This window comes from Flavobacterium sp. CF108, assembly GCF_900129795.1.
Taxonomy (GTDB): Bacteria; Bacteroidota; Bacteroidia; order Flavobacteriales; family Flavobacteriaceae; genus Flavobacterium.
The window spans coordinates 345760-461102 of sequence record NZ_FQWW01000004.1 but is presented as its reverse complement, the minus strand read 5'-3'; the positions used below and the strand labels follow the sequence as shown (position 1 = coordinate 461102).

The window sequence follows — 115343 nt, the reverse complement described above, 5'->3', positions numbered from 1 at the left end:
GAACTATAGTTTAAGTTTGGTTTTTTAAATAATAAACCCTCTTGTGGTCTTCTAAGTCTGGAAGAATACAAGAGGATTTTTTTTTGGAATACGATCGGCTTTATTTTTAAGCTTTATAAAACATATTTTCAATACTCCGTTAGGAGTTAAATATCGGTAGCAAGAAGTAATGATAAGATTTCAAAAGTGTCCCGTAGGGACTACATCTTTTTAAGATTCTTGATAAACTTCACATATAATCCCTACGGGACAAAAAAAATATTACTACTAATAAATATTCTACCCATATTTAATCTCTACGAGATATATTTTTATGTGTTTATAATTAATCGTAACTAACAACTAATTTTAAATTTATTTTTTACGAAATCGATATAATTCAATCTAAAAATCTTATTTTTATCAAAAATATTACAGTAATAAAGACCATTTGTTATGATAACAAAAAAAGTTAATAATGTTCAGGATGCTATTGCAGGAATTGAAACCGGAATGACAGTTATGTTTGGCGGATTTGGTTTATGCGGAATTCCGGAAAATACAATTGCAGCATTGGTAAACACTCAAATTTCAGATTTAACTTGTATTTCAAATAATGCAGGTGTAGATGATTTTGGTTTAGGATTGCTTTTGCAAAAGAAACAGATTAAAAAAATGATCTCCTCTTATGTGGGTGAAAATGCCGAGTTTGAACGCCAGATGCTTTCGGGAGAATTGGAAGTTGAATTAACGCCGCAAGGAACTTTGGCAGAAAGATGCCGCGCCGCTCAAGCCGGAATTCCTGCCTTTTTTACTCCAGCCGGTTACGGAACTGAAGTTGCAGAAGGAAAAGAAGTTCGTGAATTCAACGGTAAAATGCACATTATGGAAGAAGCTTTCAAAGCTGACTTCGCCATTGTAAAAGCATGGAAAGGTGATGAAGCCGGAAACCTTATTTTTAAAGGAACAGCCAGAAACTTTAATGCTTGTATGGCTGGTGCCGGAAAAATTACCATTGCCGAAGTTGAAGAACTGGTTCCCGTTGGAACTTTAGATCCAAATCAAATTCATATTCCGGGAATTATGGTACAGCGTATCTTTCAGGGAGAAAAATTTGAAAAGAGAATTGAACAGCGAACTGTAAGACAGAGAGCGTAATTAGATAATGAGATAATTTGTTAATTAGATAATTATAACCATTATCTAATTATCAAATTTCTAATTGACACATAAAAAAATATGGCACTTAGTAAAGAAGATATAGCGAAGAGAATTGCAAAAGAAGTTAAAGATCGATATTTTGTAAACCTTGGAATTGGAATTCCAACTTTGGTTGCGAATTATGTTCGGGAAGATATTGCCGTTGAATTTCAAAGTGAAAACGGAGTTTTAGGAATGGGACCTTTTCCTTTTGCCGGAGAAGAAGACGCTGATATTATCAATGCAGGAAAACAAACCATTACAACATTGCCGGGAGCAAGTTTCTTTGATTCCGCTTTTAGTTTCGGAATGATCCGAAGCCAAAAAGTAGATTTAACGATTTTAGGCGCAATGGAAGTTTCTGAAAACGGAGATATCGCAAACTGGAAGATTCCGGGAAAAATGGTAAAAGGAATGGGAGGTGCAATGGATTTAGTGGCTTCCGCCGAAAATATAATCGTTGCGATGATGCACGTGAACAAAGCAGGAGAATCTAAAATCTTAAAAAAATGTACTTTGCCACTAACAGGCGTAGGATGCGTTAAAAAGATTGTAACAGAACTTGCAGTTCTAGAAGTAACAGAAAAGGGTTTTAAGCTCTTAGAACGAGCGCCAGGTATTTCTGTGGAGCATATTATCGCTTCAACCGAAGCAGATTTGATAATTGAAGGTGAAATTCCCGAAATGGAGATCTGATTTTAATCTTCCAATTAATTTATATAAAAGAGAATCTTCATTATTGAAGATTCTCTTTTTTTATCCTTTGAGACTAAATAACAAGTAATCTTTATTTAGTTTTGCTGTGAATTAAAAAAAACACATTTGGAAAAGTTTGAAATAGATATTAAATGGGGAAGCTATTTTTTTATAGCAAATATGACCATTTCGATTATAATAGTGTTGTTAATGTTTTTAATTAATAGCTACAGTTTAGTATATCATCTATCAGACTTTCTTATACCACTTTTTATCGTTCAACTGATTTATTTTACTATTAAAGCTGTAAGGGAAAATAATAAATATGATTTAAATAAAGGTTTTCGAAAGATTTTTGTGTTTGTTAGACTTTTGGTTTTCTATTACTTATTGGTTATGTTTCCAAATGCAACAACAAATAATTCGGATAGTTCGATTTTCTTCTTATTTCTTCCTTATAGAAAAAAGGATATTTCAGAATTAGTCGAAGATTATTCAGATCAAGATGATGATATTACCTTGAAAGAGTTTATTGTTAGATTAAAAAGAAAATTTTCCAGAGTATAACCATTTGTTCATATATAAGAAATAAAAAAAACCGCCCAAAAAGGCGGTTTTTTTATTTCTATTTTGACCTATTTAAAGCCTTTTGTCTGTATTTCAGTACATTAAAAATAATTGATATGTTAATTTTCGGACAATTTAGCTGCTGAATTCTTATACTTTGTTATATAAAAGTTAAATTTATGTAAAAAATGTTGCATTTTATCGATTAACGGCAAATTTCATCGATTATCTAACAAAATTAAAATACTTTTATCTCAAATTTAAGTATTTACTTACTTTAATTGATTTCAAAAATTATTTTTAACCAAACTAAAACCCCCACTTATTATGAAAAAAAAATTACCAAAGATTATTGTGACCGCAATTGTTCTTAGTTTTTCTTTTTCTGCCTTTGCACAAGTCCAAAAAGATGACAAACGTGTAGAGGAGAAAAGCGTTTCAGAAAACGGACAGCCGAACTTAATTAAGTTTAATGAACTTTCAAGTTATAAAAGTTCAGAATCACAAAAGGTTTTTAAAGAACAATTAGGTTTAAAAGATTCTCAATCCTTCACAAAAATTAAAACAGAATCGGATAAACAAGGTTACACGCATGAAAAATTTCAATTGTATGAACAAGGAATTAAAGTAGAATTTGCTAATTATACTTTGCATTCAAAAGATGGAAAATTAGTTTCGATGAACGGTGAATTCTATAACATTGAAAATGTGAAACTTGCTCCGTCACTTTCTGCGCAAGATGCTTTTAATAAAGCATTGGGTTATACCCGCGCAACCGAATACCTTTGGGACAAACCGCAAGACGCACGCGAACTGGGTTATGAAAAACCAAAAGGAGAACTGGTTCTGCTTCCGGATATGGAACAGCAAGGTCAAAAAAGAGGAAGCGATAAAGTTCGTTTAGCTTATAAATTTGACATTTATGCGACAAAACCATTAAGCCGCGGAGATCTTTACATTGATGCTGAAACTGGAAAAGCATTGTTTTATAATGCCACTATAAAACACTTGAACGACAATGTTCACGGAAGTAAGGTTTCAAATTCTGCTAAAAATGAAGCCGCTTCAAAAATGGCATTCGTTGCAGCGAATGCAGCAACACGTTACAGCGGAACGCAGACCATTCAAACTACGTTAAACGGTTCATCTTATATTTTACTGGATGGTACTCGTGGTTTAGGAATCCAAACCTATAATTCTGCGAGAACGGCGACTTATCCAACAACAAATTTTTCTGATGTAGATAATAACTGGATAGAATATAACAACACCAACAAAGACAATGGAGCACTTGATGCACATTGGGGAGCTGAAATGACATATGATTATTGGTCAGCTGTTCATGGAAGAAACAGTTTTGACAATGCTGGTGCAAAAATTAAAAGCTACGTGCATTATAATTTAATTGCTGCTGGATATTCAAGCAATAATAATGCTTTCTGGAACGGAAGTGTTATGACTTACGGAGATGGAAGCGGTACCGGAGGATTCGATATTTTAACTTCACTTGACGTTGCAGGTCACGAAATAGGTCATGCCGTATGTACTTATACAGCAAACTTAGCGTACCAAAAAGAGTCTGGAGCTATGAACGAAGCTTTCTCTGATATTTGGGCAGCTTGTATTGAATATCATTCAGCGCCAACAAAATCAATCTGGCTGGTTGGTGAAGATATTGAAAGAAGAAGCGGGCATGTAGCATTGCGTTCTATGAGCGATCCAAATGCAGAAGGGCAGCCGGATACTTACGGAGGAACGAATTGGGTTAATGTAAACTGTACACCAACAAACAATAACGACCAATGTGGAGTTCATACGAATTCTGGAGTTTTAAACCATTGGTTTTATATCTTATCAGTAGGTAAATCAGGAACGAATGATATTGGAAACGCTTACAATGTAACTGGAATCACTATTGATAAAGCAGAAAAAATTGCTTTCCGTTTAGAAGATTTCTATTTAGGAGCAAACTCAACTTATGCTAATGCAAGAACTTACGGAATACAATCGGCTATAGATTTATACGGAGCTGGTTCTGCAGAAGTTATTGCAACAACAAATGCATTTTACGCAGTAGGAGTTGGAGCTGCATATTCTGGAGGAGGTTCTGATACAATTGCACCATCTGCACCAACTAGTTTAGCAGCTTCTGGAACAACTGGAACTACTACAAACTTAACTTGGACAGCTTCTACAGATAATGTAGCCGTTACCGGATATGATATTTACCAAGGAACAACGCTAAAAGGTTCTTCAACTACAACTTCATACACAGTAACTGGATTAACACCTTCAACAGCTTATACTTTCAGCGTAAAAGCTAAAGATGCTGCCGGAAATATTTCTGCAGCAAGTAATACAGTAAACGTAACCACAACAACAACTTCTGTAACATATTGTTCATCTCAAGGAAACGACGCAACTGATGAAAGAATTGGTAAAGTTGTTTTCGGAACAATCAATAATACTTCTACAGCAACAACAGGTTACGAAAACTATAGTGCTATTTCTACAAATGCAGCAAGAGGAACTGCCTATACTATTACAATTACACCAACTTGGACATCAACTGTTTATAATGAAGGATACGGAGTATTCATCGATTATAACCAAGATGGAGATTTTTCAGATTCTGGAGAAACGGTGTGGACAAAAACAGCATCAAAAACAACTCCGGTAACAGGGACAATTACAATTCCGGCTACAGCAGCTTTAGGAACAACTAAATTAAGAGTTTCTTTGAAATATAATGGAGTTCCAACTGCTTGTGAAAGTTTCTCTTACGGACAAGTTGAAGATTACTCTATAAACATTACAGCTTCTGGAACAGTTGCAGCAGAAGAAATCACAGCAGGATTAGTTGAAACTACTGCACCGGCTGGTTTTGCAGTGTATCCAAATCCGGTTGAAAGCGAATTAAACGTTTCAATTTCAGAAGAAAATGGGTATTCATATAAAATCTTAAATTCATTAGGACAGCAGCTTGGTTCAGGACAAGTTGCAGGTGCAATTGATGTAAGTAAATTAAGTACAGGAATTTATCTTATCGAATTAAATAACGGCGATAAGAAAATCGTGAAAAAATTTGCTAAAAAATAAAAACCCGAATTAGTAGATAAGAGGCCTCGCAATTTGCGGGGCTTTTTTCTTTTTTTACCGCAAATGGCGCAGAGATTTTTAACGCAGAGAGCGCTAAGGTTTTTCGCAAAGTTTGCAGAGGTTTTTTTTAAGCTTTATGAAAGAATCTCGCAAAGTCGCAAAGTCGCAAAGTAAAAAGGCTTTAGCCAAACAGTAATTTGTTTGGCTAAAGCCCTTTTGTGTAATCTCTTATCCTTCCTCCAGCTAAAGCAGGAGGCAATTAATAAAAACTTTGCGACTTTGCGAGATTCTTTCATTCAGAAATAAAAATCCCTACGAACTTTGCGAAAAACCTTAGCGCTCTCTGCGTTAAAATTCTACAAACTAAAACTCATTCTTCCGAAATAGTAAGCTCCAGTAGTTCCCATTTGAACTGGTGCATATTTAAACACTCCGAAATAACTATTCTCATAAATTTGTTTATCCGGGAAAACATCAAATAAGTTATTTGCGCCCAAAGCAAACTGAAGTTTTGGCGTTATTTTATAAGCAATTGTCAAATCAGTAACCACTTTTCCGTTGTGTCTTTGGATTCCTCCAAAAGGGAAACCATCACGAACAACCTCACCAAAATAAGTATTTCTCAATAAAAAGTTCCATTTGTCGATATTGTAGTTTACAGCAAATGTTCCTTTATGTTTAGGCGTATTCGATTCGATCAAACTTCTTTCCTGCGGACCGTAATACACATCTTCCTGACCAATAAATATCGACGGAATATTGTTCAATTGATTATCAACCTGGTTGTTGTTGTAATTATACAATAACGAAAGATTCAGTTTACCACGTCCGGCATTTAAATCATAATCGATAACAACGTCAAGACCATTTGTAGTAGTATTAATTGCATTTGTAAAGAAACGACCTGTTTGCGCGCCATATTGAGCAAACAAATTACGAAGTTCAGGAACAGGTTCTCCATATGCATCATTTCCTAAATTTCCAGTTAAGATAATTCTGTTATCAATTCTGATATGGTAATAATCAGCCGTAATATGCAATTGTTTAGTTGGAGAAAAAACAACACCAGCACTATAATTTCTCGAAGTTTCTTCTTTCAATTTCGGAATTCCAAGTTGTTTCGCCACATCACTATCATTTCTAAAAATACCCGAATTCAAAAGTTCCCCGTCAACAACATCTGTTGCGATATTATTGAAATATTGCTGATGCAGAGAAGGCGCTCTAAAGCCGGAACTGATCGCTCCACGAACAAAAAGATTGTCCAGAATTTTATATCTCAGAGATAATTTTCCATTAATAGTATTTCCAAAATCAGTATAATCTTCATAACGTCCGGCAATTCCAACCAAGAATTTATCCGTAATATCAGCTTCAACATCAGCATAAACGCCCACGCTGTTTCTGTCTTCGTTCACTTCATTCAAAGGAGAAAACCCAGGAAAAGATTGTGCGCCGCCGTTGATATAAGAAGCTTCTTCACCGGGAACAATTTTGTATTTTTCATATCTGTATTCAGCACCAAAAGCAACATTCAATCCGCTGAAAATATCTTTATACAATCTCGAAATATCTGCATTTACAGTATTTTGAAGAAAAGAATGATTTCCCGCTCTAAATTCTGTTGGGCTTGCATCTCCTAAAGAAAAGTTGTTTGTGTTTGAAACATCATAAACAAATTTGTTTTCACCAATAGTATTGCTCAAATCCAGTTTCCATTCGCCAAATTTAAATTTGAAACCAAAAGATGACGAAAGATCTGTTACAACAGAGTTCAATTCAGGCTGAAATCCAAATGGAAAAATAGAAGCCACAACACTTTCAGTTTCACTTGGTAAACGTCTAAAACCGTACCCCGTTCCTTTTCTGTGGCTCACACCTCCCGAAGCATAAAATTCGATTTGATCGTTTAACGGAATTGAAGCATTAAAAAAACCTTGTAAATTCTGGATTTTAGCATCACCAATCTGGAAATTGAAATCATCACGCTTTAAACCATTTTGAGCTAACAAATTATCATCAATTTGACGTGACTGAGCCGGATCATCTGCATATTCATAAGCAAAGAAATTTCCTTGTGCCGATTGATCAAAAATAATAAGATTATGATTTTGAGAACGATTCGTTTTTTGGCGATCATTAAATTCACCAGTAAAATTGATAAAACCGCCTTTGTTTCCAATTTTTGTTCCATAATTCAGGTTTAAATTGGTCGTTTGTCCATCATCTCTCGATGTCGAACCATAAGTAGCATTTGCTTCTAAACCGGCATTATCTTTCAAAATCAAATTTATAACTCCCGCAATAGCATCAGATCCATATTGTGCCGCAGCTCCATCACGCAAAACTTCAATTCGTTTAATTGCCGAAGCTGGAATCGCACTCAAATCTGTACCAACAGAACCGTTTCCAACCGTATTTTGATAATTTACCAAAGAAGTTGTATGTCTTCTTTTTCCATTAATTAAAACCAAAACCTGATCTGGTCCTAAACCTCTTAAAGAGGCCGGATCGATATGTTCTGTACCATCTGCAGAAGATTGTCTGTTTGAATTAAAAGACGGAATCAAATAAGTTAAAATATCATTTGTTGTAGTCTGAGGTGTTGTATTTCTGATTTTTGCCAGATTTACAACATCAACAGGAACTGCTGTTTCTAATTTGCTTTTCTTTGGGTTTCTGCTTCCAACAACCACAATTTCATCTAAACTATTATTTTCTAAAACCAGCTGAATATCTACAAAATGATCTTTTGTCACAATTTCTCTGGTTTGATAGCCAAATAGCGATACAATAAGTGTTGGATTATTTACAGGAGATTGAATTTTAAATCTCCCTAACGCATCGCTTGCAGTACTTATTTGAGAACCTTTTACAAGAATTGTCGCAAATTCTAACGGAATTCCTGTTTCGGTTGTAATGGTTCCGTTGATTTCATGATTTTGGGCAAAAAACAAACTGCTCGACAAAGTGAGAACGAGAGTTATAATAAATTTTAGTTGGTTTCTCATAATAAAATGGTTTGAAATAAAAGAAAGGCAAAAATAAATTACCTACTATTTATATAGGATAAAGAATAAAATGCAAATGTAATTGTAAAAAACTAAAATCAATTTATATAATCTTGTTTTTTCTAAGATATGCATATCAATTTTTGGTTTTAATGAAATATCTTTGCGTAAATTTAAAAAGAGAAAAAATGAAATTAAGAGTATTACTTTTTTTGCTTGCTATTACATTTAATGGTTTTTCGCAAAATAATGTATTGGTTTTTCAATCAGATTTTGGTTTGAAAGATGGAGCAGTTTCTGCCATGAAAGGTGTTGCAATGGGTGTTTCAACCGATTTGAAAATATTTGACTTAACACACGAAATTCCGGCTTTTAATATTTGGGAAGCAGCATATCGTTTGTCTCAGACTGCTCAATATTACCCAACGGGAACTGTTTTTGTTTCGGTTTGTGATCCGGGAGTTGGTACTGCAAGACATTCAGTAGTTTTATTGACAAAATCAGGGCATTATTTTGTAACTCCGGATAACGGAACTTTGACTTTAATTGCAGAACAATTAGGAATTCAGGAAGTTCGTGAAATCGATGAGGTAAAAAACCGTCGTCAAAATTCAAATGAATCGTATACGTTTCACGGACGTGATGTATATGCTTTTACCGGAGCACGTTTAGCATCAAAAACAATTACTTTTGAAGAAGTTGGACCAAAATTACCAAGTGAAGTAGTTAAAATTGATTACCAAAAACCAGTATTTGAAAACGGCGTTATAAAAGGCGGAATTCCAATTCTGGATATTCAATACGGAAACGTTTGGACAAATATTGATAAAAAGACTTTTGCTAATCTTGATTTAAAAGCAGGGGATTTTGTTAAAATCCAGATTTTTAACGGAACTAAAAGAGCTTACGAAGGAAAGCTAAAACTGGTAAATACTTTTGGAGAAGTTCCGGTAGGAACTGATGTTACATATTTCAATAGTCTTTTGAACTTTTCATTGGCCGTAAATCAAGGCAGTTTCTCAGCAAAACATAAAATTTACAGCGGAGCAGACTGGAGTATTTTGTTAAGCAAATAAGCTCAAGTTATTTTTATATAAAAAAAGAAAAACCGCTCAATCGAGCGGTTTTTTTATAAAACTTTGCGACTCCGCGTCTTTGCGAGATTAAAACGGCAAACTTAGCGTAAATCTTTGCGTTTAAAACCTAGTTCAAATTGAAAGAAGCTCCTAAACTAAAAGTAACTTGATTGTTTAAATGATCGAACATATCTTTCTCATTACTATATTTTGCAATTGGAAAACCAAGTTCTGTAAACACACCAAATCCGTCAGTAAAAAAGTAACGTCCGCCAATGTGTCCTCCAAAGTTACGTAAACCTAAACTTAAACCCGGGTAAACATCTAATTGTTCAACACCAATAACGCTGCTTAAATTAGCATTAATTCTAGCTTTTGCATCAAAACGATCTTGAAATTCTGGTTTGTGATCAGTGTAGTAAGTTGGGCCTCCGTGGTAGAAACCATTAAAATTATCTACTCCAAGTAAATAACTAGAAACAAATCCGAAAGAGAAATTTTCTCCTAAACCAAAATCAATAGACCCCTGAATTCCTGAACCTCCATCTTGTAAATTAGCACCTACGTTTACTCTCATATCGCCTTTACCTGTAAAAGCTTTCTGCGCATGAATAAATCCGAATGATACTAAAAACAATAATGTAATAACTTTTTTCATAATTTAAATATTAATTATTTTGCTGTGCAAATTTAGTTTTTTACATATTAATTCCTACCTTTTTCGTTAGAATACAATTCATTTAACGGTTCGCTTTGCCAGAATTCCTTGGTATTCACATTCATAATCGTTAACGGACCTTTAAAAGCAGCGCCAGTATCTACATTCCAAACGCAGGCTTTGTTTATGGGCACCGTTTCTCCAATTCTGGTAACCGGAGTGTGACCAATATAAATTTCTTTATAAACTGTAAATCGCTTCGGATAATATAAATCATCAGGTTTTAAATTCGGGTCTAAAGCCAATGCAGATTCCCAAAGTGTTCTGTCCCAATAAAATAATTTTGGAAAGTATTCCCAGACAACGCCATTTAAATTCGTAAATCCAGCATGAACAAAAAGGCGGTTTTCATCATCCAGATAATAATCTTTCAGCGATTCAAAAAAAGCGATATGTTCTTTTTTTCGTTCCGGTGAAATTTTAGAATATCCTTCAACAGTAGCTTTTCCGCCATGTTTATACCACATTTCTTCATCCAGATCTTCATGTCTGTTCTCCAGCCAGTCCAATGCCAGCTGATCATGATTTCCTCTAATGCAAATACAGTTTTGTTTGGTTTTAAGGTCGATTAAAAAATCAATAACTTCTGCCGACTGGCTCCAGCCGTCAACATAATCGCCTAAAAATATAAGAGTATCTTGTGTAGTAACTTCGGCTCTTTTCAACACTTGCTCAAGTGCGAGTAATCCTCCGTGTATGTCGCCTATAACAAATGTTCGCATTGTTTAATATTTCGAGTAAACTACAAAAATAATTAAAATGATTTGTTTGAACTCATTTAGTTGTTAATCTTTAAAAATTGATACTATTTATAACTATTGGCAGCGTTCTTTTTATTGCTTTACTGTTTAAATTTGCATAATGTCAGAGATGCCAACATATCGAAAAATTATCCATATTGATATGGATGCTTTTTATGCTTCGGTAGAGCAGATGGATAATCCTGCTTTGCGCGGAAAACCTGTTGCTGTTGGCGGCTCAGAAAATAGAGGAGTAGTTTCGGCCGCAAGTTACGAAGCCAGGAAATTTGGCGTTCGCAGTGCTATAAGCGGAGTTTTGGCAAAAAAATATTGTCCCGAAATTATTTTTGTCCGACCGAGATTTGACCGCTACAAAGAGATTTCTTCTAAAATCCATAAAATCTTTCACGAATACACAGATTTAGTAGAGCCGCTTTCGCTGGATGAAGCTTATCTTGATGTAACCCAAAATAAAAAAGGAAATCCAAGCGCCAGTTTATTAGCAAAGGAAATAAGGCTTCGAATTTTAAATGAAGTTGGGCTTACAGCCTCAGCAGGAATTTCTGTAAATAAGTTTGTAGCCAAAATTGCCAGCGATGTCAATAAACCAAACGGACAAAAAACGGTAAATCCAGATGAAATTATACCTTTTTTGGAAGAATTACCCATTCGAAAATTCTATGGAGTTGGAAAAGTTACAACTGAAAAAATGTACCAGCTTGGAATTTTTACCGGACTGGACCTCAAGGGGAGATCGCTGGAATTTCTGGAGAAACATTTCGGAAAATCAGGTACTTTTTATTATAAAGTAGTTCGGGGAATTCACAATAGTGAAGTAAAACCATATCGAGTTACAAAATCTGTAGCTGCAGAACATACTTTTGATGTCAATTTATCTTCGGAAATATTTATGCTCGAACAGCTTGATAGAATTGCGGTTTCATTAGAAAAAAGATTAAAAAAACACAACATTTCCGGTAAAACAGTTACGCTTAAAATCAAATACAGCGACTTTACCCAGCAGACAAGAAGTAAAACGCTGCCTTATTTTATTTCAGATAAAAGTTTGATTATGGAGATTGTGGAAGAACTGCTTTATCAGGAAAAAATGAAAGATTCTGTTCGTTTGCTCGGAATTTCGCTCAACAATTTGAATAACGAAGAAAAAAAGGCTGTTGTAGTACAACTAAAGTTTGCATTTTAAATTTAGAAAAGTTTTAGTAAAATTTTACTAAATGAGGTTTTCCCGTAATTCATTTTGTAACTTTAATTGTAACTTTGAGAGAAAAGATTTCAAAAAATTCATTTAATATGAAAAAGAATAACTCTGAAGAAACAGCAAACCGGAGTTGGTTGCCTATTTTGGCCTTAGATCTTCATTATGAGTATTTAAATGAATTGAAGGCGGTTTTTGCCGACATGAAAAAGCTAAATAAAATCTCAAATCAATTTACCTGGAACGATAAAAACCTTAAAATCGAAGAAAGAATCAAAGATGAAGTAGTGCTTATTACTGATTTAGATTTAAAAATCGTCTTTGCCTCCAACAGAATCAAAAGAATGACGGGATATTATGAAGAAGAAATTTTAGGTAAAACGCCTAAAATGTTTCAAGGCCCTGAGACTTGTAAAACTGTTTTAAAAGAAATTCAGGAAGCAATAAAACTGCAAGAACCGTTTAAGAAAACCATCCAAAACTATAAAAAAGACGGCAGAAGTTATAAATGCAGCATGGATGCAGCTCCAATTTATAATTTGAAAGGAGAGCTCTCGCATTTTATAGCTTTTGAAAAAGAAGATAAAAGCGCTTAGTTTTTAAATGCCACAAAGACACTAAGACGTGAAGAAATTTTAAGCAAAACATAAAATAAAAACCGCCCAATGAGGCGGTTTTTATTTTAAAAAATCTTTGTGTCTTAGTGCCTTTGTGGCAAAAACTTATAAATTTTCAAAGAAATCATTTCCTTTATCATCGGTGATAATAAAAGCAGGAAAATCTTTTACGGTGATTTTACGAACGGCTTCCATCCCTAATTCTTCAAAATCAACAACTTCAACTTTTAGGATATTGTCTTGTGCCAAAATAGCAGCCGGACCTCCAATAGAACCTAAATAGAATCCGCCGTATTTATTGCAGGCATCTGTAACTTGTTTAGTACGGTTTCCTTTGGCAAGCATAATCATGCTTCCACCATGTTTTTGGAATTCATCCACATAAACGTCCATACGTCCGGCAGTTGTTGGTCCAAAACTTCCCGAAGCCATTCCTTCCGGAGTTTTTGCCGGTCCTGCATAATATACCGGATGGTTTTTAAAATATTCCGGCATTGGTTTTCCGGCATCCAGTAATTCTTTAATTTTTGCGTGTGCAATATCACGGGCAACAATTACAGTTCCGTTTAGTTTTAAACGGGTTTTGATAGGATATTGAGATAATTTAGCCAAAATGTCTGCCATTGGCTGATCTAAATCAACTTCAACCGGAGCTTCTAAATGCGGAGCTGTTTCTGGTAAAAACTGTTTTGGATTTACTTCTAACTGCTCAACGAAGATTCCGTCTTTTGTAATTTTTCCTTTGATATTTCTATCGGCAGAACAAGAAACCCCTAATCCAACCGGACAAGAAGCAGCGTGACGGGGTAAACGAATTACGCGAACGTCATGCGTGAAATATTTTCCTCCAAATTGAGCTCCAATTTCACTTTCCTGACAGATTTTTTGAACTCGTGCTTCCCATTCTAAATCACGAAATGCCTGACCCGCCATATTTCCAGAAGTTGGTAAGTGATCATAATATCCTGCAGATGCTTTTTTAACGGCACTTAAGTTTGCTTCAGCAGAAGTTCCGCCAATAACCAAAGCCAAGTGGTAAGGAGGGCAAGCCGAAGTTCCTAAATCTTTGATTTTTGCTCTTACAAAAGCATCCATTGATTTATCGTTTAATAGCGATTTGGTCTGTTGATATAAGTAAGTTTTATTTGCAGAACCACCGCCTTTTGCCATAAATAGAAATTCGTATGAAGTTCCTTTTTTAGCATAAATATCAATTTGTGCAGGAAGATTTGAACCTGAGTTTTTCTCTTCAAACATCGAAATTGGAACGATTTGAGAATAACGTAAATTACGTTTTTGGTACGTATTGAAAATACCACGGCTTAACCATTCAGCATCATCAACACCTGTAAAGATGCTTTCGCCTTTTTTAGCCATTACGATCGCAGTTCCGGTATCCTGACAGCTTGGTAACTGACCTTCGGCCGCAACAGAAGCATTTTGAAGTAAATTGTATGCCACAAAACGATCATTGTCTGTCGCCTCAGGATCGTCAAGAATGTTTCTTAGTTTTTGCAAATGTGTCGTTCTAAGCATGAACGAAACATCGGTTAAGGCTTCTTCAGCCAGTAATTCTAAACCTTTTGGATCAACGGTTAAAACTTCGCGTTCTCCAAATTGTTCCACTTTTACAAAATCAGAAGTAATTTTGCGGTACTGCGTATCATCCTTTAAAATTGGGTAAGGATCTTGGTATATAAAATCAATCATTTCTTTGTTTTTTTACAAAGTTAGAAATTATTTACCTAAGAAAGAATTTGAATAAGGGGCTTGTATGTGCTTATTATATTTAAACTGGACTTCAGTCCAGTTTAGATTGATATGATGTAATTATATTAAATTTTCAAAAAGGCATCTCTCATCAAATTTAGCATCGTGTTTATTTAAAAAAGAAGAATATTCATCTTTGAAAGTTTGTTTTTTATGATGCTCTTCTTGATTTTCAATATATTTATAGACAGCATCAATGTGGGATTTACTATATGAAAAAACGCCATAACCTTCCTGCCATTCAAATTTGTATTTTGTCAATTGATGATCATTGATGTATTTTGAAGATTTCCCTTTTACAACTTTCATCAAATCTGAAACGGAAACGGTTGGTTTAAGAGCTAGAAGACAATGAACATGATCTTCGGTTCCGTTTACTATTATGGTTTTGCAGCCAGTTTCATTTATTAAATTTCCTATTACGCTTAATATTTTAGATTTACATTCGTTTGTAATAAGTGCTTCTCTATATTTAACTGCAAAAACGGCTTGTATATAAATTTGATGAAAAGTGTTTGACATTTTATATTATTAACGATTAAAAATTCGCTATAAATATATAAATTTTCTTACAAATAAATAAATTCTTTCATCATGTTATATTTAAATTGGACTGAAGTCCAGCCCTACAAAATGAATCGTTCCTTTGGAACTTTACATCTATATCTTGGTTAATGCTATAGAAATGAATGAAGTCCAGCTCTACAAATAGTTTTTTCCAAAACTGGAAAAAAGAGCCAACGGCTCAAACCATATTGTAGGGCTGGACTTTAGTCCAGTTTATGTATAAAGAAGAATCGTATTTAATACGTTTTTAAAAAAACCAGGTCGCCACAAAAATTGCCGTAATCACACAAATAAGATCCACTAAAAGCATAGTACCTAAAGCATAACGGGTATTTTTGATATTAACTGAACCAAAATAAACTGCGATTACATAAAAAGTACTTTCGGCACTGCATTGAAAAATACTGCTCAGTCTCGCCGTTAAAGAATCGGCACCAAAAGTATTCATCGAATCGATTAAGAATCCACGGGAACCAGCAGAACTAAAAGGACGAAGCATAGCAACAGGCAACGCATTCGTGATTTCTTTACTTACTCCCATATTTGAAAAGACAAAAGCAATTCCGTCACTGATAATTTCAAATAAACCGCTGTTTCTGAATAAAGAAATAGCTACCAGCATGCCCAAAACATAAGGGAAAATCGTTACTCCGGTTTTAACACCATTATTTGCACCAACAACAAAAGTGTCAAAAACAGTTGTATTAGCCTCGCTGAATTTCTTTTCGTTTTTGAAAGAGAATATCAAAGTAAAAGCAATAATGGCAATTAAAATTAATCCCGAAAGGTTAGAAGTAAAATAGTTTTTTCCAATTAAGTCCAAATGATTAACATACATCAGCAAACCAACAATGGCGGCAATTAATCCCATTAAGACGATAAGAAGAGAAGCGCTTTTGAAATTGATTTTTTGTTTAATTCCCACAATTAAAAATGCAGCAATAGTTCCGATGAAAGAAGTAATAATACAAGGCAGCATAACATCGGCAGGATTGCTTGCATTTGCAGCAGCGCGATATCCAATAATTGAAGTTGCGATTAAAGTTAAGCCCGAAGCATGAAGACACATAAACATGATTTGCGCATCGCTCGCTTTGTCTTTATCGGGATTTATTTCCTGTAAACTTTCCATGGCTTTCAATCCAAATGGTGTTGCTGCCGAATCTAATCCCAAGAAATTGGCAGCAAAATTCAAAGTCATGTAGGATATTGAAGGGTGATTTTTAGGAATACTTGGAAACACTTTTACAAAAACCGGACTCAATAGTTTAGCCAGATTTCCAGAAGCTCCGGAAACGATTAAAAGTTCCATTAATCCGCAAAAGAAAGCCAAATAAGCAATAAGCGGCAGAATTAAATCAACTAAAGTGCTTTTACAAGTTGGCAGTAAACCATCAGATTTTTGAAGACCGCTGTAAATTTTTACAGTTTTGCTTTTGTAAACATAAGTCGTGTCGGCATTAAGCGTATCACGATTGATAATCATGGTTTGATCCGGCGCTTTTTTTATACTGTCTTTAATGAAAGCCGGAAGTTCATGAATATATTTTTCAGAAACTAAAACAGGATCATCTTTCTTTCCATTTAAAACAGAATCAATCGTATAAGTATTGGCAGTAAATAAACTGACTACAATAAAAACAATCGAAGAAATAAAAATAACTAACCAAAATCTACTTAATACCATAATGCTATTTTTTTGTAAATGTAATTATTTAGGCAGAATATGCACAAAGATTTTATTCCACAAAGGAGAAGTATTTCTAAGAAAGTGCAGACTTTTAGTGAAATTTTAAATTATTCGATAAAAATTTTAGTTTCTAAGTAGTTTTCAAAAGCTTTAATTCCTTCAAACAGAATTTCTTTTTTAGAATCTTCGGGTTCATTAAAAAACTCCGTTTCGATTTTGGCGTGATCTTTTTTGAAGGTCCGTTTCCATATTCCGATAACCTTTCCATTTTCAAGAATTATCGGTTTAAAGATGCCATTATTGGTAAAAACTCTATTTTGATGTTCTGATAAAAAAGAAGCTTCTCTGGTTTTATAAGAAATCAAAATTTCATCAAAAGCGGGAAGAAAGTGAATGTTTTCCTTGAAGTTAACCTTTTTAATATTTTGATTTACAAAGTAATAATTTTGATTTTCAATTTCAACAAATTCTAATTGCAACTTAATTGCATCAATAGTTTTTTGACATATAGTAGGCGGAAAACCTGACCACCACGAAAAATCAAGCAAAGTTGCCGGACCGTGACTTTCAAAATAACGTTTGGCTAGTTTTGCCAAACCTTCTTCTTTTGTTAATTGCGTTTTAGGTTTTTTAACTCGTTCTTCAAGTAATGCATATGTGATTTTTTTACCCTTCATTCTGCCGTTACAAACCAAACCATCTTGTTCAGCATGCATCATAATGGCAGCACTTAGAAAATCTTCTTTTGAAGTTTTTTTAATACCGAGTTCCTGCATAATTTCATCCCGGGTCAAATGATTGTTTCCAGATAATAGCTTTTCGATAGCATTATTAGCCTGATCCAGTTTCTTTTCATCAAAATCAAATTTTTTAGCTCCGGATATAGTCATTCTTTTTATTTGTGGTCCGGCAAGATCTAACATCCAGTAAATATCTTCGGCTGCAACAAAGTGCCAGGTTGGGCGTAAAATATGAGTTCTTATTATTTGGGCCGAGTTTACAGCTTCTTCAATTTCTTTTTCAGATGCATCACAACGGGAACCAATCGCCCATTTTGCCATTGCATAATCCTGAGCCTGCATAGCGCCAAAATGGTGCACAATTTCCTGAGGAGAACATTTGTCTGTTTTATACAGCTTCTGCGAAACAAGACGATGATGTGAAATTTCCGAATGTGTCATCTTTAATATTTTATTAAACCATATAAGTTATATAAGTTTATTTAATTTTGCTCTGTGCCTTTAAACCTTAGGAATATAAGTTTATTTAAATAAAACTTTGTCCCTCTGAACCTTTGCACCTTTGTCTTTCAAAAATCATACATGAATAATTTCATCATCAATCAATAAATCTTCACGGCGCAAACGAAGGAAAATTTGCGCTACGGCGATTGTATCTTTTTCACAATACGTTATAATTCGGTCTATGTCTTTTTCGACATAATAAACGTGTGCGACCTGACTTCCATCAATATCGCCTTTTGGCGATGGGACTCCGAGAATCTTGGTCAAAAGCTTTAAAGAAGTAAAATGCTTATAATCGCCAAACTTCCATAATTCTAAAGTATCAAGATGTGCAATTTCCCAAGGTTTTTTGCCGAATAAATTCAGCTTGTCCGGAATTGCGATTTGGTTGATAATCATACGACGTGCGATAAACGGAATATCAAATTCTTTTGCATTATGTCCGCATAAAAGATGCTGCGGCTGATTGAAATGATTGTTCAGCAGATTATTAAAGTCTTTCAGGATCTTTTTTTCTTCTCCAAAAAAGGAAGTTACCCTAAAATTGCGAACATCTCCTTTGATCGTAAAATACCCAACCGAAATACAAATAATTTTTCCGAATTCTGCCCAAATTCCGGCGCGTTCGTAAAATTCTTCTGGAGTAAAATCGTCTTTTCGCTGATATTGCGTTTTTAAATCCCAAAGAGACTTCATTTCTTCGTCAAGAGAATTGAAGTTTTCTTCCTCCGGAACGGTTTCTATATCAAGAAAGAGAATGTTATTAAGGTTTATTTTTTCAATCATATTTTTTTGCCACGAATTTCACTAATTTTCACTAATTCTTTGTGGAGATAAATGTACAATAATTTGAATTTTTTTCGGGCACGGATTTATTAATTGAATGAATTTTCTTTAAATAAAGAGATTTTTTGAGTCATAATTATGAAAGAAAAAAATTCGTGAAAATTAGTGAAATTCGTGGCTAACACTTTTTAGAATAAACTCTGTTGTGCAGAAGGGCTTTCGTGTTCGAGAAGCCATTTTTTGCGGGACAATCCGCCGGCGTAACCGGTTAAAGAACCATTTGTACCGATAACTCTGTGGCAGGGAACAACAATCCAAAGCGGGTTTTTACCATTTGCAGATGCGACAGCACGAATTGCTTTTATATCGCCCAGCTTTTTAGTTTGATCCATATAACTCACCGTTTTTCCGTACGGAATTTCCAGTAATGCTTTCCAGACTTTTTGTTGGAATTCGGTGCCCTTTGGATTTAGTTTTAAATCAAAATCTTTTCTTTTTCCTTCGAAATATTCTTCAAGCTGCGAAACGGCATCTTTTAAAACTTTTGGTATTTTCTTTGAAACTTCGTTTGTGCCAACATCAGAAACGGAGATTATTGCAATACCATCTTCATCTCCAACTATCTTGGTGATTCCTAAAGGCGAATTAACATATACTGTTTCCATATTTTTTTACCGCAAAGGCGCAAAGGTTTATCGCAAAGTTCGCAAAGTTTTTTTAAACCATATAAGTTATGTAAGTAATTTAAGTTTTTGTTGTTTTGCAAAAGTCATAAAGTTTACATTATTGTCACCCTGAGCGAAGTCGAAGGCTTATGGAAACAAAAAGGCTTCGACTTCGCTCAGCCTGACATTCGGAGTGTTTAATAATTCTCCAGCTTAAATCGATAATTTAAAATGGTTTCGATTTTCTCGCTTGAAATAATCTTTTTGATGTTTGACTTTTCAGAACTGAATTTTGGTAAAACTAAGTTTTGTTCTTTTGCTTTTTGAGTATAATAATCTTCTCTTGATGGATGAAAAGGCGCAGCGGCGTTGAAAACTTCATTCCATTTTGATTGGCTTATGATTTCTTCAATGATTGCGATGCAGTCTTTTTGGTGAATTAAATTTATTGGAGCATCTGGATTTTCAAGGTTTTCTTTTCCAGCTAAAAACTTAACCGGATGACGGTCTTCTCCAATTAATCCGCCGAAACGCAGGATTGTGGTTTCGAAGTTTTGATTTTTTTGAAGAATTGCTTCTGCTAAAACCAATTGTTTTCCACTTTCAGTTTCCGGATTTGGTGTTGTTTCTTCAGTAATAAATTCGTTTTCATCTCCATAAACAGAAGTTGAACTCACAAAAAGGACTTTTGAAATACTTGATTTCTCAATAAACGGAATTAGGTTTTCGATTTTCTGAACAAAAACCTTTTTAGATTCTGATGAAACAGCTCGCAATTTTGGCGGAATGTCAATAATCAGGATTTCGCTCTCGGCTAAAAAATCAGTAATGTTTTTAGATACATTTTCGCTTTCAAGTATTCCTTCGACTTCGCTCAGGATGACAAGAAACGGATTTATTCCAGCATTTTCTAAAATAGAAAGTTTATTTTCAGAAGTTGTAGATCCTTTTACCGAATTTCCTTTTTCGATTAGCCTTTTTGCTAAAGGCAGTCCTAACCAGCCGCAGCCTAATATACTTATTTGTTTCATTTCTTTTTTTGGAGGTTCAAAGGGGCAAAGATACAAAGGTTCAAAGGTTTTTTGTTTCACGCAGATTCTGCAGATTCTGCAGATTTGAGCAGATTTTAAAATCATTTTAATCCTTTTAATCTGTGGCGATAAATAAAAAACTTTGCGTCTTTGCGTCTTTGCGACTTTGCGAGATTAAATCAAATTTAGCGTAAATCTAACTTTGTCTTTTCCTTTTGCGCCAATTCTATTGTAAAATTTAATTGCTCTAGTATTAAATTCAGGAGTCTGCCATTGAATGTTGACGCAGTTATTTTTAGCAGCGATTTCTTTTAGCTTTTCAATTAAAACTTCACCAATTCCGAAACTGCGGGCTTCTTCTTCCAGAAACAAACAATCCATGTACATAAAAGTGGCGGCGTCCCAAGTTGAATAATCAAAAGTATAAGAAACATAACCTACAATTGTTTCTTTTGCGGCAACGACTAAACAGAATACTTTTGGGTTTTTACTGAAAATGGCTTCTTTTAATTTTTCTTCTTTTCCTTCCGGAGAAAAATCGGCTTTCTCGAATTCAGCATGTTTTTGGCATAAAACAACCAGTTTAGGTAAATCGCCTATTTCACAATTCCTTATTGAATATTCCATTGCAGATTAATTTCGTTTTGTAGAAAATTAATAAAATGCTGAAAATAATCCGGATAAGTTTCGTTTGCTCTCGTCGCTATGAAATGTTTTCGTTTTAAGCCGTTTTTGCCCACTTTTACCGCTTTAATTGGATTATTCTTTAAATGTGGCTGTAATGCCCATTTTGCCATCGACATAACGCCCATATCGGCTTTTACCATTTCAAGAGAAGCTTCTGTTAACGGAAGCGGGGTTACCTTTTTCGGTGTTACTTTGGCTGGAGCCAAAACAAACTGATGAATTGTAACCGTTTCCATCGGAAGGGAATGAATTATCAGATGTTCGTTGATAAAATCTTCGGCAACCACATATTTTTTATCTGCCCACGGATGATTTTCTGAAACGGCCATTACAACTTCATCCTGAAAAAGTTCGGTATATTTTATATGATTGTCTTTAATAGTGTCGCTTACAATGGCAATGTCAATTGTGTTTTCTAAAAGTTTTTGCAGCGGAATATGTGTCGCTTCGGTTATAATTTTCAGTTCAACATTTGGGTATAAAAGGTGAAACTGTTTTAAAACCGGCGGAAGCCAGTGGTAACTTGAGAAACATTCGGTACTGATTCTGATTTCGCCGTATTCACCATAAACCATCTGTTTGATTTGTGTTTGCGCCTGCGAAAGCTTATCCAGAATTTCATTTGCCAAATCATAGATTTTTTCGCCAGCCTTTGTGAGCACCAGTTTTTTGTTGGTTCTTAAAAAAATGGCCGTACCCAATTGATATTCTGCTTCTTTGAGCTGATGACTCAAAGCCGATTGTGTCAAATGAAGTTTGTCAATTGCTTTTGTAATGCTTCCTTCTTCAACAATTGCTTTTATCAATTTTAGGTGGCGTATTTCCATTTTTTGAGATTTATATACAAAGGAACAAAATTTTAGACTGGCTTTTGCATGAAAAAAACTAATGCAGTTCATGAATTCTTTTCGTTTTTATGGTACTATATGAGCTGCTACTTTTGAAAAAACAAAATCATTAAAACTACATCGATATGGAAGATCAAATTAAATTTTATGAGCATAAACTAGCATTCGAAATGGATCCGTCTGATTTATTCGATGCTTTAAATAATGGCGAAAAAGTAATAGCACTTGATGCGAGAAAAGCTTTTGGGTTTGAAGCAGAACATATTCCGGGTGCGATTAATATTCCGCATCGCGAAATGTCCGAAGAAAGCACAAAACATTTAGATAAAGATATTCTATATGTTACGTATTGCGACGGAATTGGCTGTAACGCTTCGACTAAAGGCGCTTTGAATATGACAAAACTAGGCTTTAAGGTAAAAGAATTAATTGGAGGAATTGAATGGTGGAAGTTTGATGGTTATGCCACCAAAGGAATAAAAGGAATTGAATCTGGGTTACAGATTGAATGTGCTTGTTAAATAGAAAGGCAGACTTGGTTGGTCTGCCTTTTAATATTTGAAAATAAATTTAAGATTCAATTATAGCTTTTAAACTCTGAAGAATTGGATTTTCTTCGCCTTGAGGTTTTTCCTGAACCGCTCCCGGACGATTGTCTTCCTGAATTATTTCGAGTTTTACTTTTTGATTTTCTTCGGATAAAACATAACTCATTATGAAATAATTTTCGGGTTTGTCTTCTAATTCCGGTCTCGGAAAAAACAACGAATATTTTATTTTTTGATTTGGAGAAACTTCTAAAACCGTTCCCCATTGCTCAAAAACCTGACCTTCCCATTCATTCCTAAATCGGATTTCATTTCCTACTTTCCAGTCTGTGATTAAATCACTTCCATATTGCCATTGTTTGACTAATTCTGGTTTTGTCAATGCATTCCAGATTTTTTCTATTGGCGCACTTAAAAATATTGTAGAAACATTTGTTGCCATAGTATATTATTTATTGTTTGTTAGTTGTCTAACTATTTCAACAATCACTATTATAGCACCAATCAGCATATAGAAAACATGGTGGATTGATTGGTATTGACTAAAATAATCTTTTGTAAAAATTTTTCCGTTTTTAGAACTTAAAGATCTATACATCAAAATACATAATACAAAAAGCAGAAGAAATAATGTTGTTAAATCAGGGCCTTCCAAATTATATATTTATTATTCTGGTGTTGTAACTGGTTTTATTAAACTGTCTTTTGCAATTACGGCACTATCCTGAACTGTCGCAGGTTGTACTGTCGGGTTTACCGGAGCTGTATATCTTTTAATTTTTTGCTGAATCATAACCGCATCATTTAAAACAAATGGCGTTGGCATCATCCAGTCACTTCTCGGATTCACTTTCAACAACGGATTTGTCATCAAGTCGAATGAACTTTCAATTAAATCCATATCAAAAATAGACGATTTATTGATGTAGAAATCCATAACAAGCGGTTCGTTTCCTACAACATAATAACACAGAACACGCATTCCGTCGCGTTCTAAACGATTTGTTTTTTCGCCAGAAGCTGAAACGCCGTTTGCTTTAAAGTTGTAAAACGTCATTTTTGGGTTGGCGTAGATATCGTAACGGTTTACTTTTCTATTTGGAGTTATCTTGATTTTGATATATCTGTTATTACCCACAACGCTGTCTTTTAAGAAAGAAATAGTAGGTTTTGGAATATCAACAACAGGAGCAATGGCGCTGTATGTAAAAGCAGAATTGTATTTACTTGCAATAGGAAGACTGTTTAAGCCTACCGCTTTTTGGTTTTTCTGACCCAAATACGATTTAGTCCAGTCGTCAAGATTTACATCATAAGTTGCCCAAAGTGCTGAGTTTGTATTGGCATTATAAACGTAAAGTAAACTGTTTGATTTTGCTTTTCCGTGTTCGTATCCTGAATTATATCCGGCGTAGATAAAAAAGCCAATCGATGCTGCAAAGAAAACCATGATCCATGCGCCTTTTTTAGCAAAAGTATTGAATATTGGCAGTAATAATCCGAAGAGAAGAACGGTTAAAACAGCACTTCCAAAAAGTATTTTTAATCCTAAACCAATTGGAAACATGACAATAAATGGCGCAATAATCGCTAAAGCCGGAATACTGAAAATTAAATTTACGCCTAAACTGTAATGCTGCGTAAAAACAAAAATTCCGAATAAAAGAATTCCGAAATAAACCGGAATAATTAAGAATCCTGCCCCAGTTAAGCTGTTTGCTAAAAATCCGTTTATAAAAATCCAAAGTAACAAAGGCGCTACAAAATGGTTCATTGTAATTTTTGCATCAGAAAAATGGTGGTAAAAAGCGAAACAAATCGCAATGCTTAAGGTTACAAATGCGCCAATGTAAGCATGGCCATTATATGTAAATCCGTTTAAGAGATCAGAATACTGCGGATAGATTTCTAAAATAATTTTCCATCCTAAAAAGGTAACTAAACCAGCTATAATTAAAGATCCTAAAAGAGGGACGAAACCTTTGAATATTTCTCTTAAAGTAATCATTCTTTTGGCTTTTCCGATGAACATGAAAAGTACTAATAAACCAAAAGCGATTAAAGTCATTGGCATTACCCAGGAAAACGGATAACTGATGAAAGAAAATGGAGCGCTGAAATAAACATAATCTTCTGTTGAAGCCGTTTGGTTTAAATCAGCATTTGCGAAGTATCTTAATAATGGCATCAAATAAGATCCTTGATGCGCGAGAGTCATTTTATTTAAATGCTGAACATCGTCCTGTTGTGTGTGGTAATTATAATGTCCGTCGATAAAAGCGAAATTAAACCCCTGAATATTTCCCTGTTCTCTAAAAACGGTTAAGTCGGTATCGTTTGGAAGCATTTTATAAATGCTGTACATCAATGAGTTTGATACCGGATAAGATGCTTTTGCTTTTGTAAATTCCTGTACAAGTGCCTGATTTCCTTTGTTGGTTTCCATCAGCATATAACTTGGTCCGGAAGTTCCTCTTGCCTCGAAGTTTAAAACCAAACCTACATCTTTTGCCCAAGGATGTTTATTTACAAAAAGAGCAGCGCCGTTTAAACCTAATTCTTCAGCATCTGAAAAAAGAATAATAATATCATTTTTTTGAGGTTCTTTGGCATATAAAAAAGCTCTGATTCCTTCTAGTATTGTGGCAACTCCAGATGCATCGTCGCTTGCGCCTTTTGAAAAAGAATGCGGCGCACTGTCATAATGAGAAAGTAATAAAAGTGCTTTTGAACTATTTGTTCCTTTGATTCTTGCAAGAATATTTTTAGATTTTACTAAAAGTCCTTTATCATTAAGAGTAAAACCTTCCTGAACACTCGTTTCTAATCCAATTCTGTTTAGCTCCAGTTTAAGATAATTGGCTACCAGTTCATGATTTGTCGAACCCACATAATGCGGTTTTTGCGCAATAATTTCAACCTGATTTAAAGCTCGTTCCGTCGAAAAATCAGCAAGAGCTTCATCATTTTTTGAAATGTATTGCGGCATCATTGTGGCATAAATGATACCTAAAATGGCTAGAATTAAGACAACTGCCAGAATTGAGGTGGGGTTTTTTCTCATGATGAATAACTAAATTTCTTTTTTAACAAGCATATAATAATCATTGTCCAAAGATCTATATCCTTGGTCGTACAAGAAATAGTAGGTATTCCCTGTTTTGGTTTGCAAGATATTAGTAAAGAAATCAAAATCAAAACCTTTATTAATCATTTTCTCCCTAGTTGCTTTTGATTTTCCGTCAACATTTAGCTCTGACAAAATACGGTAATTTTTTCGTAATTTGTTGTTTACATTTCGCATGAAATTGTTGCTGTCTTTATTTATTTTATTGTTGTAGGCATTTCGACAATTGTCTGAGCAGAACTTTTTATCTTCACGGCCCACAAGTTTTTCCGCACATTCAAGACATGTTCTCATCTATTACGTTTTTTTAACTTGATATAAATCGGTTCTTCTATCCTTTAAAATTCGCACACTTCCGTGTTCATGTAGATCTTTCAGTAAGTCTAAATCGACATCAACAATCAGCGTCATTTCGGTATTTGGAGTTGCTTCTGCTTTGATTCCATTACTTGGAAAAGCAAAATCAGAAGGCGTAAAAACCGAAGCTTGTGCATATTGAATATCCATATTATTTACCTTCGGAAGATTTCCAACACAGCCGGCAATGGCAACATAACACTCATTTTCAATCGCACGTGCCTGCGAACAATGTTTTACTCGTGTATACGCATTTTGCGTATCGGTTAAAAACGGAACAAACAGAATATTCATTCCTTCATCTGCCAATAATCTTGAAAGTTCCGGAAATTCGACATCATAGCAAATCAAAATTCCAATTTTACCGCAATCCGTATCGTAAGTTTTAAATTCAGATCCGCCTTTCATCCCCCAATGATGCACTTCATTTGGTGTGATGTGGATTTTATAATACATCTCAGAAGTTCCGTCTCTTTTGCATAAAAAACCAACATTATACAAAACACCATTTTCCAGGTGCGGCATACTTCCGGTTATAATATTGATGTTGTACGAAATGGCAAATTCCTGAAAACGCCTTCTAATTGGATCTGAATGTCTGGCTAATTCCCGAATTGCTTCGGCTTCAGATAAATGATTGAAATCGGCCATTAAAGGCGCTGTGAAAAGTTCAGGGAATAATGCAAAATCACTTCCGTAACCAGAAACAACATCAATGAAAAATTCGGCCTGTTCAAAAAGCGCTTCAACATTATTGAGCTGACGCATCTGCCATTGAATTAATCCCAATCGAATAATACTTTTTCCAGAATTAATCAATTTTGGGCTTTCATCATAATAAACATTATTCCATTCCAGAAGAACTGCAAATTCTTTTGATTCTTCGTCACCTTCCAAATAATTTTTGATGATGCGCAGAACGTGAAAATCATTGCTTAACTGAAAAGAAAGCACGGGATCATGAAGTTCTTTATCTTTTACTTTTTCAATGTAATTTCTTGGCGTTAACTTGCCAGAATGTTGATTGTAATTTGGAATTCTACCTGCAAAAACAATCGCTTTTAAGTTTAATTGTTCGCAAAGTTCTTTTCTGGCATCATAAAGACGTCGGCCCAAACGCAAGCCGCGATAGTTAGGATGAATGAAAACATCAATTCCGTATAAAATTTCACCGTCAGGATTATGAGTCGAGAAAGTATAGTCGCCAACAATTTGTCTGTAATTGTGTCTTTTATCAACAAGTGTTTCATCGACAATAAGCGATAATGCCGAGCCTACAACGACACCGTCGACTAAAATTACTAATTGTCCTTCGGGAAATATTTTGAGTAATTTTTTTATATCGTTTGATCTCCAATAATTATTGGCCATTTCAGGATACGATTCTACCATTGAATTTTTCAATTGTTTGTAATCTTCAAATGCAAGGTTTCGTAACTCTACTTTTTTAATTTCTGTCTGCATATATGTACGATTTATCTCAAATATAGCAAAAATAATTTCCATTTACAAACGCTTACAAATAATTACAACCGAAAGTAAATAGTTTGCAACCGAATAATTTAGGAGAACGACCGCACCTTTGCCTCGTTGAAATTAATCAGCGAATTTTTATAGGAACATTTAAATAGTATATGCCATGAATGCAATGAAAAACAGAGTACAACTTATTGGTAACGTAGGACAGGATCCTGAAATTAGAACATTAGAAAACGGAAGAAAACTGGCTCATTTGAGTATCGCAACAAACGAAACTTATAAAAATGATAAAGGCGAAAAAGTAGAACAAACCGAATGGCACCGAGTTACTGCCTGGGGGAAAACAGCCGAAATCATTGAGAGATTTGTAGTGAAAGGAAAAGAAGTCGCAGTCGACGGGAAATTAACACACAGAAGTTACGATGACAAAAATGGAGAAAAGAGATATGTTACCGAAGTTGTTGTAAACGAGATTTTGCTGCTGAAATAAATAATCTCTCATTAAACGCCTCGAAACCCGATAGGTTTATTCCTAACTTGTCTGTACAACAAACCCGACAGGTTTTTAAAACCTGTCGGGTTTAACTTTTGCGATAAAATATAATTACAGTCTATAAAACAGAAGCACCATTTATATCAGTCGAAAGCACTTCGCTCATATAATCAAAAAAAGGCCTCATGTTTTTGAAAGTTTCTAAAGCTTGTTCTAAAAACTGCGGACTCAAAACTTCCTCATCTGTAAATCGTTTGATGATTAAATATTGTTTGAAACGAAGTAAATCTATGGCTTCATGATCTTTGTCAAAACCTTTTGGAGCTGTTTTAAGCTGTTCGCCTTGTAGAACTCCAAAAGTGCTTTTAAAAGATTTTGAATCCAATATTTTTTTAAACGATTCAGGATCGTGAGCAAACTCGCTTCTTATGCGTTTTAAATCAGCTGCGTTTGGTCCCCAGAAACCACCGGCAAAAAACGTGTTTCCTTTTTCTATATGAAAATAGTAACCGCCGCGTCTTGCGCTTGTTGCACGGGTATAACTGCCGCCCCAAAAGGTTTTAAACGGAGTTTTATCTTTAGAAAACCGAATGTCACGATAAATTCTATAAACGCTTCTTTTTCCGGAATGTGTTTCTAAAACATCTGTTTTAGAAAGTTCCTGAAGAAGTGCTTCTGCAAAGGTTTCAATGTGATTTAATTCGATTAAATATTTTGGTTTATTCTCTTCAAACCAAGGTTTGTTATTGTTTTGTTTGAGCTGATATAAAAAATCAAGACTTGATTTTGGTATAAGGATTTGGTTTTTCATAATGGAATAGAAGACTCTTTTAAAATCAGAAGACGAATATAATTAAAATTAAAAACCCACCAGATTTCTTGGTGGGTTTTCTATATTTCGTTAAGCAGTTTTTTTGAATAAATCAAACATGGGACAGCGTGAGCAGCGTTTGTTTTCACTTTTCTTATATTTCTCACAACAAGAAGATTTACAGTTTTCAATCTTCTTAATTCTATCAAGGATAACAGCGTTCTTTTTTTTCTTTTTATCCTTTTTCTTGTCCTTGTCTTTTTCTTTCTTGCCCACTTTTCCTCTGTATTATTAAAAACAGAGGCAAATATAAACGAAAAAAGTTATTTTTAAATATTCTAAATAAACTTTAACTTTTTTATTTTGGATTAATAGCAATCGAACTTGTAACTGTTAACTGCTGAATATCACGGTCGAACAAGTAAAGTCCACCTTTGTCGTCTCCAATTAAGTTGATTTTATCTAAGATAGATTTAGCTGTTGCTTCTTCTTCGATTTGTTCAGAAACGTACCATTGTAAGAAATTATGTGTTGCATAATCTTTTTCTTCAAAAGTAATATGCACTAATTCGTTGATAGATTGCGAAACAAAAAGTTCATGATTATAAAGTTCCTCAAACATTTCCTTAAATGTAGAATAAGATGTTTTTGGTGCTTTTAGGTCTGTAATATGAGCGTGTCCTCCGCGTTCGTTCACATATTTTATTAATTTAAGCATATGTGCGCGCTCTTCATCTGATTGTGTGTACATAAATTGAGCGATTCCCTCTAATCCGTGTACTTCAGCCCAACAAGCCATAGAAAGATAAGTTTGCGAAGATTCTGCTTCTATGCGGATCTGCTTATTTAAAGCTGTTTCAATATTTTTTGATAGCATAATGATGTCTTTTTTGTAAAATTAACAAAAATATTCCAAACCGTTTTTTGAAACCCATAAAACATTGAAACATTTGGATCAATTCTCAATAAATTTAATGGGTTTTAATTTGCCCAAAAGATGCCGGTTTCGAAAATACAGACTTATTCATAATAGGGTTTCCATTGTCTTCTCTAATAAAACCATCTGTGAATTTACGAATTATAAATTGCTTTTGAGTGTCATCATAATAGCTCAAAATAGAGTAGTCTTTTAGTTTTATAATGTTTTGAAGTAATACATTTTTATTTGTGCCTAAATAATAGAAAATGTTGTCAATTGCCAAAGGTTCTGATTTTACGGTAGTCGAAAAATCATTGTTTTCGTTCATTACTGCATCAAAGAAAACCATTTTGTTTTGTGAATAATAGGAGTTTCCGGCATCATAAAAATCATTTTGTCCGTATTCGAAATTAGAAACAATGTATTCTACATAACCTCCAAATGTCAGATAGCTGTTTTTTCTATTTTCTAAAACAGAAACTCCAACACTTAAGTCAGATAATTGTTTCAGAAATTTAGCTGTAGTTTTTAATTCCTGAGGTTTGTTATTATTTGTTTGAAGAAATAAAGGGGAATTTTTAAAACGTATAGTATCATTTTTTGATACCGAAATGTTTTTAAGCACTTTTCCTGACTCGAAATCTTTTATATCAAATAAAAACTCTTCGCTGTTAGCCTTAATTTGATAGAGTTTGTTTTGATTATAAAATGAATTGGAAGTTTTAGAGGTTTTAAGAGAAACAGGCTGATTAAAATTTTTCTCAGTAATTTCCAGTGTTTTTATGTTAAGATCAAAAACCTGTGTTTTTTGAAAACTATAGTCAAATGTCAAAATAATATGATCGTCGAGGACATACATTTTGTTTATGTTTGAAGCTTTATCAAGAGGATTAAAATCATTTAACTCCATTTTTTGAATGGGATAATATCGAATAAGGGAGTTAAAAGTTAAATTTTGTCCTTTTTCGGTTTGAAATTTAAAACCTGAAAAATCGAACATTTTTATTTCACAGTTTCCATTTTTAAATTCATAAAGCAGAAGATGCTGCTGGCTTTTTTCTTTGGCGAGAACGTAAAAATTATTGTTTTTTTGAAAACTTGTTATAATATATTCATTGCTTTCCGGAAAATCAAAATTTAAAGATCGCGAAGTTTTTGTCTCCAAAAAATATTTAACGATCCTGATATTTTTTGAATCCAAAGAATTCCAATACAGCAGCGGATTACCATCTTCATTAATGCTACAGCCAATTAACGATCTGTTTTCTACATTTTTTATAGAATCAGTAAATTGATTGGTGAGAAAAAGTGATTTGTTATATTTTAAAATACTGACCTTTTTATTATCTGCAGCAAAGACATAAATGTTATGGTTTTTTACATCTTCAACATTTAAAATTTGACCATCTTCTAAAGGATTTTTTAAGTTTAACGGAAATGAATTCAATACTGTCTGGCTTAACAATACTGATTTAGAAAGTAAAAGCAAAAAAAGTACAAGTTTTTTCATGGGTTTTTACGGGCAAATATTATTCCAAATTTAATGAAATAATTGTGATTATAATTTGGGCATAGAAAGAGGAGGCTTTTTTTCAAACAATAAAACACAAAAAAGCCCGAAAGAAATCTTTCGGGCTTTTGAATTAATTACTTTTTAAAAGAATTATTTTACTTTAAAAGTAACTCTTCTAGCTAATCTTCTAGCTTCATCTGAATCTTTTTGGATTGAAGTGTCAGATCCTGCAGCAACAACATTTAATCTTGAAGATGCAATTCCAGCTTGAGTTAAAATCTTTTTCACATTTTCTGCTCTTGCATTTGATAACTTCTCATTATAATCTGCTTTTCCTACCTGGTCAGCATATCCAATAATATCAAGAGATGCAGAAGGATTTTTTCTTAAATAAGATAATACAACATCAATTGCAGCAGTTGAATTTTCGATAGGAGTTGCTTTGTTGAAATCAAAGTATACACTGTAATACTTGTCATTAATCAAGTCTTTAACAACATCTCTGTCATTTGCCACATTGTTTGTTACCGGTTTCTCTACGATAACTTGTTTTTCTGGCATGTTTTTGATTCTGTTTTCAAGATCAGCAATTTTGTTGTCATACGCTGAAAGATCAACATTTTCAGAAACTACAGTCCAGTCAGCATGTTTAGTATTTTTACCTAAATAAACATTTAATCCAACTGTACCATTGAAAATTAATCCAGAGAAACCTCTGTTTCCAGGAAGTGCAGCTCCGTCAAAAGATCTGTCTTGAGATGCATTAAAAATTGAAGAGAAATCTCCAGTTAAAGCAAGTCTGTTTGATAATTTTATTTGACCAGTTACACCAGCAATAAAGTTACCCATTTCGTCTGCCCCTCTAAAATTGTCGCTTCTTAATTGAGAGTAACCAAAACCAGCATGTCCTAATAATCCAATAGTATTAGTCCATGTTTCAAAATTCATGATACGCCCTAAGTTCGCAACAGCTTGTAAATCTACTCTGTAGTATTTTGAATCAAAATCTAAAGAATTGTTTTTACCAGTAAAACTGTTATAACCAAAATCAGCTTTCAAACCGAATTTATTGTTAAACATGTAACGTACCCCAAGATCACCAACCCATGGACTTGGTGTACTTGTAAAATAGCCGTCAGAAAATGGTTTTTGAGGCTTGTTGAAACCTGCTCCAAATTCAATAGACCATTGATTAAAGTTTTTTGCACTATTGGTTTCTGTTTGTGCATTAACGCCTGTTAAGCCTAAAGCAAATGCCAGAATAATTACAGATTTTTTCATTGTAATTTGAGTTTTAAAATTTTCCCCAAACCAACGAATTTAATACTGCTTGACTATTCCAGTAAAAGGTTTTATAGTATTAAAATAAGACAAAAAGTAAGATTAGGATTATTTTTTATTCATCTGATCTTGAAGCAAATCTACAAATTGACCCACATGTAAGCCGTCCATTAAGCCGTGATGTACATGAACAGACATTGCAATAGTGCGTTTTCCTGTCTCAGAGGTTATCATTTTTCCAAAAGAAACTTTAGGGCAGCTGTCTGGAAAACTAAAACTTCGGGCGTGCGAAAGCGATGTGAAATTTAACCAAGGAATTGCCGAAAAATGAATGACATTATCGTCATCAAAAGATCTGGTGAAAAGTCCGGTTGTGTTTTGAATGCGATCAATTTCTGCAAGGGCATTTTTTTCGAAAATTTTAAAATCAGGGTTGTATTCAATTAATGAAAATCCGAAAGTGCCGTCTTCACGGCCAATTGTTGCCGAAACATCGATACGGTCATTAATATATATTTTGTCATTGGCAATTCTGTACCTGAAATTTTCGATTGTGTTTACTGCAACAAGCGTTTTATGTAAGTAGAAAATGAAAAAGGAAACCTTAAGTTCTTTGGCAGTTTCATAAGCTTTTGTACAGTCAATTTCGACAGTTGCACCAAAAAATGGTTCTTCCATTTGTTTAAAATGTGCGAAATGCTCTTTTCTGTTCCAGTTTTCTAAGTCTAAAAGTGTTTTCATTTTATTAAATTATGGACTACTTCTGTAATCTTTTCGAATGAACTAAAATGTTCGTGTTCAACTTTATGGTTTATTTTTTCGTGTTCCCAGGTGGTATGAAACGGAATGTGAACGGCATAACCGCCAATTTTTAAAACAGGCAGGACATCAGATTTTAATGAATTTCCAATCATCAAAAATTCATGTGCCTGAATATCTAAACGGCCAAGCAGTTTCTCGTAATCAATTTCCTGTTTGTCTGACATTACTTCGATATGGTGAAAATAATGACCCAAACCAGAACGATGCAGTTTGCTATGCTGATCTTTTAAATCGCCTTTTGTAGCAACGACTAATTTATATTTTCCGTGTAAAGCTTGCAGCGTTTCTTCGATTCCGTCCAGCAATTCGATTGGTTTTTCTAGCAGTTCTTTGCCGTATTGAATTATTTTTTCGATTACTTCGACCGGAATTGTATTGTTTGAAATGTTCATCGCCGCTTCAATCATCGAAAGAATATAACCTTTAATTCCGTAACCGTACAAAGGTAAATTTGCAATTTCAATTTTAAATAATTCTTGCGAAATGCCCTGATGCGAAAGATAATCTTCCATCAAAGCACAAAACTTGTGTTCTGTTTCCTGAAAATAAGGTTCGTTTACAAATAAAGTATCATCGGCATCAAATGCGATTACTTTTAAGTTTGGTATTTTGCTTTTATGTAACATATGTTTTTTTGTTTCAGGTTTTTTTTGTTTCAGGTTTCAGGTTTTTTGCCACTAATTACACGAATTGCACTAATTTTTCTGCCACAGATTAATAAGATTAAAATGATTTTTATCTGTTTGATCTGCTAAATCTGTGAGAGAACTTTTCAAAAGTTAATTAAAAAATAAATCCGTGTAAACCCGTTTAATCCGTAAAATCTGCGGGCCAATTATTTAGAAAACAACCTCTTCAAAGAAATCGTCTTATCATAAAAGGTGATTCGGATTCCGAAAAGTAAAACGATTCCGCCGAAAACCATTTGTAAAGTTATTTTTTCTTCTAAAAATAACCAAGCTAAAATAGAGGTAATTACAGCCTGACTCAATAAACTCAATGAAACTCTGGTTGCACGCATGTGCTGCGTGGCATAACTAATCGAAAGCCAGGCACACAATTGGCAAATCACGGCTTGAAGAACCAGTACAAACCAGCCTGTATTTGAAAATCCTGTAAAAGGTTCGTTTAATGAATAACAAAGAATTCCCAAATAAACGCTTGAAGCCAATAAACTAATGGTCATAAACGATAAAACATCGACTTGAGAAAGTACATTTTTGCTAACCAAAAGATAGATCGAATATAAGATTCCGGATAAAACAGCAAACAGAAAAGCCTGATTGAAATTCAAATCAATAAAAAACTCAAATCCAACCAAAGTCACCATTCCGAATAAAGAGACAATTGTCCCAATCCAAAAGTTTGTCGCGGGTTTTGATTTTAAAAATAGAAACGAACCAATTCCTACCCAAACCGGAGATAAATTTGTTAGCAAAGATGCCTGAGTTGCGCTGGAATCCTGAATGGCAATATTCCAAACGGCAACATCCGAAGAAAATAAAACACCGCAAAGCATTGCCAAAAGTGCAAATTTCAAACTCGGAAGCTTAAAGTTTTTACTTAAAACAACATAAGGTAAAAGTAAAACGACTGCAAAAAACATTCGGTAAAAAGCCGAAATTAATCCTGGTGTTAAACGTAATTTAACCAATATAGGAAAAATCGAAATGCAGAGTATACCGCAGATTAAAGCTAATCTTGGTTTGGTGATTTTCATTATTATATTTTTTGCTAAGTTCTTGTTTTTAATAATGTGAATCAAGGATGAAAATGTGCCGTTAGGCACAAAAAAGGTATTTTAATAATCAAGATTAAAAATGTGCCGTTAGGCACAAAATATCGGTAGAAAAAATAAATTGGAATAAATCCAGCGTGCCGTAGGTACGCAATGTTTATTGTTGTTGCGTACCTACGGCACGCCAATGAATATCGAACCCAATTGTCTACCGATATTTTGTGCCTAACGGCACATTTTTACCTTTGATTCTATTATAATAAAGAGGATTAAATTTGTTTTTGTGTGGTATTATGCATTCATGATTTTCCGGCAGGCATTGTTAATTTCCTTATCAGAAAATTGCCCGAGCGTTTCTGCCAGCATTTTACTGCTTCTAATGGAGTTTATCATTCTGATTCTCAGATCTTGATCATCGCCCATTTCAGTTAACAGAATTGTCTCGAAAATTTCAGACAAATATTCGGGATGATCTCTAAAATCATCTACAAACCAAAGGTCTGAAAGGAATTTTGCCATTGCTGTCATTACAGCCGTTTCTTTTGTTTTTTCATTTTCTCTAGTCATTTCGAAAATATTAAACGCACGAAACCCTTGCTTTAGGTGTGACTAAATATCCGAAGATAGATTTAGGACAGTTTCCTGTTCCTTCACCATAACAAGGGTTCGCTTATTGTTAACTTTTAATAAGATTTATTGAAAGTCTTCAGTATTTAGTCGAAACAAATGTACAACTAAAAAATTAATATGTAAGAAAATACATTTATTTTTTATTCCTGCAAGGTTTTCAAAACCTTGTAGGTATGGCAATTTATTCAAACCTACAAGGTTTTGAAAACCTTGCAGGACGCCCAAAATAAACTTAAAGAAGATAAAAAAAAGATGTGCAATAACACATCTTTTAAAATCTTTAGTTTACAGTCGCTCCATTTGGCGCATCAGCATCAGGATTTACAAAAACCAATTTTCCTTCGGCATTTGTTGTCATTAAAATCATTCCCTGACTTTCAACACCGCGTAAGGCTCTTGGCGCTAAATTGGCTAAAACAGAAACACGTTTTCCGATGATTTCTTCTGGAGAAAAACTCTCGGCAATTCCCGAAACAATTGTACGAACGTCAATTCCTGTATCAACTTTAAGAACTAAAAGTTTGTTTGCCTTTGGCATTTTTTCGGCCTCAAGAATAGTTCCAATACGAATATCCATTTTGGCAAAATCGTCAAACTGAATTAAATCTTTTTGTGGTTCAGCTTGTTTATTTTCGGCAAGGTTAGCAGTTTTTGTAGCTTCCAATTTATCTATTTGTTTTTGTATTTCTTCGTCTTCTATTTTTGCGAAAAGAACATCTGCCTTTTCAGTTTGAATGATGTGATTTGGAGAAATTAACTCAGATGCATCTGCAATATCATTCCATTTTAAATTACCGTCTAATTTTAAAATTGAACTTAATTTTTTAGCTGTAAAAGGTAAAAAAGGTTCAGATAAAATGCTTAAAGCAGTTGTAATTTGCAAGGCAACAAACATTTGAGTTTTAACTCTTTCAGGGTCAGTTTTAATTAATTTCCATGGTTCTCCATCTGCAAGATACTTATTTCCAAGACGTGCTAAATTCATTAATTCATTTAATGCTTCTCTAAATCTGTAACGCTCAACAGAACTTGCAATTACTGCCGGATAAGCTTTTAATTCAGCCAAAGTTGTTTCATCAACTTCATTAAAATCATTTGGACTCGGAACAACTCCATCATAATATTTTTGGGTAAGAACAACAACACGATTAACAAAGTTTCCTAAGTTATCTGCTAATTCATTGTTATTTCTAGCTTGGAAATCTTTCCAGGTAAAATCGTTATCTTTTGTTTCCGGAGCGTTTGATGTTAAAGCATAACGCAAAACATCTTGTTTCTCTGGAAAATCTTCTAAATATTCGTGTAACCAAACTGCCCAGTTTTTAGAAGTCGAAAGTTTATTTCCTTCTAAATTCAGGAACTCATTTGCCGGAACGTTGTCTGGTAAAATATAACTTCCTTCGGCTTTAAGCATTGCAGGGAAAATGATACAGTGAAAAACAATATTGTCTTTCCCGATAAAGTGAACCAGTTTCGTTTCTTCATCTTTCCAATATGGTTCCCAGTCTTTTCCTTCGCGCGCTGCCCATTCTTTCGTAGACGAAATATAACCGATAGGCGCATCAAACCAAACATATAATTTTTTTCCTTCGGCACCTTCAACCGGAACATCAATTCCCCAGTCAAGGTCGCGTGTTACAGCACGAGGCTCAAGTCCGCCATCGATCCAAGATTTAACTTGCCCGTAAACATTAGGTTTCCAGTCGTTTTTATGGCCTTCTAAAATCCATTTGGTTAAGAAATCAGAATAACGGTCTAAAGGTAAAAACCAGTGTTTTGTTGCTTTTAAAATTGGAGTTTCTCCTGTAATTGTCGATTTTGGATTAATTAAATCCGTAGCATTCAAAGTCGATCCGCAATTTTCACATTGATCTCCATAAGCTCCATCATTACCACATCTTGGACAAGTTCCAACCACAAAACGATCTGCCAAAAACTGATTTGCTTTTGCATCGTACAATTGCTCCGTTACTTCTTCAATAAAATCACCTTTATCATACAAAGTTCTAAAGAATTCTGAAGCTGTATCATGATGAACTTTAGCCGAAGTTCTTGAATAATTATCAAAAGAAATTCCGAAATCAGAAAATGATTTACGAATAATTCCGTCATATTTATCGATAACTTCTTGTGGCGTAACTCCTTCTTTTTTTGCTTTCATAGAAATTGCAACACCGTGTTCATCGCTTCCGCAGATAAAAGCAACATCTTTATTTTGCAAACGCAAATATCTCGAATATATATCCGCAGGTACGTAAACCCCCGCCAAATGCCCAATGTGGATTGGTCCATTAGTATAAGGTAATGCCGCAGTAATAGTATATCTCTTTGGATTTTGTATCATAACTCAATTTTATTGAGTGCAAAAATAAGCAATAGAATTGAGATTTTGTTATTACGCAAAGATTCGCAGAGAGTTTTCGCAGAGATTCGCGGAGTTTTTTATTTTTTGAATCTCGCAAAGTCGCAGAGCCGCAAAGTTTTTTAATCTAAGTTGCTCAATTGCCTCCAGCTTTAGCTGGAGGTTACATGAAGATAATTTGTGTGGCTTTAGCCAAAACGCATATTTTGGCTAAAGCCGATTTTGAAGGCAATCATAATTTCATCCAGCTAAAGCTGGACGCAATTAAATAAAATACTTTGCGTCTCTGTGACTTTGCGAGATTATTTCGCAACAACAACAAAAACCTTTGTGAATCTCTGCGGTAAAACCTCATAAAATAGAACCAGTTTAAACTAGCATTACAAGTAAAATCTTCAGGATTTATTTCGCAATCTTTGCTTTCCGAAAAAAAACAAAAAAACAAGTTTATGAGCAAGACAAAATTAATCATCAATAAAAACGGATCGATCAAAATAGAAGGTGATTTTGAAATCATGGATCCAGAAGGAACTCTTTACGGTTTACAAGGAAGATCTGCACTTGGGCTTTGCCGTTGCGGATTATCTAATAATAAACCATTTTGCGATGGAGGTCATAGAAACAATTTTGAACATGATTCTGTTGCGTTTGATTTACCGCCAATGAAAACGAACTAAATATTTACTTAGTTTTGAATATAAAAAAAGCTGCATTTTTTGGATGCAGCTTTTTTTATATTTATGAAGAGCTATTTTCAGGATAATTTTAACTCAGTTTCAATTCCGATTTCTGATAGTTCTTTTTTTAATAAAGTAAGTCTTAATTCGGAACCTTTGTCAAAAGGTGATGTAATATTTTTTTTAAACTGCATTAATTTTTCATTGCTTAAACCCAATTTAGTTTTTAATAAAAGCAGTTTTGTATTGTCGAAAAAATTATTTCCGATTAAAATCAAATTCCAAATTTTTTGCTCTTCTTCATATAGTTCAATTATTTTTTCAAGACTATATGAAGATCCATATTGAGTTTGCTTTCCTGTTTGTTTATCGACTATAATTGGTGAGTTTCCTGCAATTGCGTATTGAGTTTCTTTTGTTTCATGATAAAGTCTTGAAGTATAACAAAAAATCCATGCATATGGTTTTTCAATTGTAAACTGATCAAGAATAATAAGTGAATCATCGCCTGAAAAATTAGAATTTGCTAATCGGTCAGATACAATTTTTTTGGCTTGTTCGAAAGTGAGCATAATAACGAATGTATTATATATACAATTCCCCTTTCATCGTAATTATCGAAGAACCGCCTACTAAAATATCTTCTTCACGGTTCATGACTTCAATCATTGAGGCTTGTTTTAATTTTACACCTTGAAGAATTTTATATTCCTTTTCGGATTTAGTGAATTTTTTTTGGGTTAAAAAGCCAATTAAAGGGCCTGCAGCCGTTCCTGTCGCCGGATCTTCATATATCCCGATTATTGGGTTAAAAAATCTTGTTTCGACTATATGTTCCTGGCCTTCATCGGCAATGGTGAAACAATAAAAGCCTTCAAAATTATATTCTTTTGAGATTTCGATTAAGAGTTGGTTATCTGGAACACAGCTATTGAGTAATTGACTGTTTTTTATGGGAACCATCGTGTGTGCAACTTCTGTTTTAACTATTGTTGGGACAAAAGCATTTACATCTAAATCTTCAATTTTTAAACCGAGAGCTATTGCAATTCTATAAGTTGGAATTTCTTGTTTGATAACTGCCGATTTTTGATGCATTTGTACAACCGGATAAAAAGTAACGGGATCAAAACTTACCGTTAACGGAATTGGAGAACGTTTCATAATTACAAAAAGTTCGCTTTCGTTTTGTTCGTCAAAAATGGGCATTCCTTTTAGCAGAGCACCGCAGACTGCACCTAATAAATTATGTCCTGCGCCGTCGATTTCAATTCCGGTTGGAGTAAACGAACGAACATTCAGTGCTTTTTTTTCTTTAGAATAATAAACGAATGAAGTTTCAGAATAGCCAAATTCTTTAGAAATATCCTGATAAGTTTCCAGTTTTAGATTTCCATCGGTAAAAACCACCGAAAGCGGATTTCCTTTGTAGCTCTCGTTTGAGAATACATCTAAAACATAATATTCTAATGCTGTTCTTCCTTCCATTCCTTCTAGTTTTTTAATTCTTTTATAGAATATGTAATTTAGTTTTTACTTACAAAAATAAGATATTATTGTTATTCATTAGTTTCGATTTTTTGATAGTCGAAAAAATTTGAAATTAGCTGAAAAATAAAAAACACAAACCAAATTGCTATATGTTTTGGCACAACTTTGTAGTAATAGTTTAAATAGAAAATAATGCTTGTGAAAATGATACAAAACATAGAATTTGAAATATGTACTTGCTCAAAAGAATACCTTTCAATGTGGTCGTTTTTTAATTCTTTGAGTTCTTTATAATATACTTTGTTGAAGAAAGCTCCTTTTCTGGGTAAAAAAGAAATCAGCATGACAAAATTTTGGACAATATAAAAACTGGAAACACCTAATAGAAAAAATGGAAGATTACTATAAAGACCGCTTGCAAGATCATAAGTATTTGTTACATTGTAGCTAATAGTTTTGAATATATTTTCTGCTGCGAGTAAAAAAATAACAATTGTGCTCCAAATGCTAAGTATTAATCTGTTAGTTCTTGTTAATTCTGTTTTTGTGAAAGCATGAAAAATTGAAAAACCAGAAAAAATTAATCCAATAAACATTAAAAAAAGCAGAAATACATTCTTAGTTTTAAGAAACCCAAAATCTATTACCCAATATATAATGGCAATGGATTGTAATAAAGTAATTCCCTCGGTTAGTTTTGGAATTATTTTGTCTTTGTTAAATCCAATTACAGCAATAATAAGTATAACTAAAAAGAAATAAGGCCATATTTGTATATGCATTTCGAAATTATAGTTGCCCTCTCTTTTGCCTGGAATAAAAGCTATAAAACTTAAAGCAAATGAACCAAGAGCAGTCATTATGAGCTTTTGCCAATCTTTTACAATATATTTTGCTTCATAAATTGCTCCTGCAATTAAAGCAAAAGCGCTTAGTGGAATTAATCGTCTTTCGGTTATATACATTCTATATAAAATGTACAATAGAAAAAGAAAAGCTAAAACGCCAATTCCGTATAAATAAGGCATTAAGTCAATTCCCTTACTTTTATATTTTGTTTTTCTGGGTTTGTTTTGTGTGGTCAATTCTGTAATTTTTAAAGCATTCGTTTTCCTTCAGCACTAAATTTTATTGCTTTCTCCAATCTTGCAAGTCTGGTTTTTTCTTGTTTTGCGCTCATAATTACGTGAATTATTACTTTTTTATACGATGGCGCCTGATTGTTGAAATATTCCCAAGCTGTTTCATTGGCTTTAAATTGCTTTTCGAACTCAGGATCGAGAATATACGCTTCATTTTCATGCGAGTAAATTTTAGATCTTTCTTCAGATCTGAATTCGAAAGCTTTTATTCCGGCTTCTTTCATCAATCCGGCTTTTATGAGAACTTCGACTTTTTTAATATTTATAGCACTCCAAATACTCGATTTTTTTCTTGGCGTAAATCGAATTGTATAACTTTCATTGTCAATCGTTTTTCGAATGCCGTCAATCCAGCCAAAACAAAGCGCCTGATCTACAGATTCTGACCAGGTCATACATGGTTTTTTGGTACTCACTTTATAGAAACCAACTACAAGTTCGGTTTCTTTTTGATAATGCTTTTCTAACCATTCTCTAAATTTTTCCTGGGTTGAGAAGAAGGTTGGGTTCATTTGGATTAGTTAAGATAGTTGACAGATTAGCGATAATTCTAATAATCTATAAAATTATATTAAAAATATTTATTTGAAATCTTTTGTATTCTTAAAAAACAAAAAACCGCAAAGAGCAGATTTCTTTGCGGTTGTGCATTTTCTTAAAGAGGATAATTACATAAGTATTATTCAAATCTAAATATTGTAATTTTAGTGAGTTCGGCTTTATAACCATTTGTAGTACCGCCGATATCTACACTAATTTTATCCCCTTTCGCAAAGTCATCAATTGCAAATACTACTGCAGAAGCGCCTGCCGCTGATGACGAAGCATCCATAGCTGCAATAGGAACATCATTTTTTAATATTCTTAAATACCAATTGCTGCTAGGTGTATAAACCGTTAGATTAACAAAAAATTGATGTAATCCAACATTTTGAACGGTATATATACTGCCGTTGGTAATATCACCTGAAAAAGCATTTTCAGGGTTTATAACAGTTGTATCAAAATGGACCTTTTTTCCTGTTGTTCTGCTAACACCAACTTTTGCTAACGCAACTAATTTAGGTATTTTAGCATCTAATGTCAGTGGTGTTTTCCAAACTATATTCCCCAATGAATCTGCAGATGTTGCAACCGATCCGGGGCTTGGAGCTGAACCGTCAGTTCCTTTATTAATTTGTACTGTTTGCGTAATAGTTTTTTCAGTCGCTGTAATATTGGCAGCATTATTAATATTATAAGCACTCATTTCTAGGTTTGACGCTGCAGTATGATTTCCTAAATTATCACCAGCAGAAAGTGTTGCCCCCGAAACGGTTTTTAATATTCCATTTTTGTCGGTAACCAAAACATTATCTGTCAGTACTCCTGTTTGAAGTCCTTTAATAGCTAAAGTAAAATCTGAAGTTGTGGTTAAAACAGAAGCTTTTGTCAAAGAACCGCCAAACTGAACATTTCCGTTTGAAGCCGTTAGTCCATTATTTGCCGAAATAAGCAGGTCAGGATTAATTTGAGATGTATTATCACACAAACTTATCCAGCGGGTTTTAGTCCAGTATTCTACGCAGCCCGTAGATTTATTATAGATTGTAAGTCCGTCTCCATTTTCATTGTTTTGCACTTCAAATGCATTGCGCTCATCAGTTGTCATTTGAGGGAGTCGAAGCCCTCCTTTGTTTAATAGTTCAAGTACCGAGAAAGGTTCAGGAATTTTTTTGCCTCCAATAGTCATTTGAGATTGTATACTTACCGAAAATAATAGCGTTAATAACACCGCGCATATAGAAAATAGATTTTTTTTCATTGTTTAATTTATTTAACTGTTTAAAATGATACATCTTATTTTTGCTGTTTTGCAGCAGAAATAAGAATATGCGTGTTTTGAATAACCTTTCAGCTATTCGGTTATAAATGTGGTATTTATGGTATTTGTATTATAAAGAAATGACTCTATTGAATTACTTTTCAATAGAAGAATTGAAGATTGAGCCTGTATTTATTAACCTTGGGGATTTAGAAAAATAAGACCATTTTTAAAATAAAAGTCAGACAGATAAAAAATAGAGAATAATTTTATCCATTCTCTATTTTGTTTCTACGACGAAATTAAGAAAATACAGTACTGAAGTAAAAATAATTGTTTTCATAGGTTGAGGTTTTTAGTTAGTTAGAATTATTTATTATAAGTATTTGGTCGTAATAGAAACAAACTAATGTAGCAAATATATTATAATTTTTTTATTATATGTATAATTTTGTAGGTATTTTACTAAAAATATTTTAATTATTTGTGAGTATTAGGATTTGCTGGCAATTCAAAAAACAAATTCAAAAAAAATTATTTTTTAGTATTATTTCACCCAACTTTGCAAAACAAATCTTTAATACAAACTCAAATGGAGGAATTTGGCAGAATAATAGTTTCTGAAACAGCAATGAAAAGTGAAAATCCGCAGGATGTTATTCACTCTAATATTTCGGTAATCAACTTAATGCGTGAAGAAGGTGTAGACGACGAATTTATTCACGAAGATGCACTGACGAGTTATTATCTCGATTATTACTATTCACAATATACCGAAGGAAATTTTTCGCAGTTTGTCTACAATTCAGGATGGAACAAAGAACTAAACGAACTTATTGAAGAAGGCCTGGCGCTAATTGGTGCCGAAAAACATTTAGAATTGTTTCTGGAGCAAAGCAAAAAAGTGAAACTAATAAGTAATATCAAGCTCGGCAAATTCCTGAAAGCGAAATTAGAAGGGGTAAACCCGGTTCGCGATTCATTAAATAATGACACTTTTTTTGAATTAGAAGAAAATCTGGCCGAACTAAACGCCAATTTCTTAAAAAACCACCCTGATTTTGAAGTCCTTTCTGTAGACGAAATGTTTGCAGATTTGGAGGAATATGTTGGGCACGAGATTAAACGTGCATAGTTTTTCTACCGCAAAGATTCACAAAGGTTTTTCGCAGAGATTCGTTAAGGTTTAGTTTTAATCTCGTAAAGCCGCGAAGTCGCAGAGAAAATAAAACTTTGCAACTTTGCGAGATTAATTCACACTACTTTAATATTCTTTGCGAATCTCTGCGAAAAATCTCCGTGCAGCTTTGTGGAATAAACTTTCCCCCACGTAAACACTTCTTTCTGAATTAATTGATTTAAATTTAGTTCCGTATAAATAATAGTTTTATTTATGGAAGAACTTACTCACGTCAAATCAGTTATTGGGATCATTTTGGGTTTGAGTTTAACGCATCTCATAAAAGGATCCGTAATTTTTATTCAGCATCCGGGGCGTAAGAAAATCTATTTTGTGCATTCGCTTTGGGTGTTTTATGTTTTTTTACTGCTCATCCATTTTTGGTGGTGGGAATTTAATCTCAAATTAATCCACGAATGGTACTTTGCCGACTATTTTTTCATTATCTGTTATATTTTGATTTACTATTTACTGTCGGCTATTCTATATCCAGACGATTTGGTCGATTACACAGGATATGAAGATTATTTTTATTCCCGAAAAAAATGGTTCTTTTCAATCTTGGCTATCAGTTTTATAGCTGATATTATTGACACGGCCATAAAAGGGGGCGATTATTTTTTATACAACCAAACCGAATATTACGTTCGCATAATAAGTCATACTATTCTATGTTTTGCAGCAATAAAAGTCAATAACAAAAGGTTTCACACTATTTTAGTATCGCTTTTTATTCTCTACGAACTTTCCTATATACTAAGATTGTTTAATGTTGAATAACGATATTAATTAAAAGAATTTAGCATGAAAATTAAAAGATTGCAGCTGGCATTGTTGTTTCTTGTTTTTTTAGACAGAGGATTTTCTCAAAATAAAATCAATCTTTTTTCAGAGATCAATTACAGTTCGATTCCCGCCGTTTCTTTATCGGATTATAAATCGGTTCAGGAAAGAGATCAAAAATTTCAAAATCCGCATATTGCACTCGGTATCGGGATTTCTGGCGGAGGATCGCGCGCACAGTTTTTCAGTATGGGCGTTCTTCTCGGACTTGAAGAAATTAGCGAAAACTATCTGGATCGCAATTTTTTAAATGAAATCGATTATTATTCAACAGTTTCTGGCGGTTGTTTTTCGGCGGGATATTATTTAACCGTTTTAAAAAACAAACTGCATCATGATAATTGTTCTTTCAACGAATTTTACTTTTCAAAAGCCGATGCCTTCAAAGATTATGTAGATAAATCGGCCAATATTTTATCGCTTTTAAACAACAGCCGAAACGAAAAAGGAGATAAAATATCGATGTCACAACGCATTGATGCTGATATTTTGCAATACGATGTTACAAACCCTGATAATAAAGATAAATTCGGCACTCAAATGCTTTTATCTGACTTTTTTGTTCCAAAGGAAAGCAAATCAGAACCTTCGCTTCCCATGTTTGTAGCCAACGGAACCGCTTTTAATAACGGTGAACGTATTCCGTTTATGCCGCATATCATCAAAGGATTAGCTATAGATGAATCACTTGCGCCCAATAAAGCTGATCTTGTTTTGAATCAAAACAAAATAAACGATGGCTACAATTTTCCGGTAACTTATGGTATTACGGCAAGTTCTGCTTTTCCGGGTGTTCTCCCAAAGGTGAAATTCGGAATTAAAAATCAGAATAAAATTTTATGTATTATTGACGGCGGCGCTTCAGACAATACAGGTTATAAAACTTTGGTTGAGCTTCTCCATGCTGATACTACGGTTGATGATAAAAACAAAAAAGCACTTTTTATTGATTGTCTCGAACAAGGAAAAAAAACACCGTATATCAACGATACAAAAATTGGGCTGCTTTCACTTTTTGAAACTGCTTCACTTTACACCGTTCAAACCCGATATATAACTTTTGACAGAGATGTAGAAAACACTTTTGAACGTTATAAAATTCCGGTAAAAAATTATCAGGTTATTGGTTTTACTACCATTCGAAATCAACTGCAAAAAATGAAAAAAGATGAAAAGTATGAAGAACTGGTAACAGAATTAAAAACCACAAATGACGATTCTGCAGGCTGGTTTAAATTATTTACTGAATTTAAAACAGACATTGTGAGCAAATTCGGCGAAAGCGCATTCAGAAAAAATAAAGACGGCGAGATCATTGCGGCAACACTTCAAAAAGATAAATTTTCAGAATTTACAGCCGGAGAAATTCTGTTAATGTATGAATACACATCGCACATTGAAACAAAACTGCGAATAAGGCCCGAAGAAAGAGATATGCTGCTTTTGGCAGGACGATTTGCAGTGTTTTTAAAAAACAATGAATTAAGAGAATTATTAGTAGAATATAAATAATTTACCAATTTTATTAAATTTTTGATTTTATTTAAAAAGCTAACTAAGAATATTTTATATTTGATAGCCCCTAATTTTAAAATCAACACCAATGAAAATTAAAACCTACTTAATTCTCAGTGGCATTTTTCTATTTCTATATTCTTGTGGAAAAAATGAAAAACAGATCATTGACGAAAACGCCCCATCGTTAGCCGTTCAGTCTGAAAACCCAAAACCAGCAGAACAGCTTCTTTTTAGAAAAAGTGAAGACATTGTTCCTTCCGAAGAACTCAATTTGAGCCTGCTCAAAAAAACCGCCGAAAACCTAAACATCAAATATTCAAATATTAAAATTGAAGATGTAAGCTCGATTCGTTACAACAACGAAACAACTTTTTTTGTGATTTGTGTTATTAAGAAAAACAAAACAAAGTCGGGCGAAGAAGATTTAGGTAATTACTACGAAAGAAAATTCGTTTTTGTAAATAACGAAGACGGAAAAATTCTGGCAGAAGAAACAGATAAAAACCTCGGTTATTACGAAAATGAAGGTTTAAGAGTTGCCAAAACCTATATTTTGAATCATGTATTGCAGCTAAATGATAAAACTCCAGCCATTGCTTTTAGCACAGAAGTATATTCAAACAGCAGAGTTGTAATGTATTCTGAAGAAAAATTTACTATTGTCACTTTTGATGGAAAAAGAATCAGGAAAGTTTTATACGAATATCCAATTCGATCTGCAAACGGAGATTCAAACGGAGGCGGAACGTATCAAATAGAAACTTTAGAAACTGGAATTAGCCTTTCAGATTCGCAGACAAAAGGTTTTTATGATGTATTAGTTTCAAAAATCTATACTTATGAAGACGCAGCCGAAGAAGATTTAGAAAACGATGTGCAGCAAAAAAGCGATTTAAAAGTCAAAAAAGAATTCCAAAAACTGAAATTTGACGGAAAAACTTATTCGTTTAAAAAAGACGATAGGAATCGGTTTTTGTAAATTCACATTCAATAGAAACTAAAAATGTCTAAAAAAATCTTTTTTGTTGTACTCATTTGGCCTTTTTTCCTGCTGGCTCAGGAAAAGCAAAAAGAGGCCGAGGATAATGTTACGCGCTATTATTATGATGATAAAGTAGTTTCGGTCGAAATTTGGTTTGGTGCAGATAAAAAACAAGACAGTTCTAAAACCTACTATCCAAGCGGAAAAGTAAACGAAGTTTTCTATTTTGATAAAGACGGATTAAAAGACGGCGACTGCTTTCAGTATAATTACCAAGGCGAAAAACTTGTAACCTGGAATTTTGCGCACGGAAAAATGACGGGCAGAACAGATCATAAACTTCCGTTTAATAAAGACCGCGAAGAATCAGTCAAAAAAGCCTTAAAAATGCTGACGGATATTAATGCAAGAACAAATTTTAATCCAACAACTATTAATGATTTGTATAATCGAGGTGTTTTAGGAGTAAGTCTTGGCAATAATACTTTGGCAATTGAAGATTTAAAAAAGGTTGAATTTGCCATCGACAAAGACCCAAAAAACAAAAAAGTAGTAGAATCAGATTCGGCTCAAAAGAAAACGGCAATCTTTAGAAGCAAACTTTATGACCGAATGGGAAGTGTGTATGCTACTCTCGAAATGGAAGGTTTTGCATATAACTATTATTTTAAAGCAATCAAGAATGCACCTACAGATTATCGCATTTTATACAATTTTGCAACATTGTTGCAAAAACGAAAATCATATGATTTAGCACGCTATTATTTAGAGAAAATTATAAAAGAAAAACCAGACCATTCCCAGTCATACTCGGCACTTTCCAGATTATTGAGTGATGAAGGAGAGTATGAAAAAGCATTTGAAAATATTGAAAAAGCCTTTCAATATGACAAAGGAAATATAAAGGGTGGAAGGGATTTAAAAACAACCCGAGGTTTACTTTTTCATAAACTGGGAGAATCTAAAAAAGGAATTGCTGATTTAGAAGCTGCATTAGAAATGGATAAAAACAATTCGTATGCAATGAAAAATCTTGGAATAATTTATCTCGACAAGAAAAAATATGATGATGCCTGCCAGTTATTCCAAAAAGCAAAAGAACTTCATTACACTTTGGTATACGATGAAAATGATTTAGATTCGCTTTTAGAAAGGGCCTGTAATAAACAACCTTTAGAAAAATCTGTTAAAAAGAAACCTTCTGTTTCTCCAAATCCGGCGCAGACAACCATTTCTATAGAAAACTTTGATGCCAAAAACTTTGATTTTGAGTTCTTTAATTTCGAATCAAAATCAGTTTTAAAGGGAAAAACCAGCGACGGAACTATAAATATCATTGGTCTGGATTCCGGATTTTATATTTTAAAAGTAACACTTGGCGATTCTGTCCAAACTTTTAAACTGATAAAAGAATAAAACTCTCTGTGCATCTTCGCGAAAACTTCGTGTATCTCTGCGGAATCCTCTAAATAACTTTAGACGAAACTTTGTACATAATCTTAGCAAACATTTCCTTAAATTTGCTTCCGTTATTAAAAAATACAATAGTTATAAAAATCAAGCTATGTTACAAATCGCATTTATTAGAGAAAATCAGGAAAAAGTAATCAAGGCTTTAGCAAAACGAAATATCGATGCTAAAAGCGTTGTTGAAGAGGTGGTGCAATTAGACGAAAACCGTCGTGCAACTCAGGTGGAATTAGATAATACTTTAGCTGAATCTAATAAATTGTCCAAAGATATAGGCGAATTAATGAAAGCGGGAGAGAAAGCTAAAGCAGCAATCTTAAAAGAAAAAACCGTTTCATTAAAAGAAAAAAGCAAAGAACTTGGTGAAAAAGCAGAAGCTTTAGCAATTGAGTTAACCAATAAATTATACACGTTGCCAAATCTTCCGGCTGATATTGTTCCTGAAGGAAAAACTCCAGACGATAACCTGAATGTTTTTCAGGAAGGCGATATTCCGGTTTTACACGAAGGCGCACAGCCACACTGGGAATTGGTAAAAAAATACGATATCATCGATTTTGAATTGGGTGTAAAAATTACCGGAGCAGGATTTCCTGTTTACAAAGGAAAAGGAGCCCGTTTGCAGCGTGCGTTAATCAACTATTTTTTAGATAAAAACACAGCAGCAGGATATAACGAAGTTCAGGTTCCGCATTTGGTAAACGAAGCTTCAGGATACGGAACAGGACAATTGCCAGATAAAGAAGGGCAAATGTACCATTCAACAATTGACGATTTATATTTAATCCCAACAGCTGAAGTTCCAGTTACGAATTTATTCCGTGATGTTATTTTAAACGAAAGCGAATTACCAGTTTTAAATACGGCTTATACGCCATGTTTCCGTCGTGAAGCAGGTTCTTACGGAGCACACGTTCGCGGGTTAAACCGTTTACATCAATTTGACAAAGTTGAAATCGTACGTATCGAACACCCGGATAATTCATACGCTGCACTTGATGGAATGGTAGAACATGTAAAAAACATTCTGCAGGAATTAAAATTACCATACAGAGTTTTACGTCTTTGCGGAGGTGATATGGGTTTCACATCGGCTTTGACTTACGATTTTGAAGTATTTTCTACAGCACAGGATCGCTGGTTAGAAATTAGTTCAGTTTCTAACTTCGAAACTTTTCAGGCAAACCGCTTGAAATTACGTTTCAAAGACAAAGACGGAAAAAACCAATTGGCTCATACTTTAAACGGAAGTTCATTAGCATTGCCTAGAGTTTTGGCCGGAATTTTAGAAAATTACCAAACGCCGGAAGGAATCGTAATTCCAGAAGTTTTACGTCCTTACTGCGGATTTGATATTATAAACTAAATTTTTTGTAATTTAGAGTTAAACCTGACGGGTTTTTAAAACCCGTCAGGTTTCTTAATTGTTTAAAATACCACATTAAAAACTAAAATATGACAAGAAAATATTTGTTTGCTTTTCTGTTATTAATGCCAAATATTTTCTTTGCTCAAATAGCGGCATCGGCAAATGATAAGATTATTTATTTGGATTCGTTGTGGAATCCGGTAACAAATGGTGATTTTAAATATTATAGAATTGTCAAAGATTATCATTTAGATAAAGAAGAATACCGTTTCGAAGATCATTATGCTAACGGCAAAATTCAAATGGAAGGGAATTCTATTACCAAAGATAATTTATCACCAATAGGCGATTTTGTTTATTATTTTGAAAATGGAAATAAAAAGTTCACTTATTTTTATAGAAAAGGCCAGCCAATGGGTAAAGCTGTTGAATGGTATGAAAATGGAAATAAAAAAGCAGAACGAGAATATACACAGGATGATGAAGAACATACTTCTGAGTATAAAACACTTCAATTTTGGAACATAAAAAATGTTCAAACAGTTGTAGATGGTAATGGTGAATTAGAAGATTTTGATGAACACTCTTCGGAATCTGGAAAAATTAAAGACGGGGAAAAAGACGGAGTTTGGAATGGAAAAAGCAGTCGTTTTAAGTCTAGCTATACAGAATTTTATGAAAGCGGAAAATTAAAAAGTGGAACGAGTATAGATTCACTTTCAAAAGAACATAAGTACAATAAAGTTTTTATACAGCCAAGACCCAAAAATGGATTAAATGATTTTTATGGATATATAGCCAGAAAATTCAGAATTCCTGCATCGGCAAGAGGTATAAGCGGGAGAATATATCTCCAATTTATTATCAAAGAAGATGGAAGCATCGAGAAAGTAAAAGTACTCAGAAGTGCGGGTTATGGTTTAGACGAAGAAGCTATAAGATTAATAAGTGAATATCCAGATTGGAGTTCAGGAGAAATTAGAGGAATTAAAGCCAAAGTGTTATACTCAATTCCAATTACTATAAAAGCGTGATGATTTATAAAGTTTGAAAACAGATTAAAAATGAAACAGCTATTTTTATATATAACCTTATCATTCTCGCTGTTTGCATTTTCGCAAAACGAACAGTTAGCGAACAATTACTACGACAAAGGTGATTTTGAAAAAGCAAAAATCATTTACGAAGATCTTTTAAGAAGTTCACCATCCAATACCCAGTATTTTTTACGAACAATAGATTGTTATCAGCAATTACAGCAGTTTGACCTTGCCGAAAAAACAATTTTAAGTCGTTACAATGCTTACAAACAAGGTGTTTTTTTAGTTGAATTAGGATATAACTATCAATTACAAAAAAACGAATCGAAAGCCAAAAATTACTACGAACAGGCAATCGATAAAATCAAAACCAATCCCAATGATGTTTACGGAGTTGGAAATGCTTTTGAAAAAAAGGTTTTATTAGAATATGCCTTAAAAGCGTACCAAACCGCAATGCAGGTTCAGCCGAATTATAATTTCAATTTTCAAATTGGAATGTTGTACGGTCAGTTAGGAAAAACCGATTTGATGATCGATCTTTTGCTGACAGAATCTTACAATAATCAGCAAAACGCCAATTTAATCCAGACACAGTTATCTCGTTTTATGAACGGCGAAACAGATAATACCACTTTTAAAGATGCAATGCGAAAAGCGTTGATTTTAAGAACACAGAAAGATCAGGATGTTTTTTGGAATCATTATTTAAGCTGGTTTTATGTACAGCAAAAAGAATTTGGAAAAGCCTTTATTCAGGAAAAAGCCATTTACAAACGCGAACCGGAATCTTTAATCAGCATTGTAAACTTAAGTCAGTTTGCCTTGAATGAAGATGATACAGAAACGGCATCTGAAATTCTGAATTTTATTCTTCTAAACACAAAAGATACAGATTTACTGATTCAGAGCAACGCCAGTTTAATGCAGATTAAAATTGATAAAGCACAGGAAAAAGATTATCCGGCCATTACAGCAGAATTGCAGCAATTACTGGTTACTTATGAAATAAATCCTTTTACCTTATCTTTGCAATTAATTCAGGCGCATTTCCTGGCTTTTAATTTAAAAAAGACAGAAGAAGCTAAAACAGTTGTAAAAAGAGCTTTAGAGTTAAATTTAAATGCTTATCAGCAGGCTGACGCCAAGATGGAGCTGGCAGATATTTTGCTTTTAGAAGAAAAGTTCAATCAGGCATTGATTTATTATTCGCAGATTCAGCTCGATTTAAAAAATGATGTCATGTCGCATGAAGCCAGTTTGAAAGCGGCAAAAACAAGTTATTTTAAAACTGATTTTGAATGGGCTTTAAAACAATTTAAAGAATTAAAATCGGCAAACACACAATTAATTGCCAACGACGCTCTTGAATATTTTTTACTGATAAATGACAACACGGTTGCCGATTCGACACAAACAGCTTTAAAGCAATTTGCAAAAGGCGATTTTTTACTTTATCAGAATAAAAAACAAGAAGCAATTACACATTTTCAAAACATTCTAAAAACTTTTAAAGGACAGGAAATTGAAGCTGTAACATTGTTGCGTTTAGGTAAAATATATGAAAGTCAGAAAGATTATACTTCGGCTTTAAGCCAATACCAGCAAATCATCGACAATCACAGCGACGGAATTTATGTAGATGAAGCATTGTTTTTCTCAGCAGAAATTTACAACGACGAATTGAAAGATGTAGAAAAGGCTAAGCCTTTGTATGAAAAGGTAATTTTTAACCATCAGGACAGTATTTACTTTGTTGATGCCAGAAAAAAATACCGCGAGTTAAGAGGGGATAAGAATTTGTAAATTTCAAAAAGCAAATTCCAAATTCCAAAAGAAAGAATTTATAAAGTGATTTTTGGATTTAGTTCAATTAGATTCTAAGCTTTTACAGAGAATCTAAAATCTAAAATCTGATATCTAAAATTAAGAAACATGATTATTTTCAACGTTACTACTAATATACACGAAAGCGCACACGATCAATGGTTAAAATGGATGCAGGAAAAGCACATACCGGAAATCTTGGCGACACAAAAATTTTCTTCAGCACGAATTGTAAAAGTTTTGGTTGAAGAAGAAATGGGCGGAATTACCTATTCTGTACAATACACGACAGACAGTAAAGATACTTTAGAGAAGTATTATTTAGAAGACCAGCCAAGATTTGACAGAGAAGCTTTAGAATTATTTGCAGATAAAATGCTTTCTTTCAGAACAGAACTGGAGGTTATTTCAGAACATTAATTTTAGTTTTCAGTAAGCAGAAATAGCCTGCAGATTTGGCTGATTAAACAGATTGGTACAGATTATTAGATTTAAAATTTGTGATAATTTGTGTAATTCGTGGCAAAAAAATATAAAGCTTTGAGTCTTTGTGCCTTTGTGGCAAAAAAAGTGAAATAAGCTTTGACCCTTCGCTGCAAAAAGAATACTTTTGCGCCCTTGTGGCAAAACAAGAAAGAAAATGGAAAAAGTAAAAGCCAAAAAACATTTAGGACAACATTTCCTTAAAGACGAAAGTATTGCAAAAGCAATTGCCGATACGTTGAGCTTAAAAGGATACGAGGAGGTTTTAGAAATAGGACCAGGGATGGGTGTGTTGACTAAGTATTTGCTTGAAAAGCCCATAAATACACACGTTATTGAAATCGACACAGAATCTGTGGCGTATTTAGGCAAAAATTATCCAAAATTAAAAGATCAGATTATCTCTCAGGATTTTCTGAAATATAATATTAACGAAGTTTACAAGGATAAGCAATTTGCTATAATTGGAAATTTTCCCTATAATATTTCGACTCAAATTGTTTTTAGAACATTAGAGTTTAGAGATCAGATTCCGGAGTTTTCTGGAATGTTTCAAAAAGAAGTTGCAGAACGCATCTGCGAAAAAAAAGGATCAAAAGCTTACGGAATCTTATCCGTTTTAGCCCAGGCCTTCTATGATACTGAGTATCTGTTTACTGTAAGCGAAAATGTTTTTATTCCTCCGCCCAAGGTCAAGTCGGGTGTGATGAAAATGACCCGAAAGGAAGATTACAGTCTTCCTTGTGGTGAAAAGTTATTTTTTACGGTTGTAAAAACGGCTTTTCAGCAAAGACGAAAAACATTACGTAACAGTTTAAAAACATTAAATTTATCAGATAAACTGCGAGAAGACATTATCTTTGATAAACGTCCCGAACAGCTAAGTGTTGACGAATTTATTGTTTTGACTCAAAAAATAGAAGCCGATGGAGTTCAAAGTTAGCAAAGAATTTATTCATCAATTAGAAGATTTAATCGTTAAGAAAAATGACAATGAACTTGAAGTTTTACTTAACGACCTTCACCATGCTGATATCGCCGAAATTCTTGAAGAATTAGATTTCGACGAAGCAACTTACATTTTCAAAGTTTTAGATAGTGATAAAACCGCTGAGATTCTTCTTGAATTAGAAGAAGACCTGCGTGAAAATATCTTAAGCCGACTTTCACCGAAAGAGATTGCAGAAGAGCTTGATGAGCTGGAAACAAATGATGCTGCCGATATCATCGCTGAACTTTCGCAGGAAATTAAGGCAGAAGTTATCTCTGAGTTACTTGACGTAGAACACGCAAAAGACATTGTCGAATTATTACGCTACGATGAAAACTCGGCGGGTGGTTTGATGGGTAAAGAGCTGGTAAAAGTCAATGAAAACTGGAATGTTTTGACCTGCGTAAAAGAAATGCGAATTCAGGCAGAAAACGTTTCAAGAGTACATTCTATTTATGTTGTTGATGATGAAAATCGCTTAAAAGGCCGTTTATCACTTAAAGACTTATTGACAACTTCAACCAAAACGCAAATTGGAGATATTTATATTCGAAAATTAAATTTTGTAAACGTAGATACCGAAGATGTTGAAGTAGCCCGTATCATGCAAAAGTACGATTTAGAGGCGATTCCGGTTGTAGATGAACTGGGACGTTTGGTTGGAAGAATTACAATTGATGATATCGTAGACGTAATTAAAGAAGAAGCTGATAAAGATTACCAGTTAGCTGCGGGTATTACGCAGGACATTGAAACAAATGACAGCGTTCTTGAATTAACAAAAGCGCGCTTGCCTTGGCTTTTAATTGGGATGGTAATTGAGATCGTGGCTTCTTTTGTTTTAAAAGATAATGAAAGTGCTTTTCAGAAATATTCAACCTTAATTATTTTTGTACCTCTGCTTTCGGCTACAGCCGGAAATATTGGAGTTCAGGCATCGGCAATCGTGGTGCAGGGTTTGGCAAACGGAACCTTGAAAGAATTCAGTAAAAGTTATTTTAGTAAGGAAGTTACCGTTTCGATGATTTCCGGAAGTATAATTTCCCTGCTTCTGCTGGGATATCATTCTTTGATGTACGGACAATATTTAGTGGGAATCGCCATTTCGATCTCAATGATAGTGGTGATTATGTTTGCTGCGATTCTGGGAACTTTGGTACCGCTTTTTCTTCATAAAAACAAAATTGACCCCGCAATTGCGACCGGGCCATTTATTACTACAACTAATGATGTTTTTGGAATTATGCTCTATTTTGGAGTAGCGAAATTGATTCTTGGATTTTAAATTTTTGCCACAAATTAATAGATTGCAGTGATTTAAAATCCTTAAAATCTGCGTAATTTACAGCCGAAAAATATGCTGTTAGCCAGTCCAAAATAAATTAAAACCAAGCAGGATGAAAGTACACATTATAGGAGGAGGAAACCTTGGGGTTTCTATTGCCTTGGGAATTGCAAAATTTTCTAAAAATAATCAAGTTACCGTAACAAGAAGAAACATAGCAAGTATTCAATATTTAGCCGAATACGGAATTACGGTTTCTAACGATAATAAACATAATATTCAGGAAGCCGATGTGGTGATTTTAACCATAAAACCGTATCAGGTTGATACTGTTTTGGCCGAAATTCTGCCGGTAATTCAAAATAAAACAATCGCTTCTGCCGTAAGCGGATTGTCTTTGGATGCTCTTCAAACAAAAACAAATAACGAATATCCGGTTGTGCGCATTATGCCAAATATTGCAGCGCAGTTTGGAGAATCTGCAACCTGTATTTCTTTCCCTGAAAAAGACAGAGAAAAAGCATTGCCAATTGTTGACTTATTTCAGGATTTAGGAACAGCTCCTGTAATCGACGAAAAATTAATGGATGCAGCGACAGTTTTAGGCGCATGCGGAACTGCATATGCTTTAAGATATATTCGTGCTTCTATGCAGGCAGGAATCGAAATTGGATTTGATTCAAACACTGCTCTTGCAATTGCCGCACAAACTGTAAAAGGAGCTGCAAAAATGCTTTTAGAAGAGAAAGTCCACCCAGAACAGTTAATTGACCGTGTAACAACGCCACAAGGCTGTACAATTGTTGGTTTAAATGAAATGGAACACAATGGCTTCAGTTCGTCTTTAATAAAAGGAATTAAGACTTCTTTGAAACAGATTAAGGGATAAATAATAAATCCCAATATTTTAAAATTCCAAATTCCAAACTTGATGAGTTGGAGTTTGGAATTTTTTTTCGTCTTGTTTTGTCATTTCAAGGAAAAATTAAAGTAATAATTCGACAATACTTTGCGGTCTTAAAATAGTTTTTTAAAATCTTTGTGAACTTTGCGTAAACCTTTGCGAACTTTGCGGTTAAAATAGACAATGCATTGTTCACGCAAAAACCTCAAAATGCTCGACTTTCTCTTCAAATTCTAATAAAAAGTCGTCATCTTCAGGATAATATTTAGCTTTTTCGAAATCGTCTCCGGCAAAATTTTTAATTACTTCGAGGTTTTTCCAATACGTAATTAGCGTAAAATGCGCTTCGTTGTTTTTGATATTTCTTAAAAAAGATAATTTTACAAAACCAGCTGTTTTTGAGTAATCAGGAATTGCCGTTTTATTAATGAATTCGGTATAAGCTTCATAATCTTCAACTTTTGTTTTTCCGTGCCATATTCTTGCTATCATAATGGTAAGTTTTTAAGTTCCTCGGAATGATAATATTGTGGAGAAAATTGGAATTTGGAATTTTTACTTTTGAGATTTAATCAATCGAATATATTTCCTCCCACATTCTGAAAGCTTTGTATAAGAATTCATCGAGTTGCCATAGTTTTGAATTGTCAATGTGTCTTTAACATAACCTGCGCCAATCCCAACAGGGATTTCCGGTTCTGGTTTTTCAACATTTGCAATAGAATCACTTTCTTCGTCTTCATGACTTATATCGCCTTCATATTCATCCCATTTTATATCTTCCAAAACCAAATATTTTTCACCAGATTCTTCTGAGCTGAAATTTACAATTCCCTTTAATTGTCTGGTTTTTGTTTTTAAGAAATAAGAATAACCATCTTTTGTTTTTGTGATTTCTAATGAAATTTTGCAATCGTCAGAATCATTTCCTTCAGATTGAGTTTCATAAGTCCCTTCGATTAAATTTTCATTATTGTTTGTTTGAAGAGCAATTGTGTCTTTAGGAATGTTGGCTTCTGTTACAGTCACAGGCTTTTTATCGTTACAAGATGATAATAAAATAAGGGCAGGAAACAAACAATAATATTTTTTCATTTTTCGGATAGAGGTTATTTTTAAAAATCAAATCTGTTTATATCTGTGAAAATCCGTGTGCCAAAAAACTAAACGCTTTTATCTTTGGAAAGAACAAACTTTAAATAAGCAAATCCAAGAACGCCAGAAAGCACAGAAGCTATAATAATTGATATTTTAGAATAGAGAATTGTTTCGGGATCTTTAAAAGCCAGAAGTGTTATAAAAATGGACATAGTAAAACCAATTCCGCCCAGCATTCCGGCACCTAAAATATGCTCCCATTTTAAGTTTTTTGGCAAAGCACATAAACCGGCACTTACTCCAATGGAAGAAAAAAGAGCAATTCCCAAAGGTTTACCAATTACGAGACCAAGAATAATCCCAAATGTATTGGGATGGTTTAAGCCAGCATACCAGTTAGATTCTATGGCGATGCAAGTATTGGCAATTGCAAACAAAGGCAGAATAAAAAATGCGGCTGGTTTATGTAAAAAATGCTGTAATTTATGAGAAGATGATTTTTCGCTGCCATCTCCAAACGGAATCACAAATGCTAAAATAACGCCCGTTATGGTAGCATGAACTCCGGAGTTTAGCATAAAATACCACATTATTACACCGCCAATTAAATACGGAATTAGGTTGTAAACTTTCATTCGGTTTAAGAGAAACAATAAAATCCAGATTCCTAAAGCAATGCCTAAATTTAAAAATGCAATTGATTTTGTGTAAAAAACAGCGATGACAATTATAGCGCCCAAATCGTCTATAACGGCAAGTGCAGTTAAAAAGACTTTTAAAGATGCAGGAACTTTATTGCCTAAAAGAGATAAAATTCCAATTGCAAAAGCAATATCTGTCGCCATCGGAATTCCGGCACCGTTTTGCGTTGCCGTTTTAAAATTTAAAGCCAGAAATATTGCCGCTGGAACCAGCATTCCGCCAAAAGCAGCCATAATAGGCAGCGAAGCATTTTTTATATTGGATAGTTCGCCATGATAAATTTCGCGTTCTAGTTCTAAACCAATCAGTAAAAAGAAAATCGTCATCAATCCGTCGTTAATCCAATGTGTGATGGAATGTCCGCCCAGATCTTTTTCCCAAAAAGCTATATATTCCGCCGCGTAAGACGAATTTGCTGCATACAAAGAAATAATCGTAACAAATAATAGAAGCAATCCTCCTGATTTTTCGTTTTCAAAAAAGGCTTTAAAAGTCTTGGTCAATTTCATTTTAGAAAGATTGTGTGATTTAGTAAAGAGAGAATTTCTTTGAGGCTTGTTTTTCAAAGTTAAAAAAAATATGACCAATAAAAAAGTTTAGGAAGAAAGGGACAAAGACGGAGAGGTTCAAAGGGACAAAGGTTTGATCTGGTTTAATCGTAGAGACGCACAGCAGTGCGTCTAACCCAATGTGAGAAAAAAAACGTATTCTCATCCTTCGAAATGACAAAACAAGATTAATTGCCTCCAGTTTTAACTGGAGGTTTTTTATGTTCAGAGTGATAAGGCTTTAGCCAAATTATTTCTCTTTCAAAGATAAATTTAGCATTTCTATAAGTTCAATATCGTAGAGACGCACAGCAGTGCGTCTAACCCAAATGTGAGAAAAAAAACTATCCTCATTGTTATGTCAGAAATGACAAAACGAAACAAATAACCTCAGTTAAAAAATAATAAAACTTTTAATATTTTGGACACATTTATGAGTCTTATTTAAAGAAAATTATTACGACTTTTGTGATAGTGACATTCCTAGATCTCAAATAGGCAGAATAAAAGAGCTGAAGTAAATACCACGACTAAGAACTCTTGTAAAAATCTCAAATGCTTTAAATGTTGAATTTAAAGAAATGCTAGATTTTACTTTTAAATAGAAATTCGGCTAAAGCCTTTCCCTTTTAACATAAAAAACTTCCAGTTAAAACTGGAGGCAATTAATTTATATAAAAATAAAATAATGACTACAGGAAACCTTTCAAAAGAAACTGAAACCAGATTAAAAGATTTTTTGATTAATACTATTGATCCAAAAGATTTAGCAAAAAGTATTCGGCAAGTAAATCATGCTCTTTCATTATGTTCCATGCGAGGATGCGAAACTTTGGAATCTGAATTACCTAATATCGATGATAATTTTTATTGGCTGAATAAATTGGCAGAAGTTCTTGATCCTTATCTGGATGTTGATTAAGTAATAGAAATTGTGTTTTCAATTTTTTGTTTAAATTTTTTTACTTGAGATTTTAAAAATGGAACAATTAATATTTAACTGTATTTTTGTTTTAATAAAACAGAATAAATAATGAGCATAAAAATTCTTCATATCGATAGCAACCACCCTATTCTTTGGAAACAACTGGAAGAAGCCGGTTTTGAAAATCACGCCGATTTTGAATCTTCTAAAGAAGAAATTGAAGCTAAAATTCAGGATTATAACGGAATTGTAATTCGAAGCCGATTTAAAATTGATAAAACATTTTTAGACAAAGCAACTAATTTGCAATTTATAGCACGAGTTGGAGCAGGTTTAGAAAGTATTGACTGCGATTATGCCTTATCTAAAGATATTGAACTAATTGCTGCTCCCGAAGGGAATTGTAATGCGGTTGCAGAGCATACTTTAGGAATGATCCTTTCTCTTTTTAATAAATTGAATATTGCCGATTATGAAATTCGTTCTGGTCAATGGAACAGAGAAAGTAACCGCGGTCATGAATTGGATGGAAAAACGGTAGGGATTATTGGCTATGGAAATATGGGTAAAGCATTTGCAAAAAAATTGAGAGGATTTGATGTGAAGGTTTTATGTTATGACATTCAGGATAATATGGGAGACGAAAATGCCAGACAAGTTTCATTAAAGGAACTTCATGAAAAGACAGATGTCTTGAGTCTGCATATTCCGTGGACTCCTGAAACCGATAAAATGGTGGATGCAGCATTTATTAACGAATTCAAAAAGCCAATTTGGATAATTAATACTTCAAGAGGTAAAAATATTGTTACAGCAGATTTGGTTGAAACAATGAAAACAGGAAAAGTGCTTGGAGCAGGTTTAGATGTTCTGGAATACGAAAAGTTATCTTTTGAAACTCTTTTTCAGGATAAAAATACTCCCGAAGCTTTTCAATATTTATTAGATGGACGAAAAGTAATTTTAACGCCTCATATTGCCGGTTGGACTTTTGAAAGTCACGAGCGTTTGGCTCAGGTTATTGTAGATAAAATAAAAAAAGTGTATTCTAAATAAATTATTGAAATCAGAATTTAATCGCTTCTTGATTTTAATAAAATCAGTTTAGTTTTTAATAACAAGGCATTTCTGTAAAAGTAATATACATAATTAGTTTTTAAAATTATTTTTGTTTAATATTGTTCCAATTTTTTTAACAAAATTTTAGAAAAGGAGAAACTGAAAATCCTAAAAAGAGTAGGTATTAACTAACTAATTTATTAATTATGATTGAATGGTACAAAAAAGTGGTTTTTGAAAACTATGCAAATTTTAATGGAAGAGCAAGAAGAAAAGAATATTGGATGTTTTTCTTGGCAAATTTTATTGTAAGTTTTGGTTTAGGTTTTATTATGGGATTACTTGCGCCTAGTTTAGCATTGATTGCAAATGTTTATAGTTTGGCAGTTCTAGTTCCTTCGATTGCAGTTGGCGTTAGAAGATTGCATGATACAGGTAAAAGCGGATGGTTTATACTTATTCCAATTTACAACATTATTTTGCTTGCTACAGAAGGCGATAAAGGAGTAAATGAATATGGGCCAGATCCTAAAAATGAATTTGACGAAGTCAATGAAATTGGAAAAGCTGAACTTTAATTAAAATAAAACTATATTAATATGGAGACTACAAAACCAGAATCTTGGAATACACCAACTGAACCAAAAGCAGAAAATAAAAAAGTTGTTGCCGGAATTCTTGGTATTTTATTAGGAGGATTTGGAATTCACAAATTCATCTTAGGATATACACAAGAAGGAATTATTCAATTAGTAATTACTCTTGTTACTTGTGGAGTTGGCAGCATAATTGGTTTTGTTGAAGGAATCATTTACCTGACAAAATCAGACGAAGAATTTTACCAAACTTACCAAGTAGGTAAGAAAGGCTGGTTCTAAAACATATTGAATCCCATTTGTGTCATAGCAAATGGGATTTTTTTTGCCCGATTATTTTTTAATTTAAATACTAATTTTAAGAATAAAACTATGGAAAACACACAATCAGAATTTGGAGGACCAAAACCAGAAAACAAAAAAGTTGTTGCTGGAATTTTAGCCATTTTATTAGGCGTATTAGGAATTCATAAATTCTATTTAGGATATAGCAAAGAAGGAATTATTCAGCTTATTTTAGGTCTTTTATGCGGAGTTGGAGGTTTAATTGGTTTAATTGAAGGAATTATTTACCTGACAAAATCAGACGAAGATTTTTATCAAACTTATCAAGTTGGTAGAAAAGGCTGGTTTTAATCTTGAAAAGGAAAACGAACTAGTTTTTAAATAAAAATTGTAAATAAAAAATCCCATTTGTATTAGCAAATGGGATTTTTTATTTGGAGTAAATCTGATTAATCTTCTTTCTCAGATAATTTACGCTCTAATTCTATTTGAAACTCTTCAATAACGGGTTTCATAGTGCTTTCTGGAATATCTGCGATTCTAATGTACATTAAACCATCGACAGCGTTATTAAATAAAGGATCGACGTTAAAAGCAACTACACGTGCATTTTGTTTGATGTACTTTTTAATTAAAACTGGCAAACGTAAATTACCTGGTTCTAATTCGTCAATAATTTTATCAAATTTATTTAAGTCAGATTCAGCTTCGTCGAAAATAAAATCTTTGTCAGCGTCTTTCAGTTTTACTTTATACGCCTTTTTCGGGTGAATGTATTGTGCAATATACGGATCGTAATAATTCGATTTCATGAACTCAATCATCAATGATTTAGAGAAATCTGAAAACTGATTACTAATACTTACGCCGCCTAATAAATATTTATGTTCAGGATAACGCAAAGTCGTATGAATAATTCCTTTCCATAACAAGAATAAAGGCATTGGTTTTTGCTGATATTCACGAATGATAAAAGCACGCCCCATTTCGATTGATTTATGCATCATATCGTGCAATTCCGGTTCAAAACGGAACAAGTCAGTCAGATAAAAACCTTCGATGCCGTATTTCGGGTAAATCTCAGCTCCTAATCCCATACGGTAAGCACCTGCGATTTTTTTAGTTTCATCATCCCATAAAAACATATGGTGATAATATTGATCGTATTCGTCGATGTCGATAGATTCGTTTGTTCCTTCACCAACTTCTCTAAAGGTAATTTCACGAAGACGTCCAATTTCATGTAAAATATTCGGAATTGATTTTGCGCGTGCAAAAAACACTTCATAATTTTTACTTTGTAATAACCTGCAGTCGCTGTTTCTTAACGCTTGAACTTCATCAATCATTTTTGATTCATTCGCCGGCGTAACGATTTTTTTAGGTGCTTTTGGGATTTTTAAACTTGCTGTGTCAATCAATTTGGTGTCTTTTTCAAAAGGATTGGCAAGCATATAAGTTTTCTTTCTTAAGAATTCTGAGTATTCTTCAAAAGATTCTATTTCATTTTGTTCGCTTACAGAAATTGGTTTTCCAATACGAACTTTAATAACACGGTCTTTTTGTGTAAGCAGTTCTGACGGAAGTTTTGCTGTACGCAGCGTATCATCAATTTTAGAAAGCCAGTAAAATAATTTACTGTTTTTAGCGTGAAAGTATATCGGTACAACCGGAACTTTGGCTTTTCTGATTAATTTTAGAGCACCTTCTTCCCAAGGTTTATCTACAACTAATTTTCCGTCTTTATAAGTCGAAACTTCTCCGGCAGGGAAAATCCCTAAAGGCTTTCCGTCACTTAAATGACGTAAGGTTTCTTTAATTCCAACAACGCTTGATTTAGCATCCTTATGATTTTCAAAAGGATTAACCGGCATGATGTATTTTTTTAGCGGAACAATTCGATGTAATAAGAAATTAGCGATAATCTTGAAATTTGGTTCTCTTTCAAGCATTAATTTCAAAAGTAAAATGCCATCAATTCCCCCAAGCGGGTGATTTGAAATGGTTATATAAGCGCCATCTTTAGGTAAACGTTTTAAATCTTCTTCAGGGATTTCGAATTTGATTTCCATCTCATCCAAAATTCCGTTTAAAAACGCAACATCCTCTAAATGCTTATTGTGGTCGTAAATTTTATTAAGGGTAGAGATCTTAAGAACCTTCATAAGAATCCAGCCTGAAAAAGTACCAAGAACTCCGTACTTCTCAACATTTATTGCCTTTGCAACTTCTTTCGCGGTAACTAAACCCATGTACTATTTTTAATTTATTAGAGCAGCGAACAAAGATAACAAAAAACTCTACTTTTCCTTTATTCAATTACAAACTTTACGCTTTTTTATTACATTTGGAATCCTTAAAAAAATATCCAGATGAAAATTATTTCTTATAACGTAAACGGAATTCGTGCTGCAATTACTAAAGGTTTTATAGAATGGCTCCAAGCAGCAAGCCCAGATGTTATCTGCCTTCAGGAGATAAAAGCTACTCAGGATCAGATTCCTGTAGAGGCAATAACGGCTGCCGGCTATCCGTATCAATATTACTATCCGGCAACAAAAAAAGGGTATAGCGGCGTTGCAATATTATCTAAAATTGAACCTAAAAAAGTAGTTTACGGAACCGGAATTCATCATATGGATTTTGAAGGCAGAAACTTACGTGCTGATTTTGATGATGTTTCGGTAATGAGTTTATATCTACCGTCTGGAACTAACATCGAAAGATTAGATCATAAATTTATGTTTATGGATGATTTTCAAACATACATTAACGAATTGAAATTGACGCTTCCAAATCTTATTATTTGCGGCGATTACAACATTTGTCACGAAGCAATTGATATTCACGATCCGGTTCGTAATAAAACGGTTTCGGGATTTTTACCTGCAGAACGTGCCTGGCTGGATAGTTTTATGAAATCTGGTTTTATTGATAGTTTCCGTCATTTTAATAAAGACCCGCATCATTATTCTTGGTGGAGTTACCGCGCGGGAGCAAGAGGAAATAACAAAGGCTGGCGTATCGATTATAATTTAGTGAGTGAAGTAATGAGTCATCGTTTAAAACGTGCCGTTATTCTTCCAGATGCCGTTCACTCAGATCATTGCCCGGTTTTAGTTGAAATTGAATAGAGTTTGGTATTGTTCTTGTTGGAAGAACTGCGGTTCAAAGATTTAAATACACATTCCATTAAAACTATGAACATTTTGGAATTTGGAATTTAGGTTTTGGATATTTTTAGAATAATTAATACGCCCCAAATAAAAACAAAAGTAAAATGATTAAAAAAGCCTCCATTGGATTAGTAGTTTTGGCATTGTCTGCAACTTCTTGTGTATCCAAAAAGATTTACAATGATCTTGAAACTAAATATTCAGATCTAAAAAAAGAAAACCGTTCTATTGCTGATGAAAATGCAGATTTAAAAACAGCAAAAAATCAGTTAGAATTAGACCGTGATAAACTAACAAAAGATTTATCGGCAACAAAAGATGAACTTGCAAAACAAAAAGCTGATTTAGCTGCAGAGCAAAGAAAATACAAAGTGTTGCAGGATTCTTATAACGCATTAGAGAAAAACAGCAACGATGCATTAGAAAGTAATATGGCTAAAAACCGTGATTTGCTTGCTCAATTAGAAGCAAAATCTAAAAAACTGGCAGATGAACAAGCAAGTTTGGATAAAACAGCAAATCGTTTAAAAGAGCTTGAAGCTATGATCGCTGCTAAAGAAGAAGCAATGCGCAAGCTGAAAGAAACTTTATCTAAAGCCCTTAACGGTTTTGAAGGTAAAGGTTTAACAGTTGAACAGAAAAACGGAAAAGTATATGTTTCAATGGAAAATAAATTACTTTTTAATTCAGGAAGCTGGGCTGTTGGAACAGAAGGTAGAAGAGCGGTTGTAGAACTTGGAAAAGTTTTGGGAGATAATCCAGATCTTTCAGTTCTTATTGAAGGACATACAGATGATGATCCGTATGCTGGTTCAGGACCAATTGCAAACAACTGGGATTTATCGACTAAAAGAGCAACTGCAATTGTAGCTATTTTGAGCGAAAACAATAAAATCAACAAACAAAAACTTACGGCAGCAGGACGAAGCGAATTTTCTCCTTTGGCAAGCAACGCGACTCCAGAAGGAAAAGCTAAAAACCGTAGAATCGAAATTATCTTAACACCAAGATTAGATGAAATCGCTGAAATGCTTAATAGTATAAATTAAGGTTCAAAGGGACATAGGTTCAAAGGCTCAGAGTTTTTACTTTGAGCCTTTTTTTGTTCCTGCAAGGTTTTCAAAACCTTGTAGGTTTAAGTTTGTTGAGAATAGATAACAATACCTACAAGGTTTTCAAAACCTTGTAGGTTTAAGTTTGTTGAGAATAGATAACAATACCTACAAGGTTTTGAAAACCTTGCAGGAAACGCTGGCATAAAAATCTTGTACTTTTTTTAACCTTTGTCAAATTTAGATTTGTAAAATCCCTTTGTACCTTTGCGCCTCTGCAACTTTGAACCTAATAAAAAGTATCAAAATAAAAACCTTAGAATCTTAGCAACTCAGAATCTTAGAACCTTAGAAAAAAAATGAAATACACTACAATCCCAAACACCGATATAAAAGTTAGTAAAATAAATCTTGGAACGATGACTTTTGGCCAGCAAAATACAGAAGCTGAAGGCCACGCCCAAATGGATTATGCACTTGAAAAAGGAGTAAACTTTTTTGATACAGCCGAAATGTATTCTGTTCCGGCACGTGAAGAAACTTACGGAAGCACAGAAAAAATCATCGGAACCTGGTTTAAAAAATCCGGAAATCGTGACAAAGTTGTTTTAGCCTCTAAAATTGCGGGTCCAAACCCGAATTTTACTTATATGCGTGAAAAAGCAGATTTCTCTCCGGCAAGTATTAAATATGCTTTAGAAAACAGCTTAAAACGTCTTCAGACAGATTATATTGATTTGTACCAAATGCACTGGCCGGAACGTAAAACAAATTATTTCGGACAGCGTGGTTTTAATGGTCTCGATGATGCGTGGGAAGATCATTTTAGAGAAATCCTCGAAACGTTTGACGGATTAATCAAAGAAGGAAAAATTAAACATATTGGGGTTTCAAATGAAAACGCGTGGGGAATGATGCGTCTTTTAGAAGAAAGTAAATACCAAAACCTGCCAAGAATCAAAACCATTCAAAATCCGTATAATTTACTGAACCGTCTTTTTGAAGTGGGTTCTGCCGAAGTTTCAAAATATGAAAATGTTGGATTATTAGCGTATTCTCCTTTAGCATTTGGAGTTTTAACGGGTAAATTTTTAACGGGCGAAGCACATCCAAATGCGAGAGTTAATCTTTTTCCGCAATACACACGTTACAAAAGCGAACAATGTACACAGGCAACGAAATTATATCAGGAAATTGCTAAAAAACATGGATTAACATTGACAGAATTAGCAATGGGATTTGTTTTACAGCAGCCATTTTTAACAAGTGCTATTATTGGTGCAACAACAATGGAACAGTTAAAAGAAAACATTGCCACAATTGATGTAGTTTTATCAAAAGAAATTATAGCCGAAATTAATCATGTTCAGGCAATTATTCCAGATCCGGCACCTTAATTATTTGCTATAAAAGGGCTTCGACTACGCTCAGCCTGACAATTTAGAAGACTTTAAATTTCGAATGTCAGCCTGAGCGAAGTCGAAGGCTTTTTATAAACACAAATTCCACAAATTAACACAGATCAATCCGTGAAAATTTGTGGAATTTGTGTTTAAAATGTTATCTGTTTATAAGTTCAAAGTCTGATCTTTTGGATATTTCACTTTATAACTAATTCTGAATTTCTTGGTTTCATTTGGTTTCAACTGCAATTGCCAGGTTAATATTCCGGTTTCGGTATTTACTTTAGCCGAATCACTTTGCAGTAATTCTACTTCAATATCTTTATTTGTAGTTAACGGATATTGATCTTTCAACAGCAGTTCAATCACTTCTTTTTTGTTATTTCTTACCGTAATATCAAAAGTAAAAGTCTGTTCTTTTTTGGCAGATAAAAACTTAGTTCCCGATTTATCAGCAACTTTTTCACGTTTGATAGATACTTTTTTATCACGTCCCATACTCAGGTTCAAAGTATCGCTGGTTTGATTCGGTTCTATAAATGTTTTACCAACATACATTCCTTCAAAAATAATATTCGCTTCGCCTCGTAGTAAATTGTATTTGCTGTAATCTGCAATTTCAGCAAGTAAAAAAGCATCATTTTCCACTTTTGGAACCGCATAATATTTATACGTTGCCGGAAGTTTTATTTCTTTTAAAGAGACGCTGTGAATTTTCCCGTTCGATAAAATATCATACGGAATATCAATATCAAAAGAAATATTAAGCTGGTTTTCTGCAACAGTTGTGTAATTCGAAACAGAAGATTCTGCTATAACCGGTGCAGCCATTTCCGTTTGGACACCTGCTATTTTATCTTTAAAAACACTTCCCTGCAGCTGATTCCTTTTTTTCTGTGTTCCATAACCAATAGTCACAACTTCATCATTATATACCTGATTAGCCAGAAACCAAGAACTCAATATTGGCGCTTGATTATTCTGATTTGGATAACCGCTTGAAAGAGTCAGTTTTACTTTTTTCCAGTCAATTCCTGTATTTTGAACCACTTGTGCCTTGTACATCATATTAATTGGAGCTACAACACTTTCGGTACGTAAATCATAAAAAGGAGACCAAGAAGCATTATTGGTTAAATACGATATTTCTAAAGGAACCGGCCCTGCAGCACTATTCATTACCTGAACAATCAATTTTCCAGATGAAGTTTTTTCTTCTTTACTTGTATCAACTTCAAGTTTGTTGTTTAGTTTTTGAAGCGTTTCATCCAGTTTTTGCTTTTTCTCTGTCAGCGTATTAATGTTGTTGGAAATTTCAATTTGTTTGCTTTTATAATACTCCACCATTTTCATTAATTCGGCAACATTTAATCCAGAATTTACGCCGGAAATCTGCTGGTTTTTATCTAATAACTGAATGGTTTTTGATTCAGAATTAATAGTATTATTTACTTTCAAAATTTCCTTTTGAACCAAAATAATACTGTCACGAACTCTTTTCAATAAAGGCGATTTAGGATCGGTTTCATATTCTGAAATGTAATTATTAGTAAACTGAACCGACAAAACCGTTACACTTGCCGGCGTACCAATTTGGATAGAACTTTCATTTAAATTTACTGCCACATTTTTAACTACAATTTCGCTTGTACCTAATGGTAAAGTTGTACTTGCAGTTTGAGAAATTTCGGCAGCATTAAAATATACCGTTGCCGCTTTTACTTTTGCAGTGGTGAAAATTGGTTTTTGCGCAAAGGCAAAAATGCCTAACAATAATAAAAGCGCCGTTGCTTGTTTCTTAATCATTGGAGTATAATTTAAAGTGTTATAAAAGTATAGATGACAAAAAGGAGTGAAAGGTTGGTTTAATAATACATTACTAAAAGAATTTTCTTTTTAGAACCATCAATCATTTTTTCTATTACGCCAAAAAACTTTTCGTTAACCATTGGACATCCCAGACTATTACAAATAGGATTTATTTGTTCTTCATAAGGAATGTCTACATATTTGTGGAGGACAATATTTCGATCAAAAGCATTACTATTCGTTTTGTCTAAACCGTATAATTTGTATGCTTTTCCGAAGCTTCCAAAATAGGAATTGCCAATTGCATACTTGCCAAGCGAACTGCAATTAGAATCTTTTGTATTGCTAAATTTAAGTTTTCCTGCAATTCCGGTTTCAGACCCGGAACCGTGGCCGACTAAACCTTTGTGGAGTATTTTGTTGTGTTTTAAATCATAAACAAAAAACCGGTTTTTTCCAGATTCAATCTTCATATCTAATAAGAAGACAACATTTGAATTGTATTTAGGAGTTTTCCCCAAAAAATTCCTAATCTCAGTTATCTCACTTTTTAGTTTCTCTTCGTAGGAGTAAACCGGTTTTGAATTTTTTATGATTTTTGGCTTTTCTTCTTTATTGTTACAGGCAAAACTCAAGCCAAAAATGCTTAGCCAAAGCAAAAAGAATATTTTCTTTTTCATCTTTCAGGATTTGCAGTACGATTTATTTCTCTACCGTATAACCTTTCACTTTTGCAAAAGCAACAATCGAAGTATTTATCGTGTTGCCAAGATCGTCTTGCTTTTTAGTTTTCTTAGCTTCGGTATCAATATAGGCCTGGCGTTTTTTTGCCAATACGCTAATCTCTTTTTGAATCGTTTCTCTTTCCTTCGTTTTCTCGGCTACAATTTTTTGCAATTCTTCAGTCGATTTATTCTGAAGTTCAGCAGGAAGTTCTTCTTTTCTAATTTTCGAAAGTGCCGCTGCATCATCTTTAGTTTTATCGACTAAATCCCAGCTTTCATTTTTATAAACTGCTTTTGATTTGCTCACCGCGCGATCTGTATAATTAGCTTTCGAAACCTTTTTGGCATTTTGATCCTGAATAACCTGATTCATTTTTTTGTCAGCTCCTTTAGCTCCATAATTAATGTAGGTTTTGTTTATTTTTTCATCGCATTTACTGATTTCATCGTCATATGGCGTTGCAATATATTCTACAGATTGATTGGCATCAATATTAAAATATTTCCCTTTTCCGATGTCAGCACCATCTTTCCAAAATATGTTAATACCTTCAGTTTTATTACCACAGAAAATCGTGTTTACATAAATATCATTTTTTAAAGCACTGCTGATCGCTTCTTTATAGCTTATCTTTCCCTGATTAAATCCTTCGTTTCCGGCAATGTAAATCAGTTTCATGCTGTTGTTCTCGTCTGCCCATTTTAATTCCTTTGTCGCATCCTGAATTACAGCGCCGCAATATTCATTTCCGCCGTTGGTTCTAAGTGCAAATAATTGTTCCGAAATCAAATCTAAATCTGTTGAAAGCGGCGTAATTTGTCTGATGTAATTTGATTTTTCTGATAAGCCGCTATTTCCATATTCATACAAGGCGATTTCGATATCCGGAGTTTTTCCTTCGTATTTTAAAGTTGTTAAAGTATTTACAATGTTCCATAATCTCGATTTGGCCTGATCGATTAATCCTTCCATACTACTTGATGTGTCCAGTAAAAGTGCCACTTGTATTTTAGTCGCTGCGGCAGAAGCCGGTTTTTCGATTTTAGTTTTATTTTTCGGATTTGCATTAGCTGAATTACAGCCGGCAAAAGAAAATACAGTAGCAAAAAGCGCGGAAATAAAAAGATTTGATTTCATAATTTTAGTTTTAATAGGATGATTATAGATCAAACTTAAAAACTTAAAATGCACATTTTTTGCACAAATGGTGAAACGGTATTTTGACTTGGTGAAATGCTTCTGCCAGATTAATGAATTGGTTTGGCTGTACTTGTATTCAATGTTTTTAAATCACCGTTTGCAGTCACCAGAATAAATTCTTTCTCTGTTTTGTCTGCTTTTAAAGGTTGTTTCTTTTCTCGGTTAATCGCTATTTTAACCTCATATTGTACTTGAATAACAGGTTCTAAAACAGTAGGATTAATTACAAAATCAAATTCTTTATTAAATATGGGCTGGTAATAAAGTGTAACAGATTTGCTAAGCTGATTAACGTTTGCCGTTTTTTTTAAGTTTAAAGAAGAACCATTGTAAGCCTCATACGATTTGTACATTTCTACAGGAACATTTACGATATAATCATCGGCGATTCTTTTTTCGGCATTTGTAAATGTCTCTCCAAGCAGTTCCTGATAGTTTTTAATTTTTTCCTGAACCAAAAGTTTTGCTTTTAGCATCATTTCCCTCTTAACTGTTTCTAATGTATTAGAGAAATAATCCACTCGTACCAAATCGTATATTTCATTATTGGATAAAATGGAAATAAACTCATTAAGCTGGTTAGGATCTGAAAATTTGATATGAATGTTTTTCTTCAATTCAAATCCTGCTGGAACTTCATTATAAGTTTTACGATTAAAAAGCTTTTTCTCGGTTTCATATTCATAAGCAGGAACAAACGAAATCATATCGACAAAAGTCTCAACGCCTTTTTTAAGTTTAATGGCATTGATCGACTGCGTGATTCGTTGATCAATTAATTCATTTACTTCCTTAGTGGTTTTACCAGTTTGAGTTACACTGAAAATTGCCGTGTAAGCATCTGCTTTAATATTGGCAAGTCCTTTTACGCTTACCACAATATCGCCATTTGAAGGAAAATCTGTGTCGATCGTAGTATTGTCGTTATTATAAGATTGCTGACTTTGATAATTGACATTTCCTGAAGCCTGACCAATTATAAATGAAGAAAATAGAAGAGCTAAAAATGTAAAGGATAGTTTTTTCATGATTATAGTTTTTAAGAATTAGTGGTCAAATGTATTGATCGAAAAAACGTATTTTTGACAGAATGGGTCAACAGGTCGTTTGACTTGGTGAAAAATATAGGATAGGAATTTGAAATTAGGTTACTTTACATTTCTAAATTACATATTGTGAAACGTCATTTATTAATTGGTTTTAGTCTGCTTTTTTTAGTGCTACTGTTTCCGCAGCGAACAATAGCGCAGGAAGCTTCTGTGCAGAAAAGCGAAAAAAGCAAACAAGTCAAAATCAGCAAAGCCGCCGACGATTTATCTAAATCATTAGATGAAAATGATGAAGCAAAAATTGCTCAGAATTATGAAAGACTGGCGAATGAATTTTTAAACAACGGTGACAATGCCAAAGCCGAGGAATATTTTAAAAGAGCATTAAATAGTTACACCAAACTAAAACTAACCGAAGATAAAACCAGAGTAACCCGAAGTTTAGCGAAAACACAGGAAAACCAGAAAAACTTTGATTCGGCAATTAAAAATTATGAAGTCGCAGGTTCATTAGCAAAAGATGTTTCTGAAGAAAAGATAAATTTAAACGATGCCAACCGACTTAAAAATCAGTCGGATCCTGTGAGTCAAAAGGGTTATGTAGATTCTAATATTGAATTACTGAAAAAGGAAAAGAAAAGCGAGGAAGTTACAGATGCGTACGTGCAAAAAGCGCAAAATTCATTAGAATTAAAAGATAAAAAGGTTGCAATAGAAAGCTATAAAAAAGCATTAGTGTATGCAAAAGACAAACCCGAAGCTGTAATTAAAATCAAGAATGAAATTGCAAAAGTTTATGCCGAAGACAATCAGTTTGATAAAGCCGTAAGCATAAATGAAAAACTGCTTGCCGAAGCCAAAACCAATAAAGATTATAATACCGAAATAAAACAATTACAATCGCTGGCTTCTCTTTATTTTCAAAAAGCAGAAGCCGAAAAAGCAATTTCGTCTTTGAAAGAAGCGTATGATTTATCGTTTCAAAAAGGAAATTCGGCGGAAGCCAAAAAAAGTTTGTCATCCTTAATTAAATACTACAAAACAAAAGGCAAAGACAAAGAAAGTATGGCGTTGTACGAACAGTTTTTTGAAAATTTCGAAAAGCTGATTCATTCTGATACAACTTTAATCGATGCCAAAACGTTTCAGATTACCGAAGACAAAATTCGTCAGTTAGAAAAAGAAAAAACCTTGAAAGACGAATTGATTTCAAAGAAAAACACCTTCAATTATTTTCTAATTGGTTCGGTTGTTTTACTGCTTCTTTTGTTTACATTTATTTCGAAAGCATTGTATTCTATCAGAATAAAAAATAAAGAAATCGCTTTGCAGTCGCTGCGTCGTGAAATGAACCCGCATTTTATTTTCAATAGTTTGAATAGCGTGAATCAGTTTATATCTGAAAATAAAGAACTGGAAGCCAATAAATACCTGACTTCGTATTCGAATTTGATGCGAAATATGATGGAAAACTCCAATAAGGATTTTATTTCTTTAGATAAAGAAGTCGAACAGCTTAAGAAATATCTGGATTTAGAACATTTACGTTTTGAAGATAAATTCGATTTTGAAATTATTGTAGATGATTCGCTGGATGCTGAAAGAGTTTTTGTTCCGAATATGATTATCCAGCCGCATTTGGAAAATTCAATTTGGCACGGATTACGCTATTTAGATCAAAAGGGGTTTTTATCGCTTCGTTTTGATTATAAAAACGGAAAAATAATCGTTACCATTGATGATAACGGAATTGGTTTAACCAAAAGCCGCGAACTGAAAACAACGAACCAGAAAATATACGAATCCCGCGGTTTGAACAATACAAAAGAACGAATTGATCTTTTGAACGAATTGTATAAAAAAGGTATTTCATTTAAGATTTCAGAAAAAGAAGGAGTAGAGAAGGGAACTATTGTTGTAATTGTTTTTCCATTAATTGACAAAATATGATGACACTCCAAAAAATAAAAAGTGTAATTGTCGAGGATGAACTTGCCGCGCGCGAAGTGCTTAAAAATTATTTAAGCAAATATTGTCCGCAGGTTGAGGTTGTGGGTGAAGCTCAAAATATAAAAGAAGCTGTTCCACTGCTTCATGAGGTGAAACCGCAATTGGTTTTTCTAGATGTCGAAATGCCTTTTGGAAATGCTTTTGATGTTCTGGAAGCTTGTAAAGATTTACATTTTGAAACCATATTTGTAACCGCTTTTTCTGAATATTCGCTAAAAGCTTTAAATCAGAGTGCGGCATATTATCTGCTAAAACCCATAAGCATTGAAGAACTGATTGTTGCGGTAAATAAAGTGCAGCATCAAATAATGAACAACGAAATCTTCAACCGAAATAAAATCATCGTAGAAAATTTTCACGAACAAAAACCGGAAAAGCAGCAAGTTATTCTGCCAACGCTCGAAGGTTTTGAAGTGGTAAAAATGGAAGAAATAGTGCGTCTTCGCGGTAACGGCAACTTCACCGATTTATATCTCAATAACGGAAGTAAAAAAATGGTCTGCCGATTTTTGAAACACTTTTCAGAAATTTTGCCACTGCCTTTTATTCGGGTTCATAAATCGCATATTATTAATATGAATTGTGTAAAATCGTATAATAAAGGCGGTATTGTGACACTTAATGACGAAACTGAAATTGAGGTTTCATCGACTTATAAAGAAGAGTTTTTAAAGAATTTTAGGTAGTTGGGTTTTGCCACGAAGGCGCTAAGGCACGAAGTTTTTTCTAAGTTTGATGTTATAATCTCGCAAAGTCGCGAAGTTTTTCATAGCCCCTAGCTTTAGCTAGGGGAATAAGATTGAAATAGAAAAGGGCTTTAGCCAAACTTTTTTTAGTTTGGCTAAAGCCCTCTGATTTGGTGTTTATGTCATCATCCAGCTAAAGCTGGACGCTATTGAATTTAAAAGTTTAAACTTTGCGAGATTATAACACTACACTTAAAAAAAAAACTTCGTGCCTTAGCGCCTTCGTGGCAAATACCTACAAATCAAATTCCTCATCTGTAGACAAAGAATCATTTTTAACCGCAGTCGAATCCGGAGCTTTGATTTTTATTAACGAACGCGCATTTCCTGAAATATAAACAGGAAGCTGACCAATTGTATCTTCAGGAATTAATAAACCACGACGGAACATCAAATTCTTTAGGAATTTTTGATTTTTCAATGCATAATCTTTCAGATTTCCTTCATCATTAAACTGATACATGAATTTTCTCGGCTTCGGAATAATCGTTGCCAGATACAAACATTCATCAACATTTAAAGCCGACGGACTTTTTTGGAAATAGAAGTGACTTGCTTCGCCAATTCCATAAACATTTGGTCCCCATTCGATAATATTGAAGTAAACCTCGAGCATTCTTTCCTTGCTTACAATTCGGTTATTTTCTAAAATGTAAACTAACAAGATTTCTTCCAGCTTTCGCGAAAGCGTCTTTTCTCTGGTAAGAAAAACATTTTTAATCAACTGCATGCTGATTGTGCTTGCGCCGCGTGAGAATTTTTTAGTTCTGATGTTTTTAAGAATCGATTGTTTGAAAGCTTCATTTATAAAACCGCGATGCGAGAAAAACGAAGGATCTTCGGTCGTTAAAACGCATTTTCGTAAATAAGGAGAAATCTGGTCTAAAGGCGTATAATTCGGATTTGCATTTCCAACCAAAACAGGTCTTTGCAATACATTTTGAATTATGGCACGATAAACAAATTCACCGTTTAGTTTGTTTAAATCGGCTTCGCCATATTTGGTAATTCGTAAATCTTCTTTGTTGAGTTTACTGTCAAAAACAAGTGTATTTGGTTTGTTTTTATTGAATTTGAAATCCAATTTATAATCGAAATTTCCGGTTGCCTGCATTCCTTGGAAATGTGTAAACAAACCATCTGGAAGCGAAACGATAAAATCCTGCGCTTTCATTTTCGGAATATCGACTTTTAAAGTATAAACCGTATCTTTTTCCGTATCGTAAGAAACGTATGGTCGCAGTTTTATTTTATTCAGCGTCATTGACGAAGTGCTGTCAATCGAAATAAAATCATCACCCAATAAAAATCTATAATCAAAACGTGCATTTTTTATAACAACATCTTTGCTGGCAATTTTTGGATGATTGATTTTTAGGTTTACGATAGAAGTAAAGCCGTCAAGATGGAATTCGCTTCCGCTTTTATCAATATTTTCGACATTCAATCTGATCGAATCAAAACTTGCTTTTAAGCCGTATCTTTCATCAAGATACGGAACGCGAATTGCTCCGGTATCAAGATTAAAAAATCGAATATCTGCTTTTTGGTTTCTTGGGTCTGCAAAACCTTTTAAGTTCCAGCGCTGATCAAAATCTTTGCTCTGGACATGAATGCTGGTTTCGAGTTGTTTGTTGTTTAAAACCAGTTTATTGATTGCTACAGCCGTTTTTTTGCCGTTATCGTCAATTTTGAATTGGAAGTTTTCCAAATTCATATCGGTCGGAACCAAATTGAGCAGTTTTGAAATAATGCGATAGGCAAAAGCACCATATTTTCGTTTTTCGCTTTTTTCAGAATCGTCGCGGTCTCTTTTTAAGAAAGCATCGAAGTTGCGGATTTTCCCTTTTTTGACTAATTGTATGTAACCGTTATCGACTTTTAAAGTTCCAACCTGAACATCGCCAATTAATAAATTACTTAAACTGACGCTGGTTTCAATGTTTTTAATTTTTAAAAGTGTATCGGCATTTTTGGGAACCAAAACAACATCGGTAAGTTTTATGCTTGATAAACCATTAAAAGAAGCATCTTTTATTGAAAAATCACTGTTATAATCAACAGCCATTTTGTGGGTTACTTTTGCAACTGCCTGCTTTAAAAGTGAATTGCGGAAAAAGTATAATCCAATGCAAAGCAAAACTACTATTACAGCCAGTATTTTTAAAGCTTTGAATATTTTTTGTTTAGGAAAATTCATAAAGTCGATTTCATAAGAAAATTAAAACTTGTCTGCAAAGTGAATATTTTTTTTCGCCACGAATTTCACAAATTAGCACAAATTTTATTTAAACTATAAGTTAAATTAATTCTAGGAATTAGTGAAATTGGGAGTAAAAACTTAACCAAAAAGAATACTCGCAACATCTTCAATTTTTGCCACAAGCTCAATTTTGATTCCGGTATTTTTTAAAGTGATTTTGTTGTATTTAGAAACAAAAATCGTGTCAAAGCCTAATTTTTCAGCTTCCTGAATTCTTTGATCAACGCGGTTTACAGGACGAATTTCTCCAGAAAGTCCAACTTCGCCGGCAAAACAAAAACCTTTTCCAACCGGAATATCTTCGTTTGATGATAAAATGGCAGCAACAACGGCAAGGTCAATTGCAGGATCATCAACAGAAATTCCTCCGGTTACGTTTAGGAAAACGTCTTTTGCGCCCAAACGGAATCCTGCTCTTTTTTCTAAAACAGCTAAAATCATGTTTAGCCTTTTGGCGTTATAACCCGTTGTACTTCGTTGTGGAGTTCCGTAAACTGCGGTGCTTACTAAAGATTGGATTTCTATCATTAACGGACGCATTCCTTCAAGAGTTGTAGCAATTGCGGTTCCTGATAATTCTTCGTCTTTGTGCGAGATCAATATTTCTGAAGGATTGCTGACTTCGCGCAAACCGCTTCCAAGCATTTCGTAAATTCCGAGTTCAGAAGTTGAACCAAAACGATTTTTTAGCGAGCGTAAAATTCGGTAAATGTGGTTTCTGTCGCCTTCAAATTGCAAAACGGTATCAACCATGTGTTCCAGAATTTTTGGTCCGGCGATATTTCCATCTTTCGTAATATGTCCGATTAAAATAACCGGAATATTAGTTTCTTTGGCAAATTTGATCAATTCGGCAGTAGTTTCCCTAATTTGAGAAATACTTCCGGCAGTCGATTCAATATAATCAGTATGTAAAGTCTGAATCGAATCGATAATTACAATTTCTGGCTGAATGGCTTCAATTTGTTTGAAGATATTTTGCGTTTTTGTTTCCGTTAGAATGTAGCAGTTTTCACTGCTTGGCGTTATTCTTTCGGCACGCATTTTTATTTGTTTCTGACTTTCTTCTCCAGAAACATATAAAGTTTTATAAGGTAATTTTAATGAGATTTGAAGTAAAAGTGTGCTTTTTCCTATTCCTGGTTCTCCGCCTAAAAGCGTTAAAGATCCCGGAACAATTCCGCCGCCCAAAACACGATTCAATTCGCCGTCAGTAGTATCCATTCGGATTTCCTGAGCCGAATCGATTTCATTTATTTTTAAAGGTTTTGGTGCTTTGCTTGTTGAGGCTGGTTCGCTTTTCCACGCTGCTTTTTCCTGTTTCTGAATTATTTCTTCAGCAATAGTATTCCATTCTTTGCAGGCATTGCATTGTCCCTGCCATTTGGAATATTGGGTACCGCAGTTTTGGCAAAAAAAGGAAGTTTTAACTTTTGACATTATTTGGTTTTTTTAGCAAGCGTATTCATTTCGTCAATTTTCTCATACATCAAATCTTTATTCAAGTCGCCAATTGGCTCCATTTGTGAAGCATTTTGGTATTTTTTTGAAGCATGTTTAGGATCGCCCATTTTTTCATACATCAAGCCTAATTCATATTCGCCTAACATAGCTTTTGGATAATTTACGTTTCCAATTTCAGCCATTCTTCCCAATTCGTCGTAGGCATTTCTTTTTAAAATAATATTTTCAATTATTTTAAAATCACCCATTCTAACAGGAATCTGAACGCCTAGAACTTCAGACATATCATTGTATTTTTTTTGTAAATAATCCGCATAACCCGTTTGAAGAACCGCAATTTTATCGTTGTATTCGGCAGAATTTATGGGTCTGTATATATCAAAAATCTGATATAACGCACTCGGAATCGAATGTAAAACCTCAGTATAATGAGTCGCGCCTTTAAATACTTCGTATTTATAATTCACTAACGGATTATTTGCAATTTTAATATTGCTGGCCAATTTTTCAATCGGCTCTTTTATTTTCTTGATATCGCCTTCGCCGGCAGAAAGATAATAGAATATTGGTTTTTGTATTTTGGCAAATTTTTCAGCAATTCTTACTTCCATTTTTGGAGCAAGTTCCGGGCTCAAACAAATGTACGCATTAAAAAGAGGTTCTTCTTTATAAAGATAAAAGTTGGCAAAACTTGCGGTTACATCATGACCTGCAATAATTCTGAAAGGAGATGTACGGTATTTTTTCTCTACATACGGAATTAGCTCTGAACCAATAAATTCGAAAAATTTTGCTCCTTTTTCAAAAGGCAGCCCTTCGTTTTGATCAATTGTGGTGTCATCGTAACGTTCTTCATCTTTATTTTGATGAATACCAATGATAATCATCTCTGGAATATCATCCCAATAATTACCATAACTTACGGCTCCAGAAAACGGATCAAACAAATAATCGCCATCTAATAAATATAAAACAGGATATTTTTTATCTGATTTTGCATCGTAAGAAGGAGGAAGTCCAATTGTTATTCTTCTTTCTTCTCCTAGTTTTTCGGATTGAATATTGTCAAATTTTTTCTGGGAGAATACAGAAATGGAAATTAATGTAATGAGTAGGTAAACTTTTTTCATGATTTGTGGCATTTCAGTGAATTAAAAAGTATTCGAAATAGTGTAGCAATATACTATTTTATTTGCTTTTTGCGATTTGGGGATAATAAAAAAAGCAATGATTTCTTACGGTAAATATATTTTCGATTTAGGCAAAAGAAAATCTGTTTGTACAAAAATATTTTTGACAAATTACACGCGTAAACAAGAAAGGAATGTGGTTTATGTTAACGAATTATCGTTTTCATTTGGGAAAATGATCCACGGTTTGAAGGTTTTAGCTTCTTCAAAATCCAGTGTCGCATACGAAATGATAATAATAATGTCGTCTTTTTGAACTTTTCGGGCAGCAGGTCCATTCAGCGTGATTTCGCCTGAATTTTTTTCTCCCTTAATGGCATAAGTTTCAAAACGTTCTCCATTATTAATGTTAACAATAGCTACTTTTTCGCCTTCAATAATGTTTGAAGCTTCTAGTAGAGTTTCATCAATAGTAATACTGCCAATATAATTTAAATCAGCTCCAGTAACTTTTACTCGATGAATTTTTGATTTTATAACTTGAATTTGCATGGAGCAAAGGTAATTTAATTTAATGAAATGGTGTCTATCAGTCTTATAGAATTAACAAATACCGCTATAAACGCACGGTATTTTTTATCGTTTGTTTTGTGATCGATAGGTAATAATGTAGATTCATCAGCAATGACGAAATATTCGAGTTCAAATCTTTCGTTATCTTTAAAGGAATCTTCGACAAATTTTATGGTTTCTTCAGGTGTACTGTTTTGGAAGATTTCTTTGGCTTCGGTTAAAACTTTATAGATTATAGAAGCTTCTTTTCTTTCTTCAGCAGTTAATCTTTCGTTTCTTGAACTCATTGCCAGGAGATTGTCTTCTCTAAAAATTGGACAACCCACAACATTTACCGGAAGATTATTTTTTTCGACCAGTTTTTTAACAATTTGAAGCTGCTGAAAATCTTTTTCGCCAAAATAAGCATTGGTTGGCGTAACGATTTCGAACAAACGTTTTACGATTGTTCCAACACCATTAAAATGGCCCGGACGGAATTTTCCTTCCATCTGATTTTCTAAACCATCAAAGTCAAAAGACTGTGAAATTGTCTGTCCTTCGTAAATATCATCGACAGAAGGAGCATATAAAATTATTTTGTCACTTAAACCTCTCATTTTCTTAACGTCTTCTTCAAGAGTTCGAGGGTATTTTTCAAGATCTTCGGGATTGTTAAATTGCGTTGGATTTACAAAAATACTTACAACAGTGTCGTCATTTTCTTTAAGTGAACGCTGCATTAAAGCCAGATGCCCTTGGTGTAAAGCTCCCATGGTTGGGACAAATCCTATAGTCGAATTTGCGGTTTTGATAGTTTTTAAATAAGCTATCAGAGCTACTTTACCGTAGAAAATATGCATGGCGGTATTATTAAAATTTAGTGCAAACATAATATATTAGTTATAAACTGCATAAATTTTTGTAATTTTGCGACGTTTTTATTACCAAAAATTAAGTAAAATACTATTATGAAAGATAAGAGGATATTATACGTATCATCTGAAGTCGTGCCTTATTTGGCTGAAAATGAGGTTTCTTTAATGTCTTATGACGTTCCCAAAATGATTAACGATCAGGGAGGTCAGATAAGAATTTTCATGCCAAGATATGGAAATATCAACGAAAGAAGACATCAATTACACGAAGTGATCAGGCTTTCAGGGATGAATTTGGTAGTGAATGATTTAGATATGCCATTGATTATCAAAGTAGCTTCAATTCCAAAAGAAAGAATTCAAGTTTACTTTATTGATAATGATGAATATTTTAAGCGTAAAGCCACTTTTGCAGACGAAGAAGGGGTTTTATATCCAGACAACGACGAGCGTGCGATATTTTTTGCAAAGGGAGTTGTTGAAACTGTAAAAAAATTAAATTGGGTTCCGGATATTATCCATGTTCATGGATGGTTGGCGGCGATGCTTCCAATTTATATGAAACACTATTATAAAAATGAGGCTTTATTTAACGATACAAAAATCGTTACCTCAGTTTATGGTCAGTCTTTTGATGAAAATTTAGATTTAGAAATGATAAACAAGGTTAAATTTGATGGTGTTCCGCACGAATCAATTTCTGATCTTGAAACTCCAAATTACGAAAATGTCTTAAAGGCCAGCATATTGCATTCTGATGCTGTCATTATTGCGTCAGAAAATGTTTCTCCAAGTTTAACAAAATTTATAGAATCTTCAGGAAAACCTTTTTTACCTTTCGCCGCGAAAGATGCATTCGCTGAAGCGTATACAAATTTCTATAAAACTATGGGTCTTTAAATTTTAACTATTAATACGAATATGTACAATACTTCTTTTATTAAGAAAATTCTATTAGCTGCAACAGTTGTTTTTTTATATTCTTGCGACAAAGATTTTAATGCGATTGGTGATGATTTAATTGGTGATGATCATTTTGGATTGGAATCTGAAAAATATGATGTTATAGCTTATAATCAAGAAGTAACTCCAATACAATCAAATTCCTTAGCAACAAATGCTTTAGGAATTTATGATAATCCGGTTTTTGGTACCACTACTGCAAATTATAATACACAAGTATCACTTGCTGCGTACGCACCATCAATTGGAGACGCACCGGTAATTGATAGTGTGACGGTTAATATACCTTATTATAGCCATGTTACAGGTATAAGTGCTAGTACTGGAAGGAATGAGTATGCGCTCGATTCTATTTATGGAAGCGAAGGAGGGTTTTTAAAATTGGGTGTTTATGAGTCTAAATATTTAATGAGAAGTTCTTATTATGAGAATGGTAATCAATTAGCACAGCTTTACTATAATGATCAAAATGATATTGATTTTGATCCTAATAAAGGAACGTTATTGAATGATGATGCTAAAGAATTTCAAAATAATAAATTCTTTTTTAGTTCTAAAGAAACTACTGAGATAACAAAAGATAAAGATGGTAAAGACGTTAAAACTTATACGTCGCCAGCGATGCGCTTAAATTTAAATAAGGCATTTTTTCAAACTAAAATTTTAAACGCTGCAAAAGAAAAACTTTCTGCTGCTGATGTGTTTCAGGAATATTTTAGAGGATTATATTTTAAAGTTGAAAGAGTTAGCGGCAGCCCAAGTAATATGGCATTAATGGATTTTTCGAAAGGAAAAATTACAGTTTATTATAAAGCAAAAACAGATATTACAACTGATGCTGATGATGTAAAGGAAGACAGGACTTTAGTAATAAATTTAACAGGAAGTAATGTCAGCCTTCTTCAGGATGTTAAAGATGCGACTTATCAAAATGCAGTAAGCAGTCGTAATATGACTACCGGTGATGACAGGCTTTATTTAAAAGGAGGTCAGGGATCTCTTGCTATTATAGAGCTTAAAGATTTTGGTTCTAAATTAGAAGAAATTAGAAAAAACGGATGGCTGGTAAATGAAGCTAACTTAGTTTTTACGATAGATGCTGCAAAAATGGCGGTTAAAAAGACTGATAATCTGCAAGCGCAGGAACCTAAAAGAGTTTATTTGTATGACTTTACAAATAATGTACCCATTTTAGATTATGCTGCAGATGGAAGTTCAAGTATAACATCTGACCCAAGAATGTCAAAAGTGGTTTATGGAGGTATAATCAATGTTGATGCAACGACAGGGAGGGGAACTACTTATAAAATTAGATTGACAAATCATATTCGTAATCTTATAAAGACTGCAACAGCGACGAATGTAAAGTTAGGTTTGGTTGTTATCGATGATATTAGTGCTGTAACATCAAACAAATTGAAAAATAGAATTTTATTAAATGCAAGTACAAATGAATATTTTTCAGAAGTACCGAGAGCATCAGTTATGAATCCGTTAGGTACGATATTATATGGTAATAATATTCCTGCCGGTAATGCGGATTACGATAAAAGATTGAGGCTTGAGGTTTACTACACGAAACCAAATAAATAAGTAATATATGTGTGGAATTGTTGGATATATCGGTCACAGAGAGGCCTATCCTATTGTTATCAAGGGCTTAAAGCGGCTTGAGTACAGAGGATATGATAGTGCCGGCGTTATGTTGTATGATGACGAATCAGGTATAAAAGTTTGTAAAACAAAAGGTAAAGTTTCAGATCTTGAAGCTAAAGCTAATGAAGGTTTTACAATAAATGGAAATATTGGAATTGGACACACTCGCTGGGCTACCCACGGTGTACCAAATGACGTGAACTCGCATCCTCATGTTTCTAATTCTGGAGATTTAGTAATCATCCACAATGGAATTATTGAGAATTATGCGCCGCTTAAAGAAGAGTTAATTAAGCGTGGATACACTTTTAAATCTGATACTGATACTGAGGTTTTAGTAAACCTGATTGAAGAAGTTCAGAAAAATGAAAAAATTAAACTTGGTAAAGCAGTTCAGATTGCGTTAAACCAAGTTGTAGGAGCTTATGCAATTGCTGTTTTTGATAAAAAGAATCCAAACGAAATTGTTGCGGCAAGATTAGGTAGTCCATTAGCAATTGGAGTAGGTGAAGGAGAATTCTTTATTGCTTCTGATGCTTCTCCGTTTATTGAATATACTGCAAATGCGGTATATTTAGAAGATGGTGAAATGGCTAATATCAGACTGCACAAACCTCTTAAAGTAAGAAAAATTAAAGATGACTCTTTAGTAGATCCGTACATTCAGGAACTTCAATTGAATTTGGAGCAAATTGAAAAAGGAGGTTATGATCATTTCATGCTAAAAGAAATCTACGAACAGCCAAGTGTAATTAAAGATACTTACAGAGGAAGACTTCATGCAAATGAAGGAATTGTTCAAATGGCTGGTGTTGAAGATAATCTGGAGAAATTCTTAAATGCCAAGCGAATTTTAATTGTTGCTTGTGGAACTTCATGGCATGCTGGTTTAGTTGCTGAGTATATTTTTGAAGAATTTACACGTATTCCGGTTGAAGTAGAATACGCTTCTGAATTTAGATACAGAAACCCAATCATAAATAAAGATGACGTTGTAATTGCGATTTCTCAATCTGGAGAAACGGCAGATACTATGGCCGCTATTAAATTGGCTAAAGAAAACGGAGCTTTTGTATTTGGAGTTTGTAACGTTGTAGGTTCATCTATTTCAAGAGAAAGTCATGCAGGTGCTTACACGCACGCAGGACCAGAAATTGGAGTAGCTTCTACAAAAGCTTTTACAACTCAAATCACAGTTCTTACCATGATTGCTTTACGATTAGGAAAAGCAAAAGGAACTTTGTCAAATCCTGATTTCCATGCATACTTACAAGAATTAGAATTAATTCCTGAAAAAGTGGCTGAAGCATTAGAAACAAACGACAGAGCAAAAGAAATTGCTGCTAAATTTAAAGATGCTCCAAACTGCCTTTATTTAGGTAGAGGATATAATTTCCCGGTAGCATTGGAAGGAGCTTTAAAACTTAAAGAGATCTCTTATATTCACGCTGAAGGTTATCCGGCTGCTGAAATGAAACACGGACCAATTGCTTTAATTGATGAGCAAATGCCGGTTATTGTAATTGCACCTAAACAAGGTCACTACGATAAAATTGTAAGTAACATTCAGGAGATTAAATCTAGAAGTGGTAAAATCATTGCTGTTGTTACAAAAGGAGATACACAAGTTCGTGAATTAGCTGATTATGTAATCGAAATTCCTGAAACTTCAGATGCATTGTCACCGCTTATTACTACAATTCCGTTACAATTGCTTTCATACTATATTGCAGTTATGAGAGGATGTAATGTTGATCAACCGCGTAACTTAGCAAAATCTGTTACGGTAGAATAGCTATTTTTTTAAAATACAAATAATGTTAAAAAAGCGAGATTTAGGTCTCGCTTTTTTTGTGCTCTAATTTTTTTTGTTAACATTAAATTTGTAGGATTTAAAATATAATTATACGTTTGTAGGAAAATATTTTAAATTTTATTATTTATGAGAACGCTTCTTCTTTTTGTTCTGCTTCATTTTTGTTTTTCTGCAAGCGCACAAACTAAACTAACTTTTAGTTACGATGGTGCAGGAAATCAAACAAACAGATCGTTATGCATCAATTGTGTATCAAAACCTGTACAGCAGGTTAAAGAAATTGAAGCTGTCGAAGAAGACGATTTAGAAAAATTCTTTCCAGAAGATGTGATCTCCTATTATCCAAATCCTGTAAAAGAACAATTGTACCTGCAATGGCAGCTGGCTCAGGATAATTATGTGACTTCTGTTCATGTTTATTCTATAACGGGACAGGTTTTAAGAACTTATGAAGCAAATAGCAGCTTAAACAATTTAAACATCCCTTTTCAGCAATATCCTACGGGTATTTATCTAGTGTTGCTTTCTTATAAAGATGGAGGAGAAAAATCTATTAAAATCATTAAACAATAATTTGCTATGAGGAAGTTTTATATTACATTCCTGTTTTTCAGTTTATCGTTTTTTGTTTCAGGTCAGGACTCAGGTGGAACACCTGTCGAAGGAGTAACTCTTATAAAAAGAGGAAATAAAGCACTAGAAACTACAGATAATAGTACTGAAAAAAACAGTAATAAATTATTAGCCGTAAGTGTAATGCCTGGGCCAACAGGGACTTCAACTGAAGTAGGTATTACCGAAGGGCAGTTGTCAGTTTCGCTGAATGGAGTAGCAGGTTATTCTATTCCAATTTCAGTACCTGCAGGAATTAATGGTGTAGTTCCTCAAATAAGTCTAGTTTATAGTAGTCAGACAGGAAATGGAATTGCTGGTTACGGCTGGAACATCGCAGGTGTCTCAGCTATAACTAGAATTTCTAGAACAAAATTTCATGATGGAAGTGTCGGAGGAATAAATCTTGATGCCAAGGATCGTTTTGCTCTGGATGGACAACGGTTGATTTTAAAAACAGGGTTGGTTTATGGCTTGGCTGGTTCGACTTATGAAACTGAGAACTTCTCAAATGTAAAAATTACTGCAGTTGGAGTATCGCCACAAGGAAGTAATTATGGGCCTGCCTCTTTCTTAGTAGAGTATCCTGATGGTTCTGTTGCAGAGTATGGTAATACTTTAGACTCACAATCCATTACAGCGTGGACGATAAATTATTGGCAAAACTCACAAGGAGTAAGAATTTCATATAATTATACTAAACTAGAAAACAATATTGTTGTTACCAGCATAAAATATGGTACTTTAGGAACTACAGCACCTATTAACGAAATTCAGTTTATTTATGGTACACGTACAAGGCCAGAACAGTCCTACATAGGAGGAAAAAGTATACTGAACAACAAGATATTAGAAAAAATTCAAGTAAAAAGCAATGGAATAGGTTTTAGAAATTATAACCTTTCATACATCTCCAGTTCTATAGGATACCAACGTTTAGAGAAAGTATTTGAAGTAAGTGGAGATGGAACTAAAAGTTACAATCCAACGATATTCACTTATGAAAACTCCCTCGAATCAATATCATATGCGGATATTACCACAGAATTAAGCGTGGGGAATATATCTTCTCAAAATGCGGCTACTGTTTCCGGAGATTTTGGTGGTGATGAAAAAATGGATTTCTTGATCTATCCTACAACAGGTCCTGACACTAAGTCAAAGTATTGGCTGTATTCGGATATAAATTCTGGAGGGGATAATATGGGTTTTGAACATAAAGTGGGAGCTTTTGAGGCTGTTTTTCCTGTTAGTTGGCTAACTTGGAACAATAAGTTTTACTCAAAACAAGGCTGGGCTGTGGCAAAAAAGTCAGCTGCTAATTATACTTTTACGGTTTATAGTGCTGGAATATCGTCCCCTATTTATTACCAATATGAAAAGGTGGTAAATTTTCCAACTATTTTTTTGAAAAAAATACTTTCAGGAGATTTTAATGGTGATGGTATAACTGATGTAATTGCTATTGATCTAGATCTTCAGTCACCTAGTTCCAAGAAAGTATATTTTATAGATTTAAAAAGAGACAATACTACTAACTTTCTAACCTATTCTGGTGAACTGGCTTCTGTTATCACTTCCAATTCTAAAGTAGAAGTAGCTGATGTAAATGGTGATGGAAAATCTGACATCATGATTTTTGAAAAAGGAAAAGTAACTGCTTATACCCTCAATGATAACAATCAATTAACTTTATTATTTGATTATGCGGACACTCAAATTTTTTCAAGTCCAAACTTTCCTCTTCTGGGGGATTATAATGGAGATGGGAAAACAGATTTTATAATTCCTGGCGAGGAAAACAATAAGACTATGTCATGGTTCATTTATATATCAACGGGAGCTGCTATTGTGAAAAGCCCTTTTTTTGGAATTACTTATGAACCCAATTACGGAAATTATATAGCTACCGATTATGATAAAGATGGAAAGTCTGATATAATTATAACCTCAAGTGTTAAAAATACCAGTACTTTAAAGGGGCGAATAGATATTAGTTGTTATAATAACAAATCGGACGTTCTTTCTAATGAGGTTCGTTATTATGTTGTCGGAGGTCCTTCTTCTTCAAGTATAAATAGCGTGGATATTAATCTGAATACACTACCTATTTACTTACCTACCGGAAGAGGGATATCGAGTAATGGTAAACCATACAATCCAACTTTGGAAATTGCCTTTTTAAGTAATGATAAAATATTTTATTTTAATTCTAAGAAAGACAATGCACAAGATCAATTACTGCGAACTATAACTACAGGTAATGGAGTTAGAGAATCAATTACCTATCAGCCATTATCTGCGACTTCTTATAATGAGAGATATATGCCAATATATGCTAGTGGATATATGGAAAATTATCCCAAAATTGATATAGAATCTGCAGCAACTGTACAGGTAGTTACCAAATTAGAGAAACAAAGTGCTACTGTTTATAAAAAGCAATTGTTTGCGTATGCTGGAGCAACTTTCGATTTAGAAGGATTAGGCTTTATGGGGTTTCGTGCGTCGATGCGAACTAATTGGTTTGAGGATGATAGCAAGGCAATTAGTACGGTGTCTAAGTTTGATCCAAATTTGCGTGGAGCTATTACTGAGAGTTATACTTATCTGGGGATAGTTAGTCCTTCAATTGCATTAAATAATGTGGCTCCAAATGTTCCTAGAGCAAGCCAAATTACAGTAAACAACACGAGAACAGCAACGGAGACTCTTTTAGCAACAAACAATATTACTTTTAGCCCAGGTGCAATTATCAAACCTGAAGCAGGGAATACTTTTATTGCTAAAATTACTTCTGATTACGACGCTAATGGCTATACTGAAACAAATACCAGCCCACCTTATGATCTGATAAGTAAATCCTTGTCATTTTATGAAACCAGCCTGTCTCCATCCAAAGTTTTTAAACTCCAAAATGTAAGATCCAACAATTACGATATTATAAATGATAGCAGTAATGAAACTAATACTGTATATGATAACTTCAACAATCCTGTAGAGTCTATAACGAAAATTAGATCAGGAGGAGTTAACCAAAAAGTCACTACTAGTGTAATAGCTTATGAACCGGCTATAAACTCCCCTTATATGGTAGGCAGGCTTAAAAGCAAAACACAAAATGTAACGGCTTTTGGCGATAGTATGAATTCTAAGGAAACTTATCAATATGGCTCAGGATCAGAAAGTAATTTACTAAAAGTAATCCAAAAATGGGGCAACAATACAAATGCTATTAAAGAAACCAATGGGTATGACACTTTTGGAAATATCATAGTAAAAACAATATCTGCACCTGGCGTGACAGATAGAAAAACTAGTTTTGTCTACTATCCAACTGGTATTTTATTAAAAGAAAGTACTGGTATTGAAGGATTCAAAACGGCATTTGAGTATTATCCTAACGGTACACTCAAATCAGAAAATAGGCAAACCGAACTTGGTGTTTGGAACAATGCTTTGTTAACAGGTTATGAATATGATTCCTGGTTCAGGAAAACGGTAGTTACCGATTATTTGGGTAAAACCCATACATATGCCTATATACGCGAAAGCGAGAAAGCTAAAATCACTCTCATTGGAAACAGTGATGATACTTATAATGAAGAGCTATTTGATGAATTGGGTAGAAAAATTCGTACTGGTATAAAAGACATACAAGGCACTATGTCCTACAAAGATTTTAAATATGATATTTATGATCGTAACTTTAGTGTTAGCGAACCCAATACAGGCAGTCCATTATGGAATACCACTTTGTATGATGTTTACGGCCGTCCCGAAACTATTACAGATTACAAAGGTAAAGTACTGACTATAAAATATGATAAACGAACCACTACAATAACAGATGGCAGTACAGGTCAAATCAAAGTATCTACCAAAAATGCCATGGGTAATGTGCTTACCCTGCTCGAAAGCCCAATAGGAGGCACCATAAATTATAGTTATTTTGCCAACGGAAATCTTAAGGAAACCAATTATAATGGCAATAAAACAAGTATAATACAAGATGGCTGGGGACGCAAGATCAGCCTAACGGACCCTTCTGCTGGTACATACACCTATGGTTATAATGAACTTGGCGAAAGTACAAAAGAAACAACTCCAAACGGCAGTACCACCTATAAACTGAACGATTGGGGTAAACTTGAAACCAAAACTATAGCAGGCACTAATACGAACAGTACTACCCAGTACACCTATACGCCAGACAGCAAATTACTTCTAAAATCAGTATATACTGATGCTGGAGATACAGGGAAAACAATTATTACCGATTATACCTACGACTCTAAAAAACGATTGGAAACCACGACAGAAACCACAGGTTATGGTGCTGTTTTTACAAAAAAAATAGAATATGATGCCTGGGGCAGAGTTGAAAAAGAAACCAAAACTGCATCTTTAAACGGAAAAACCAGTACCTCTGCTACGCAAAATGAGTACAAAAATGGTTTTGCATATAAAGTATATGAAATAAACAACGGACAAAAGACCAAAACTCTTTGGGAAACAACCGAGGTAAATGCGCAAGGGCAGCTGACCAAAGCGGCACTTGGTAATGGAATTGCTATTAATAATATATATGACAGTTATGGTTATGTAACCAATGCAAAGCACACTTTGGGTATGACCACCATTATGGAATTAGGTGCCAATTTTGACACGCAGCGAGGCAATCTTAAGTGGCGTAAAAACAGCCTTTTTGGAAATGTTACGGAAAATTTCGATTACGATAGTCAGGACCGACTTGTACAATACCTTAATACACAAGGTGTTCAGGAAAATCAGGTCTATGAAGACGATGGGCGTATTAAATCTAATACGTTAGGAACTTACAATTATGCTAATGCTGGTAAAAAATATCAAAATACCTCTATAACATTAACTCCGGAGGCTTTAACTGATTATCAAAATAAATCTTTACAGACAGTTAGCTATAACACATTTAAAAGTCCTGTAGAAATAATAGAAGATGGTAAAGACAAAATAAGCTTTGTGTATAATGCCAATAACGATCGTAGTGTTATGTTTTATGGAGGATTGGGACTTAAGGAAACGCGAACTTACCGTAAACATTACAGTGCCGATGGCGCTATGGAGATCAAAGAAAATACCCAGACAGGAGCGATCGAGTTCGTAACTTATATTGGTGGTGACGGTTACTCGGCTCCGGTCGTTTATAAAAAAGCATATAGTAGTGTAGGAGCTATACAAGAACAAACTTTATATTTGCACAGAGATTATCAAGGCAGTATCTTGGCCATAACCAACGAGACAGGAGCTATAGTAGAAAAAAGACAGTTTGATGCTTGGGGAGCAATTGTAAAAGTACAAGATGGTACGGGCAATATATTAAACGGTCTTACTATTCTTGACAGAGGTTACACAGGACATGAACACTTGCAAAGTGTAGGTCTTATACATATGAATGGACGTTTGTATGACCCTAAACTTCATCGTTTCTTGCAGCCAGACAATTATGTACAAGACCCTAATAATACCCAAAACTACAACCGTTATGGGTATGTGCTAAACAATCCTCTAAAATACACAGATCCTAGTGGAGAATTTAAAATTAATTGGAACAACATAATTGCAGGAGTTGCAATAGCTGTTGGAACAGTTTTGTCTGTAACTGGAGTGGGAACTGTAGTTGGGGCTGCGTTAATTGGGGCTGGAGTGGCACATTTTGGTGCTGCCTATGCTGAGTATACTAAAACTGGAGATTGGAATGCTGCTTCAAATAATGCTGGAATTAGTTTTAGCACAACTATAAAGACAGATTGGGGTTATGGCGAGTCTAAAGATAAACAAAATGGTATTATACAAAGTGAATCTATTGTAAAGCCTAATACGTTGAATGGTAATCAAACTGCAATGGATAATAGTGGTGGCAACTGGGCTATTAATGTAAATTCTACTAAAGGCAGCTTACCATGTACAGGAGATTGTGATGGATGGATGGGCACAGAATACATAGGGCCAACACCCGTCGCTACTTACTACAAAAAACAAACAGCTGTAGATATGGTTGATTTGGCAGCACAAAAACATGATGCCGGATATATTCTTATGGGAGCTGATGGTATATCAGGGGCATTGTTTGATTTAAGTGTACTTAAATATGATCTTAAACTTTATAATGATTCAAAAAAAGTGTACCACGATTATTATAATTATGCTATTGATTCACAAACATGGCAGCCGATATCGTTTCAAACACAACTAAGAGCAGCGGCTGTTATGTCTGCATTTGGTCCCATTGTTCAAGTAAAGCAAGGTCTGCTAAATGTGCGAACAGCATACCAGGATTTTATTTTTTCTAAAAACCAATTTTTTAAAACATTATATTTTTAAAACATAAATTTTAATTAATTCTTAAAATAGATATCATATGAATTATAAGACATGCTTAGTTTTAATATTGGTTCTTTTTGGGCTGATAGCTTTTGTTTATCTTTTATTTCCAGAAAGTAAATTTGAAGGAGTTTTAACTAATGAGGTGTATTTGTCACCAAATGATAAAGAAATAATTTATGTTTATGAAAAAGAAGGTACTTCAAAAATGTATAGATTTGAAATTGGAGATACCGTTTCAAAGTTACTTATAGATAACGTTGGCTATAATCTATCTGAACCCAGTTTTACAATTGATAATAAAAGGATGATTTATAGAGTATGGAAAAAGAACGATCCAGTTATTCATCTCTTTGTTTGTAATTCTGATGGAAAAAACTCGAAGGAGATCTACAGTGATAATTTATTGTTTAGTCCAAAATTCTCCGAATATGACGCTCAGGAAATTTATTTTATAAAAGCTTCGGAGTATTCTAATCACTCTTTAATTGCGAAACAACATCCTAATGGTATGGATTTGTATAGTTGTAATTTAAAAAATAAAAAAATAAAAAAACTTACAGAGGGGAATTATTACGCAATAAATTCCTATGATTTTATTTCTGGTAATAGTTTTTTTGTTAATTGCGATTTAACAGGTATTTATAAATATACTTTTGAGAACTTAAAAAAGGAAAAATTAAATATAAAAGGAATTGATTCTTCTTCGGTAGATCAGATTTATAACAACAGAATAAGTTACTCTAAAGAAGAGAAAAAATATCTATTATCATCCAATTTTGAAGTGTATTTGTGGGATGGAAAAGATTCAAAGCCAACTTCAATTTTTATCTCTCAACCTGGAGTTCAGATTAAATCTACTTCATTTTTTAAAAATGAAAAGAGAATTTTTATATCTGATAATATTGAAAACATTACAATTATAGACTATAAAGGTAAAGTTTTAAGTAAGTTTAAAATTCCATACCCTAGTTTTTAAGTCCGCTACCGCCCCCTCTCCCGCACGAATCCTTTCGTGTGATAGTATGCAGATTAATGTTTATTTTTTTATATAAGGTTAAAGATGAGTAGAAATTATAACTTTTATAATTATTAGTGCTTACTAGGAGATACCACACCACACGAAAGGATTCGTGCGGCAGCGGGGGAGCATCAACAACAGGTGTAGGATCTATAGTGGCGGGAATTTGGTTCGTAGCAGATTTTGGCACAATGGGGGTGAATTACTTATTTTATGATGAAGCCAAGGGACTTGGTGATATTATTGATGAAACCAACTTTGGAGAAGCAATTACAATAAAAATGTATGAAGGATTGTATTAATAAAATTAGTTTTCCTGTTTTAGATATTTCGATTAATAATTGGAATGATGAAAATATAAGTGAAATAATATTTTATGACATTTATTTTCGAAATAAATCTTATGATTTGTTTGAAAGTTTAAGGTTGAATCATAAAGTTATTGATAGTAATGGGAGTGTTTTTAAGATTGTTGAACTTCGAAAAAGTAAGCCTAGCTTTATAAACTTTTTTTGGAAATCGAAATCCGAAATGATATTTCAGTCATTAGATGAGACAATAAGTTTGAATAATTTAAAAAATTTTATGATAAATAAAATAAATAATCTTGAAGTGAATGAATACAAATTTAAATGGGCTGAGAATGTAAAAAATGCTCAAAATTTCTACCAGTTAATAAGAGCTGTGTAAAATTTACCCCCCGCTGCCGCACGAATCCTTTCGTGTGGTTGGTGATTAAAGTTAGATTTTTCTATATTAAAAATAAAATGCTTTAATGTTTTAAAATGAGTAGAAATTATAAATTTCATAATCCTGAAGGTTTGTATTTTATAAGCTTTGCGGTTGTGGGCTGGCTAGATGTATTTACAAGAAATGAGTATAAAGATTTGTTTCTGGAAAGTTTGGAGTTTTGTCAAAAAAAGAAAGGATTAGAAATTCATGCGTGGTGCATTATGACAAATCATGTGCATTTAGTTTTTAGAAGTATTAATGGACAAAATCCGGAGTTACAGATTGGTGACTTGAAAAGATTTACTAGTCAATCTATAGTAAAAAGTATACAAGAAAATCCAAGGGGAAGCAGGAAAGAATTTCTATTAGATTTCTTTAAAAAAGAAGCTGAAAAGAGTTCAAATGTAAAGCACTACCAATTTTGGTGGCATGATAACAAACAAATTGAACTGTGGAGCAATAAAGTTATCCAGCAAAAGATTGATTATGTCCACAATAATCCTGTTGAAGAGGGATTAGTTTATAAAGCGGAAGATTATGTATATAGTAGTGCAATTGATTATTCTGGTCAGAAAGGACTTATTGATGATGTAGTAGTTTTTAAGATGTTTAGTGTTTAAGCAAACGAGCCACACGAAAGGATTCGTGCGGCAGCGGGGGAACCCTGTTTATACTTTTAAAATCTCGAAATAATGAAAAATAAACTTACAAGAATATTAATGATGTTTTTGATTTCTGCTTTAATGTTTGGTCAGGAAGATGATGATTTTGCAAAAAGATTAAAAGGAATAAATAATCAAAACATTTTGTTTTTTAATGTAGATGGGGTCAATTTTTCTACGCAGACATTTAATTATGAATTTAATGAAAAATCATTAAAAAAATTATATCGAAAATATTCTATAAAAGACAGCGATGTAAAAACTAAAGATGAATTGTTGAGTTATAATAACTTCTTTATAACCAGATCAAATAAAATTACAGAAGATATTAAGGAAACAACTTCTTACTATTTTATTGAAGATAAATATAAAACGATAACTATATTTTCATTTGGTTATTATAATAATGCTGATCAAGAATTTGAAAGAAGATATATAAATAGAATTTTAAATAACGAAATTCCTAAGGATGTTTATGAATCAGTAACTATTGACAGTATAGATTTTGCAGGTAGAAAAATAAAGTTAGGGAACAATTGTTATTGGACAAATGTAAATACTGTACAATGTCCTTATTATGGCGAAATGAATTGGTCTATTCATAAAACCTACCAAAACGCAAAAGATGTTATTACAAATCAATTAGAAACAACAAGAATTAAAAAAGGTGGAAAAGTTATTTCTGAACAAGAAGTCCCGGTAATTTTTGAAGGAACTGAAACAAATGCAAAAAAGATAAAATATGGTTTCACAGGTACAAAATCACTGCTTGTATCTATGTCGGGAGGAAAGGAGTTGACTATTTATTACGTTGCATGTAAAGTTCGGGATAATTATGTGAGCTGCTGTATGAGTTTTTGGAATAATGATACTATCACGGAAAGTGGATTGACTCCTTTGTTGGATAAAATAATGCAATTAAAAAAATAAAAAATTAAGTAAACTCCTTTCGTACGAATTCTTTCATTTGGTATGGTGATTAAAGTTCGATTTAGTTTTGTGGAAGTATAGTGGTTAGATATTTGATGTGATTTTAAATAAATTACTTCATGATATTAAATTGGTTAAAATTTTGCCTTAAAATTTATATTAACAAGATTTAACTTAAAAAAATAAATAAAATAAAAATATGAGAAAAGTAATGTTTTTTGCAGTAATGTTTTTTAATGCATTAGTTTACAGTCAGACTTTTGACGGAAATTTAGGTTCTAACAGTTTAAGGTGGGGAACGGAACAAAAAGATTTTAATGCATTACCAAGAGTTGGAGTAACACAAATGTCGTTAAGGATGTGGGACAATTATGGGGGAGTTAATGCTCCCTCAACTTACGGAACTTTACTAGAAATGTATGGAAAGGTTGGACATTTAGTATCTCAACTTTATTTTCAGAGTACGTGGGAAGGAGGTAAAATAATGTATCGCAGTGCCTTTTACAATCAAAATACATGGGCTGAATGGCGAAATTTATTAGACTCTAAAAGTGATGTTGAATCTTCAGGTATTTTAAAAATTACGGGAACCTCTAATAGTTATATTTCTGGAAGTTTAGGAATAGGAACAAGTACAACTGGAACTCATAAACTGGCGGTTGAAGGTTCTATTGGAGCAAGAGAAGTAAAAGTGCAGGCAACAGGCTGGGCAGATTTCGTTTTTAAAAAAGAATATAACCTGCCAACCCTTGAAGAAGTTGAGACACATATAAAAGAAAAAGGTCATTTAGAAAATATTCCAAATGAAGAAGAAGTTTTAAAAGACGGAATTAGTCTGGGTGCAATGAATGCTAAATTGCTTCAAAAAATTGAAGAATTAACGTTGTATGTTATTGAACAAAATAAACAAATTAAAAACCTGCAGAATTCTTTAGAAATAATAAAGAAAGATAATTGTAAATAAAATATATGAAAAGTAAATTAACGATTGTAATGTTATTAGTTTCTATATCGTTTGTAAAAGCACAAATTTACACACCAAGTGGTATAGTTCAAGGATCATCGGGAAATAATAATATAGGAATTGGAACTTCAAATCCAAACTCTATGTTAACATTAGGAGGATCTAGTCCTTTGTTTCTCAATCGCGGAGCCAGTAGCTCCACACCCTTTTTAGCTGTTTTGAATTCAGTAATTCCAACGGATGCCAAATATGGCTGGGCATTTTATGATAATTCTACAAATGGTAATTTGGATATTTTTAGAAGAAACGGAACTTCTCAAGGAATACAATTTATGAGTTTTAATAGAAATACCGGAGACGTTGCTATTGGAGAAAGTACTCCTCTGTTTTTGAATCATGGAGCTAGTAGTTCTACGCCTTTTTTGGCCGTTTTGAATTCAGTAATTCCTACTAGTGCTAACTATGGCTGGGCATTTTATGACAATCCGATAAATGGGAATTTAGATATTTTTAGAAGAAATGGAACCGTTCAAGGGTTGCAATTTATGAGTTTTGACAGAAATACTGGTGATGTTTCTATTGGTACAAGCAATTCAAATGGAAATAAGCTCGCTGTAAAAGGTACTATTGGTTGTGAAGAAGTTGTAGTGAAATCAGGGAGTAGCTGGAATTGGCCAGATTATGTCTTTGCAAAAGATTACAAATTAAAATCCTTGAAGGAAGTTAAAGAGTATATTGAGCAAAATAATCATTTGCCAGAAATTCCCTCAGCCCAGGAAATAGAAAAGAACGGTTTTATGCTGGCAGAAATGAACGCTAAATTACTTCAAAAAATTGAAGAACTTACATTGTATGTTATTGAGCAAAACAAACAAATTACTAATTTGCAAAACCGATTAGATAAAGTAGAATCAAATTCCAATTAGATTAAGGAAATACAAACAATGTTAAAAAAGCGAGATTTAGGTCTCGCTTTTTTTATTTATCAATTTTTTTTTCTGGACCCTGTATTTTTAGTAAATCCGCAATTTTTCTTTCAAATTTTATATGTATGCATAGTATTAAGGTTTTTCTTGGTTTCATAATTGATTTTTATCTAATAAATGCTATTATGAAATAGTTAAAATAGTTTAAAATTTTGTGCTGAATATGAATTTTTTTTAACGTTTTTTTATTAATATTAAAAATATTTGTATTTTGGCTATTAAAACTAATAAGAACTAACCAAAAACTAACCCTAATGAGAGTCTACTTGCTAATTATGTTGTTTTTCAGCGGAATATCCTTCGCGCAGAATACAATTACAGGTTCTGTTACTGACAGTAACAAACAATCTATTCCCGGTGCCAATGTTGTTGTGCTTGGAGGCAGCGGAGGTGTATCCACTGATTTTGATGGAACATTCAAATTAACCACAAGCTCAAAATTCCCTTTTTCGATCAAAGTATCGGCGGTAGGATTTGAAGCCCAAACAATCAGCGTTACATCTGCAAACCAAAAAGTAAATGTGGTTTTAAAAGATGAAGAAACTAAACTAGACGAGATAGTGGTTTCTGCTTCCAGAACTCCGGAGAGAGTTATTGAGTCGCCAGTTACTATCGAAAGAATGGGTATTCAGGAAATTAAGAATACAACAGCTCCTAGTTTTTATGACGGATTAGAAAATTTAAAAGAAGTGCATTTCAATACGAGCAGTATTTCTTTTAAATCTATCAATACCCGTGGTTTTGCTACGGTTGCCAATACCAGATTTATGCAATTGGTAGACGGAATGGATAACTCTTCGCCAGCATTAAACTTTGTGTTAGGAAACTTAATTGGTGTTTCTGATATTGATGTGGCAAGCGTTGAGCTTTTGCCTGGAGCATCTTCTGCTCTTTATGGGGCAAACGCGTTCAACGGAATTATGTTTATGAACAGTAAAAGCCCTTTTACAAATGAAGGAATTAGTGTTTATTATAAATATGGAAAAACTAGCCAGGATATTGCAGGAACAAATGATTATAATGATTTTGGAATTAGAGCAGCAAAAGCATTTACTAAGCATTTTGCTATGAAAGCTAATTTTACTTATATGACTGCGACGGAATGGATTGCCGGAGATAAAAGAAGTATGACACCAGGAGGTGACAGCCATGCAGTGAATCAAAATTATGATGGATTAAATATCTATGGTGACGAGGTTACTACTTTTATTCCAAATGTTGGTCAGGTAAGTAGAACTGGATATCGCGAACAAGATTTGACTGATAATAAAGTTAAAAGTATGAAAGCGGATTTTAGCGCTCATATTAGACCTTGGGCAGACGATACAGAATTTATATTACAATATAAAATAGGTACAGGAAGTACGATTTATCAAGGTGCAAACAGATATGCTTTAAAAGATTTCTTAATGCAGCAAGGTAAATTTGAGGTAAAAGGGAAAAACTTTTTTGGTAGAATATATTTTACAAGTGAAGATGCTGGAGACTCTTATGATATGAGATTTGCGGCATGGAATGTTAACAGAGCTGCAAAATCAGATACGGAATGGTTTACAAATTACGCAACAGCTTACCAACTTGCTGGTGCAGTAATGGGAACAGATGCAAATCAATCTGCTGCAATAGCAAGAACTTTTGCTGATTATAATGTGCTTCCGGCTCCTATATCATTTATTCCAGCTCCAACAGGTTCTCCTAGATTTGAGCCAGGTTCTGCAAAATTCAATAGTGCTTTAGCTACTGTAGTTTCAAACCCTGATTTAACACAAGGGGCAAAATTTATCGATCATTCAAAATTATATCATTCAGATGTGAATTATAATTTTAGAGATATTATCAAATGGGCAGAAGTTCAGGTAGGAGGTTCTTGGAGACAATACATAATGAACTCTGAAGGAACAATCTTTACAGATTACGACGGACCAATTGATTACAGAGAATATGGTGCATATGCGCAATTACAGAAAAAATTCCTGGATGATAGATTGAAATTTACAGGATCATTACGTTATGATAAAAGTCAAAACTTTGACGGAAATGTTTCGCCTAGAGTTTCATTTGTATATTCTGCAGGAGCATCAAAAAGACATAACTTTAGATTGTCTTATCAAACAGGTTTCCGTAACCCAACAACACAGGATCAATATATTGGTTTAGATCTAGGGCCATTTGCATTGATTGGTTCAGCAGCAGAAAATTTAGATCGTTTTCAGGAAACTGTAAATGTAAGTGCGGCAGGACAAACAATCGCGGGGCAGCCTGCAACAATTGGAATGTCTGGCCAAAACGCATATCATAATGCTTATACTGTAGCATCTGTTCAGGCATTTGGAGCGTCAGGAAATGTGGCCGATCTTCAGGTGGCTAATATAGGATTGGTAAAACCGGAACAAGTCCAAGCTTTTGAAGCTGGTTACCGTACAGTAGTTCAAAACGATTTATCAATTGATATTAACGGATATTACAATATTTATAATGATTTCATGAATACGGCAAGAGTTATTTCTCCTTATTATGGAACGGTAGGAACACCGCTAAGTTACCAAGCCTTGGCGTTTGGAGACAGAAGAGTTTATCAGGTTTACACAAATACAACAGCAGAAATTTCTTCTTTAGGATTTGGAGTTGGTTTGTCTAAAAAAGTATACAAAGATTTTGAATTAGGAGTTAATTATAACTATGCTCAATTTAACTTTAAGCAGCAAGATGACCCTGATTTCGTTGCAGGATTTAATACTCCAAAACACAGAATTAAAGCTTCTTTAGGAAATGCTAAAGTGATCAAAAATTTAGGATTCAATGTAAATGTAAGATGGAATACAGAATATTTATGGGAATCTTCTTTTGGAGATGGAATAATTCCAGAAAATACTGTTCTTGATGCTCAGATAAACTATGCAATACCAAAACTAAAATCTGTTATCAAAGTTGGTGCAACAAATCTTTTCGGATCAGATTATCTTCAGGTAATTGGAGCGGGAATGATAGGTCAGCAATGGTTTGCTTCGTGGACAATTAATCCTTAAATGATATAATTATTTGTGTGAAATTGATTCGGCTTCTTTGAAGCGGTTCAATGAAAATGAAGAGGTAATAATTTAAAAAGTACTAACATGAAAAAAAATATAAAATGGCTATTATTGGTTTCTTTAACCTTTATGGCGGCTTGTAATAGCGATGATGATAATAATACTCCGGAAGAAGTTCCGGTAATTCCCGGTTCGGCAGTTTTTACAAAATATGTTGCCTTGGGTGATTCTTTTGCGGCTGGTTACAGCGATAATGCTCTTTTCAAAAAAGGGCAGGAAGGAGCTTATACTAATATCTTAGCACAGCAGTTTACTGCTGCCGGCGGCGGAACTTTTGCAACTCCATTTATGAATGATAATCTTGGTGGTTTATTATTAGGAGGTAATGTCGTGGCTGCAACCCGACTATATTTTAACGGACAAGGCCCGGTAAATGTAACAGGAAAACCAACAACCGAAATAACAGCACACCTTACAGGTCCGTTTAATAATATGGGGGTTCCGGGTGCAAAAAGTTTTCACTTAGTTGCTGCTGGATACGGAAATGTTGCAGGAGTAGCCACAGGAGCAGCGAATCCTTATTTTGCAAGATTTGCAAGTACGCCTTCAACAACAGTTCTGGCTGATGCGGCAACACAGGCACCAACATTTTTCTCTTTATTCATTGGAGGAAATGATGTTTTGAGTTATGCAACTTCGGGCGGAATTGGAAAAGATCAAAAAGGGAATCTAAACCCGGCTACTTATGGAGGAAATGATATTACAGATCCAACTGTTTTTGCTAATGTCTATTCTACCTTGGTAACAACTCTAACTGCAAATGGAGCAAAAGGAGTAGTGGCAAATCTTCCATATATTACAGCTTTGCCATATTTTACAACAGTTCCTTATAATCCGCTTACAGCGAAATCTCTTGGAGGGAATAATGAAGCAGTAGGTAAAGCAACAATTAAAGCATTAAACGCACAATTATACGGTCCTTTAAAACAAGCGTTAACGGTTTTTCAGGCAGGTGATAGAATTAATTTATTATCAGAAACTGCTGCAAATCCGGTATTGATAAAAGATGAGTCTCTTCCTAATCTGGCTGCTCAATTAACTGCAGCATTTACACCTTCATTAGGAGCTCAGACTGCAGCTTTTTATGGAGCTGTTTTTGGACAGGCAAGACAAGCGAAAGCTACAGACTTAGTAGTACTCCCAACAAGAACAGATATTGGAGCTGCTCCTAAAGCTTCAGATTCAGGACTTGGTATGGCACCACCTGCGCCATTAGATAAATTTGGAGTAACGTACCCTCTGCAGGATAAACATGTTTTAATTTCAACTGAAATTGCAGAAATTAAAGCTGCAACAGATGCTTATAATGTAACTATTGACGCGGTTGCTAAAGAAAAAGGTTTGGCTTTTGTAGATACAAGAGCTTTATTGACTCAACTGGCAAGCGGAGGATATAGATTTGGAAATTATACAATGTCGTCTACTTATGTAACCGGTGGAGCTTTCTCTTTAGATGGAGTGCACCCAAGCGGAAGAGGATATGGTTTGATTGCTAATATTTTTATTGATGCAATAAATGCTAAATACGGTTCTACACTTCGTCATGTTGATTTGGCCTTATACCCAATTCAATATCCGGCGTCATTATAACATACCATTTTTTTAATTAAGAAAGCCACTCGTTTTATAAAATGAAGTGGCTTTTTTATTTCGTTAAAAAATGATATAAACGACAGTTTAAAAGTCTGTTTTTATGAATCAAACAAAATCATGCTATTTTTTATGAAAAAAAAATTGATTTTATATTTTAAAAAATTATCTTTGCGCTCTGAAAAAAGAGGTATTTTCGATAAACCTAAATAGCTATTTAATAAATACATAAGTAATGTCAAAAGTAATAGGAAAAGTTGCTCAAATCATTGGACCAGTAGTAGACGTAGTTTTCAACGGTAAAGATGTTGAACTTCCAAAAATTTATGATTCACTAGAAGTCACTAAAAAAGATGGAACTTTATTAGTTCTAGAAGTACAATCTCACATTGGAGAAAACACTGTTCGTACAATCTCTATGGACTCTACAGACGGTTTGTCAAGAGGATATGAGGTAGTTGGAACTGGTAATCCAATCCAAATGCCAATCGGTCCAGACGTATATGGACGTTTATTCAATGTAATTGGAGATGCAATTGATGGTTTAGGAAACTTGCCAAAAACAGGAGAAAACGGTTTGTCTATTCACAGACAAGCTCCTAAATTTGAAGATTTATCAACTTCATCTGAAGTTTTATTCACAGGTATTAAAGTAATCGATTTGATCGAGCCTTACGCAAAAGGAGGTAAAATCGGATTGTTTGGTGGTGCTGGAGTTGGTAAAACAGTATTGATTCAGGAGTTGATCAACAATATCGCAAAAGGTCACGGTGGACTTTCAGTATTCGCAGGAGTAGGAGAAAGAACACGTGAAGGAAATGACTTACTTCGTGAGATGTTAGAGTCAGGAATTATTAAATACGGTGATGATTTCATGCACTCTATGGAAAATGGAGGATGGGATTTATCTAAAGTAGATATGCCGGGAATGAGAGAGTCTAAAGCTACTTTCGTTTTCGGACAAATGAATGAGCCACCTGGAGCTCGTGCTCGTGTAGCACTTTCAGGATTATCTATCGCTGAATATTTTCGTGATGGAGCTGGAACAGATCAAGGTAAAGACGTATTGTTTTTCGTTGATAACATCTTCCGTTTTACACAAGCAGGTTCTGAGGTATCGGCACTTTTAGGACGTATGCCTTCTGCAGTAGGATACCAACCAACTCTAGCGACAGAGATGGGAGCAATGCAAGAGCGTATTACATCTACAAACAAAGGATCTATTACATCTGTACAAGCGGTTTACGTTCCTGCGGATGACTTAACTGACCCAGCGCCGGCTACAACTTTCGCCCACTTAGATGCAACAACAGTATTGTCTCGTAAAATTGCTGAGTTAGGTATTTATCCAGCGGTTGACCCGTTAGATTCTACTTCAAGAATTTTAACTCCTCAAATTTTAGGAAACGAGCACTATGACTGCGCACAAAGAGTTAAAGAAATTCTTCAAAAATACAAACAACTTCAAGATATCATCGCGATCTTAGGTATGGAAGAGTTATCTGAAGAAGATAAACTTTCTGTATCAAGAGCTCGTCGTGTACAACGTTTCTTGTCTCAGCCGTTCCACGTAGCAGAACAATTTACAGGTATTCCTGGAGTTTTAGTTGACATTAAAGATACTATCAAAGGTTTCAACATGATTATTGATGGTGAATTAGATCATCTTCCAGAAGCAGCTTTCAACTTAAAAGGTTCTATTCAGGATGCTATTGAGGCTGGAGAAAAAATGTTAGCAGAAGCATAATCAAGCATAGCTTGATAAACATCAAAAAATAAAAATTCCAAATTCCAAAATTGGGATTTGGAATTTTATAATTTGGAATTTAAAAAAAAGTTATGATTTTAGAAATAGTATCACCAGAAGCAAAATTATTTTCAGGAGAAGTAACTTCGGTTACACTTCCGGGAGTTGATGGAAGCTTTCAGATTTTAAATAATCACGCTCCTATTGTTTCTATTCTAGAAAAAGGAACTATTAAAATTGCAGCAGCAAGCTTTGATTTTTCTAAAGAGGCAGCAAATAAATTTACGAAAGTTAATGACCAAACCTATACATTAGATATTACGTCAGGAACAATTGAAATGAAAGATAACAAGATAATTGTTTTAGTAGACTAACAACAATTTCGAAATAACCTTAAAAGCCATTCACATATGAGTGGCTTTTTTTATGCAATGCTTCAAAAATATTTTTTACTTTTGAAGTATTAAAATCTCTTTATAAAATATTGATTCTATTATAAAAGTTCAGTAAGCTTTTATGTTTTCGTTTTATCGGCCTGATAAAGCGCAAATTATTTATGTCAAATTTTAGAAAGAATACACTATGAAAAATATATCAAAAGTCGCTGTTCTGGGCGGCGGCGGAAGAACTGGAAAATATCTTGTAAATCAGTTATTAAAAGAAGGATTTAATTTAAAACTTTTATTAAGAAATCCTGAAAATTTCGAAATTCAAAATCCTAAAATTGAAATCATTCAGGGTAACGCGCTTGATTTAGAATCCATAAAATTATTGTTTAAAGATTGTCAGGCAGTAGTAAGTACAATTGGTCAAAGAAAAGACGAACCTTTGGTTGCAAGTGCAGTAACCAAGAATGTTTTAAAAGCAATGAATGAATATGGAATTGAACGTTATGTTCTTCTTGCGGGTCTTAATATCGATACGCCATTCGATAAAAAAAGTCCAAAAATTATTATGGCAACAGATTGGATGAAAACCAATTTTCCAGTAATTCAGGAAGATCGTCAAAAAGCCTACAATCTTTTAGTCGAAAGCAACATAAATTGGACGCAGGTTCGTGTTCCTTTTATTGAATTCACAGATAATAGTTCTGATATAGCAGTAAATCTCGAAGATTGTTTGGGAGACAAAATCAGTGCGTTTGATATTGCCAAATTTATGTCTAAAGAAATGATCGAATCAGATTATAGCAGGCAATCACCTTTTATAAGTGCCATTTAGAATACACTAAAGAACAGCGGGAAATATCAAAACCCGCTGTTTGTTTATATCAAGTTTCAATTTCATAACTTTGTTTTTATGAAATTACCTGAAAACCTTAATCAGAAACTTGAAAACCGAAAACAGAATAACTCGCTTCGGAAACTTCCTGTGTTTAATAATCTGGTTGATTTTTCTTCGAACGATTATATTGGATTTTCAAAATCCGAATCAATTTTTAAACATACGCATGCTTATCTGCACGAAAATGAAATTTTTCAAAACGGAGCGACAGGTTCCAGACTAATTTCAGGAAATCATTCTTTATATCAAATTGCAGAGAATTTTATTGCCCAATTTCATGAAGCAGAAGCCGTTTTAATTTTTAATTCAGGTTACGATGCCAATTTGGGTTTTTTTAGCGCTGTACCGCAAAGAAATGATGTTATTTTGTATGATGAGTTAAGTCATGCTTCCATTCGGGATGGAATTGTAATGTCAAACGCAAAATCATATAAATTCAACCATAATGATTTTGAAGATTTAGAACGTTTGATTCTGAAATTCCCAGACATAAATATTTATATAGTTACCGAAACTGTTTTTTCTATGGATGGCGACAGTCCGAATTTAGAAGAATTAGTACAACTTTCTGAAAAATACAATTGTTATTTAATAGTTGATGAAGCTCATACTTTGGGTGTTTTTGGAGATAAAGGGGAAGGTCTTCTTCAATATTTGGAATTGCACAACAGAATTTTTGCCCGAATCATGACTTTCGGAAAAGGTTTAGGCTGTCATGGCGCGGTTGTACTTGGAAGCCCGGAACTTAAAGAATATCTAATCAACTTTGCCCGAAGTTTTATTTATACCACAGGATTATCTCCACATTCTGTCGCTACAATTTTAACAGCATATCAACAGCTGGAAATTGAAAAAGAAGCAATCGAAAAGCTACGTCAAAATATTGTTTTCTTCAATCAGCAAAAAAACTTGTTGGGTCTAAAACCAATGTTTGTTCGTAGCAAATCAGCAATTCAGTCTGCCATTGTTCAGGGAAACGAAAGCGTAAAGAAATTAGCCCAGCAATTACAAGACAAAGGTTTTGACGTAAAACCAATTCTTTCTCCAACAGTTCCTGAAGGTCAGGAACGTTTGCGTTTTTGCATTCATAGTTATAATTCTGAAGACGAAATTAGTTCCGTATTAGAACTTTTGCGAGATTTTATTTTTTAAGATGTAGTTGTCAGGCTGAGCGAAGTCGAAGCCCATTTTAGTTAGCGAGCCCTTCGACTTCGCTCAGGGTGACATTTGGTTAATGAAATCCTACATTTTATCAGTGGGCTAAATAAATTTTAATTTTTTTGTAACGTTTTGACTATTCCTATACTTACGAGTTGTAATTACAAAATGAGTTTTAGTCATTAACCTAACCAATCTTCAAAATGAAAAAAGTATTCCATTTATTTATAGCATTTATATTAGTTGTTTTTAGCATAAAATCACAAGCTCAAACCAAATCTCCTAAATTAGAAAATTCTCTTTTATGGGAAGTTTCGGGAAACGGGCTTTCTAAACCTTCTTATTTATACGGAACGATTCACATGATTTGTTCATCAGATTATTTTCTAACTGAAAAAACGAAAAAAGCTTTTGAATCTTCAGAAAAATTAATACTTGAAATCAATTTTTCTGACCCAAAAGAAATGTCAGAAATGCAGCAATTAGCAATGGGAAAAGAACCTTTAAGCAAAAAACTGAACCCGGAACAGCTGACAAAATTAGATGCAATTCTCAAGAAAACTACAGGAATGACCGTGCAGCAAGTTGACAGCTTTAGTTTGCTGACTGTAATGAGTTTGATTTCGATGAAAAGTTTTAGCTGTGCCGATTTAAAATTTTACGAAATGGAATTTATTGAGCAGGCTAAAAAAAGAATTATTGAAATTGGCGGTCTTGAAACTGTAAAAGAACAATTCGGGATGTTTGATAAAGCGTATTCAACTGATGAAATGATTTCGATGTTAGAAGAATCAACTCCTGAAGAATCGGCTAAATTAGTTTCTGCCTATAAAACGGAAAATATTGATTTAATGTATGATTTTACAACGGATAAAAAATATACCAGCGAAAAGACCAAGAAGATTATTCTTGACGAAAGAAATTTAAATTGGGTAAAAAATATGCCTGAACTAATGAAAAAGCAAAGTATCTTTTTTGCCGTTGGATCAGGGCATTTATCAGGAGAATTTGGAGTTATTAATTTATTAAGAAAAGCAGGTTATAAAGTAAAACCGATCCTGAATTAATAGATTTTGAAAGAAAGGGAACAAGAATTTTTAAATCGGATTGAGAGTCATAAAGGAATTTTGTACAAAGTTTCTAAAATGTACATGGATACGCACGATGATCAGCAGGATTTATTTCAGGAAATTATTTGTCAGCTCTGGAAGTCGTATGATTCTTTTAGAAACGAAAGTCAGTTTTCAACCTGGATGTATAGGGTTGCTGTAAATACGGCAATTGTTTTCTTGAAGAAAGAAAAGCGGAAAGTCGATAAATATGAAATCGCTTCAGAAAATATTAAGGAAGACGAAGATGATTTGTATATAAAAGAAAGTCAGATTGATCATTTTTATAAAGCAGTTCAAAAACTCGAAAAAATAGACAAAGCGATTATTTTTTATCAGCTGGAAGGTTTTTCTCATAAGGAAATTGGAGAAAATCTCGGAATCTCTGAAGGAAATGCTAGAGTAAAACTGAACAGGGCAAAAGAAAAATTAAAAGAAATAATTAAAAACCAAGGATATGGATTTTGATGAAATACAAAACGCATGGAATAACGATAAACCAAAAAACATCGTTCTTCCCCATAATTTAGAGAAAATACAATCGGCAAATACACCTTTGGATAAAATTAAAAAAAACCTGAAAACAGAATTTTATTATCAAATCCTGTCCATAGTTTTCATAGGCACAGTTCCTTTGATTGGTAATCTGCCACCAAAATGGACTTTTTTTTATTATTTACTTTTTAGCCTTTTTGTAGCCGTTTGTGTTTATTATCTAATAAAGCTCTATTTCTTTTATAAAAGATTAAATAATACCACTTTAACAACAAAAGACAGTTTATATGAAACTTATTTTGACATACGACTGAATATGGAATTGTACAAAACATTTGGTTTTGCCTTAACGCCATTTTTGGTTTTATATCTTTTAGGACTTTATTATTACTCATTTTCAAAAATACCGGGATTTTTTGATCCCGAATTTTCAAATGGACAATTAGTTGGATTCTTTTTGGTTGTTGTTTTTGGAGTACTTTTTATGGGAATTTCTTTAGAATGGTGGGTTCAGAAATTTTATGGGAAATTCGCCAGTGAAATAAGAAAAGTAATTGACGAGCTAAAAGAAGAATAATAAACAGAACCCATCGTAATGATGGGTTTATTTTTATTGGTATTTTTGAGGAAATTATTGCACAGAGATTCACAAAGAAAAACGCAAAATAGCGCAAAGTATAAAATAACTTTGTGAATCTTGGTGATTCTTTGTGTATTTCTGCGAAACAACAAACCTATGAAAATATTTGTAACAGGAATTTCGACAGATGTGGGTAAAACAATCGCGTCTTCGATTATTGTCGAAGCTTTAGAAGCTGATTATTGGAAACCCATTCAAGCTGGAGATTTAGACAATTCCGACAGTGATAAAATTCAATCCCGGATTTCTAATAAAAAAACTCAAATTTTTGAGAATAGTTATAAACTGAAGACACCTGCAAGTCCACATTTGGCGGCAGAAATTGATGGAATAAAAATCGAATTAAATCAAATTCAGGAACCGAAAACAAAGAACAATTTAGTTATTGAAGGAGCTGGCGGAATTTTTGTTCCGTTAAATGATAAAGAAACAATCATCGATTTAATACAACCAGATTATAAAATTGTTGTTGTTTCAAGACATTATCTGGGAAGTATCAATCATACTTTATTAACGATTGAAGCAATTCAGAATAGGGGATTTAAAGTTGTCGGAATTATCTTCAGCGGAAGCGAAAACAAATCAACGGAAAGTTTAATTTTGAATAAAACTGGTGTAAATTGCATAGGAAGAATTGACGAAGAGCCCTATTTTGATCAAAATGTAATTAAAGAATACGCCGATTTATTTAGAGATAATTTGCTTAATTTATAGCGTAAAGATTATAGAATAAAGAAAATAGACTTTCCTATCTTTGCTTAAACAATTGAGTTTAGTCTTTTTTCTATTCTCTTTCTTCTATTTTCTTAAAAAATGAGCTTAACAGAAAAAGACCGCCAATACCTTTGGCATCCTTATACACAGCATAAAACTTCACAAACGCCAATTGCAATTACAAAAGCAGAAGGCGCATTACTTTGGGATGAAAATAATAAAGAATACATCGATGCAATTGCTTCCTGGTGGGTAAACCCGTTTGGGCATAGTAATAAATTTATTGCCGATGCTATTTACAAACAATTGACGACTTTAGAACACGTTTTGTTTGGCGGTTTTACACACGAACCGGCAGTAAAAGTTGCTGAAAAATTAATGGAAATTTTACCAAAAAACCAGCAGAAGATTTTCTTTTCAGATAATGGTTCTACGGCAGTTGAAGTAGCAATAAAAGTTGCTCTCCAATATTTTTTTAATAAAAATGAAAAGCGAACAACGATTATTGCTTTTGAAAATGCTTTTCACGGAGATACTTTTGCGGCAATGGCGGCAAGCGGAATTTCGTTTTATACACAAGCTTTTCAAGGGATGTTTATAGACGTAGTTCGAATTCCGGTTCCAACAAAAGGGCAGGAGCAGGTAAGTTTTGATGCTTTAGAAAATGCAATTAAAAAACATAATTGTGCCGGATTTATTTTCGAACCTTTGGTACAGGGCGCAGCAGGAATGGTGATGTATGAACCTGAAGCGTTAGAAAAACTGATTCAGATTTGTACAGCAAATAAAGTCCTGACCATTGCCGATGAAGTGATGACAGGTTTTGGCAAAACCGGAAAAACTTTTGCAATGGATTATGTTTCAGAAGAACCGGATATGATTTGTCTTTCGAAAGCCTTAACCGGAGGAACAATCCCAATGGCGATTACGACCTTTACTCAGGATATTTTTGATGCATTTTATGATGATGATATCAACAAAGCATTATTTCATGGCCATACATTTACAGCAAATCCAACGGGTTGTGCAGCAGCTTTAGCAAGTATGGATTTATTGCAGACAACAGAAATGCAGCAAAATATTGAAAGAATAAATGCAAGTCATTTAAATTTTCAAAGGAAAATCGAGAACCATCCGAAAGTAATTACCGCCAGAACATTGGGAGTTATTTTTGCTGTTGAAATAAAATCAGATTCAGAAGAAAGCTATTATGGATCAATGCGGACAAAATTGTATAATTTCTTTATTGATAATGGAGTCGTTTTACGCCCCGTTGGAAACATCGTTTATATTTTGCCACCGTATATAATGACAGATGAGCAGCTTCATAAAGTATATACTACAATCGAAGAAGCCATTGAAATGGTATAATTTTGCCCACAGATTTTAACGGATAAAACGGATTTACGCGGATTAATTATTTACTCTGTGCAAATCTGTTTAACCCGCGTAATCAGTGTGCCATTTTTTTTACAGACCTTTGTGATAAATAAACTATTGTGAATACACCAAAAATTGCCATAACCGCTTTCTCATCTATTTCTCCGTTAGGGAATAATGCTGATCAAGTTTGGGAAAAATATCTCGATAATAACCATGGTTTTACGAAACAGTTTTTGGATCAGCAGGAAACTTCTGTTGCTGCTCTGGACACTGAATCGAAACAGATTGTGGCTGAAATTCGCGAATCGGATATTAAGTATAAATTTCTAGATGATTCTGTTTTATTTGCTTTAGCAGCTTCGCGAAAAGCAATTGAAAATGCAGGCTGGAATTCAAATGATATTTTCGGAATTAATATTGGTTCTTCAAGAGGCGCTACACATTTATTCGAAAAACATTATAAGGAATATCTTGAAACTGGAAAAGCTCAAACCTTAGCTTCACCAACAACAACTTTGGGGAATATTTCGTCCTGGATTGCACATGATTTGCAAAGTGCGGGGCCTGAAATTTCGCATTCCATTACCTGCTCAACGGCGCTTCATGCACTTTTAAATGGAGTTGCATGGTTAAAATCTGGAATGGCTGATAAGTTTTTGGTTGGAGGAAGTGAAGCTCCTTTAACTGATTTTACAATTGGACAAATGCGGGCTTTGAAAATTTATTCACGAATGGATCAGGATATTGATTTGTGGCCAAATTTGGCTTTTGATTTCAAGAAAACACAAAACACCATGATTTTGGGTGAAGGCGCAGCAGTTTGTTGTTTAGAAGCAGGAGAAAAAGAAAATGCAATAGCGTATGTTATAGGTGTTGGTTATGCGACTGAAATTTTGGAACACAATATTTCAATTTCTGCAGAAGCGGACTGTTTTCAAAAATCTATGAAAATGGCTTTAAAAGATATTGATTTAGAAAGTGTTGATGCGATTGTAATGCATGCTCCCGGAACGATAAAAGGCGATTTGACAGAATTACGAGCGATTGAAAAAGTTTTTGGGTTTAATTTACCTTTATTAACCACTAATAAATGGAAAATCGGACATACTTTTGGAGCATCTGGAATGTTGAGTTTAGAATTGGCACTTTTGATGTTGCAAAATAATACTTTTATAGAAACACCTTTTTCAGAATCAAAAAAACAAGATAAATCAATTAAAAGAGTTTTAGTTAATGCAGTAGGTTTTGGCGGAAACGCTGTGAGTATTTTAATCGAAAAAGCATAAGTATATATCTTATTTAAAACAAAAAATCCATTCCGTTTTGCGGAATGGATTTTTTATTAGAAGAAGTTTTTATTATTTAAAGATAATCTTTCTTGTTACTTCGGCTTTGTTTTCAAGAGTTACTTTTACCAGTAAAACCTGCTCTGCAGCCTGCAGATTTAAGATTGAAAATTCTGTCGTTCCAACTTTCTTTTTATTGTATAAAAGTTTCCCTGTAATATCAAAAACAGCAACTTCTTTAATGTTCTCTTTTGAAGAAGTTACTTTGATTACTTTGTCTTTTACAGAAACTAAAAGCCCGTCTTTTACATTTTCAAAATCACCAGTTCCTAATGTTTTATTTGTATAACGAAGCGTGAAACGATCTGTAAAAGTTCCTATTGCGGTAGTAAATTTATAGTTACCAGCTTTAAGGTCATGCACTTTACTAGTTACTTTATCTTCCAGATAAACTGCCTGATTGTTCAATAATCCATCAGTATGGTCAATTGCGATTGTAAATTCTCCTGCAACAGCAGTTTTGTACCCAAGCGGAACTAAATCCGTATCTTCAAAAGGAAGTTCACGTCCCTGAATCGTTAATTTTTTAGCATCACTGATACTGTAGAAATCTATATAAGTATTTCCGTTAAGAGTGGCTGCATCATAATTTTGATCCCAGCTGTTTGTTGCGCCGTCTATATATCCAATTAAGGCTTGTTTAAAAGCGCCTTCAGCATTAGAAAAGTTCAGCCACAAACGGTTTGTTTCACCGGCTGTTTGTGAAGTTTTAAAGAACTGGGTGTTATCTCCGGGAATTCTCATGCTGTTTGTAAAGACGATATTACTTCCTGTGCTGGCTTTAAAGAAAAATGCCTGTCCTGCAGCAATGCTTCCTGTTGGAGCAGCTGCACCGCTTGTTGTTACAGTACTTCCGGTTAAAGTATAAACAGCATAATCTGCCGCTGTGTAATTGTATTTTGCATCTCCAATTACACTTCCGTTTGGAGGTGAATTGTGTGTCCAGAAATATAAAGCTCCGGTTCCTGTGTCATTTATCAATTTATTGGCATTGATAGCTGATGGATACGGATTTCCTATTAAATTCCATTTTGCTGCAACGGGAGTAAATATGATATCTCCATTATTTGGAACCCCTGTAAAAGCAGCTGGATAAACAGCTGTAGTATTGATGTCAAATTCCTGTGGAGCTCTTACAAGATATCCCTGTCCAGGCGTCATAACTGAAGCTCCATTATAATCTATCACCCATGCAGTTGCAGCTGAATTAAATATTTGGTATTTGTCAGCCAGGGTTGTTGGTGATAAATCATGAAGTGTAAAACCTGGTGTTGCTGTAATAGGTGTAGCCCAATAGGTGTAGTCATAACGACGTACTGGTGCGGTATTTCTTTTATAAGTAATGTTCCCTGAGTTAACTGCATTTGTAATTTGAACCAGACTGGCATTGTTCTCAAAGGTTAAAGAACTTCCGGTATTAACTGTTACTGCATTGGTAATAGTTAGGGTGTTTGTACTTCTTACTATAAAAGAACTATTATTATTTAAATTAAAGGTATGTGCTTTAAATTCAATATTTGTTCCAGTAATTTCCGGCTTGTTTGTGATAGAAGTTAGATCTGGAATCACTACACAGTCATCAACAGTAGGAACGCCGCTTGGGGTCCAGTTTCCGGCTGCGTTCCAATTTGTGCTTACACTCCCGTTCCATGTTTTACCTGCATAAGCATTTACAGAAACAACTGTAATTGGAGATTCACATCCTGAACTGTTTTTAGTAGTAACATTATATGATGATCCTGTTGCTACTCCTGTAAATATACCAGTAGTATTAGTATAAGTTGTACCGTCAATACTATAAGTAATTCCTGCTGCTGGTGCCGGGCTTGAAACTGTAATAGTTGCCGTAGGCACAGCACATGTTGGCTGAGTTGTTACAGATGCAGTTGGAGTCGTTGGTTTTACGTTAACAGTTAAATTTATAACAGCTGTCGCATTTCCACAAGTATTGCTGGCTGTTACTGTGTAATTTGCAGCCACTGCTGAAACTGTCGGTGTACCTGTTATTGCTCCAGTAGATGTACTAATTGATAGTCCCGCTGGTAAAGCTGGAGATATAGCAAAGGCAGCCGCTGGGGTACCAGTTGTTCCTAAGGTTGCACTATTAGCTGAAATAGGT

The 115343-nt window shown here is 33.8% G+C and carries 102 protein-coding genes (2 of these 102 only partly in view); 58 read left to right on the top strand and 44 right to left on the bottom strand.

Features of this window, described 5'->3' with window-relative positions; all coding sequences use genetic code 11:
• The 5 genes from BUE10_RS13680 to BUE10_RS13660 form a co-directional block, all read left to right on the top strand.
• Positions 1 to 9, top strand: partial view of a penicillin-binding protein 1A gene (locus BUE10_RS13680; RefSeq protein WP_073485929.1) — the end only. The gene continues 2298 nt to the left of window position 1, outside the view; 9 of the gene's 2307 nt are visible here — the last part of the coding sequence; the start codon falls outside the window, past its left edge; it ends in the stop codon at positions 7 to 9.
• A 426-nt stretch (positions 10 to 435) separates the two neighbouring features.
• Positions 436 to 1137 carry a CoA transferase subunit A gene (locus tag BUE10_RS13675; RefSeq protein ID WP_056199682.1) on the top strand — a complete coding sequence of 234 codons (702 nt, stop codon included), beginning with the start codon at positions 436 to 438 and terminating at the stop codon, positions 1135 to 1137.
• A gap of 81 nt (positions 1138 to 1218) precedes the next feature.
• Positions 1219 to 1875 (top strand): CoA transferase subunit B, encoded by a 657-nt coding sequence (locus BUE10_RS13670; RefSeq protein ID WP_073485927.1) that lies wholly within the window; start codon positions 1219 to 1221, stop codon positions 1873 to 1875.
• 126 nt (positions 1876 to 2001) lie between these two features.
• Positions 2002 to 2442 carry a hypothetical protein gene (locus BUE10_RS13665; protein ID WP_073485926.1) on the top strand — a complete coding sequence of 147 codons (441 nt, stop codon included), beginning with the start codon at positions 2002 to 2004 and terminating at the stop codon, positions 2440 to 2442.
• Positions 2443 to 2769: 327 nt separating this feature from the next.
• Positions 2770 to 5541, top strand: a complete 2772-nt coding sequence (locus BUE10_RS13660) for a M4 family metallopeptidase (protein WP_073485924.1) — start codon at positions 2770 to 2772, stop codon at positions 5539 to 5541.
• 356 nt (positions 5542 to 5897) lie between these two features.
• On the opposite strand, the gene BUE10_RS13655 is transcribed toward BUE10_RS13660, so the two are convergent.
• Positions 5898 to 8552 carry a TonB-dependent receptor gene (locus BUE10_RS13655; RefSeq protein ID WP_073485922.1) on the bottom strand — a complete coding sequence of 885 codons (2655 nt, stop codon included), beginning with the start codon at positions 8550 to 8552 and terminating at the stop codon, positions 5898 to 5900.
• 188 nt (positions 8553 to 8740) lie between these two features.
• On the opposite strand from BUE10_RS13655, the gene BUE10_RS13650 reads away from it, so the two are divergent.
• Positions 8741 to 9628 carry an SAM hydrolase/SAM-dependent halogenase family protein gene (locus BUE10_RS13650; protein WP_083598095.1) on the top strand — a complete coding sequence of 296 codons (888 nt, stop codon included), beginning with the start codon at positions 8741 to 8743 and terminating at the stop codon, positions 9626 to 9628.
• A gap of 127 nt (positions 9629 to 9755) precedes the next feature.
• On the opposite strand, the gene BUE10_RS13645 is transcribed toward BUE10_RS13650, so the two are convergent.
• Positions 9756 to 10286, bottom strand: coding sequence for a DUF6646 family protein (locus BUE10_RS13645; protein WP_073485918.1), 531 nt, complete (start codon positions 10284 to 10286; stop codon positions 9756 to 9758).
• 47 nt (positions 10287 to 10333) lie between these two features.
• Positions 10334 to 11068, bottom strand: coding sequence for a metallophosphoesterase family protein (locus tag BUE10_RS13640; protein ID WP_073485916.1), 735 nt, complete (start codon positions 11066 to 11068; stop codon positions 10334 to 10336).
• A gap of 139 nt (positions 11069 to 11207) precedes the next feature.
• Between BUE10_RS13640 and dinB the strand changes: the two genes are divergently transcribed.
• Together dinB and BUE10_RS13630 are read left to right on the top strand one after the other, a co-directional pair.
• Positions 11208 to 12290: a DNA polymerase IV gene (gene dinB, locus BUE10_RS13635; RefSeq protein ID WP_073485914.1), complete on the top strand. Its 1083-nt coding sequence runs from the start codon at positions 11208 to 11210 to the stop codon at positions 12288 to 12290.
• A gap of 107 nt (positions 12291 to 12397) precedes the next feature.
• The gene (locus tag BUE10_RS13630; RefSeq protein ID WP_073485912.1) at positions 12398 to 12898 is read left to right on the top strand and encodes a PAS domain-containing protein; all 501 of its coding nucleotides are present in this window, start codon (positions 12398 to 12400) and stop codon (positions 12896 to 12898) included.
• A 126-nt stretch (positions 12899 to 13024) separates the two neighbouring features.
• Here the strand turns inward: BUE10_RS13630 and BUE10_RS13625 are convergent, their stop codons facing one another.
• The 9 genes from BUE10_RS13625 to BUE10_RS13585 form a co-directional block, all read right to left on the bottom strand.
• Complete coding sequence (locus tag BUE10_RS13625; RefSeq protein ID WP_073485910.1) at positions 13025 to 14629, bottom strand: fumarate hydratase; 1605 nt, start codon at positions 14627 to 14629, stop codon at positions 13025 to 13027.
• A gap of 120 nt (positions 14630 to 14749) precedes the next feature.
• Positions 14750 to 15211, bottom strand: coding sequence for an IS200/IS605 family transposase (gene tnpA, locus BUE10_RS13620; protein WP_073485908.1), 462 nt, complete (start codon positions 15209 to 15211; stop codon positions 14750 to 14752).
• Positions 15212 to 15503: 292 nt separating this feature from the next.
• Positions 15504 to 16943, bottom strand: a complete 1440-nt coding sequence (locus tag BUE10_RS13615) for a nucleoside recognition domain-containing protein (RefSeq protein WP_073485906.1) — start codon at positions 16941 to 16943, stop codon at positions 15504 to 15506.
• A gap of 110 nt (positions 16944 to 17053) precedes the next feature.
• Complete coding sequence (locus BUE10_RS13610; RefSeq protein WP_073485904.1) at positions 17054 to 18127, bottom strand: winged helix DNA-binding domain-containing protein; 1074 nt, start codon at positions 18125 to 18127, stop codon at positions 17054 to 17056.
• A 135-nt stretch (positions 18128 to 18262) separates the two neighbouring features.
• On the bottom strand, positions 18263 to 18976 hold the full coding sequence (locus BUE10_RS13605; protein ID WP_073485903.1) for a 3'-5' exonuclease: 714 nt from the start codon (positions 18974 to 18976) through the stop codon (positions 18263 to 18265).
• Positions 18977 to 19164: 188 nt separating this feature from the next.
• Positions 19165 to 19641 carry a methylated-DNA--[protein]-cysteine S-methyltransferase gene (locus BUE10_RS13600; RefSeq protein WP_073485901.1) on the bottom strand — a complete coding sequence of 159 codons (477 nt, stop codon included), beginning with the start codon at positions 19639 to 19641 and terminating at the stop codon, positions 19165 to 19167.
• Between the two features lie 197 nt (positions 19642 to 19838).
• Positions 19839 to 20672 (bottom strand): NAD-dependent epimerase/dehydratase family protein, encoded by an 834-nt coding sequence (locus BUE10_RS13595; RefSeq protein ID WP_073486140.1) that lies wholly within the window; start codon positions 20670 to 20672, stop codon positions 19839 to 19841.
• Between the two features lie 174 nt (positions 20673 to 20846).
• Positions 20847 to 21299 (bottom strand): GNAT family N-acetyltransferase, encoded by a 453-nt coding sequence (locus BUE10_RS13590; protein WP_073485899.1) that lies wholly within the window; start codon positions 21297 to 21299, stop codon positions 20847 to 20849.
• Entirely contained in the window at positions 21284 to 22186 is a 903-nt protein-coding gene (locus BUE10_RS13585) for a LysR family transcriptional regulator (RefSeq protein WP_073485897.1), read from the bottom strand. The genes BUE10_RS13590 and BUE10_RS13585 overlap by 16 nt, the downstream gene beginning before the upstream one ends.
• A 146-nt stretch (positions 22187 to 22332) precedes the next feature.
• Between BUE10_RS13585 and BUE10_RS13580 the strand changes: the two genes are divergently transcribed.
• The gene (locus BUE10_RS13580) at positions 22333 to 22728 is read left to right on the top strand and encodes a rhodanese-like domain-containing protein (protein ID WP_073485895.1); all 396 of its coding nucleotides are present in this window, start codon (positions 22333 to 22335) and stop codon (positions 22726 to 22728) included.
• A gap of 49 nt (positions 22729 to 22777) precedes the next feature.
• On the opposite strand, the gene BUE10_RS13575 is transcribed toward BUE10_RS13580, so the two are convergent.
• From BUE10_RS13575 to BUE10_RS13560, 4 genes are all read right to left on the bottom strand, one after another.
• Positions 22778 to 23197: an SRPBCC family protein gene (locus BUE10_RS13575; protein ID WP_073485893.1), complete on the bottom strand. Its 420-nt coding sequence runs from the start codon at positions 23195 to 23197 to the stop codon at positions 22778 to 22780.
• A gap of 225 nt (positions 23198 to 23422) precedes the next feature.
• The gene (locus BUE10_RS13570; protein ID WP_083598085.1) at positions 23423 to 25819 is read right to left on the bottom strand and encodes a M28 family peptidase; all 2397 of its coding nucleotides are present in this window, start codon (positions 25817 to 25819) and stop codon (positions 23423 to 23425) included.
• Between the two features lie 9 nt (positions 25820 to 25828).
• Positions 25829 to 26176 carry a hypothetical protein gene (locus BUE10_RS13565; protein ID WP_056199732.1) on the bottom strand — a complete coding sequence of 116 codons (348 nt, stop codon included), beginning with the start codon at positions 26174 to 26176 and terminating at the stop codon, positions 25829 to 25831.
• Positions 26177 to 26179: 3 nt separating this feature from the next.
• Positions 26180 to 27703 carry a carbon-nitrogen hydrolase family protein gene (locus BUE10_RS13560; protein WP_073486137.1) on the bottom strand — a complete coding sequence of 508 codons (1524 nt, stop codon included), beginning with the start codon at positions 27701 to 27703 and terminating at the stop codon, positions 26180 to 26182.
• Positions 27704 to 27878: 175 nt separating this feature from the next.
• Between BUE10_RS13560 and BUE10_RS13555 the strand changes: the two genes are divergently transcribed.
• Positions 27879 to 28208 carry a single-stranded DNA-binding protein gene (locus BUE10_RS13555; RefSeq protein ID WP_073485892.1) on the top strand — a complete coding sequence of 110 codons (330 nt, stop codon included), beginning with the start codon at positions 27879 to 27881 and terminating at the stop codon, positions 28206 to 28208.
• Positions 28209 to 28329: 121 nt separating this feature from the next.
• Here the strand turns inward: BUE10_RS13555 and BUE10_RS13550 are convergent, their stop codons facing one another.
• From BUE10_RS13550 to metG, 9 genes are all read right to left on the bottom strand, one after another.
• Positions 28330 to 29022 (bottom strand): DUF2461 domain-containing protein, encoded by a 693-nt coding sequence (locus BUE10_RS13550; protein ID WP_073485890.1) that lies wholly within the window; start codon positions 29020 to 29022, stop codon positions 28330 to 28332.
• Positions 29023 to 29380: 358 nt separating this feature from the next.
• Positions 29381 to 29899 (bottom strand): ferritin, encoded by a 519-nt coding sequence (locus tag BUE10_RS13540; protein ID WP_073485886.1) that lies wholly within the window; start codon positions 29897 to 29899, stop codon positions 29381 to 29383.
• A 94-nt stretch (positions 29900 to 29993) separates the two neighbouring features.
• Positions 29994 to 31451: a hypothetical protein gene (locus tag BUE10_RS13535; RefSeq protein WP_073485884.1), complete on the bottom strand. Its 1458-nt coding sequence runs from the start codon at positions 31449 to 31451 to the stop codon at positions 29994 to 29996.
• 153 nt (positions 31452 to 31604) lie between these two features.
• Positions 31605 to 32735 carry an OmpA family protein gene (locus BUE10_RS13530; RefSeq protein ID WP_073485883.1) on the bottom strand — a complete coding sequence of 377 codons (1131 nt, stop codon included), beginning with the start codon at positions 32733 to 32735 and terminating at the stop codon, positions 31605 to 31607.
• Between the two features lie 108 nt (positions 32736 to 32843).
• Positions 32844 to 33476: a chloramphenicol acetyltransferase gene (locus BUE10_RS13525; RefSeq protein WP_073485881.1), complete on the bottom strand. Its 633-nt coding sequence runs from the start codon at positions 33474 to 33476 to the stop codon at positions 32844 to 32846.
• Positions 33473 to 34183, bottom strand: a complete 711-nt coding sequence (locus tag BUE10_RS13520; RefSeq protein ID WP_073485879.1) for an HAD family hydrolase — start codon at positions 34181 to 34183, stop codon at positions 33473 to 33475. The genes BUE10_RS13525 and BUE10_RS13520 overlap by 4 nt, the downstream gene beginning before the upstream one ends.
• Before the next feature lie 209 nt (positions 34184 to 34392).
• On the bottom strand, positions 34393 to 35277 hold the full coding sequence (locus tag BUE10_RS13515) for a DMT family transporter (protein ID WP_073485877.1): 885 nt from the start codon (positions 35275 to 35277) through the stop codon (positions 34393 to 34395).
• A gap of 309 nt (positions 35278 to 35586) precedes the next feature.
• Positions 35587 to 35862 (bottom strand): hypothetical protein, encoded by a 276-nt coding sequence (locus BUE10_RS13510; protein ID WP_073485875.1) that lies wholly within the window; start codon positions 35860 to 35862, stop codon positions 35587 to 35589.
• A 343-nt stretch (positions 35863 to 36205) separates the two neighbouring features.
• A complete protein-coding gene (gene metG, locus BUE10_RS13505) occupies positions 36206 to 38269 on the bottom strand; it encodes a methionine--tRNA ligase (protein WP_073485874.1) in 2064 nt (687 codons plus the stop codon).
• A gap of 158 nt (positions 38270 to 38427) precedes the next feature.
• Here metG and BUE10_RS24350 point away from each other — a divergent pair, with 158 nt between their 5' ends.
• A complete protein-coding gene (locus BUE10_RS24350) occupies positions 38428 to 38559 on the top strand; it encodes a hypothetical protein (protein ID WP_255369123.1) in 132 nt (43 codons plus the stop codon).
• 177 nt (positions 38560 to 38736) lie between these two features.
• Positions 38737 to 38964 (top strand): CDGSH iron-sulfur domain-containing protein, encoded by a 228-nt coding sequence (locus BUE10_RS13500; protein WP_073485872.1) that lies wholly within the window; start codon positions 38737 to 38739, stop codon positions 38962 to 38964.
• A 77-nt stretch (positions 38965 to 39041) separates the two neighbouring features.
• Here BUE10_RS13500 and BUE10_RS13495 read toward each other — a convergent pair whose 3' ends face one another.
• From BUE10_RS13495 to BUE10_RS13475, 5 genes are all read right to left on the bottom strand, one after another.
• Complete coding sequence (locus tag BUE10_RS13495) at positions 39042 to 39536, bottom strand: YrhB domain-containing protein (protein WP_073485870.1); 495 nt, start codon at positions 39534 to 39536, stop codon at positions 39042 to 39044.
• 13 nt (positions 39537 to 39549) lie between these two features.
• Positions 39550 to 40452 (bottom strand): PhzF family phenazine biosynthesis protein, encoded by a 903-nt coding sequence (locus tag BUE10_RS13490; protein WP_073485868.1) that lies wholly within the window; start codon positions 40450 to 40452, stop codon positions 39550 to 39552.
• Positions 40453 to 40523: 71 nt separating this feature from the next.
• Positions 40524 to 41540 (bottom strand): hypothetical protein, encoded by a 1017-nt coding sequence (locus tag BUE10_RS13485; protein ID WP_073485866.1) that lies wholly within the window; start codon positions 41538 to 41540, stop codon positions 40524 to 40526.
• Positions 41541 to 41551: 11 nt separating this feature from the next.
• Complete coding sequence (locus BUE10_RS13480) at positions 41552 to 42109, bottom strand: YdeI/OmpD-associated family protein (RefSeq protein ID WP_073485865.1); 558 nt, start codon at positions 42107 to 42109, stop codon at positions 41552 to 41554.
• Between the two features lie 167 nt (positions 42110 to 42276).
• Complete coding sequence (locus tag BUE10_RS13475) at positions 42277 to 43401, bottom strand: hypothetical protein (RefSeq protein WP_143056022.1); 1125 nt, start codon at positions 43399 to 43401, stop codon at positions 42277 to 42279.
• 592 nt (positions 43402 to 43993) lie between these two features.
• On the opposite strand from BUE10_RS13475, the gene BUE10_RS13470 reads away from it, so the two are divergent.
• The 12 genes from BUE10_RS13470 to proC all read left to right on the top strand — a co-directional run bounded on the left by BUE10_RS13470 (position 43994) and on the right by proC (position 57278).
• Positions 43994 to 44536, top strand: coding sequence for a DMP19 family protein (locus BUE10_RS13470; protein WP_073485861.1), 543 nt, complete (start codon positions 43994 to 43996; stop codon positions 44534 to 44536).
• Positions 44537 to 44794: 258 nt separating this feature from the next.
• Positions 44795 to 45361 (top strand): hypothetical protein, encoded by a 567-nt coding sequence (locus BUE10_RS13465; protein ID WP_073485859.1) that lies wholly within the window; start codon positions 44795 to 44797, stop codon positions 45359 to 45361.
• 24 nt (positions 45362 to 45385) lie between these two features.
• On the top strand, positions 45386 to 46936 hold the full coding sequence (locus BUE10_RS13460) for a patatin-like phospholipase family protein (protein WP_073485857.1): 1551 nt from the start codon (positions 45386 to 45388) through the stop codon (positions 46934 to 46936).
• A gap of 91 nt (positions 46937 to 47027) precedes the next feature.
• Positions 47028 to 47921, top strand: a complete 894-nt coding sequence (locus BUE10_RS13455) for a hypothetical protein (RefSeq protein WP_073485855.1) — start codon at positions 47028 to 47030, stop codon at positions 47919 to 47921.
• A gap of 24 nt (positions 47922 to 47945) precedes the next feature.
• Positions 47946 to 49340: a T9SS type A sorting domain-containing protein gene (locus tag BUE10_RS13450; protein ID WP_073485853.1), complete on the top strand. Its 1395-nt coding sequence runs from the start codon at positions 47946 to 47948 to the stop codon at positions 49338 to 49340.
• 148 nt (positions 49341 to 49488) lie between these two features.
• Positions 49489 to 50760: a serine--tRNA ligase gene (gene serS, locus BUE10_RS13445; protein WP_073485851.1), complete on the top strand. Its 1272-nt coding sequence runs from the start codon at positions 49489 to 49491 to the stop codon at positions 50758 to 50760.
• Between the two features lie 89 nt (positions 50761 to 50849).
• Positions 50850 to 51797 (top strand): TonB family protein, encoded by a 948-nt coding sequence (locus BUE10_RS13440; RefSeq protein WP_073485849.1) that lies wholly within the window; start codon positions 50850 to 50852, stop codon positions 51795 to 51797.
• Between the two features lie 30 nt (positions 51798 to 51827).
• Positions 51828 to 53609 (top strand): tetratricopeptide repeat protein, encoded by a 1782-nt coding sequence (locus BUE10_RS13435; RefSeq protein ID WP_073485846.1) that lies wholly within the window; start codon positions 51828 to 51830, stop codon positions 53607 to 53609.
• Positions 53610 to 53738: 129 nt separating this feature from the next.
• Positions 53739 to 54050 carry a DUF4286 family protein gene (locus tag BUE10_RS13430; protein ID WP_073485844.1) on the top strand — a complete coding sequence of 104 codons (312 nt, stop codon included), beginning with the start codon at positions 53739 to 53741 and terminating at the stop codon, positions 54048 to 54050.
• A 220-nt stretch (positions 54051 to 54270) separates the two neighbouring features.
• The gene (gene rsmA / locus BUE10_RS13425; protein ID WP_073485842.1) at positions 54271 to 55056 is read left to right on the top strand and encodes a 16S rRNA (adenine(1518)-N(6)/adenine(1519)-N(6))-dimethyltransferase RsmA; all 786 of its coding nucleotides are present in this window, start codon (positions 54271 to 54273) and stop codon (positions 55054 to 55056) included.
• A complete protein-coding gene (mgtE, locus tag BUE10_RS13420) occupies positions 55040 to 56389 on the top strand; it encodes a magnesium transporter (RefSeq protein WP_073485840.1) in 1350 nt (449 codons plus the stop codon). Before rsmA ends, mgtE begins: the two co-directional genes overlap by 17 nt.
• Before the next feature lie 112 nt (positions 56390 to 56501).
• A complete protein-coding gene (gene proC, locus BUE10_RS13415) occupies positions 56502 to 57278 on the top strand; it encodes a pyrroline-5-carboxylate reductase (RefSeq protein WP_073485838.1) in 777 nt (258 codons plus the stop codon).
• A gap of 207 nt (positions 57279 to 57485) precedes the next feature.
• Here the strand turns inward: proC and BUE10_RS13410 are convergent, their stop codons facing one another.
• The 3 genes from BUE10_RS13410 to nhaA form a co-directional block, all read right to left on the bottom strand.
• The gene (locus tag BUE10_RS13410) at positions 57486 to 57785 is read right to left on the bottom strand and encodes an antibiotic biosynthesis monooxygenase (protein ID WP_200801714.1); all 300 of its coding nucleotides are present in this window, start codon (positions 57783 to 57785) and stop codon (positions 57486 to 57488) included.
• A gap of 63 nt (positions 57786 to 57848) precedes the next feature.
• Positions 57849 to 58388 carry a hypothetical protein gene (locus BUE10_RS13405; protein WP_073485834.1) on the bottom strand — a complete coding sequence of 180 codons (540 nt, stop codon included), beginning with the start codon at positions 58386 to 58388 and terminating at the stop codon, positions 57849 to 57851.
• Between the two features lie 68 nt (positions 58389 to 58456).
• Entirely contained in the window at positions 58457 to 59602 is a 1146-nt protein-coding gene (nhaA, locus tag BUE10_RS13400; protein ID WP_073485832.1) for a Na+/H+ antiporter NhaA, read from the bottom strand.
• 727 nt (positions 59603 to 60329) lie between these two features.
• Here nhaA and BUE10_RS13395 point away from each other — a divergent pair.
• The 5 genes from BUE10_RS13395 to BUE10_RS13375 all read left to right on the top strand — a co-directional run bounded on the left by BUE10_RS13395 (position 60330) and on the right by BUE10_RS13375 (position 62857).
• Positions 60330 to 60563 (top strand): hypothetical protein, encoded by a 234-nt coding sequence (locus BUE10_RS13395; RefSeq protein ID WP_073485830.1) that lies wholly within the window; start codon positions 60330 to 60332, stop codon positions 60561 to 60563.
• Positions 60564 to 60674: 111 nt separating this feature from the next.
• Complete coding sequence (locus BUE10_RS13390; RefSeq protein ID WP_073485828.1) at positions 60675 to 61622, top strand: 2-hydroxyacid dehydrogenase; 948 nt, start codon at positions 60675 to 60677, stop codon at positions 61620 to 61622.
• Between the two features lie 209 nt (positions 61623 to 61831).
• On the top strand, positions 61832 to 62203 hold the full coding sequence (locus BUE10_RS13385) for a DUF805 domain-containing protein (protein WP_073485826.1): 372 nt from the start codon (positions 61832 to 61834) through the stop codon (positions 62201 to 62203).
• Between the two features lie 21 nt (positions 62204 to 62224).
• Complete coding sequence (locus BUE10_RS13380; RefSeq protein WP_073485824.1) at positions 62225 to 62503, top strand: TM2 domain-containing protein; 279 nt, start codon at positions 62225 to 62227, stop codon at positions 62501 to 62503.
• 90 nt (positions 62504 to 62593) lie between these two features.
• On the top strand, positions 62594 to 62857 hold the full coding sequence (locus BUE10_RS13375) for a TM2 domain-containing protein (protein WP_073485822.1): 264 nt from the start codon (positions 62594 to 62596) through the stop codon (positions 62855 to 62857).
• Between the two features lie 98 nt (positions 62858 to 62955).
• Here the strand turns inward: BUE10_RS13375 and BUE10_RS13370 are convergent, their stop codons facing one another.
• Entirely contained in the window at positions 62956 to 64758 is a 1803-nt protein-coding gene (locus BUE10_RS13370) for a GNAT family N-acyltransferase (protein WP_053473984.1), read from the bottom strand.
• A 120-nt stretch (positions 64759 to 64878) separates the two neighbouring features.
• On the opposite strand from BUE10_RS13370, the gene BUE10_RS13365 reads away from it, so the two are divergent.
• From BUE10_RS13365 to BUE10_RS13355, 3 genes are all read left to right on the top strand, one after another.
• Positions 64879 to 65640: an exodeoxyribonuclease III gene (locus BUE10_RS13365; protein WP_073485820.1), complete on the top strand. Its 762-nt coding sequence runs from the start codon at positions 64879 to 64881 to the stop codon at positions 65638 to 65640.
• Between the two features lie 146 nt (positions 65641 to 65786).
• Complete coding sequence (locus BUE10_RS13360) at positions 65787 to 66731, top strand: OmpA/MotB family protein (RefSeq protein WP_073485818.1); 945 nt, start codon at positions 65787 to 65789, stop codon at positions 66729 to 66731.
• 362 nt (positions 66732 to 67093) lie between these two features.
• Positions 67094 to 68131 carry an NADP(H)-dependent aldo-keto reductase gene (locus BUE10_RS13355; RefSeq protein WP_073485816.1) on the top strand — a complete coding sequence of 346 codons (1038 nt, stop codon included), beginning with the start codon at positions 67094 to 67096 and terminating at the stop codon, positions 68129 to 68131.
• A gap of 171 nt (positions 68132 to 68302) precedes the next feature.
• On the opposite strand, the gene BUE10_RS13350 is transcribed toward BUE10_RS13355, so the two are convergent.
• The 4 genes from BUE10_RS13350 to BUE10_RS13335 form a co-directional block, all read right to left on the bottom strand.
• Positions 68303 to 69943 carry a DUF4139 domain-containing protein gene (locus BUE10_RS13350; protein WP_073485814.1) on the bottom strand — a complete coding sequence of 547 codons (1641 nt, stop codon included), beginning with the start codon at positions 69941 to 69943 and terminating at the stop codon, positions 68303 to 68305.
• A gap of 59 nt (positions 69944 to 70002) precedes the next feature.
• Positions 70003 to 70626, bottom strand: a complete 624-nt coding sequence (locus BUE10_RS13345; RefSeq protein ID WP_073485812.1) for a murein L,D-transpeptidase catalytic domain-containing protein — start codon at positions 70624 to 70626, stop codon at positions 70003 to 70005.
• Positions 70627 to 70648: 22 nt separating this feature from the next.
• Positions 70649 to 71809 (bottom strand): vWA domain-containing protein, encoded by a 1161-nt coding sequence (locus tag BUE10_RS13340; RefSeq protein WP_073485810.1) that lies wholly within the window; start codon positions 71807 to 71809, stop codon positions 70649 to 70651.
• A 110-nt stretch (positions 71810 to 71919) separates the two neighbouring features.
• Positions 71920 to 72900 (bottom strand): SIMPL domain-containing protein, encoded by a 981-nt coding sequence (locus tag BUE10_RS13335; RefSeq protein ID WP_073485808.1) that lies wholly within the window; start codon positions 72898 to 72900, stop codon positions 71920 to 71922.
• A gap of 147 nt (positions 72901 to 73047) precedes the next feature.
• Here BUE10_RS13335 and BUE10_RS13330 point away from each other — a divergent pair, with 147 nt between their 5' ends.
• The gene (locus tag BUE10_RS13330) at positions 73048 to 74871 is read left to right on the top strand and encodes a tetratricopeptide repeat-containing sensor histidine kinase (protein ID WP_073485806.1); all 1824 of its coding nucleotides are present in this window, start codon (positions 73048 to 73050) and stop codon (positions 74869 to 74871) included.
• Positions 74868 to 75617 carry a LytR/AlgR family response regulator transcription factor gene (locus BUE10_RS13325; RefSeq protein WP_073485804.1) on the top strand — a complete coding sequence of 250 codons (750 nt, stop codon included), beginning with the start codon at positions 74868 to 74870 and terminating at the stop codon, positions 75615 to 75617. Before BUE10_RS13330 ends, BUE10_RS13325 begins: the two co-directional genes overlap by 4 nt.
• 295 nt (positions 75618 to 75912) lie before the next feature.
• Here the strand turns inward: BUE10_RS13325 and BUE10_RS13320 are convergent, their stop codons facing one another.
• The 5 genes from BUE10_RS13320 to panC form a co-directional block, all read right to left on the bottom strand.
• Positions 75913 to 77877, bottom strand: coding sequence for a transglycosylase domain-containing protein (locus tag BUE10_RS13320; protein ID WP_073485802.1), 1965 nt, complete (start codon positions 77875 to 77877; stop codon positions 75913 to 75915).
• 141 nt (positions 77878 to 78018) lie between these two features.
• The gene (radA, locus tag BUE10_RS13315) at positions 78019 to 79380 is read right to left on the bottom strand and encodes a DNA repair protein RadA (protein ID WP_073485800.1); all 1362 of its coding nucleotides are present in this window, start codon (positions 79378 to 79380) and stop codon (positions 78019 to 78021) included.
• Positions 79380 to 80534: an alpha/beta hydrolase gene (locus BUE10_RS13310; RefSeq protein WP_073485798.1), complete on the bottom strand. Its 1155-nt coding sequence runs from the start codon at positions 80532 to 80534 to the stop codon at positions 79380 to 79382. Before BUE10_RS13310 ends, radA begins: the two co-directional genes overlap by 1 nt.
• A gap of 201 nt (positions 80535 to 80735) precedes the next feature.
• Positions 80736 to 81086 carry an aspartate 1-decarboxylase gene (panD, locus tag BUE10_RS13305; protein ID WP_053473997.1) on the bottom strand — a complete coding sequence of 117 codons (351 nt, stop codon included), beginning with the start codon at positions 81084 to 81086 and terminating at the stop codon, positions 80736 to 80738.
• 14 nt (positions 81087 to 81100) lie between these two features.
• The gene (gene panC, locus BUE10_RS13300; protein ID WP_073485796.1) at positions 81101 to 81979 is read right to left on the bottom strand and encodes a pantoate--beta-alanine ligase; all 879 of its coding nucleotides are present in this window, start codon (positions 81977 to 81979) and stop codon (positions 81101 to 81103) included.
• 78 nt (positions 81980 to 82057) lie between these two features.
• Here panC and BUE10_RS13295 point away from each other — a divergent pair, with 78 nt between their 5' ends.
• The 24 genes from BUE10_RS13295 to BUE10_RS13180 all read left to right on the top strand — a co-directional run bounded on the left by BUE10_RS13295 (position 82058) and on the right by BUE10_RS13180 (position 113164).
• Entirely contained in the window at positions 82058 to 82864 is an 807-nt protein-coding gene (locus tag BUE10_RS13295) for a glycogen/starch synthase (protein ID WP_056199861.1), read from the top strand.
• A 21-nt stretch (positions 82865 to 82885) separates the two neighbouring features.
• Entirely contained in the window at positions 82886 to 84520 is a 1635-nt protein-coding gene (locus BUE10_RS13290) for a DUF4270 domain-containing protein (RefSeq protein WP_073485794.1), read from the top strand.
• Between the two features lie 7 nt (positions 84521 to 84527).
• A complete protein-coding gene (glmS, locus tag BUE10_RS13285) occupies positions 84528 to 86378 on the top strand; it encodes a glutamine--fructose-6-phosphate transaminase (isomerizing) (RefSeq protein ID WP_053474001.1) in 1851 nt (616 codons plus the stop codon).
• Between the two features lie 147 nt (positions 86379 to 86525).
• Positions 86526 to 86972, top strand: coding sequence for a T9SS type A sorting domain-containing protein (locus BUE10_RS13280; RefSeq protein WP_073485792.1), 447 nt, complete (start codon positions 86526 to 86528; stop codon positions 86970 to 86972).
• Positions 86973 to 86978: 6 nt separating this feature from the next.
• Positions 86979 to 93374: an RHS repeat-associated core domain-containing protein gene (locus BUE10_RS13275; protein WP_073485790.1), complete on the top strand. Its 6396-nt coding sequence runs from the start codon at positions 86979 to 86981 to the stop codon at positions 93372 to 93374.
• A 37-nt stretch (positions 93375 to 93411) separates the two neighbouring features.
• Positions 93412 to 94353 carry a TolB-like translocation protein gene (locus BUE10_RS13270; protein ID WP_073485788.1) on the top strand — a complete coding sequence of 314 codons (942 nt, stop codon included), beginning with the start codon at positions 93412 to 93414 and terminating at the stop codon, positions 94351 to 94353.
• Positions 94354 to 94469: 116 nt separating this feature from the next.
• Positions 94470 to 94697, top strand: a complete 228-nt coding sequence (locus BUE10_RS13265; RefSeq protein ID WP_073485786.1) for a hypothetical protein — start codon at positions 94470 to 94472, stop codon at positions 94695 to 94697.
• Positions 94681 to 95085 (top strand): hypothetical protein, encoded by a 405-nt coding sequence (locus BUE10_RS13260; RefSeq protein ID WP_073485784.1) that lies wholly within the window; start codon positions 94681 to 94683, stop codon positions 95083 to 95085. The genes BUE10_RS13265 and BUE10_RS13260 overlap by 17 nt, the downstream gene beginning before the upstream one ends.
• Positions 95086 to 95180: 95 nt before the next feature.
• A complete protein-coding gene (locus tag BUE10_RS13255; protein ID WP_073485782.1) occupies positions 95181 to 95747 on the top strand; it encodes an REP-associated tyrosine transposase in 567 nt (188 codons plus the stop codon).
• A gap of 72 nt (positions 95748 to 95819) precedes the next feature.
• Positions 95820 to 96719, top strand: a complete 900-nt coding sequence (locus tag BUE10_RS13250) for a hypothetical protein (RefSeq protein WP_073485780.1) — start codon at positions 95820 to 95822, stop codon at positions 96717 to 96719.
• Between the two features lie 199 nt (positions 96720 to 96918).
• On the top strand, positions 96919 to 97683 hold the full coding sequence (locus BUE10_RS13245) for a tail fiber protein (protein ID WP_143056023.1): 765 nt from the start codon (positions 96919 to 96921) through the stop codon (positions 97681 to 97683).
• 5 nt (positions 97684 to 97688) lie between these two features.
• Positions 97689 to 98609 (top strand): hypothetical protein, encoded by a 921-nt coding sequence (locus tag BUE10_RS13240; protein WP_073485776.1) that lies wholly within the window; start codon positions 97689 to 97691, stop codon positions 98607 to 98609.
• 314 nt (positions 98610 to 98923) lie between these two features.
• Positions 98924 to 101695, top strand: a complete 2772-nt coding sequence (locus BUE10_RS13235) for a TonB-dependent receptor (RefSeq protein WP_073485774.1) — start codon at positions 98924 to 98926, stop codon at positions 101693 to 101695.
• An 87-nt stretch (positions 101696 to 101782) separates the two neighbouring features.
• Positions 101783 to 103348, top strand: a complete 1566-nt coding sequence (locus BUE10_RS13230; protein WP_073485772.1) for an SGNH/GDSL hydrolase family protein — start codon at positions 101783 to 101785, stop codon at positions 103346 to 103348.
• 235 nt (positions 103349 to 103583) lie between these two features.
• On the top strand, positions 103584 to 105095 hold the full coding sequence (gene atpD, locus BUE10_RS13225; protein ID WP_026984148.1) for a F0F1 ATP synthase subunit beta: 1512 nt from the start codon (positions 103584 to 103586) through the stop codon (positions 105093 to 105095).
• 92 nt (positions 105096 to 105187) lie between these two features.
• Complete coding sequence (locus BUE10_RS13220) at positions 105188 to 105469, top strand: F0F1 ATP synthase subunit delta/epsilon (RefSeq protein WP_073485770.1); 282 nt, start codon at positions 105188 to 105190, stop codon at positions 105467 to 105469.
• Between the two features lie 208 nt (positions 105470 to 105677).
• On the top strand, positions 105678 to 106316 hold the full coding sequence (locus BUE10_RS13215; protein ID WP_073485768.1) for an NAD(P)-dependent oxidoreductase: 639 nt from the start codon (positions 105678 to 105680) through the stop codon (positions 106314 to 106316).
• 78 nt (positions 106317 to 106394) lie between these two features.
• Positions 106395 to 107531, top strand: coding sequence for an aminotransferase class I/II-fold pyridoxal phosphate-dependent enzyme (locus BUE10_RS13210; protein WP_073485766.1), 1137 nt, complete (start codon positions 106395 to 106397; stop codon positions 107529 to 107531).
• Positions 107532 to 107740: 209 nt separating this feature from the next.
• Positions 107741 to 108604 (top strand): TraB/GumN family protein, encoded by an 864-nt coding sequence (locus tag BUE10_RS13205; RefSeq protein WP_073485764.1) that lies wholly within the window; start codon positions 107741 to 107743, stop codon positions 108602 to 108604.
• Positions 108605 to 108682: 78 nt separating this feature from the next.
• Positions 108683 to 109114, top strand: a complete 432-nt coding sequence (locus tag BUE10_RS13200; protein ID WP_369826699.1) for an RNA polymerase sigma factor — start codon at positions 108683 to 108685, stop codon at positions 109112 to 109114.
• Positions 109104 to 109718 carry a hypothetical protein gene (locus tag BUE10_RS13195; protein ID WP_073485760.1) on the top strand — a complete coding sequence of 205 codons (615 nt, stop codon included), beginning with the start codon at positions 109104 to 109106 and terminating at the stop codon, positions 109716 to 109718. Before BUE10_RS13200 ends, BUE10_RS13195 begins: the two co-directional genes overlap by 11 nt.
• Before the next feature lie 159 nt (positions 109719 to 109877).
• Positions 109878 to 110495: a dethiobiotin synthase gene (gene bioD / locus BUE10_RS13190; RefSeq protein ID WP_073485758.1), complete on the top strand. Its 618-nt coding sequence runs from the start codon at positions 109878 to 109880 to the stop codon at positions 110493 to 110495.
• Positions 110496 to 110594: 99 nt separating this feature from the next.
• Complete coding sequence (gene bioA, locus BUE10_RS13185; protein WP_073485756.1) at positions 110595 to 111866, top strand: adenosylmethionine--8-amino-7-oxononanoate transaminase; 1272 nt, start codon at positions 110595 to 110597, stop codon at positions 111864 to 111866.
• A 128-nt stretch (positions 111867 to 111994) separates the two neighbouring features.
• Complete coding sequence (locus BUE10_RS13180; protein ID WP_073485754.1) at positions 111995 to 113164, top strand: beta-ketoacyl synthase N-terminal-like domain-containing protein; 1170 nt, start codon at positions 111995 to 111997, stop codon at positions 113162 to 113164.
• A gap of 72 nt (positions 113165 to 113236) precedes the next feature.
• Here BUE10_RS13180 and BUE10_RS13175 read toward each other — a convergent pair whose 3' ends face one another.
• Positions 113237 to 115343, bottom strand: partial view of a T9SS sorting signal type C domain-containing protein gene (locus BUE10_RS13175; protein WP_073485752.1) — the end only. Its footprint extends 2519 nt past the window's final position; 2107 of the gene's 4626 nt are visible here — the last part of the coding sequence; the start codon falls outside the window, past its right edge; its stop codon occupies positions 113237 to 113239.

Bases quoted from the DNA above. Each gene is read 5' to 3' on its own strand.
- BUE10_RS13435 (WP_073485846.1), top strand. From the start codon at position 51,828: ATGAAACAGCTATTTTTATATATAACCTTATCATTCTCGCTGTTTGCA.
- BUE10_RS13530 (WP_073485883.1), bottom strand. From the start codon at position 32,735: ATGAAAAAATCTGTAATTATTCTGGCATTTGCTTTAGGCTTAACAGGC.
- BUE10_RS13240 (WP_073485776.1), top strand. From the start codon at position 97,689: ATGAAAAGTAAATTAACGATTGTAATGTTATTAGTTTCTATATCGTTT.
- BUE10_RS13495 (WP_073485870.1), bottom strand. From the start codon at position 39,536: ATGCTCACTTTCGAACAAGCCAAAAAAATTGTATCTGACCGATTAGCA.
- BUE10_RS13590 (WP_073485899.1), bottom strand. From the start codon at position 21,299: ATGGAATATTCAATAAGGAATTGTGAAATAGGCGATTTACCTAAACTG.
- BUE10_RS13655 (WP_073485922.1), bottom strand. From the start codon at position 8,552: ATGAGAAACCAACTAAAATTTATTATAACTCTCGTTCTCACTTTGTCG.
- BUE10_RS13430 (WP_073485844.1), top strand. From the start codon at position 53,739: ATGATTATTTTCAACGTTACTACTAATATACACGAAAGCGCACACGAT.
- BUE10_RS13345 (WP_073485812.1), bottom strand. From the start codon at position 70,626: ATGAAAAAGAAAATATTCTTTTTGCTTTGGCTAAGCATTTTTGGCTTG.
- BUE10_RS13235 (WP_073485774.1), top strand. From the start codon at position 98,924: ATGAGAGTCTACTTGCTAATTATGTTGTTTTTCAGCGGAATATCCTTC.
- BUE10_RS13615 (WP_073485906.1), bottom strand. From the start codon at position 16,943: ATGGTATTAAGTAGATTTTGGTTAGTTATTTTTATTTCTTCGATTGTT.
- BUE10_RS13605 (WP_073485903.1), bottom strand. From the start codon at position 18,976: ATGATTGAAAAAATAAACCTTAATAACATTCTCTTTCTTGATATAGAA.
- BUE10_RS13610 (WP_073485904.1), bottom strand. From the start codon at position 18,127: ATGACACATTCGGAAATTTCACATCATCGTCTTGTTTCGCAGAAGCTG.
- BUE10_RS13595 (WP_073486140.1), bottom strand. From the start codon at position 20,672: ATGAAACAAATAAGTATATTAGGCTGCGGCTGGTTAGGACTGCCTTTA.
- BUE10_RS13410 (WP_200801714.1), bottom strand. From the start codon at position 57,785: ATGATAGCAAGAATATGGCACGGAAAAACAAAAGTTGAAGATTATGAA.
- metG (WP_073485874.1), bottom strand. From the start codon at position 38,269: ATGATACAAAATCCAAAGAGATATACTATTACTGCGGCATTACCTTAT.
- BUE10_RS13395 (WP_073485830.1), top strand. From the start codon at position 60,330: ATGACTACAGGAAACCTTTCAAAAGAAACTGAAACCAGATTAAAAGAT.
- rsmA (WP_073485842.1), top strand. From the start codon at position 54,271: ATGGAAAAAGTAAAAGCCAAAAAACATTTAGGACAACATTTCCTTAAA.
- atpD (WP_026984148.1), top strand. From the start codon at position 103,584: ATGTCAAAAGTAATAGGAAAAGTTGCTCAAATCATTGGACCAGTAGTA.
- BUE10_RS13450 (WP_073485853.1), top strand. From the start codon at position 47,946: ATGTCTAAAAAAATCTTTTTTGTTGTACTCATTTGGCCTTTTTTCCTG.
- BUE10_RS13580 (WP_073485895.1), top strand. From the start codon at position 22,333: ATGGAAGATCAAATTAAATTTTATGAGCATAAACTAGCATTCGAAATG.
- glmS (WP_053474001.1), top strand. From the start codon at position 84,528: ATGTGTGGAATTGTTGGATATATCGGTCACAGAGAGGCCTATCCTATT.
- bioA (WP_073485756.1), top strand. From the start codon at position 110,595: ATGAGCTTAACAGAAAAAGACCGCCAATACCTTTGGCATCCTTATACA.
- BUE10_RS13645 (WP_073485918.1), bottom strand. From the start codon at position 10,286: ATGAAAAAAGTTATTACATTATTGTTTTTAGTATCATTCGGATTTATT.
- BUE10_RS13500 (WP_073485872.1), top strand. From the start codon at position 38,737: ATGAGCAAGACAAAATTAATCATCAATAAAAACGGATCGATCAAAATA.
- panD (WP_053473997.1), bottom strand. From the start codon at position 81,086: ATGCAAATTCAAGTTATAAAATCAAAAATTCATCGAGTAAAAGTTACT.
- BUE10_RS13390 (WP_073485828.1), top strand. From the start codon at position 60,675: ATGAGCATAAAAATTCTTCATATCGATAGCAACCACCCTATTCTTTGG.
- BUE10_RS13560 (WP_073486137.1), bottom strand. From the start codon at position 27,703: ATGCAGACAGAAATTAAAAAAGTAGAGTTACGAAACCTTGCATTTGAA.
- BUE10_RS13310 (WP_073485798.1), bottom strand. From the start codon at position 80,534: ATGAAAAAAGTTTACCTACTCATTACATTAATTTCCATTTCTGTATTC.
- BUE10_RS13355 (WP_073485816.1), top strand. From the start codon at position 67,094: ATGAAATACACTACAATCCCAAACACCGATATAAAAGTTAGTAAAATA.
- BUE10_RS13525 (WP_073485881.1), bottom strand. From the start codon at position 33,476: ATGAAAACACTTTTAGACTTAGAAAACTGGAACAGAAAAGAGCATTTC.
- BUE10_RS13470 (WP_073485861.1), top strand. From the start codon at position 43,994: ATGGAGGAATTTGGCAGAATAATAGTTTCTGAAACAGCAATGAAAAGT.
- BUE10_RS13535 (WP_073485884.1), bottom strand. From the start codon at position 31,451: ATGAAAAAACTTGTACTTTTTTTGCTTTTACTTTCTAAATCAGTATTG.
- BUE10_RS13510 (WP_073485875.1), bottom strand. From the start codon at position 35,862: ATGACTAGAGAAAATGAAAAAACAAAAGAAACGGCTGTAATGACAGCA.
- BUE10_RS13360 (WP_073485818.1), top strand. From the start codon at position 65,787: ATGATTAAAAAAGCCTCCATTGGATTAGTAGTTTTGGCATTGTCTGCA.
- BUE10_RS13200 (WP_369826699.1), top strand. From the start codon at position 108,683: ATGTACATGGATACGCACGATGATCAGCAGGATTTATTTCAGGAAATT.
- BUE10_RS13540 (WP_073485886.1), bottom strand. From the start codon at position 29,899: ATGCTATCAAAAAATATTGAAACAGCTTTAAATAAGCAGATCCGCATA.
- BUE10_RS13320 (WP_073485802.1), bottom strand. From the start codon at position 77,877: ATGAATTTTCCTAAACAAAAAATATTCAAAGCTTTAAAAATACTGGCT.
- BUE10_RS13215 (WP_073485768.1), top strand. From the start codon at position 105,678: ATGAAAAATATATCAAAAGTCGCTGTTCTGGGCGGCGGCGGAAGAACT.
- BUE10_RS13440 (WP_073485849.1), top strand. From the start codon at position 50,850: ATGACAAGAAAATATTTGTTTGCTTTTCTGTTATTAATGCCAAATATT.
- BUE10_RS13455 (WP_073485855.1), top strand. From the start codon at position 47,028: ATGAAAATTAAAACCTACTTAATTCTCAGTGGCATTTTTCTATTTCTA.
- BUE10_RS13630 (WP_073485912.1), top strand. From the start codon at position 12,398: ATGAAAAAGAATAACTCTGAAGAAACAGCAAACCGGAGTTGGTTGCCT.
- BUE10_RS13670 (WP_073485927.1), top strand. From the start codon at position 1,219: ATGGCACTTAGTAAAGAAGATATAGCGAAGAGAATTGCAAAAGAAGTT.
- BUE10_RS13405 (WP_073485834.1), bottom strand. From the start codon at position 58,388: ATGAAAAAATATTATTGTTTGTTTCCTGCCCTTATTTTATTATCATCT.
- BUE10_RS13295 (WP_056199861.1), top strand. From the start codon at position 82,058: ATGAAAGATAAGAGGATATTATACGTATCATCTGAAGTCGTGCCTTAT.
- BUE10_RS13255 (WP_073485782.1), top strand. From the start codon at position 95,181: ATGAGTAGAAATTATAAATTTCATAATCCTGAAGGTTTGTATTTTATA.
- BUE10_RS13585 (WP_073485897.1), bottom strand. From the start codon at position 22,186: ATGGAAATACGCCACCTAAAATTGATAAAAGCAATTGTTGAAGAAGGA.
- BUE10_RS13565 (WP_056199732.1), bottom strand. From the start codon at position 26,176: ATGAGAACATGTCTTGAATGTGCGGAAAAACTTGTGGGCCGTGAAGAT.
- BUE10_RS13245 (WP_143056023.1), top strand. From the start codon at position 96,919: ATGAGAAAAGTAATGTTTTTTGCAGTAATGTTTTTTAATGCATTAGTT.
- BUE10_RS13290 (WP_073485794.1), top strand. From the start codon at position 82,886: ATGTACAATACTTCTTTTATTAAGAAAATTCTATTAGCTGCAACAGTT.
- BUE10_RS13385 (WP_073485826.1), top strand. From the start codon at position 61,832: ATGATTGAATGGTACAAAAAAGTGGTTTTTGAAAACTATGCAAATTTT.
- BUE10_RS13480 (WP_073485865.1), bottom strand. From the start codon at position 42,109: ATGAACCCAACCTTCTTCTCAACCCAGGAAAAATTTAGAGAATGGTTA.
- BUE10_RS13600 (WP_073485901.1), bottom strand. From the start codon at position 19,641: ATGGAAACAGTATATGTTAATTCGCCTTTAGGAATCACCAAGATAGTT.
- BUE10_RS13260 (WP_073485784.1), top strand. From the start codon at position 94,681: ATGAAGGATTGTATTAATAAAATTAGTTTTCCTGTTTTAGATATTTCG.
- proC (WP_073485838.1), top strand. From the start codon at position 56,502: ATGAAAGTACACATTATAGGAGGAGGAAACCTTGGGGTTTCTATTGCC.
- BUE10_RS13625 (WP_073485910.1), bottom strand. From the start codon at position 14,629: ATGATTGATTTTATATACCAAGATCCTTACCCAATTTTAAAGGATGAT.
- nhaA (WP_073485832.1), bottom strand. From the start codon at position 59,602: ATGAAATTGACCAAGACTTTTAAAGCCTTTTTTGAAAACGAAAAATCA.
- BUE10_RS13660 (WP_073485924.1), top strand. From the start codon at position 2,770: ATGAAAAAAAAATTACCAAAGATTATTGTGACCGCAATTGTTCTTAGT.
- BUE10_RS13280 (WP_073485792.1), top strand. From the start codon at position 86,526: ATGAGAACGCTTCTTCTTTTTGTTCTGCTTCATTTTTGTTTTTCTGCA.
- radA (WP_073485800.1), bottom strand. From the start codon at position 79,380: ATGTCAAAAGTTAAAACTTCCTTTTTTTGCCAAAACTGCGGTACCCAA.
- BUE10_RS13520 (WP_073485879.1), bottom strand. From the start codon at position 34,183: ATGTTACATAAAAGCAAAATACCAAACTTAAAAGTAATCGCATTTGAT.
- BUE10_RS13675 (WP_056199682.1), top strand. From the start codon at position 436: ATGATAACAAAAAAAGTTAATAATGTTCAGGATGCTATTGCAGGAATT.
- BUE10_RS13570 (WP_083598085.1), bottom strand. From the start codon at position 25,819: ATGAGAAAAAACCCCACCTCAATTCTGGCAGTTGTCTTAATTCTAGCC.
- BUE10_RS13275 (WP_073485790.1), top strand. From the start codon at position 86,979: ATGAGGAAGTTTTATATTACATTCCTGTTTTTCAGTTTATCGTTTTTT.
- BUE10_RS13370 (WP_053473984.1), bottom strand. From the start codon at position 64,758: ATGGGTTTAGTTACCGCGAAAGAAGTTGCAAAGGCAATAAATGTTGAG.
- mgtE (WP_073485840.1), top strand. From the start codon at position 55,040: ATGGAGTTCAAAGTTAGCAAAGAATTTATTCATCAATTAGAAGATTTA.
- BUE10_RS13335 (WP_073485808.1), bottom strand. From the start codon at position 72,900: ATGAAAAAACTATCCTTTACATTTTTAGCTCTTCTATTTTCTTCATTT.
- bioD (WP_073485758.1), top strand. From the start codon at position 109,878: ATGAAAATATTTGTAACAGGAATTTCGACAGATGTGGGTAAAACAATC.
- BUE10_RS13465 (WP_073485859.1), top strand. From the start codon at position 44,795: ATGGAAGAACTTACTCACGTCAAATCAGTTATTGGGATCATTTTGGGT.
- BUE10_RS13220 (WP_073485770.1), top strand. From the start codon at position 105,188: ATGATTTTAGAAATAGTATCACCAGAAGCAAAATTATTTTCAGGAGAA.
- serS (WP_073485851.1), top strand. From the start codon at position 49,489: ATGTTACAAATCGCATTTATTAGAGAAAATCAGGAAAAAGTAATCAAG.
- BUE10_RS13650 (WP_083598095.1), top strand. From the start codon at position 8,741: ATGAAATTAAGAGTATTACTTTTTTTGCTTGCTATTACATTTAATGGT.
- BUE10_RS13575 (WP_073485893.1), bottom strand. From the start codon at position 23,197: ATGGCAACAAATGTTTCTACAATATTTTTAAGTGCGCCAATAGAAAAA.
- BUE10_RS13550 (WP_073485890.1), bottom strand. From the start codon at position 29,022: ATGAAAAACCAAATCCTTATACCAAAATCAAGTCTTGATTTTTTATAT.
- panC (WP_073485796.1), bottom strand. From the start codon at position 81,979: ATGTTTGCACTAAATTTTAATAATACCGCCATGCATATTTTCTACGGT.
- dinB (WP_073485914.1), top strand. From the start codon at position 11,208: ATGTCAGAGATGCCAACATATCGAAAAATTATCCATATTGATATGGAT.
- BUE10_RS13460 (WP_073485857.1), top strand. From the start codon at position 45,386: ATGAAAATTAAAAGATTGCAGCTGGCATTGTTGTTTCTTGTTTTTTTA.
- BUE10_RS13230 (WP_073485772.1), top strand. From the start codon at position 101,783: ATGAAAAAAAATATAAAATGGCTATTATTGGTTTCTTTAACCTTTATG.
- BUE10_RS13270 (WP_073485788.1), top strand. From the start codon at position 93,412: ATGAATTATAAGACATGCTTAGTTTTAATATTGGTTCTTTTTGGGCTG.
- BUE10_RS13375 (WP_073485822.1), top strand. From the start codon at position 62,594: ATGGAAAACACACAATCAGAATTTGGAGGACCAAAACCAGAAAACAAA.
- BUE10_RS13350 (WP_073485814.1), bottom strand. From the start codon at position 69,943: ATGATTAAGAAACAAGCAACGGCGCTTTTATTATTGTTAGGCATTTTT.
- BUE10_RS13640 (WP_073485916.1), bottom strand. From the start codon at position 11,068: ATGCGAACATTTGTTATAGGCGACATACACGGAGGATTACTCGCACTT.
- BUE10_RS13325 (WP_073485804.1), top strand. From the start codon at position 74,868: ATGATGACACTCCAAAAAATAAAAAGTGTAATTGTCGAGGATGAACTT.
- BUE10_RS13365 (WP_073485820.1), top strand. From the start codon at position 64,879: ATGAAAATTATTTCTTATAACGTAAACGGAATTCGTGCTGCAATTACT.
- BUE10_RS13475 (WP_143056022.1), bottom strand. From the start codon at position 43,401: ATGAAAAAAAATCTATTTTCTATATGCGCGGTGTTATTAACGCTATTA.
- BUE10_RS13210 (WP_073485766.1), top strand. From the start codon at position 106,395: ATGAAATTACCTGAAAACCTTAATCAGAAACTTGAAAACCGAAAACAG.
- BUE10_RS13205 (WP_073485764.1), top strand. From the start codon at position 107,741: ATGAAAAAAGTATTCCATTTATTTATAGCATTTATATTAGTTGTTTTT.
- BUE10_RS13555 (WP_073485892.1), top strand. From the start codon at position 27,879: ATGAATGCAATGAAAAACAGAGTACAACTTATTGGTAACGTAGGACAG.
- BUE10_RS13195 (WP_073485760.1), top strand. From the start codon at position 109,104: ATGGATTTTGATGAAATACAAAACGCATGGAATAACGATAAACCAAAA.
- BUE10_RS13380 (WP_073485824.1), top strand. From the start codon at position 62,225: ATGGAGACTACAAAACCAGAATCTTGGAATACACCAACTGAACCAAAA.
- BUE10_RS13515 (WP_073485877.1), bottom strand. From the start codon at position 35,277: ATGAAAATCACCAAACCAAGATTAGCTTTAATCTGCGGTATACTCTGC.
- tnpA (WP_073485908.1), bottom strand. From the start codon at position 15,211: ATGTCAAACACTTTTCATCAAATTTATATACAAGCCGTTTTTGCAGTT.
- BUE10_RS13340 (WP_073485810.1), bottom strand. From the start codon at position 71,809: ATGAAATCAAATCTTTTTATTTCCGCGCTTTTTGCTACTGTATTTTCT.
- BUE10_RS13490 (WP_073485868.1), bottom strand. From the start codon at position 40,452: ATGGAAGGAAGAACAGCATTAGAATATTATGTTTTAGATGTATTCTCA.
- BUE10_RS13250 (WP_073485780.1), top strand. From the start codon at position 95,820: ATGAAAAATAAACTTACAAGAATATTAATGATGTTTTTGATTTCTGCT.